General features: G+C 67.4%; 100 protein-coding genes and 4 tRNA genes (2 of these 104 running past the window's edge). 27 read left to right on the top strand and 77 right to left on the bottom strand.

Annotated elements, in window-relative coordinates; genetic code table 11:
• The 21 genes from rpsH to rpsL form a co-directional block, all read right to left on the bottom strand.
• Nucleotides 1–209 carry the 5' portion of a 30S ribosomal protein S8 gene (gene rpsH / locus ACQZ13_RS03330; RefSeq protein WP_058933609.1) on the bottom strand. 187 nt of this gene lie to the left of the window's left edge, so 209 of the gene's 396 nt are visible here — the first part of the coding sequence; its start codon is at nucleotides 207–209; the stop codon falls past the left edge of the window.
• Nucleotides 210–232: 23 nt separating this feature from the next.
• Entirely contained in the window at nucleotides 233–538 is a 306-nt protein-coding gene (gene rpsN, locus ACQZ13_RS03325) for a 30S ribosomal protein S14 (RefSeq protein ID WP_067065192.1), read from the bottom strand.
• Nucleotides 539–546: 8 nt separating this feature from the next.
• Nucleotides 547–1,086, bottom strand: coding sequence for a 50S ribosomal protein L5 (gene rplE / locus ACQZ13_RS03320; RefSeq protein WP_067278833.1), 540 nt, complete (start codon nucleotides 1,084–1,086; stop codon nucleotides 547–549).
• 10 nt (nucleotides 1,087–1,096) lie between these two features.
• Nucleotides 1,097–1,414, bottom strand: a complete 318-nt coding sequence (gene rplX / locus ACQZ13_RS03315) for a 50S ribosomal protein L24 (RefSeq protein WP_067278835.1) — start codon at nucleotides 1,412–1,414, stop codon at nucleotides 1,097–1,099.
• Nucleotides 1,415–1,439: 25 nt separating this feature from the next.
• Nucleotides 1,440–1,808 (bottom strand): 50S ribosomal protein L14, encoded by a 369-nt coding sequence (gene rplN, locus ACQZ13_RS03310; RefSeq protein WP_058933605.1) that lies wholly within the window; start codon nucleotides 1,806–1,808, stop codon nucleotides 1,440–1,442.
• A gap of 258 nt (nucleotides 1,809–2,066) precedes the next feature.
• On the bottom strand, nucleotides 2,067–2,576 hold the full coding sequence (locus ACQZ13_RS03305; RefSeq protein WP_431053112.1) for a peroxiredoxin: 510 nt from the start codon (nucleotides 2,574–2,576) through the stop codon (nucleotides 2,067–2,069).
• Between the two features lie 160 nt (nucleotides 2,577–2,736).
• Nucleotides 2,737–3,006, bottom strand: a complete 270-nt coding sequence (gene rpsQ / locus ACQZ13_RS03300) for a 30S ribosomal protein S17 (RefSeq protein WP_067278841.1) — start codon at nucleotides 3,004–3,006, stop codon at nucleotides 2,737–2,739.
• Entirely contained in the window at nucleotides 3,003–3,200 is a 198-nt protein-coding gene (gene rpmC / locus ACQZ13_RS03295) for a 50S ribosomal protein L29 (protein ID WP_088404614.1), read from the bottom strand. The genes rpsQ and rpmC overlap by 4 nt, the downstream gene beginning before the upstream one ends.
• Before the next feature lie 14 nt (nucleotides 3,201–3,214).
• Nucleotides 3,215–3,631, bottom strand: coding sequence for a 50S ribosomal protein L16 (rplP, locus tag ACQZ13_RS03290; RefSeq protein WP_067278848.1), 417 nt, complete (start codon nucleotides 3,629–3,631; stop codon nucleotides 3,215–3,217).
• Between the two features lie 12 nt (nucleotides 3,632–3,643).
• Entirely contained in the window at nucleotides 3,644–4,453 is an 810-nt protein-coding gene (gene rpsC, locus ACQZ13_RS03285) for a 30S ribosomal protein S3 (RefSeq protein WP_088404613.1), read from the bottom strand.
• A gap of 15 nt (nucleotides 4,454–4,468) precedes the next feature.
• Nucleotides 4,469–4,798 carry a 50S ribosomal protein L22 gene (rplV, locus tag ACQZ13_RS03280; RefSeq protein WP_067283213.1) on the bottom strand — a complete coding sequence of 110 codons (330 nt, stop codon included), beginning with the start codon at nucleotides 4,796–4,798 and terminating at the stop codon, nucleotides 4,469–4,471.
• An 11-nt stretch (nucleotides 4,799–4,809) separates the two neighbouring features.
• The gene (gene rpsS / locus ACQZ13_RS03275) at nucleotides 4,810–5,088 is read right to left on the bottom strand and encodes a 30S ribosomal protein S19 (protein ID WP_058933599.1); all 279 of its coding nucleotides are present in this window, start codon (nucleotides 5,086–5,088) and stop codon (nucleotides 4,810–4,812) included.
• A gap of 13 nt (nucleotides 5,089–5,101) precedes the next feature.
• Nucleotides 5,102–5,926 (bottom strand): 50S ribosomal protein L2, encoded by an 825-nt coding sequence (gene rplB, locus ACQZ13_RS03270; RefSeq protein WP_088404612.1) that lies wholly within the window; start codon nucleotides 5,924–5,926, stop codon nucleotides 5,102–5,104.
• Entirely contained in the window at nucleotides 5,926–6,240 is a 315-nt protein-coding gene (gene rplW / locus ACQZ13_RS03265) for a 50S ribosomal protein L23 (protein ID WP_067278857.1), read from the bottom strand. Before rplW ends, rplB begins: the two co-directional genes overlap by 1 nt.
• Entirely contained in the window at nucleotides 6,237–6,857 is a 621-nt protein-coding gene (gene rplD / locus ACQZ13_RS03260) for a 50S ribosomal protein L4 (RefSeq protein WP_088404611.1), read from the bottom strand. The genes rplW and rplD overlap by 4 nt, the downstream gene beginning before the upstream one ends.
• Nucleotides 6,857–7,528, bottom strand: a complete 672-nt coding sequence (rplC, locus tag ACQZ13_RS03255) for a 50S ribosomal protein L3 (protein ID WP_088404610.1) — start codon at nucleotides 7,526–7,528, stop codon at nucleotides 6,857–6,859. The genes rplD and rplC overlap by 1 nt, the downstream gene beginning before the upstream one ends.
• Nucleotides 7,529–7,836: 308 nt before the next feature.
• Nucleotides 7,837–8,151 carry a 30S ribosomal protein S10 gene (rpsJ, locus tag ACQZ13_RS03250; RefSeq protein ID WP_067278868.1) on the bottom strand — a complete coding sequence of 105 codons (315 nt, stop codon included), beginning with the start codon at nucleotides 8,149–8,151 and terminating at the stop codon, nucleotides 7,837–7,839.
• A 134-nt stretch (nucleotides 8,152–8,285) separates the two neighbouring features.
• Nucleotides 8,286–9,476 (bottom strand): elongation factor Tu, encoded by a 1,191-nt coding sequence (tuf, locus tag ACQZ13_RS03245; protein WP_377158110.1) that lies wholly within the window; start codon nucleotides 9,474–9,476, stop codon nucleotides 8,286–8,288.
• Between the two features lie 157 nt (nucleotides 9,477–9,633).
• Nucleotides 9,634–11,736, bottom strand: coding sequence for an elongation factor G (gene fusA, locus ACQZ13_RS03240; RefSeq protein ID WP_088409124.1), 2,103 nt, complete (start codon nucleotides 11,734–11,736; stop codon nucleotides 9,634–9,636).
• Between the two features lie 69 nt (nucleotides 11,737–11,805).
• Entirely contained in the window at nucleotides 11,806–12,276 is a 471-nt protein-coding gene (gene rpsG / locus ACQZ13_RS03235; RefSeq protein ID WP_088409123.1) for a 30S ribosomal protein S7, read from the bottom strand.
• 159 nt (nucleotides 12,277–12,435) lie between these two features.
• Nucleotides 12,436–12,810, bottom strand: coding sequence for a 30S ribosomal protein S12 (rpsL, locus tag ACQZ13_RS03230; protein ID WP_067278874.1), 375 nt, complete (start codon nucleotides 12,808–12,810; stop codon nucleotides 12,436–12,438).
• Nucleotides 12,811–13,044: 234 nt separating this feature from the next.
• On the opposite strand from rpsL, the gene ACQZ13_RS03225 reads away from it, so the two are divergent.
• On the top strand, nucleotides 13,045–13,548 hold the full coding sequence (locus ACQZ13_RS03225) for a PIN domain-containing protein (RefSeq protein ID WP_431049844.1): 504 nt from the start codon (nucleotides 13,045–13,047) through the stop codon (nucleotides 13,546–13,548).
• Between the two features lie 85 nt (nucleotides 13,549–13,633).
• On the opposite strand, the gene rpoC is transcribed toward ACQZ13_RS03225, so the two are convergent.
• From rpoC to ACQZ13_RS03160, 13 genes are all read right to left on the bottom strand, one after another.
• The gene (gene rpoC, locus ACQZ13_RS03220; RefSeq protein ID WP_431049843.1) at nucleotides 13,634–17,851 is read right to left on the bottom strand and encodes a DNA-directed RNA polymerase subunit beta'; all 4,218 of its coding nucleotides are present in this window, start codon (nucleotides 17,849–17,851) and stop codon (nucleotides 13,634–13,636) included.
• Nucleotides 17,852–17,869: 18 nt separating this feature from the next.
• Complete coding sequence (gene rpoB, locus ACQZ13_RS03215; protein WP_088409120.1) at nucleotides 17,870–21,991, bottom strand: DNA-directed RNA polymerase subunit beta; 4,122 nt, start codon at nucleotides 21,989–21,991, stop codon at nucleotides 17,870–17,872.
• A gap of 380 nt (nucleotides 21,992–22,371) precedes the next feature.
• On the bottom strand, nucleotides 22,372–22,752 hold the full coding sequence (gene rplL / locus ACQZ13_RS03210) for a 50S ribosomal protein L7/L12 (RefSeq protein ID WP_067278882.1): 381 nt from the start codon (nucleotides 22,750–22,752) through the stop codon (nucleotides 22,372–22,374).
• A gap of 49 nt (nucleotides 22,753–22,801) precedes the next feature.
• Complete coding sequence (gene rplJ / locus ACQZ13_RS03205; protein WP_088409119.1) at nucleotides 22,802–23,329, bottom strand: 50S ribosomal protein L10; 528 nt, start codon at nucleotides 23,327–23,329, stop codon at nucleotides 22,802–22,804.
• A 290-nt stretch (nucleotides 23,330–23,619) separates the two neighbouring features.
• Nucleotides 23,620–24,327: a 50S ribosomal protein L1 gene (gene rplA, locus ACQZ13_RS03200; protein ID WP_088409118.1), complete on the bottom strand. Its 708-nt coding sequence runs from the start codon at nucleotides 24,325–24,327 to the stop codon at nucleotides 23,620–23,622.
• A gap of 1 nt (nucleotide 24,328) precedes the next feature.
• A complete protein-coding gene (rplK, locus tag ACQZ13_RS03195) occupies nucleotides 24,329–24,760 on the bottom strand; it encodes a 50S ribosomal protein L11 (RefSeq protein WP_088409117.1) in 432 nt (143 codons plus the stop codon).
• A 212-nt stretch (nucleotides 24,761–24,972) separates the two neighbouring features.
• Entirely contained in the window at nucleotides 24,973–25,557 is a 585-nt protein-coding gene (gene nusG / locus ACQZ13_RS03190; RefSeq protein WP_377158123.1) for a transcription termination/antitermination protein NusG, read from the bottom strand.
• 22 nt (nucleotides 25,558–25,579) lie between these two features.
• Entirely contained in the window at nucleotides 25,580–25,963 is a 384-nt protein-coding gene (secE, locus tag ACQZ13_RS03185) for a preprotein translocase subunit SecE (RefSeq protein WP_088409115.1), read from the bottom strand.
• Nucleotides 25,964–26,109: 146 nt separating this feature from the next.
• Nucleotides 26,110–26,185: transfer RNA gene (locus ACQZ13_RS03180), tRNA-Trp, on the bottom strand.
• Nucleotides 26,186–26,202: 17 nt separating this feature from the next.
• The gene (gene tuf / locus ACQZ13_RS03175) at nucleotides 26,203–27,393 is read right to left on the bottom strand and encodes an elongation factor Tu (RefSeq protein ID WP_377158110.1); all 1,191 of its coding nucleotides are present in this window, start codon (nucleotides 27,391–27,393) and stop codon (nucleotides 26,203–26,205) included.
• Nucleotides 27,394–27,442: 49 nt separating this feature from the next.
• Nucleotides 27,443–27,517: transfer RNA gene (locus ACQZ13_RS03170), tRNA-Thr, on the bottom strand.
• A gap of 71 nt (nucleotides 27,518–27,588) precedes the next feature.
• Nucleotides 27,589–27,662 (bottom strand) — tRNA-Gly (locus ACQZ13_RS03165).
• Between the two features lie 82 nt (nucleotides 27,663–27,744).
• Nucleotides 27,745–27,830 (bottom strand) — tRNA-Tyr (locus ACQZ13_RS03160).
• Between the two features lie 485 nt (nucleotides 27,831–28,315).
• On the opposite strand from ACQZ13_RS03160, the gene ACQZ13_RS03155 reads away from it, so the two are divergent.
• A complete protein-coding gene (locus ACQZ13_RS03155) occupies nucleotides 28,316–30,961 on the top strand; it encodes a TonB-dependent receptor (protein ID WP_431049842.1) in 2,646 nt (881 codons plus the stop codon).
• A 201-nt stretch (nucleotides 30,962–31,162) separates the two neighbouring features.
• Here the strand turns inward: ACQZ13_RS03155 and ACQZ13_RS03150 are convergent, their stop codons facing one another.
• The 15 genes from ACQZ13_RS03150 to trpE all read right to left on the bottom strand — a co-directional run bounded on the left by ACQZ13_RS03150 (nucleotide 31,163) and on the right by trpE (nucleotide 46,639).
• Nucleotides 31,163–31,864: a DUF6445 family protein gene (locus ACQZ13_RS03150; protein ID WP_431049841.1), complete on the bottom strand. Its 702-nt coding sequence runs from the start codon at nucleotides 31,862–31,864 to the stop codon at nucleotides 31,163–31,165.
• Nucleotides 31,865–31,905: 41 nt separating this feature from the next.
• Nucleotides 31,906–32,979, bottom strand: coding sequence for an acyltransferase family protein (locus tag ACQZ13_RS03145; protein ID WP_431049840.1), 1,074 nt, complete (start codon nucleotides 32,977–32,979; stop codon nucleotides 31,906–31,908).
• 19 nt (nucleotides 32,980–32,998) lie between these two features.
• On the bottom strand, nucleotides 32,999–33,901 hold the full coding sequence (locus tag ACQZ13_RS03140) for a glycoside hydrolase family 16 protein (protein ID WP_431049839.1): 903 nt from the start codon (nucleotides 33,899–33,901) through the stop codon (nucleotides 32,999–33,001).
• Entirely contained in the window at nucleotides 33,898–35,241 is a 1,344-nt protein-coding gene (locus ACQZ13_RS03135) for an MFS transporter (RefSeq protein ID WP_431049837.1), read from the bottom strand. The genes ACQZ13_RS03140 and ACQZ13_RS03135 overlap by 4 nt, the downstream gene beginning before the upstream one ends.
• Nucleotides 35,242–35,293: 52 nt before the next feature.
• Complete coding sequence (gene nagZ, locus ACQZ13_RS03130) at nucleotides 35,294–36,775, bottom strand: beta-N-acetylhexosaminidase (RefSeq protein WP_431049836.1); 1,482 nt, start codon at nucleotides 36,773–36,775, stop codon at nucleotides 35,294–35,296.
• 67 nt (nucleotides 36,776–36,842) lie between these two features.
• Nucleotides 36,843–37,853: an SIS domain-containing protein gene (locus ACQZ13_RS03125; RefSeq protein WP_431053109.1), complete on the bottom strand. Its 1,011-nt coding sequence runs from the start codon at nucleotides 37,851–37,853 to the stop codon at nucleotides 36,843–36,845.
• Nucleotides 37,843–38,982, bottom strand: coding sequence for an N-acetylglucosamine-6-phosphate deacetylase (nagA, locus tag ACQZ13_RS03120; protein ID WP_431049835.1), 1,140 nt, complete (start codon nucleotides 38,980–38,982; stop codon nucleotides 37,843–37,845). The genes ACQZ13_RS03125 and nagA overlap by 11 nt, the downstream gene beginning before the upstream one ends.
• Nucleotides 38,979–39,722, bottom strand: coding sequence for a GntR family transcriptional regulator (locus ACQZ13_RS03115; protein ID WP_088405999.1), 744 nt, complete (start codon nucleotides 39,720–39,722; stop codon nucleotides 38,979–38,981). The genes nagA and ACQZ13_RS03115 overlap by 4 nt, the downstream gene beginning before the upstream one ends.
• Nucleotides 39,723–39,736: 14 nt before the next feature.
• Complete coding sequence (locus ACQZ13_RS03110) at nucleotides 39,737–40,681, bottom strand: BadF/BadG/BcrA/BcrD ATPase family protein (protein ID WP_431049834.1); 945 nt, start codon at nucleotides 40,679–40,681, stop codon at nucleotides 39,737–39,739.
• Between the two features lie 215 nt (nucleotides 40,682–40,896).
• Nucleotides 40,897–41,598 carry a uracil-DNA glycosylase gene (locus ACQZ13_RS03105; protein ID WP_431049833.1) on the bottom strand — a complete coding sequence of 234 codons (702 nt, stop codon included), beginning with the start codon at nucleotides 41,596–41,598 and terminating at the stop codon, nucleotides 40,897–40,899.
• A complete protein-coding gene (gene trpC, locus ACQZ13_RS03100; RefSeq protein ID WP_431049832.1) occupies nucleotides 41,598–42,389 on the bottom strand; it encodes an indole-3-glycerol phosphate synthase TrpC in 792 nt (263 codons plus the stop codon). Before trpC ends, ACQZ13_RS03105 begins: the two co-directional genes overlap by 1 nt.
• Before the next feature lie 35 nt (nucleotides 42,390–42,424).
• A complete protein-coding gene (trpD, locus tag ACQZ13_RS03095; RefSeq protein ID WP_431049831.1) occupies nucleotides 42,425–43,465 on the bottom strand; it encodes an anthranilate phosphoribosyltransferase in 1,041 nt (346 codons plus the stop codon).
• A gap of 13 nt (nucleotides 43,466–43,478) precedes the next feature.
• Complete coding sequence (gene ltaE, locus ACQZ13_RS03090; RefSeq protein ID WP_431049830.1) at nucleotides 43,479–44,546, bottom strand: low-specificity L-threonine aldolase; 1,068 nt, start codon at nucleotides 44,544–44,546, stop codon at nucleotides 43,479–43,481.
• On the bottom strand, nucleotides 44,543–45,127 hold the full coding sequence (locus ACQZ13_RS03085) for an anthranilate synthase component II (protein ID WP_431049829.1): 585 nt from the start codon (nucleotides 45,125–45,127) through the stop codon (nucleotides 44,543–44,545). The genes ltaE and ACQZ13_RS03085 overlap by 4 nt, the downstream gene beginning before the upstream one ends.
• A 27-nt stretch (nucleotides 45,128–45,154) precedes the next feature.
• Nucleotides 45,155–46,639: an anthranilate synthase component I gene (gene trpE / locus ACQZ13_RS03080; RefSeq protein ID WP_431049828.1), complete on the bottom strand. Its 1,485-nt coding sequence runs from the start codon at nucleotides 46,637–46,639 to the stop codon at nucleotides 45,155–45,157.
• Nucleotides 46,640–47,031: 392 nt separating this feature from the next.
• On the opposite strand from trpE, the gene ACQZ13_RS03075 reads away from it, so the two are divergent.
• Nucleotides 47,032–47,718, top strand: a complete 687-nt coding sequence (locus ACQZ13_RS03075; protein WP_431049827.1) for a chalcone isomerase family protein — start codon at nucleotides 47,032–47,034, stop codon at nucleotides 47,716–47,718.
• Between the two features lie 20 nt (nucleotides 47,719–47,738).
• Here ACQZ13_RS03075 and gph read toward each other — a convergent pair whose 3' ends face one another.
• Both gph and ACQZ13_RS03065 read right to left on the bottom strand, forming a co-directional pair.
• Nucleotides 47,739–48,398: a phosphoglycolate phosphatase gene (gph, locus tag ACQZ13_RS03070; RefSeq protein WP_431049826.1), complete on the bottom strand. Its 660-nt coding sequence runs from the start codon at nucleotides 48,396–48,398 to the stop codon at nucleotides 47,739–47,741.
• Between the two features lie 20 nt (nucleotides 48,399–48,418).
• A complete protein-coding gene (locus tag ACQZ13_RS03065) occupies nucleotides 48,419–49,351 on the bottom strand; it encodes a LysR substrate-binding domain-containing protein (protein ID WP_431049825.1) in 933 nt (310 codons plus the stop codon).
• A gap of 103 nt (nucleotides 49,352–49,454) precedes the next feature.
• On the opposite strand from ACQZ13_RS03065, the gene ACQZ13_RS03060 reads away from it, so the two are divergent.
• The gene (locus ACQZ13_RS03060; RefSeq protein ID WP_431049824.1) at nucleotides 49,455–50,561 is read left to right on the top strand and encodes an alkene reductase; all 1,107 of its coding nucleotides are present in this window, start codon (nucleotides 49,455–49,457) and stop codon (nucleotides 50,559–50,561) included.
• A gap of 166 nt (nucleotides 50,562–50,727) precedes the next feature.
• On the opposite strand, the gene ACQZ13_RS03055 is transcribed toward ACQZ13_RS03060, so the two are convergent.
• The 4 genes from ACQZ13_RS03055 to ACQZ13_RS03040 form a co-directional block, all read right to left on the bottom strand.
• Entirely contained in the window at nucleotides 50,728–52,245 is a 1,518-nt protein-coding gene (locus ACQZ13_RS03055) for a methyl-accepting chemotaxis protein (RefSeq protein WP_431049823.1), read from the bottom strand.
• Nucleotides 52,246–52,292: 47 nt separating this feature from the next.
• Entirely contained in the window at nucleotides 52,293–53,702 is a 1,410-nt protein-coding gene (locus ACQZ13_RS03050) for a heavy metal sensor histidine kinase (protein WP_431049822.1), read from the bottom strand.
• A complete protein-coding gene (locus tag ACQZ13_RS03045; RefSeq protein ID WP_431049821.1) occupies nucleotides 53,699–54,406 on the bottom strand; it encodes a heavy metal response regulator transcription factor in 708 nt (235 codons plus the stop codon). The genes ACQZ13_RS03050 and ACQZ13_RS03045 overlap by 4 nt, the downstream gene beginning before the upstream one ends.
• A gap of 79 nt (nucleotides 54,407–54,485) precedes the next feature.
• Entirely contained in the window at nucleotides 54,486–55,316 is an 831-nt protein-coding gene (locus ACQZ13_RS03040) for an alpha/beta fold hydrolase (protein WP_431049820.1), read from the bottom strand.
• Nucleotides 55,317–55,562: 246 nt separating this feature from the next.
• Between ACQZ13_RS03040 and ACQZ13_RS03035 the strand changes: the two genes are divergently transcribed.
• On the top strand, nucleotides 55,563–56,690 hold the full coding sequence (locus tag ACQZ13_RS03035; RefSeq protein WP_431049819.1) for a patatin-like phospholipase family protein: 1,128 nt from the start codon (nucleotides 55,563–55,565) through the stop codon (nucleotides 56,688–56,690).
• 36 nt (nucleotides 56,691–56,726) lie between these two features.
• Nucleotides 56,727–57,956, top strand: coding sequence for a hypothetical protein (locus ACQZ13_RS03030; protein ID WP_431049818.1), 1,230 nt, complete (start codon nucleotides 56,727–56,729; stop codon nucleotides 57,954–57,956).
• Here ACQZ13_RS03030 and ACQZ13_RS03025 read toward each other — a convergent pair.
• Both ACQZ13_RS03025 and ACQZ13_RS03020 read right to left on the bottom strand, forming a co-directional pair.
• Entirely contained in the window at nucleotides 57,934–59,511 is a 1,578-nt protein-coding gene (locus ACQZ13_RS03025) for a CHAT domain-containing protein (protein WP_431049817.1), read from the bottom strand. The two genes, ACQZ13_RS03030 and ACQZ13_RS03025, sit on opposite strands and share 23 nt — an antisense overlap.
• Entirely contained in the window at nucleotides 59,504–62,035 is a 2,532-nt protein-coding gene (locus tag ACQZ13_RS03020; protein ID WP_431049816.1) for a PAS domain-containing protein, read from the bottom strand. The genes ACQZ13_RS03025 and ACQZ13_RS03020 overlap by 8 nt, the downstream gene beginning before the upstream one ends.
• A gap of 303 nt (nucleotides 62,036–62,338) precedes the next feature.
• On the opposite strand from ACQZ13_RS03020, the gene ACQZ13_RS03015 reads away from it, so the two are divergent.
• Entirely contained in the window at nucleotides 62,339–63,250 is a 912-nt protein-coding gene (locus ACQZ13_RS03015) for a bestrophin family protein (RefSeq protein ID WP_431049814.1), read from the top strand.
• 47 nt (nucleotides 63,251–63,297) lie between these two features.
• Here ACQZ13_RS03015 and ACQZ13_RS03010 read toward each other — a convergent pair whose 3' ends face one another.
• Nucleotides 63,298–64,725: a PLP-dependent aminotransferase family protein gene (locus tag ACQZ13_RS03010; RefSeq protein WP_431049813.1), complete on the bottom strand. Its 1,428-nt coding sequence runs from the start codon at nucleotides 64,723–64,725 to the stop codon at nucleotides 63,298–63,300.
• A gap of 225 nt (nucleotides 64,726–64,950) precedes the next feature.
• On the opposite strand from ACQZ13_RS03010, the gene ACQZ13_RS03005 reads away from it, so the two are divergent.
• A complete protein-coding gene (locus ACQZ13_RS03005; RefSeq protein ID WP_431049812.1) occupies nucleotides 64,951–65,895 on the top strand; it encodes an endonuclease/exonuclease/phosphatase family protein in 945 nt (314 codons plus the stop codon).
• Complete coding sequence (locus tag ACQZ13_RS03000; protein WP_431049811.1) at nucleotides 65,892–66,299, top strand: hypothetical protein; 408 nt, start codon at nucleotides 65,892–65,894, stop codon at nucleotides 66,297–66,299. The genes ACQZ13_RS03005 and ACQZ13_RS03000 overlap by 4 nt, the downstream gene beginning before the upstream one ends.
• 264 nt (nucleotides 66,300–66,563) lie before the next feature.
• On the opposite strand, the gene ACQZ13_RS02995 is transcribed toward ACQZ13_RS03000, so the two are convergent.
• On the bottom strand, nucleotides 66,564–68,597 hold the full coding sequence (locus ACQZ13_RS02995) for a sigma-54-dependent Fis family transcriptional regulator (protein ID WP_431049810.1): 2,034 nt from the start codon (nucleotides 68,595–68,597) through the stop codon (nucleotides 66,564–66,566).
• A gap of 210 nt (nucleotides 68,598–68,807) precedes the next feature.
• Here ACQZ13_RS02995 and adh point away from each other — a divergent pair, with 210 nt between their 5' ends.
• On the top strand, nucleotides 68,808–70,328 hold the full coding sequence (gene adh / locus ACQZ13_RS02990) for an aldehyde dehydrogenase (protein ID WP_431049809.1): 1,521 nt from the start codon (nucleotides 68,808–68,810) through the stop codon (nucleotides 70,326–70,328).
• Here adh and ACQZ13_RS02985 read toward each other — a convergent pair.
• Nucleotides 70,325–71,875, bottom strand: coding sequence for a methyl-accepting chemotaxis protein (locus ACQZ13_RS02985; RefSeq protein WP_431049808.1), 1,551 nt, complete (start codon nucleotides 71,873–71,875; stop codon nucleotides 70,325–70,327). The two genes, adh and ACQZ13_RS02985, sit on opposite strands and share 4 nt — an antisense overlap.
• A gap of 187 nt (nucleotides 71,876–72,062) precedes the next feature.
• On the opposite strand from ACQZ13_RS02985, the gene ACQZ13_RS02980 reads away from it, so the two are divergent.
• The 4 genes from ACQZ13_RS02980 to ACQZ13_RS02965 all read left to right on the top strand — a co-directional run bounded on the left by ACQZ13_RS02980 (nucleotide 72,063) and on the right by ACQZ13_RS02965 (nucleotide 78,958).
• Entirely contained in the window at nucleotides 72,063–73,163 is a 1,101-nt protein-coding gene (locus ACQZ13_RS02980; RefSeq protein ID WP_431049807.1) for a carbohydrate kinase, read from the top strand.
• A 29-nt stretch (nucleotides 73,164–73,192) separates the two neighbouring features.
• Entirely contained in the window at nucleotides 73,193–74,122 is a 930-nt protein-coding gene (locus ACQZ13_RS02975; protein WP_431049806.1) for a pseudouridine-5'-phosphate glycosidase, read from the top strand.
• A 327-nt stretch (nucleotides 74,123–74,449) separates the two neighbouring features.
• Complete coding sequence (locus ACQZ13_RS02970; protein ID WP_431049805.1) at nucleotides 74,450–75,751, top strand: efflux RND transporter periplasmic adaptor subunit; 1,302 nt, start codon at nucleotides 74,450–74,452, stop codon at nucleotides 75,749–75,751.
• A gap of 84 nt (nucleotides 75,752–75,835) precedes the next feature.
• Entirely contained in the window at nucleotides 75,836–78,958 is a 3,123-nt protein-coding gene (locus ACQZ13_RS02965) for an efflux RND transporter permease subunit (protein WP_431049804.1), read from the top strand.
• Between the two features lie 90 nt (nucleotides 78,959–79,048).
• On the opposite strand, the gene ACQZ13_RS02960 is transcribed toward ACQZ13_RS02965, so the two are convergent.
• The 4 genes from ACQZ13_RS02960 to ACQZ13_RS02945 all read right to left on the bottom strand — a co-directional run bounded on the left by ACQZ13_RS02960 (nucleotide 79,049) and on the right by ACQZ13_RS02945 (nucleotide 81,810).
• A complete protein-coding gene (locus ACQZ13_RS02960; protein WP_431049803.1) occupies nucleotides 79,049–79,657 on the bottom strand; it encodes a DNA-3-methyladenine glycosylase I in 609 nt (202 codons plus the stop codon).
• A gap of 22 nt (nucleotides 79,658–79,679) precedes the next feature.
• Nucleotides 79,680–80,153 carry a low molecular weight protein-tyrosine-phosphatase gene (locus ACQZ13_RS02955; protein WP_431049802.1) on the bottom strand — a complete coding sequence of 158 codons (474 nt, stop codon included), beginning with the start codon at nucleotides 80,151–80,153 and terminating at the stop codon, nucleotides 79,680–79,682.
• Between the two features lie 19 nt (nucleotides 80,154–80,172).
• Nucleotides 80,173–80,859 carry a ribulose-phosphate 3-epimerase gene (gene rpe / locus ACQZ13_RS02950; protein ID WP_431049801.1) on the bottom strand — a complete coding sequence of 229 codons (687 nt, stop codon included), beginning with the start codon at nucleotides 80,857–80,859 and terminating at the stop codon, nucleotides 80,173–80,175.
• A gap of 84 nt (nucleotides 80,860–80,943) precedes the next feature.
• Nucleotides 80,944–81,810, bottom strand: a complete 867-nt coding sequence (locus ACQZ13_RS02945) for a substrate-binding periplasmic protein (protein ID WP_431049800.1) — start codon at nucleotides 81,808–81,810, stop codon at nucleotides 80,944–80,946.
• A gap of 147 nt (nucleotides 81,811–81,957) precedes the next feature.
• Here ACQZ13_RS02945 and apaG point away from each other — a divergent pair, with 147 nt between their 5' ends.
• From apaG to ACQZ13_RS02925, 4 genes are all read left to right on the top strand, one after another.
• Complete coding sequence (gene apaG / locus ACQZ13_RS02940; RefSeq protein WP_088405969.1) at nucleotides 81,958–82,332, top strand: Co2+/Mg2+ efflux protein ApaG; 375 nt, start codon at nucleotides 81,958–81,960, stop codon at nucleotides 82,330–82,332.
• On the top strand, nucleotides 82,332–84,320 hold the full coding sequence (locus tag ACQZ13_RS02935) for a site-specific recombinase (RefSeq protein WP_431049799.1): 1,989 nt from the start codon (nucleotides 82,332–82,334) through the stop codon (nucleotides 84,318–84,320). The genes apaG and ACQZ13_RS02935 overlap by 1 nt, the downstream gene beginning before the upstream one ends.
• Before the next feature lie 166 nt (nucleotides 84,321–84,486).
• Complete coding sequence (gene mltA, locus ACQZ13_RS02930; protein WP_431049798.1) at nucleotides 84,487–85,665, top strand: murein transglycosylase A; 1,179 nt, start codon at nucleotides 84,487–84,489, stop codon at nucleotides 85,663–85,665.
• Nucleotides 85,666–85,802: 137 nt separating this feature from the next.
• A complete protein-coding gene (locus tag ACQZ13_RS02925; RefSeq protein ID WP_431049797.1) occupies nucleotides 85,803–86,783 on the top strand; it encodes a HEAT repeat domain-containing protein in 981 nt (326 codons plus the stop codon).
• Between the two features lie 90 nt (nucleotides 86,784–86,873).
• Here ACQZ13_RS02925 and ACQZ13_RS02920 read toward each other — a convergent pair whose 3' ends face one another.
• Complete coding sequence (locus tag ACQZ13_RS02920) at nucleotides 86,874–87,155, bottom strand: DUF427 domain-containing protein (protein WP_067279015.1); 282 nt, start codon at nucleotides 87,153–87,155, stop codon at nucleotides 86,874–86,876.
• Nucleotides 87,156–87,166: 11 nt separating this feature from the next.
• Here ACQZ13_RS02920 and ACQZ13_RS02915 point away from each other — a divergent pair, with 11 nt between their 5' ends.
• Entirely contained in the window at nucleotides 87,167–87,433 is a 267-nt protein-coding gene (locus ACQZ13_RS02915; RefSeq protein ID WP_431049796.1) for a hypothetical protein, read from the top strand.
• Between the two features lie 115 nt (nucleotides 87,434–87,548).
• The gene (locus ACQZ13_RS02910) at nucleotides 87,549–87,758 is read left to right on the top strand and encodes a hypothetical protein (RefSeq protein WP_431049795.1); all 210 of its coding nucleotides are present in this window, start codon (nucleotides 87,549–87,551) and stop codon (nucleotides 87,756–87,758) included.
• A gap of 4 nt (nucleotides 87,759–87,762) precedes the next feature.
• Here ACQZ13_RS02910 and ACQZ13_RS02905 read toward each other — a convergent pair whose 3' ends face one another.
• Both ACQZ13_RS02905 and ACQZ13_RS02900 read right to left on the bottom strand, forming a co-directional pair.
• Nucleotides 87,763–89,409, bottom strand: coding sequence for a GDYXXLXY domain-containing protein (locus ACQZ13_RS02905; protein ID WP_431049794.1), 1,647 nt, complete (start codon nucleotides 89,407–89,409; stop codon nucleotides 87,763–87,765).
• Nucleotides 89,406–90,356 carry a DUF2157 domain-containing protein gene (locus ACQZ13_RS02900; RefSeq protein WP_431049793.1) on the bottom strand — a complete coding sequence of 317 codons (951 nt, stop codon included), beginning with the start codon at nucleotides 90,354–90,356 and terminating at the stop codon, nucleotides 89,406–89,408. Before ACQZ13_RS02900 ends, ACQZ13_RS02905 begins: the two co-directional genes overlap by 4 nt.
• Before the next feature lie 104 nt (nucleotides 90,357–90,460).
• Here ACQZ13_RS02900 and ACQZ13_RS02895 point away from each other — a divergent pair, with 104 nt between their 5' ends.
• Together ACQZ13_RS02895 and ACQZ13_RS02890 are read left to right on the top strand one after the other, a co-directional pair.
• Nucleotides 90,461–91,132, top strand: a complete 672-nt coding sequence (locus ACQZ13_RS02895; protein ID WP_431049792.1) for a dienelactone hydrolase family protein — start codon at nucleotides 90,461–90,463, stop codon at nucleotides 91,130–91,132.
• A gap of 20 nt (nucleotides 91,133–91,152) precedes the next feature.
• On the top strand, nucleotides 91,153–92,646 hold the full coding sequence (locus ACQZ13_RS02890; protein ID WP_431049790.1) for a M28 family peptidase: 1,494 nt from the start codon (nucleotides 91,153–91,155) through the stop codon (nucleotides 92,644–92,646).
• Between the two features lie 69 nt (nucleotides 92,647–92,715).
• Here ACQZ13_RS02890 and ACQZ13_RS02885 read toward each other — a convergent pair whose 3' ends face one another.
• From ACQZ13_RS02885 to ACQZ13_RS02855, 7 genes are all read right to left on the bottom strand, one after another.
• A complete protein-coding gene (locus ACQZ13_RS02885) occupies nucleotides 92,716–93,402 on the bottom strand; it encodes a YciI family protein (protein ID WP_431049789.1) in 687 nt (228 codons plus the stop codon).
• Between the two features lie 59 nt (nucleotides 93,403–93,461).
• Nucleotides 93,462–93,923, bottom strand: a complete 462-nt coding sequence (locus ACQZ13_RS02880; RefSeq protein ID WP_431049787.1) for a methylglyoxal synthase — start codon at nucleotides 93,921–93,923, stop codon at nucleotides 93,462–93,464.
• Between the two features lie 36 nt (nucleotides 93,924–93,959).
• Nucleotides 93,960–95,318: a glycoside hydrolase family 18 protein gene (locus tag ACQZ13_RS02875; RefSeq protein WP_431049786.1), complete on the bottom strand. Its 1,359-nt coding sequence runs from the start codon at nucleotides 95,316–95,318 to the stop codon at nucleotides 93,960–93,962.
• A gap of 151 nt (nucleotides 95,319–95,469) precedes the next feature.
• Nucleotides 95,470–96,174, bottom strand: a complete 705-nt coding sequence (locus ACQZ13_RS02870) for a hypothetical protein (RefSeq protein WP_431049785.1) — start codon at nucleotides 96,172–96,174, stop codon at nucleotides 95,470–95,472.
• An 84-nt stretch (nucleotides 96,175–96,258) separates the two neighbouring features.
• Entirely contained in the window at nucleotides 96,259–96,993 is a 735-nt protein-coding gene (locus ACQZ13_RS02865) for a hypothetical protein (protein ID WP_431049784.1), read from the bottom strand.
• 2 nt (nucleotides 96,994–96,995) lie between these two features.
• Entirely contained in the window at nucleotides 96,996–97,886 is an 891-nt protein-coding gene (locus tag ACQZ13_RS02860) for an EamA family transporter (protein ID WP_431049783.1), read from the bottom strand.
• Between the two features lie 278 nt (nucleotides 97,887–98,164).
• Complete coding sequence (locus ACQZ13_RS02855; protein ID WP_431053107.1) at nucleotides 98,165–98,752, bottom strand: Lrp/AsnC family transcriptional regulator; 588 nt, start codon at nucleotides 98,750–98,752, stop codon at nucleotides 98,165–98,167.
• A 239-nt stretch (nucleotides 98,753–98,991) separates the two neighbouring features.
• Between ACQZ13_RS02855 and ACQZ13_RS02850 the strand changes: the two genes are divergently transcribed.
• From ACQZ13_RS02850 to ACQZ13_RS02840, 3 genes are all read left to right on the top strand, one after another.
• The gene (locus ACQZ13_RS02850) at nucleotides 98,992–102,552 is read left to right on the top strand and encodes an indolepyruvate ferredoxin oxidoreductase family protein (RefSeq protein WP_431049782.1); all 3,561 of its coding nucleotides are present in this window, start codon (nucleotides 98,992–98,994) and stop codon (nucleotides 102,550–102,552) included.
• 317 nt (nucleotides 102,553–102,869) lie between these two features.
• A complete protein-coding gene (locus tag ACQZ13_RS02845) occupies nucleotides 102,870–103,787 on the top strand; it encodes a DUF2167 domain-containing protein (RefSeq protein WP_431049781.1) in 918 nt (305 codons plus the stop codon).
• Nucleotides 103,788–103,791: 4 nt separating this feature from the next.
• Nucleotides 103,792–104,526, top strand: coding sequence for a site-2 protease family protein (locus ACQZ13_RS02840; protein WP_431049780.1), 735 nt, complete (start codon nucleotides 103,792–103,794; stop codon nucleotides 104,524–104,526).
• Between the two features lie 22 nt (nucleotides 104,527–104,548).
• On the opposite strand, the gene ACQZ13_RS02835 is transcribed toward ACQZ13_RS02840, so the two are convergent.
• Both ACQZ13_RS02835 and ACQZ13_RS02830 read right to left on the bottom strand, forming a co-directional pair.
• A complete protein-coding gene (locus ACQZ13_RS02835; RefSeq protein ID WP_431049779.1) occupies nucleotides 104,549–105,067 on the bottom strand; it encodes a hypothetical protein in 519 nt (172 codons plus the stop codon).
• Between the two features lie 121 nt (nucleotides 105,068–105,188).
• Complete coding sequence (locus tag ACQZ13_RS02830; protein WP_431049778.1) at nucleotides 105,189–106,814, bottom strand: CYTH domain-containing protein; 1,626 nt, start codon at nucleotides 106,812–106,814, stop codon at nucleotides 105,189–105,191.
• Between the two features lie 184 nt (nucleotides 106,815–106,998).
• On the opposite strand from ACQZ13_RS02830, the gene ACQZ13_RS02825 reads away from it, so the two are divergent.
• Together ACQZ13_RS02825 and ACQZ13_RS02820 are read left to right on the top strand one after the other, a co-directional pair.
• Nucleotides 106,999–108,783, top strand: coding sequence for a tannase/feruloyl esterase family alpha/beta hydrolase (locus tag ACQZ13_RS02825; RefSeq protein WP_431049777.1), 1,785 nt, complete (start codon nucleotides 106,999–107,001; stop codon nucleotides 108,781–108,783).
• Nucleotides 108,784–109,073: 290 nt separating this feature from the next.
• Nucleotides 109,074–109,718, top strand: a complete 645-nt coding sequence (locus ACQZ13_RS02820) for a hypothetical protein (protein WP_431049776.1) — start codon at nucleotides 109,074–109,076, stop codon at nucleotides 109,716–109,718.
• Nucleotides 109,719–109,895: 177 nt separating this feature from the next.
• Here the strand turns inward: ACQZ13_RS02820 and ACQZ13_RS02815 are convergent, their stop codons facing one another.
• Nucleotides 109,896–111,166: the 3' portion of an alkaline phosphatase D family protein gene (locus tag ACQZ13_RS02815; protein WP_431049775.1), read on the bottom strand. 490 nt of this gene lie beyond the right edge of the window; only the last 1,271 of its 1,761 coding nucleotides appear in the window; its start codon lies beyond the right edge, outside the window; the stop codon is at nucleotides 109,896–109,898.

The raw sequence follows: 111,166 nt of genomic DNA, 5'->3' as shown, positions 1-111,166 counted from the left end.
CGGCCGGCGTAATACTTCAGCGCGATCTCGAGCTCGGGGCGGGCGGCATCGCCACGCACCGCGAAATCATCGATATAGCCTTCATCCTTCAGGACCTTGGCGATCGCGACCTTCAGCTTCGACGAAGGCATCACGACGCTGGCCTTCTCAACGCTCTGGGCGTTGCGAATGCGGGTCAGCATATCGGCGATAGGATCACTCATGCTCATACGAAATCTCCTAAACCTGCCGATTACCAGCTGGCCTTGACGACACCGGGGATGTCGCCCTTGAAGGCCAGCTCACGAATCTTGTTACGTGCCAGGCCGAACTTGCGGAACGTGCCACGGGGGCGGCCGGTCAGCTCGCAGCGGTTGCGCTGGCGGGTCGGGTTGGCGTTGCGGGGCAGCTTCTGCAGCTCCAGGCGGGCCAGATAGCGCTCTTCGTCCGACTTCTTGCTGTCGTCGATGATGGCCTTCAGTTCCGCGTACTTCTTCGCGTACTTGGCGACCAGTTGGGCGCGCTTCAGCTCACGTTGCTTGATCGAGAGTTTTGCCACGGGTCACCTCAGTTCTTGAACGGGAACTTGAACGCAGCCAGCAGTGCCTTGGCTTCGTCGTCCGTCTTGGCAGTCGTCGTGATGCTGATGTTCAGACCACGCAGAGCATCCACCTTGTCGTATTCGATTTCGGGGAAGATGATCTGTTCCTTGACGCCGATGTTGTAGTTGCCGCGACCGTCGAACGAACGACCCGAGATACCGCGGAAGTCACGGACGCGCGGCAGGGCCACGGTCACGAAACGGTCCAGGAATTCGTACATCGTGGCGCCACGCAGGGTCACCATGCAGCCGATAGGCACGCCGTCACGAATCTTGAAGCCGGCGATTGCCTTCTTCGACTTCGTCACCACGGGCTTCTGGCCAGCGATCTTGGTCAGGTCGCCGACGGCGTGATCCATGACCTTCTTGTCAGCGACCGCTTCGCTCACGCCCATGTTCAGCGTGATCTTGGTGATGCGCGGCACTTCCATCACGGACTTGTAGCCGAACTTCTCGGTCAGACCGGGGACGACCTTCTCGCGATAGAACTCTTGCAAACGAGCCATGTCTTACCCCTTAGGCCTTGATCTCTTCGCCGGTCGACTTGAACACGCGCACCCGCTTGCCGTCGGCGCCGAGCTTGATGCCCACGCGATCGGCCTTGCCGGAAGCGGCGTTGAAGATCGCCACGTTGGATTGATGGATGGGCATGGACTTGTCGACGATGCCGCCGGTCGTACCCTTCAGCGGGTTCGGCTTGACGTGCTTCTTGACGACGTTGATGCCGTCGATGACGACATGGTCAGCGTCCACGCGCAGCGTCACGGTGCCGCGCTTACCCTTGTCGCGGCCGGTCAGGACGATGATCTCGTCGCCTGTGCGAATCTTGTTCATGGCAATACCTTTGTCTGAGCGGGGCTTAGAGCACCTCAGGCGCCAGCGACACGATCTTCATGAAGCGCTCGGTACGCAGTTCACGCGTGACCGGGCCGAAGATGCGGGTGCCGATGGGCTCCAGCTTGGCGTTCAGCAGCACGGCGGCATTGCCGTCGAACTTGACCAGGGAGCCGTCTTGGCGGCGCACACCCTTGGCAGTGCGCACGACCACCGCGTTGTAAACCTCGCCCTTTTTGACGCGGCCACGCGGCGCAGCTTCCTTGATGCTGACCTTGATGATGTCGCCAATATGCGCATAACGACGCTTGGAACCACCAAGCACCTTGATGCACATGACGGACTTGGCGCCAGTGTTGTCCGCGACATCGAGTCGCGATTGCATTTGGATCATGTCTGTCCCCAACTTTTCCCGCTCAGGCAACTGCGACCATCGCAGCCATCCAGAGAGCGGTCAGTCTTGGGCCCGTAAGCCAATCACCTGTCACCTTGCGGCGACCCGCGTCTGGCCTAAATGGGCAAGAAACCTAGAACCGAAGGCTGCTGCCCTGTGCGCTGGTCACAGGACCCGTCGAGCGACGGAGCCACCATTCGGCGAAGCTGCGGATTATGCGGCAAGCACAATCCGCCTGTCAACTGATGTTGTTGCGCGTCAGAGCGACTGCGCCTGCTTGAGCAGCGTTCCGGCGTCGCTGACCTCGAACTTGCCCGGCGCCTCGATGTTGAGGCTCTTGACGACACCGTCCGTCACCAGCATCGAATAACGCTGCGAGCGCAAGCCCATGCCGCGTGGGACGAGGTCCAACGTCAGTCCCGTCGCCTGGGTGAAGGTGGCACTGCCGTCGGCCATCATCCGGACCTTGCCAGCCGTCTTCTGCTCACGACCCCAAGCACCCATCACGAACGCATCGTTGACGGACACACACCAGATTTCATCCACGCCCGCAGCCTTGAGCGCATCTGCCTGCGCAACATAGCCCGGCACGTGCTGGGCGGAGCAAGTCGGCGTGAACGCACCAGGCAGCGCGAAGATGGCCACGGTCTTCCCCGCGGTCAGCTTCTCGATGTCGAAGCTATTCGGCCCCAGCGAGCAGCCTTCGCCCTCGACTTCGATGAACTCCTGCAGATTGCCGGCCGGCAGTCGATCGCCCACTTTCAGCATGTCGCGCTCCTGATTCTGTTGTCGGTGAATGAAAGCGGCAGAGTGTGCCGCGAAAAACGAAAAATGGCTGGACACCGGGAATTCCGATGTTCCAGCCATTGACAGCCATGAGTGGTCACCCACCCCTGACCACGTCGCGCTCAACGCGCGACATCGGCGATCAGACCAGCTGAGCCTTCTGGACCAGACGGGTCACGACCCAGCTCTTGGTCTTCGAGAGCGGACGGCCTTCGGCGATCTCGACCACGTCGCCCATCTTGTACTCGCCATTTTCGTCATGGGCGTGGTACTTGCGGGAACGGGCCACGATCTTGCCGTAGAGCTCGTGCTTGGCACGGCGCTCAACCAGCACGGTGATCGTCTTGGCGCGCTTGTCGCTGACGACGCGACCGATCAGGGTGCGGGTGTTCTTCTCTTGAGCTTGCGTCATTTCGCGGCTCCCTTCTTCTCGGCCAGGATGGTCTTGGCGCGGGCAATGTCACGACGCGTATTGCCCAGCACCGAAGTGTTGGTCAGTTGTTGCGTCGCCTTTTGCATGCGCAGACCAAAGTGGGCCTTCAGCAGATCGGTGACTTCCTTCTTCAGGGCAGCCACGTCTTTCGCGCGCAGTTCAGATGCTTTCATGGGGTGTTCTCCAATCAGGCGCCGAGCTGGCGCGCCACGAAGGTGCAGCGCAGCGGCAGCTTGGCAGCGGCCAGCGTGAACGCCTCGCGCGCCAGTGCCTCAGGCACGCCGTTGACTTCGTAGAGCACCTTGCCGGGCTGGATCTCAGCCACGTAGTACTCCGGGTTGCCCTTGCCGTTGCCCATACGGACTTCGGCAGGCTTTTGCGAGATCGGCTTATCCGGGAAGATCCGGATGAAGATCCGGCCACCGCGCTTGATGTGACGCGAGATGGCGCGGCGAGCCGCTTCGATCTGACGAGCCGTGATACGGCCGCGCTCGGTGGCCTTCAGGCCGAAGTCACCGAAAGCGACGGTCGCGCCGCGGGTCGCAACACCAGTGTTGCGGCCCTTTTGCTCCTTGCGGTATTTGCGACGAGCGGGTTGCAGCATGTTGAGTTCTCCTTACGCCTGGCCGCCGTCAGCGGCGGGCTTGCGCACCACACGCTTCGCAGCAGGCTTGTCGCCGCCTTCGGCAGGCTTGTCGCCACGACCACGGCCACCCGGCGCGCCCGGACGGGCATTGCGACGGGGACGGCGATCATCTTCGGCACCCGGGGGGGTGTTGATCACGGGAGCCTCGCCATTGGCCAGGCGGTCACCGCGATACACCCACACCTTGACGCCGATCACGCCGTAGGTGGTCTTGGCCTCGGAGAAGCCGTAATCGATGTCAGCCTTCAGGGTGTGCAGCGGCACACGACCTTCGCGATACCACTCGGTACGAGCGATTTCGATGCCGTTCAGACGGCCGGCGGACATGATCTTGATGCCTTGGGCGCCCAGACGCATTGCGTTCTGCATCGCGCGCTTCATCGCACGGCGGAACATGATGCGCTTTTCGAGCTGCTGGGTGATCGAGTCGGCGATGAGCTGAGCATCGATTTCGGGCTTGCGCACTTCCTCGATGTTCACAGCGACGGGCACGCCCAGACGCTTGGCCAGCTCGGCCTTCAGGTTCTCGATGTCCTCGCCCTTCTTGCCGATCACCACGCCCGGACGGGCCGAGAAGATCGTGATGCGGGCGTTCTTGGCAGGACGCTCGATCAGGATGCGCGAAACGGCGGCGTTCTTCAGCTTGGCCTTCAGGAACTCGCGAACTTGCAGATCCTCAGCCAGCATGCTGGCGAAGTTCTGGTTGTTCGCGTACCAGCGCGACGCCCAGTTACGGGTGACGGGCAGGCGGAAGCCAGTCGGATGAATTTTCTGTCCCATAGTCTTCCTTCAGGCTCAGTGGCCGACGGTCACGTAGATATGGCAGGTCGGCTTGCTGATGCGATTGCCGCGGCCCTTGGCGCGCGCGGAGAACCGCTTCAGCGTGGTGCCCTGCTCCACGTAGATCGAAGTGACCTTCAGCTCGTCAATGTCGGCACCGTCGTTGTGCTCGGCATTGGCGATGGCCGATTCCAGCGCCTTCTTGATGATCAGCGCGGCCTTCTTCTGGGTGAACTCCAGGATGTTCAGCGCTTGATCCACCTTCTTGCCGCGGATCAGGTCCGCCACCAGGCGGCCCTTATCAAACGACAGGCGGACGCCACGAACGATTGCTTTGGTTTCCATCGTCGTCATCCTTACTTCTTCCCGGCCTTCTTGTCGGCCGGGTGGCCCTTGAAGGTGCGGGTCAGAGCGAATTCACCCAGCTTGTGACCGACCATCTGGTCCGACACATAGACCGGCACGTGCTGCTTGCCGTTGTGCACAGCGATCGTCAGACCGATGAACTCGGGCAGGATCGTCGAGCGACGCGACCAGGTCTTGATGGGCTTCTTGTCCTTGATGGCAACGGCCTTGTCGACCTTGGCCATCAGGTGGTGGTCCACAAAGGGACCCTTCTTGAGGGAACGAGCCATGTGGGTCTACCCCTTACTTCTTGCGACGCGAGACGATGAAAGTCTGCGTGCGCTTGTTGTTGCGAGTGCGGTAGCCCTTCGTCAGGGTGTTCCACGGCGACACAGGGGCCTGACCTTCACCCGTACGACCCTCACCACCACCGTGCGGGTGGTCGACCGGGTTCATGGCGGTACCACGCACGGTCGGGCGGATGCCCTTCCAGCGGATGGCGCCGGCCTTGCCGTACTGGCGCAGGCTGTGCTCTTCGTTGCTCACTTCGCCGATGGTCGCGCGGCAGTCGATGTGCACGCGGCGGACTTCGCCGGAGCGCAGACGGATCTGGGCGTAGGAACCATCACGCGCCATCAGCACCACGGAAGTACCGGCGGAGCGGGCGATCTGGGCACCCTTGCTCGGCAGCAGTTCCACGCAGTGGATCGTCGAACCCACGGGGATGTTGCGGATGGGCAGCGTGTTGCCGACCTTGATCGGGGCTTCCGCGCCGCTCAGGATCGTCGAACCGACTTCCAGGTTGCGCGGAGCGATGATGTAGCGACGCTCGCCGTCGGCATAGCACACCAGCGCGATGTGAGCCGTACGGTTCGGGTCGTACTCGATGCGCTCGACCTTCGCCGGGATGCCGTCCTTGTTGCGACGGAAGTCCACCACGCGGTAGTGGTGCTTATGACCACCGCCCTTGTGGCGCATCGTGATGTGACCGTTGTTGTTACGGCCAGCGTTCTGCTTCTGGGGCTCCAGCAGCGAAGCCTCGGGAGCGCCCTTATGCAGGTGCTTGTGCACCACCTTCACCACGCCACGACGGCCAGGCGAAGTCGGCTTGACTTTAACGACGGCCATTACGCAGCCTCCCCGGAGAAGTTGAGCTCCTGGCCAGCCTTCAGCGACACGTACGCCTTCTTGACGTGGTCGCGACGGCCTTGACGGCCACCGAAGCGCTTGGTCTTGCCCTTGACATTGACGACGTTGACCGCGTCGACCTCGACCTTGAACATCAGTTCAACAGCGGCCTTGATCTCGGGCTTCGTCGCGTCGCGCAAGACCTTGAACAGGACTTGGTTGTGCTTTTCGCCAGCCATCGTGGCCTTTTCGGACACGATCGGAGCGAGCAGCACCTTGGCCAGACGGCCATCAGCAAACTTGGGCGCGCTCATGCCAGCATCTCCTTCAGTTGCTCGATCGCAGCCTTCGTCACCAGGACCTTCTTGTAGAAGACCAGCGACAGCGGATCGACATAACGCGGCTCGACGACCAGCACGTTCGGCAGATTGCGCGAAGCGAGCAGCAGGTTGTCGTCCACCAGGTCGGAGATCACCATGACGTGATTCAGACCCATGCCCTTGAGCTTGGCAGCCAGCAGCTTGGTCTTCGGGGCTTCGATCGAGATCGAGTCCACGACGGCCAGACGACCTTCACGGGCCAGCTGCGACAGGATCGCGGCCATGCCAGCGCGGTACATCTTCTTGTTCAGCTTGTGCGAGAAGTTCTCGTCAGGCTTGTTCGGGAAGATGCGACCGCCCCCACGCCACAGCGGGGAGGACGTCATACCAGCACGCGCGTTGCCGGTACCCTTCTGACGGAACGGCTTCTTCGTCGAGTGACGGACTTCAGCGCGGGTCAGCTGGGCGCGGGTGCCTTGACGGGCGTTGGCTTGATAAGCCACGACCACCTGGTGCACCAGGGCCTCGTTGTAATCACGAGCGAAAAGGGTGTCGGGAGCGTCGACCTTCGACGTCGCCTGACCCTGCTCATTCAGGAGCTCGAGTTGCATCAGTTGGCTCCCTTCTTGACCTTGACCTTGACGGCCGGACGGATCACGACGAATCCTTCCTTCGCGCCAGGAACGGCACCACGGACCAGCACCAGCTGGCGGGCTTCGTCGATGCGGACGACATCCAGGTTCTGGACGGTCACGGTGACGTCGCCGAGGTGGCCCGACATCTTCTTGCCCGGGAACACGCGACCCGGATCCTGGGCCATCGAGATGGAGCCAGGAACGTTGTGCGAACGGCTGTTACCGTGCGAAGCGCGCTGCGAGCTGAAGTTGTGGCGCTTGATGGTGCCTGCGAAGCCCTTGCCGATCGAGGTGCCTTGCACGTCGACCAGTTGGCCGGCGGCGAGCAGCGTCACGGGGACTTGAGCGCCGGCCTTGTATTCGGCGGCGACCGCGGCATCAACGCGGAATTCTTTGATGATTTCACCGGCTTCAACACCAGCCTTGGCGAGGTGACCCGCTTGCGGCTTGGTGACGCGGGAGGCCTTGCGGGCACCGTACGTCACTTGGATGGCGCTGTAGCCGTCGGTTTCTTCGGTCTTGACCTGGGTCACGCGATTGTTGGACACGTCCAGCACGGTCACGGGGACGGTATCACCGTCGACCGTGAACACACGCATCATGCCCACCTTGCGGCCCAGCAATCCGAGACGATTGCTAAGACTCATGGTTTTCTCCTGACCCCGAACGCCTCGACGGAGACACCGCCGCGCGCCTGAAGTCATTTCACACACCCGACATCGATTGGCCGGGCCGACAAGCATCGCTCCTTCGATGAGGACAGGGGTAAAGGCCCCAAACCCCTTCGACGGCGATGCGACGAAGCCGCACCAGGGAATCCCGGCGCGGAAAAGCTGCGGAGTATAGCGTCAACCCTGACCACACCGCAAGCCGAGCGCCATCGGCACCCAAAGAAAAAGGCGACCCGAGGGTCGCCTTTCAGAGAGCGGCCGGATCGCGCCGGCGCCCGACTGCATTACTGCAGCTTGATCTCGACGTCCACGCCAGCCGGCAGGTCCAGCTTCATCAGCGCGTCAACCGTCTTGTCGGTCGGGTCGACGATGTCCATCAGACGCTGATGGGTGCGGATTTCAAACTGGTCACGCGACGTCTTGTTGACGTGCGGCGAACGCAGGATGTCGAAACGTTCCTTGCGGGTCGGCAGGGGCACGGGACCCTTGACGATCGCGCCGGTGCGCTTGGCGGTTTCCACGATTTCTAGGGCCGATTGGTCGATCAGCTTGTAATCGAAGGCCTTCAGCCGGATGCGGATCTTTTGCTTGGTAGACATGACTTTTCCTTCAAAGAGCGACGCAATGCGCAAGGCATCGCGGAGGCAGCGATGGCGCCGCCGAGTGGGGGACGCACCACCCGCCGAAGCGGGCAGCGCGCCTCACCGGTACCCGACGGGTACCAGCAAAAGATTTACTCGATGATGGTGGCCACGACGCCCGAGCCGACGGTACGACCGCCTTCACGGATGGCGAAGCGCAGACCCTGCTCCATGGCGATCGGAGCGATCAGCTTCACGGTGATGCTGACGTTGTCGCCAGGCATGACCATTTCCTTGTCCTTCGGCAGCTCCACGGCACCGGTCACGTCCGTCGTGCGGAAGTAGAACTGGGGACGGTAGTTGTTGAAGAACGGGGTGTGACGGCCGCCCTCTTCCTTGCTCAGAACATAGATCTCAGCGGTGAAGTGGGTGTGCGGCTTGATCGAGCCGGGCTTGGCCAGCACCTGGCCGCGCTCGACGTCTTCACGCTTGGTGCCGCGCAGCAGGATACCGACGTTGTCGCCGGCTTGACCCTGGTCCAGCAGCTTGCGGAACATTTCCACGCCGGTCACGGTCGTCTTCTGGACTTCGCGGATACCGACGATCTCGATTTCCTCGCCGACCTTGATGATGCCGCGCTCGACACGACCCGTCACCACGGTGCCGCGGCCCGAGATCGAGAACACGTCTTCCACCGGCAGCAGGAACGCGCCGTCAACGGCACGGTCCGGCTGGGGGATGTAGGTGTCCAGCGCGTCAGCCAGGCGCATGATGGCCTGCTCGCCCAGGTCGCCCGTGTCGCCTTCCAGCGCCAGCTTGGCCGAACCCTTGATGATCGGCGTGTCGTCGCCCGGGAAGTCGTACTTGCTCAGCAGCTCGCGGACTTCCATTTCCACCAGCTCCAGCAGCTCGGCGTCGTCCACCATGTCGCACTTGTTCAGGAAGACGATGATGAACTTCACACCGACCTGACGCGCCAGCAGGATGTGCTCGCGGGTCTGGGGCATCGGGCCGTCAGCGGCCGAGCACACCAGGATCGCGCCGTCCATCTGTGCCGCGCCCGTGATCATGTTCTTCACATAGTCAGCGTGGCCCGGGCAGTCAACGTGCGCGTAGTGGCGGTTGGCCGTCTCGTACTCGACGTGCGCGGTGTTGATCGTGATGCCACGCGCCTTTTCTTCCGGCGCCGCGTCGATCTGGTCGTACGCCTTGGCTTCGCCGCCGAACTTCTTCGACAGCACGGTCGCGATCGCGGCCGTCAGCGTGGTCTTGCCATGGTCAACGTGGCCAATCGTGCCCACGTTCACGTGCGGCTTGGTACGTTCAAACTTGCCTTTTGCCATTTCAATTCTCCAAAAAGAGCATCTGTCCGGTCTGTTGGTTTAGCGTTTCCGCAGTGTCCTGGAACCCCGGCGACCGGCAACCGGGAGGAGTCACTGCGAAGACGATTCGATATCGAGAACGAAGCGAGCCGGCACTCGAAAGCACCGGCTCAATTCATCACTTCGCGCGAGCGGTGACGATCGCGTCGGCGACGTTCTTCGGAGCTTCGCTGTAGTGCTTGAACTCCATCGTGTACGTCGCACGGCCTTGCGTGGCCGAACGCAGCGAGGTCGAGTAGCCGAACATCTCGGACAGCGGAACTTCCGCCTTGATGATCTTGCCGCCGCCGACCATGTCGTCCATGCCCTGCACCATGCCGCGACGGCTGGACAGGTCGCCCATCACCGTACCAGCATAGTCTTCCGGCGTTTCGACTTCCACGGCCATCATCGGCTCGAGGATGACCGGGCTGGCGCGACGGCAGGCTTCCTTGAAGCCCATCGAGGCGGCCATCTTGAACGCGTTTTCGTTCGAGTCCACATCGTGGTACGAACCGAAGGTCAGCGTGACCTTCACGTCCACGACCGGGTAGCCGGCCAGCACGCCGTTCGGCAGGCTGTCGATGACACCCTTCTCGACCGCGGGGATGAACTCGCGCGGCACCACGCCGCCCTTGATGGCGTCGACGAACTCGAAGCCCTTGCCGGCTTCTTGCGGTTCCAGCGAGAACACGACGTGACCGTACTGGCCCTTGCCGCCCGACTGACGCACGAACTTGCCTTCGACGTCGGTCACCGGCTTGCGGACGGTTTCGCGGTAAGCCACCTGCGGCTTGCCCACGTTGGCTTCAACGCCGAACTCGCGCTTCATGCGGTCGACAATGATTTCCAGGTGGAGCTCGCCCATGCCGGAAATGATGGTCTGGCCCGATTCTTCGTCGGTACGCAGGCGGAAGGACGGATCTTCGGCAGCCAGGCGACCCAGCGCGATGCCCATCTTCTCCTGGTCGGCCTTGGTCTTCGGCTCGACAGCCTGCGAGATCACCGGCTCCGGGAACACCATTCGTTCCAGCGTGATGATGCTGTCCGGATCGCACAGGGTTTCACCCGTCGTGACGTCCTTCAGGCCCACGCAAGCCGCGATGTCGCCCGCCAGAATTTCCTTGATTTCCTCACGCTGGTTGGCGTGCATCTGCAGGATCCGGCCGATACGTTCCTTCTTGCCACGGACCGGGTTGTAGACGGTCGCGCCCGACTGCAGCACGCCCGAGTAGACGCGCACGAAAGTCAGTTGGCCGACGTACGGGTCGGTCATCAGCTTGAAGGCCAGCGCCGAGAACTTCTCTTCGTCGGTGCGTTGACGCGTGATCGGCTGATCATCTTCGTCCGTGCCAGCCACCGGCGGGATGTCCAGCGGCGACGGCAGGAAGTCGATGACGGCGTCCAGCATGCGCTGCACGCCCTTGTTCTTGAACGCGGTGCCGCACAGCATCGGCTGGATCTCGGTCGCGATGGTGCGCTTGCGGATCGCGAGCTTGATCTCTTCCTCGGTCAGGTCGCCCGTCTCGAGGTACTTGTTCATCAGCTCTTCGGTGGCTTCGGCAGCGGCCTCGACCATCTTCTCGCGCCATTCCTGGGCGACTTCGACCAGGTCAGCGGGGATGTCTTCGAAGGTGAACTTCATGCCCTGGGACGCTTCGTCCCAGATGATGGCCTTCATCTTGAAGAGGTCCACCACGCCCTTGAAGTTTTCTTCCGCACCGATCGGGATGACCACGGGGACGGGATTGGCCTTCAGGCGAGTCTTCATCTGGTCGACGACCTTGAAGAAGTTCGCGCCGGTGCGGTCCATCTTGTTGACGAACGCCAGGCGGGGCACCTTGTACTTGTTGGCTTGGCGCCAGACGGTTTCCGACTGGGGCTGCACGCCACCGACGGCGCAGTACACCATGCAGGCGCCGTCCAGGACGCGCATCGAACGCTCGACTTCAATCGTGAAGTCGACGTGTCCGGGGGTGTCGATGATGTTGAAGCGATGCTCAGGGTAGGACATGTCCATGCCCTTCCAGAAGCAGGTCGTCGCGGCCGACGTGATCGTGATGCCGCGCTCTTGTTCCTGCTCCATCCAGTCCATCGTGGCAGCGCCGTCGTGCACTTCACCGATCTTGTGGTTCACACCGGTGTAATACAGGATGCGTTCCGTCGTGGTGGTCTTGCCGGCATCGATGTGCGCCGAGATACCGATGTTGCGGTAGCGCTCGATGGGGGTCTTGCGGGACATGGTGTCACTCCAAATGCATGGAGCCGCCATCGGGTCAGTAGTAACCCGAGGCGGCCAGAGAGGTCTTGATTAGAAGCGGAAGTGCGAGAACGCCTTGTTGGCGTCTGCCATGCGGTGGACTTCATCGCGCTTCTTCATCGCGCCACCACGGCCTTCGGAGGCCTCCAGCAGTTCGTTGGCCAGACGTTGGGCCATCGACTTCTCACCGCGCTTGCGCGCGGATTCCTTCAACCAGCGCATGGCGAGGGCCAGACGGCGGACGGGGCGAACTTCCACGGGAACTTGGTAGTTCGCACCGCCAACGCGGCGGGACTTCACTTCGACCATGGGCTTCACGTTGTTGATCGCGATCATGAAGATCTCGAGCGGGTCCTTGCCGGACTTGTTCTCGACCTGTTCCAGGGCACCGTAGATGATGCGCTCTGCGACCGCCTTCTTGCCCGACTCCATGATGACGTTCATGAACTTGGACAGATCAACGCTACCGAACTTCGGGTCCGGGAGGATCTCGCGCTTGGGTACTTCGCGACGACGTGGCATGGATTCTTCCTTCAATGCTTCAGTTGGTCAGGGCTCTCGCCCCGCCGGGGATCTCCACCGACATCTGGGGGGATCCACTTACTCGGCTGCCGGTGCACAGGCACTCGGGCCGCAAAAATTCGATGACCTCTCGGCCACCAAGACCTTGGCTGTTGAGCCTTACTTCTTCGGACGCTTCGCGCCGTACTTGGAACGCGACTGCTTGCGATCCTTGACGCCTTGCAGGTCGAGCGAACCGCGCACGATGTGGTAACGCACACCCGGCAAGTCCTTGACCCGGCCGCCGCGCACGAGTACGACGCTGTGCTCTTGCAGGTTGTGGCCTTCACCGCCGATGTACGAGATGACCTCGAAACCGTTGGTCAGGCGCACCTTGGCGACCTTACGAAGTGCCGAGTTCGGCTTCTTCGGGGTGGTGGTGTACACGCGGGTGCAGACGCCACGACGTTGCGGGCACGACTGCATGGCCGGCGACTTGGATTTCGTCACCTCGGTCTCACGACCGTGGCGAACGAGCTGATTGATGGTTGGCATAAGTAACTTGTTCCCGTTTGAAGTCACAACCCCAGCGCACCCTGGCCTTCCGGAAACCCGCGATATCGAGGGCCTTCCACAAGCGACAAAAGCGCAGCGCCTTGCGGCACCACGCTCGAATCAACCCCGGTCCGGTTCGAAACCTGGACTCGGGACGCATCAAGACATGCTGGAGAGCCGGCGATTGTAGGCGAGTTCATCCCGAACACACAAGGCGCTATGCTCCCGGACCCTATGAACGACGCCGCTTCCACTGCTTTTCCGCTGCTTCCGGACAACGCCGACACCCCTGCGCCACTGGTCATCCTGGACACGCAGATCGTGATGGACTGGCTGGTTTTCGACGAAACCACCCTGGCGCCCTTGATCGCGGCCGTAGTAAGCCGGCGCTTACATTGGACCGCCACGCTGGCCATGAAGGCGGAGCTTCTCCATGTGATCGGCCGCGGCGTGGCCGCGCGCTATGCACCCGATCCCGCTCGCATCGATGAAGCCTTCCAACAGCATTGCCGCTTCGTGGACGAGCCGGAACTCGGCATCGCGCGCCCGCGCTGCAGTGACACCGACGACCAGAAGTTCATCGATCTCGGCCTGGCCTTGGCCGCCTCGCGCCCGACGAGCCTCATCTCCCGCGATCGGGCCGTCCTCAAGGTAGCCAAACGCGCGGCGAAGCTTGGACTTCCCATTTTGTCTCCCGCTGCCTGGCTGAAGCTGAACGCCGCGACGTCTTCCAGCTGATTCCGGTGCGCCAATGAAAAAGGCTGCCGCCCTTTCGGGACGGCAGCCTTCGGATCAAGCCGCGAGCGGCTCGATGTCCTTGCGCTTACTCGCTGGCGCCGGCGTCGCTGGCCGCGTCAAGCGCGGACAGCTGCACGGCCGCCATTTCCTCGGCTTCCTGGATGGCGATGGAACGGCGCTCGGCATCGTCCATCTCTTCCTTGGCGCGACGCGCCTGGTGGAAGGCCATGCCGGTACCGGCCGGGATCAGGCGACCCACGATGACGTTCTCCTTCAGACCACGGAGTTCGTCGCGCTTGCCCATGATCGCGGCTTCGGTCAGCACGCGGGTCGTTTCCTGGAACGACGCCGCGGAGATGAACGAGTCCGTCGACAGCGAAGCCTTCGTGATACCCAGCAGCACGTCGGCATGCGTGACCGTCAGCTTGCCCTCGCTGCGCAGGCGGTCGTTGGTGTCCAACAGTTCCGAACGCTCGACCTGCTCGCCGGCGATGTAGGCCGAGTCGCCCGGGTTGACGATCTGCACGCGACGCAGCATCTGGCGAACGATCACCTCGATGTGCTTGTCGTTGATCTTCACGCCCTGCAGACGGTACACGTCCTGCACTTCGTCGACGATGTAGCGCGCCAGTTCTTCGATACCCAGCAGACGCAGGATGTCCTGCGGATCGGCCGGGCCGTCGACCACCAGTTCGCCGCGGTTCACCACCTGGCCTTCGTGCACCAGGATGTTCTTTTCCTTGGGCACCAGCAGCTCGTGCTTGCGACCTTCCGGATCGGTGATCTCGAGGCGGACCTTGCCCTTGGTCTCCTTGCCGAACGAGACCGTGCCGGTCTGTTCTGCCAGGAAGCCGGCATCCTTCGGCGAGCGGGCTTCGAAGAGTTCGGCCACACGCGGCAGACCGCCGGTAATGTCGCGGGTCTTCTGACCTTCCACCGGGATACGCGCCAGCACTTCACCAGGAGCCAGCTCCTGACCGTCGCGGATCTGGACCAGCGAGCCGACCTGGAAGCCGATCGTCACCGAGTGATCGGTGCCGGGGATCTTCACTTCCTGGCCATTGGCATCGAGCAGCTTGACCTGCGGGCGGATGACCTTGGCAGCGCCGCGGCGCTTCGGGTCGATCACGACCAGCGTGGACAGGCCCGTCACCTCGTCGACCTGCTTGGCCACGGTGACGCCTTCCTCGACGTTCTCGAACTTCGCCTGACCGGCGAATTCCGTGATGATCGGGCGGGTCAGCGGGTCCCAGGTCGCCAGGATCGTGCCGGCCTTGATGGTCTGGTCCGCCTTGATGTTCAGCAGGGCGCCGTAAGGCACCTTGTGACGCTCGCGCTCACGGCCGTGCGGATCCGAGATGACGATTTCGCCGGAACGCGAAATCACCACCAGTTCGCCCTTGCCGTTCGTGACGTAGCGCATCGTGGCGTTGAAACCGATGATGCCGTCCGACTTCGCTTCGACGCTCGAGGCCACCGCCGCACGCGACGCCGCACCACCGATGTGGAAGGTCCGCATCGTCAGCTGCGTGCCGGGTTCGCCGATCGACTGGGCGGCGATCACGCCCACCGCTTCGCCGGTGTTCACCATGCCGCCGCGACCCAGGTCACGGCCATAGCACTTCGCGCACAGGCCGAAACGGGTGCCGCAGGTCAGCGGGGTGCGGACCTTGACCTCGTCCACGCCGGCGGCTTCCAGCATGTCCAGGATGTCTTCGTCCAGCATGTTGCCGGCGGTCAGCAGGACGCCTTGCGTTTCCGGATGCACGACGTCGATGGCGGCCACGCGACCCAGGATGCGGTCACGCAGGGACTCGATCACCTCACCGCCTTCCACCAGGGCGCGCATGTTGATGCCGTTGTCCGTGCCGCAATCGGTCTCGGTCACGACCAGATCCTGCGTCACGTCGACCAGACGACGGGTCAGGTAACCCGAGTTCGCGGTCTTCAGCGCCGTGTCCGCCAGGCCCTTACGAGCACCGTGGGTGGAGATGAAGTACTGCAGAACGTTCAGGCCTTCGCGGAAGTTCGCCGTGATCGGCGTCTCGATGATGGAGCCGTCCGGCTTCGCCATCAGGCCGCGCATGCCGGCCAGCTGGCGGATCTGCGCTGCGGAACCCCGCGCGCCCGAGTCGGCCATCATGTAGATCGAGTTGAAGGACTCCTGCTCGACTTCCTTGCCGTTGCGGTCCAGGATCTTCTCCTTGGACAGCTGCGACATCATGACCTTGCCGACCTCGTCACCGGTCTTGCCCCAGATGTCGACGACCTTGTTGTAGCGCTCGCCGGCGGTCACGAGACCCGAGACGTACTGCTGCTCGATCTCCTTGACTTCCTTCTCGGCGCGGTCGATCAGCTCGGCCTTCTGCTTGGGCACGAGCATGTCGTCGATGGCGATCGAGATGCCCGCGCGCGTGGCCAGCTTGAAACCGGACTGCAGCAGCTTGTCTGCCAGCACCACGGTTTCCTTCAGGCCGCACTTGCGGAAGGAGGTGTTGATCAGCCGCGAGATTTCCTTCTTCTTCAACGCCTTGTTGATGTTGGAGAAGGGAAGGCCCTTGGGCAGGATCTCGGACAGCAGCGCACGGCCGACGGTCGTGTCGGTCAGCTTGGTCTGGGCGACCCATTCCTCGCCGTCCTTGACGTACTCGGTCAGGCGCACGCTGATCTTGGCGGTGATCTCCACCGCGCCGTTTTCCAGCGCGCGGATCATCTCGGGGATGTCCGAGAAGACCATGCCCTCGCCCTTGCCGTTGGTGCGCTCGCGGGTCGCGTAGTACAGACCCAGCACCACGTCCTGCGACGGCACGATCGACGGCTCGCCCGACGCCGGGAACAGCACGTTGTTCGACGCCAGCATCAGCACGCGGGCTTCCATCTGCGCTTCGATGGACAGCGGCACGTGGACGGCCATCTGGTCACCGTCGAAGTCGGCGTTGAACGCCGCGCAGACCAGCGGGTGCAGCTGGATCGCCTTGCCTTCGATCAGCACCGGCTCGAACGCCTGGATGCCCAGGCGGTGCAGCGTCGGCGCACGGTTCAGCAGGACCGGATGCTCCTTGATGACCTCTTCCAGGATGTCCCAGACGACGGGGGTGCCGCTCTCGACTTCCTTCTTCGCGGCCTTGATCGTGGTCGCGATGCCCATCGCTTCCAGGCGCGAGAAGATGAAGGGCTTGAACAGCTCCAGCGCCATCAGCTTCGGCAGGCCGCACTGGTGCAGCTTGAGCGTCGGGCCCACGGTGATGACCGAACGACCCGAGTAGTCGACGCGCTTGCCCAGCAGGTTCTGACGGAAACGACCGCTCTTGCCCTTGATCATGTCGGCCAGCGACTTGAGGGCACGCTTGTTCGCGCCGGTCATCGCCTTGCCGCGGCGACCGTTGTCCAGCAGCGAGTCGACGGCTTCCTGCAGCATGCGCTTTTCGTTGCGCACGATGATCTCAGGCGCCTTCAGCTCGAGCAGGCGGGCCAGACGGTTGTTGCGGTTGATGACGCGGCGGTACAGGTCGTTCAGGTCCGACGTCGCGAAGCGGCCGCCGTCCAGCGGCACCAGCGGACGCAGGTCCGGCGGCAGCACCGGCAGCACTTCCAGCACCATCCAGTTCGGCTTGATGCCCGAGCGCTTGAAGGCCTCCATCACCTTGAGGCGCTTGGAGTTCTTCTTGATCTTCAGCTCGGAGCCGGTCATGTCGTTGCGCAGGCGGTCGATCTCGACGTCGAGATCCATTTCCGCCAGCAGCTTCTGGATGCCTTCGGCGCCCATCAGCGCGATGAACTCGTCACCGAACTCGATGCGCTTCGCGTCGTAGTCGTCCTCGGACATGATGCTGAACTTCTTCAGCGGGGTCATGCCCGGATCCACCACGACGTACGCTTCGAAGTACAGCACGCGTTCGATGTCGCGCAGCGTCATGTCGAGCACCAGGCCCAGACGCGACGGCAGCGACTTCAGGAACCAGATGTGCGCGCAAGGCGCGGCCAGCTCGATGTGACCCATGCGCTCACGGCGCACCTTGGTCTGGGTGACTTCGACGCCGCACTTCTCGCAGATCACGCCACGGTGCTTCAGGCGCTTGTACTTGCCGCACAGGCACTCGTAGTCCTTGATCGGGCCGAAGATCTTGGCGCAGAACAGGCCATCACGTTCCGGCTTGAACGTCCGGTAGTTGATGGTCTCGGGCTTCTTCACTTCACCGAACGACCACGAGCGGATCTTCTCGGGCGAGGCCAGCCCGATCTTGATCGCGTCGAAATGTTCGTCCGGCGTGAATTGCTTGAACAGGTCCAACAAACCCTTCATACGATTCTCCTGTTCTCTTTAGTTGCGCTCGAGCTCGATGTCGATGCCCAGCGAACGGATTTCCTTCACCAGCACATTGAACGACTCGGGCATGCCGGCTTCGATCGAATGCTCGCCCTTGACGATGGACTCGTACACCTTCGTACGGCCGTTCACGTCGTCGGACTTCACCGTCAGCATTTCCTGCAGGATGTACGAAGCGCCGTAGGCTTCCAGCGCCCACACTTCCATCTCGCCGAAACGCTGTCCGCCGAACTGCGCCTTGCCGCCCAGCGGCTGCTGCGTGACCAGCGAGTACGGGCCGGTGGAGCGGGCATGCATCTTGTCGTCGACCAGGTGATGCAGCTTCAGCACGTGCATGTAGCCGATCGTCGTGGGACGCTCGAACTGCTCGCCGGTGCGGCCGTCATACAGGAAGGCCTGCGTGCGGGTGGGCGTGAGGCCCTTCTTCGCCGCGATGTCGTCCGGATAGGCCAGCTTCAGCATCGCGCGGATCTCGCTCTCCTTCGCGCCGTCGAAGACGGGGGTCGCGAAGGTGGCGCCGTGCTGCAGGTTCTGCGCCATGCCGAGGATCTCGTCATCACTCAGTTGCGCCAGCTCCTCGGACTTGCCGCCGTTCTGGTTGAACAGCTGGTCCATGAAGTCGCGCAGCTCGGCCACGCGGGCCTCGCGTTGCAGCATGTCGCCGATGCGTTGACCGATGCCCTTGCCGGCCCAGCCCAGATGGACTTCCAGCACCTGGCCCACGTTCATCCGCGACGGGACGCCCAGCGGGTTCAGCACGATGTCGGCAGGCGTGCCGTCGGCCATGTAGGGCATGTCTTCGATCGGGGTGATCTTGGACACGACGCCCTTGTTGCCGTGACGGCCGGCCATCTTGTCGCCAGGCTGCAGGCGACGCTTGACGGCCAGGTACACCTTGACCATCTTCAGCACGCCGGCCGGCAGCTCGTCGCCTTGCGTCAGCTTCTTGCGCTTCTCGTCGTAGGCAAGGTCGAAGCTGTGACGGGTCTGCTCCAGCGAGTTCTTGATCGACTCCAGCTGATTGGCGATGTCGTCCTCGGCGGGACGGACGTCGAACCAGTGGAACTTCTCGACCTCGGCCAGGTAGTCCTTCGAGATGACGGTGCCCTTGGTGATCTTCTTCGGACCGCCGTTGGCGATCTTGTTCACCAGGAGCTTCTCGACGCGGTCGAACGCGTCGGCTTCCACGATGCGCAGCTGGTCGTTCAGGTCCAGGCGGAAGCGCTTCAGCTCGTCGTCGATGATCTGCTGGGCGCGCTTGTCGCGCTGGATGCCTTCGCGGGTGAACACCTGCACGTCGATGACCGTGCCGTTGGTGCCCTGGTCCACGCGCAGCGACGTGTCCTTCACGTCCGAAGCCTTCTCGCCGAAGATCGCGCGCAGCAGCTTCTCTTCCGGCGTCAGCGTGGTCTCGCCCTTGGGCGTGACCTTGCCGACCAGCACGTCGCCCGGGTTCACCTCGGCACCGATGTACACGATGCCGGACTCGTCCAGACGAGCCAGTTGCTGTTCGCTCAGGTTCGGGATGTCGCGGGTGATTTCCTCGCTGCCCAGCTTCGTGTCACGGGCCATGACCACCAGTTCCTCGATGTGGATCGAGGTGTAGCGGTCTTCGGCCACCACGCGTTCGGAGATCAGGATCGAGTCTTCGAAGTTGTAGCCGTTCCACGGCATGAACGCGACCAGCATGTTCTGGCCCAGGGCCAGTTCACCCAGGTCGGTCGATGCGCCGTCGGCAATGATGTCTTCCGCGCCGACCTTGTCGCCACGCTTGACGATAGGACGCTGGTGGATGTTGGTGTTCTGGTTGCTACGCTGATACTTGATCAGGTTGTAGATGTCGACACCGACTTCACCGGCCACGGTCTCGTCGTCGTTCACGCGGATCACGATGCGGTTCGTGTCGACGTAATCGACCACGCCGCCGCGGCGCGCCGCGACCACCGTGCCCGAGTCCTTCGCGGCCACGCGCTCGACGCCCGTGCCCACGAACGCCTTTTCAGGACGCAGGGTCGGAACGGCCTGACGCTGCATGTTGGCGCCCATCAGCGCGCGGTTCGCGTCGTCGTGCTCCAGGAACGGCACCAGCGAGGCCGCGACCGACACGATCTGCGTCGGCGCCACGTCCATGTACTGGATGCGTTCCGGCGAGGTCAGCACCGATTCGCCGTTCTCACGCGCGGAGACCAGCTCGTCGACCAGTTGACCGCCTTCGTTCAGCGACGCGTTCGCCTGGGCGATCACGTACTTGCCTTCTTCGATGGCCGACAGGTAGTCGATCTGGTTGGTGACCTTCGAGTCCACCACGCGGCGGTACGGGGTCTCCAGGAAGCCGTACTCGTTCAGGCGCGCATACAGCGCCAGCGAGTTGATCAGACCGATGTTCGGGCCTTCCGGCGTTTCGATCGGGCAGACGCGGCCATAGTGGGTCGGGTGCACGTCGCGGACTTCGAAGCCGGCGCGCTCGCGGGTCAGACCGCCCGGGCCCAGGGCCGAGACACGACGCTTGTGCGTGATCTCGGACAGCGGGTTGGTCTGGTCCATGAACTGCGACAGCTGCGACGCACCGAAGAACTCCTTCAGCGCCGCGGAAATCGGCTTGGAGTTGATCAGGTCGTGCGGCATCAGGGCTTCGGTCTCGGCCTGGCCCAGACGTTCCTTGACGGCCTTCTCGATACGGGCCAGACCCGAGCGGTACTGGTTCTCGGCCAGTTCGCCGACGCAACGGACGCGACGGTTGCCCAGGTGGTCGATGTCATCGACCTCGCCGCGGCCATTGCGCAGCTCGACCAGGATCTTGACGACGTCGAGGATGTCCTCGTTCGACAGCGTCATCGCACCGGTCGGGATGTCGCGGCCCACGCGGGCGTTGAACTTCATCCGGCCGACGCGCGACAGGTCGTACGTGTCTTCGCTGTAGAACAGGCGGTTGAACAGCGCCTCGACCGCGTCTTCGGTCGGCGGCTCGCCGGGGCGCATCATGCGATAGATCGCGACGCGGGCGGCCAGCTGATCGGCGGTCTCGTCCGAGGCCAGCGTCTGGCTGATGTACGCGCCTTCGTCCAGCTCGTTCGTGAACAGCGCCTGGATGTCCTTGATGCCGGCGCCGCGCAGCTTCTTCAGCAGCGAGTCGGTCAGCTCATCGTTGGCCTTGGCGATGATCTCGCCCGTGTCCGGGTCGACCATGTTCTTGGCCAGGACGCGTCCGAGCAGGAAGTCTTCCGGCACGGTCACATGCTGCGTGCCGGACTGCTCCAGCTGGCGCACGTGACGGGCGGTGATGCGCTTGTCCTTCTCGACCAGCACGTTGCCGCTCTTGTCGGTGATGTCGAAGCGCGCGACTTCACCCTTCAGGCGTTCGGCCACGAACTCCATCTGGGCGCCCGAGTCCATCAGGCGGAAATTGTCGAAGACGAAGAAGTGCGCCAGGATCTGCTCGGGATTCAGGCCGATGGCCTTGAGCAGGATCGTGACCGGCATCTTGCGGCGGCGGTCGACGCGGAAGTACAGGATGTCCTTCGGGTCGAACTCGAAGTCCAGCCACGAGCCGCGATACGGAATGATGCGGGCCGAGAACAGCAGCTTGCCGGACGAGTGGGTCTTGCCCTTGTCGTGTTCGAAGAACACGCCGGGCGAGCGGTGCAGCTGCGAGACGATGACGCGCTCGGTGCCGTTGATGATGAACGAGCCGTAGTCGGTCATGAGCGGCACTTCGCCCATGTAGACCTCTTGCTCCTTGATCTCCTTGACCGTCTTCGGCTGCGGGCTTTCCCGGTCGTAGATGATCATCTGCAGCTTCGCGCGGACGGCCGCGGCGAAGGTCAGACCGCGCTGCTGGCATTCGCGAACGTCGAACGGCGGCTTGGCGATGTTGAATTCGAGGAACTTCATTTCCACGAACCCGTTGTGCGACGTGATCGGGAAGGTGGAGAGGAACGCCGCTTGCAGGCCTTCCGGTTTGCGCTTCAGGGGCGCGACATCCTTTTGCAGGAAGTCGACGTACGACTCCTTCTGCATCGTCAGCAGGTACGGAACGTTGAGCACGCTCACGCGCTTGCCGAAGCTCTTGCGGATGCGCTTGCGCTCGGTGTAGCTGTAGGGGGTTGCTTGCGCCATAAAGACTCCGTGTCGAGCGCGCCCCTGGCCTGGAGGCGCGCTGCGTCGGCGACTGGCTGTTCGGGCGTTGCACCACGAAGCTTGGTGGTTGGCCACTACCAACCGCTGGCGGACAACCCCGATCACCGGGCGGCACGGAGGGCGTTGCACCCCACGCGTGACGCACGGCTTGACCGCGGTCCGACCAAACCGTTCTCTGCAGTCGGATCAGAGAACACTCGAAAGAACCGTGCATGATACAGCACGATGCTTTCGATTGCACTTTGTCAACCGAAACCGTCCCAGGACAAACCCTGAAACGAGGAAAGGGGAGGCCCCATGGGACCACCCCTCTCGCGGTGCGGAACCCGGTGAACAGGTCACCGGATCCCCACAAGGTCTTACTTGAGTTCGACCTTGGCGCCGGCTTCTTCCAGCTTCTTCTTGGCGGCTTCGGCGTCGGCCTTGGCGATGCCTTCCTTGACGGGCTTCGGAGCGCCGTCGACCAGGTCCTTGGCTTCCTTCAGGCCCAGGCCGGTGATTTCGCGAACGGCCTTGATGACCGAGACCTTCTGGGCGCCGGCGTCGGTCAGGACAACGGTGAACTCGGTCTTTTCTTCAGCGGCGGCAGCGCCACCGGCGGCGGCGCCACCAGCAGCCGGAGCGGCCATCGAAGCGGCGGACACGCCGAACTTCTCTTCAATCGCCTTGACCAGGTCGTTCAGTTCCAGAACGGTCATGCTGTCCAGGGCAGCCAGGAAAGCGTCTTTGTCGAATGCCATGATAGGTTCCTAAATACAGAGAGATTTGAATGCGCGAATGCAGCGTCGATCAGGCCGCGGCGGGAGCTTCTTCGGCGACGGCTTCGGCGCCGCCACCCTTCTGCTGAGCCAGGGCAGCCAGCACGGCCGCGGTGCGTTGCACCGGCGACTTGAGCAGGCCGGCGATCTGCGACAGCAGGACTTCCTTGCTCGGGACAGCCGCCAGCGCCTTCACGCCATTGACGTCCAGAGCCTTGCCGCCGTAGGCACCACCCTTGATGACGAGCTTGTCGTTGGTCTTGGCAAAGTCAGCGATGACTTTGGCAGCCGCGACAGCGTCTTCGGAAAAGCCGTAGATCAGCGGGCCGACCATGGCGTCCGTTGCGGCCTCGAACGAGGTGCCGGCGACAGCACGACGTGCCAGGGTGTTCTTCAGGACATGAAGGTACACGCCTTGGGCACGCGCGGTGACGCGCAGCTTGTTCAGGGCTTCAACGGTGAGGCCACGATACTCAGCCAACGCCAGCGTCTGGGACTTGGCGGCTTGCGCTGCCACGTCGGACACGACGGCTGCTTTCTCGTTGCGATTGAGACTCAAGGTCTACTCCTCACATTTCGCCCTCGACGCGGTGTTTGACCACCGCATCTCGGGCACCGGAATCAGCGACCTCCTGTCAGGAACCCATCGCGACGAATCGCGATTCGAATCCTTTCAGCGGGACCGCCATCTGCGCTGGCCGGAGGCGGAAGCCTCCGATTAAGCGATCTCCCCAGAACTGCGGGATCTCTCGCCAGCGGTCTTGGATGACCTGGCCGGAGAAACTCCGGCCAGCCCACCAATTCATCAGCATCACGCCAGACTCGCGCGACGCCTCAATTGAATGCAGCTTAGGCGGCGGCCGATGCGTTGATCGAGCCGACGTCCACGCGGGCACCAACGCCCATCGTCGACGAGACCGCGACCTTGCGCAGGTAGATGCCCTTGCTCGAAGCCGGCTTGGCCTTGTTCAGGGCCTCGACCAGCGCGCGCAGGTTGCCTTCCAGCTTGTCGGTGTCGAACGAGCGACGGCCGATCGTGCCGTGGATGATGCCGGCCTTGTCGACGCGGAACTGGACTTGACCAGCCTTGGCGTTCTTGACGGCGGTGGCGACGTCCGGGGTCACGGTGCCGACCTTCGGGTTCGGCATCAGGCCGCGCGGGCCCAGGATCTGACCCAGGGTACCGACGATACGCATCGTGTCGGGCGAGGCGATCACGACGTCGAAGGGCATGTCGCCCGCCTTGACGCGCTCGGCCAGGTCTTCCATGCCGACGACGTCGGCGCCGGCGGCCTTGGCTTCTTCAGCCTTGGCGCCTTGGGCGAACACGGCGACGCGCTTGGTCTTGCCGATGCCGTTGGGCATCACGACGGCGCCACGGACCACCTGGTCCGACTTCTTCGCATCGACACCCAGCTGGATCGACACGTCGATGGCTTCATCGAACTTGGCGGTGGCGCATTCCTTGACCAGGTTGATCGCGTCGGACAACGCGTACAGCTTGGTCGATTCCACCTTGCCCTGCAGGGCTTGTTGACGCTTGGTCAGCTTGGCCATGTCAGACACCTTCCACGATGATGCCCATCGAGCGGGCGGAGCCGGCGATGGTACGGACAGCGGCATCCATGTCGGCGGCCGTCAGGTCCTTCTGCTTGGTCTTGGCGATCTCTTCCAGCTGGGCGCGGGTCAGCTTGCCGACCTTGTCCAGATGGGGGCGCTGCGAGCCCTTGTCGATCTTGGCTGCCTTCTTGATCAGCACGGTCGCCGGGGGCGACTTGATGATGAAGGTGAAGCTCTTGTCCGCGAAAGCGGTGATCACGACGGGCAGCTTGAGGCCCGGCTCATAGCTCTGCGTCTGGGCGTTGAACGCCTTGCAGAATTCCATGATGTTCAGACCACGCTGACCCAGCGCGGGACCGACCGGAGGCGACGGGTTCGCCTTGCCAGCCGGGATTTGCAGCTTGATGTAGCCGACAATCTTCTTGGCCATGTTTTCTCCTGATGGCAACGCGACGGCCTCGCCGCATCGCCTGAGTGCTAACGCAAGGGGCTGGTCAGAGACTTACCCTTGCTCCTCTTGTCCGCCTCTCGTTGCGGACTGGTCACGGAAGGATGTGCCGGCTTGCGCCGGCGAGCCCCTTCAAGCTCTTATTCCTGAAACGACCGATGGCGGCCGAGGCCGCCATGACGCTTCTTGCGCGATCAGACCTTCTCGACCTGGGCGAAGTCCAGTTCGACGGGCGTCGCACGACCGAAGATCGTGACCGAGACGCGCAGCTTCGACTTGTCGTAGTTGACTTCCTCGATGCTGCCGTTGAAGTCGGTGAACGGACCTTCCTTGACGCGGACGATCTCGCCGACGATCCACTCGACCTTCGGGCGCGGCTTGTCCACGCCTTCCTGCATCTGGTTGACGATCTTCATGACCTCGGCTTCCGAGATCGGCGCCGGGCGGTTCTTCGCGCCACCGACGAAGCCGGTGACCTTGGACGTGTGCTTGACCAGATGCCAGCTGTCGTCGTCCATGAACATCTCGACCAGCACGTAGCCGGGGAAGAAGCGGCGCTCGGTCACGGCCTTCTTGCCGTTCTTCAGCTCGACGACTTCTTCGGTCGGCACCAGGATGCGGCCGAACTTGTCCTGCATGCCGGCGCGGTCGATGCGTTCACGCAGGTTGCGCTCCACGGCCTTCTCCATGCCGGAATAGGCGTGGACGACGTACCAGCGCTTGGCCGGGCCAGCGGGCGCGGTCGACTCGGTCGCAACGACGTTTTGATCTTCGCTCATCTTGGTCCCTATCCGTTCTCGCTCAGCGCTTCCAACCCAGGATCAGGTCGTAGAACACCCACTCCAGCGTCTTGTCGGTGAGCCACAGGAACAGCGCCATCACCACGACGAACACGAAGACGTACAGCGTCATCTGGCCGGCTTCCTTGCGGGTCGGCCAGACCACCTTGCCCACTTCCTTGATCGAATCCTGACCGTAGGCGATCAGCGACTTGCCGGACTCCGACGTGAAGAACGCGGCCACGGCCGCAGCCAGCAGCGCCAGCAGGGCGCCCCACTGCACCCACGGACCTTGCTTGCTCAGCACATAGAACGCCACGATCGCCGCGACCAGCAGCACCACGGCGCCGGCCAGCTTGACCTTGTCGGCGCCCGTCGTGACGGTTTCGACTTGAGGATTGGACATTGAACTCACTTCCGTGCCACGACGCTGTGTCGCAGCCTTCATCCACCCAAACATTTGAGCGGATCCACCAGCACCAAAGCCCGCCGAGATGACTCCCGCGGGCTTGGCTTGACCACTAGGACCAACGTTCGCTTATCGCTGATCGTTGGCAGGGGCAGAGGGTCTCGAACCCCCAACCTTCGGTTTTGGAGACCGACGCTCTGCCAATTGAGCTATGCCCCTGTGGTCTCTGACTTGAATTACTCGATGATCGTTGCCACGACGCCCGAGCCGACGGTACGACCGCCTTCACGGATGGCGAAGCGCAGACCCTGCTCCATGGCGATCGGAGCGATCAGCTTCACGGTGATGCTGACGTTGTCGCCAGGCATGACCATTTCCTTATCCTTCGGCAGCTCCACGGCACCGGTCACGTCCGTCGTGCGGAAGTAGAACTGGGGACGGTAGTTGTTGAAGAACGGGGTGTGACGGCCGCCCTCTTCCTTGCTCAGAACATAGATCTCAGCGGTGAAGTGGGTGTGCGGCTTGATCGAGCCGGGCTTGGCCAGCACCTGGCCGCGCTCGACGTCTTCACGCTTGGTGCCGCGCAGCAGGATACCGACGTTGTCGCCGGCTTGACCCTGGTCCAGCAGCTTGCGGAACATTTCCACGCCGGTCACGGTCGTCTTCTGGACTTCGCGGATACCGACGATCTCGATTTCCTCGCCGACCTTGATGATGCCGCGCTCGACACGACCCGTCACCACGGTGCCGCGGCCCGAGATCGAGAACACGTCTTCCACCGGCAGCAGGAACGCGCCGTCAACGGCACGGTCCGGTTGGGGGATGTAGGTGTCCAGCGCGTCAGCCAGGCGCATGATGGCCTGCTCGCCCAGGTCGCCCGTGTCGCCTTCCAGCGCCAGCTTGGCCGAACCCTTGATGATCGGCGTGTCGTCGCCCGGGAAGTCGTACTTGCTCAGCAGCTCGCGGACTTCCATTTCCACCAGCTCCAGCAGCTCGGCGTCGTCCACCATGTCGCACTTGTTCAGGAAGACGATGATGAACTTCACACCGACCTGACGTGCCAGCAGGATGTGCTCGCGGGTCTGGGGCATCGGGCCGTCAGCGGCCGAGCACACCAGGATCGCGCCGTCCATCTGTGCCGCGCCCGTGATCATGTTCTTCACATAGTCAGCGTGGCCCGGGCAGTCAACGTGCGCGTAGTGGCGGTTGGCCGTCTCGTACTCGACGTGCGCGGTGTTGATCGTGATGCCACGCGCCTTTTCTTCCGGCGCCGCGTCGATCTGGTCGTACGCCTTGGCTTCGCCGCCGAACTTCTTCGACAGCACGGTCGCGATCGCGGCCGTCAGCGTGGTCTTGCCATGGTCAACGTGGCCAATCGTGCCCACGTTCACGTGCGGCTTGGTACGTTCAAACTTGCCTTTTGCCATCATGCGCTCCTGGCGATCAGATCAATCAAGAAACGGGATAGAAGAGAGGTGGTGCCCATGGCGCGGATCGAACGCGCGACCTCTCCCTTACCAAGGGAGTGCTCTACCACTGAGCCACATGGGCATCGACACAGGATTGATGACGTTATCAGCAAACCTGTGTCGATCTCTCGACACGACACCTTCAACTTCCGATGGAGCGGGAAACGGGAATCGAACCCGTGTCATTAGCTTGGAAGGCTAAGGTTCTACCATTGAACTACTCCCGCCCGGGAGTTTTCCAATCCCAACCGCTCGAACCGCGAAACGGGTGACGATCACCCGTTTCGTTGCTCTTGCATTGGTCTGCCTTGGTGGAGGAGGCTGGATTCGAACCAGCGTACGCGTTAGCGGGCAGATTTACAGTCTGCTGCCTTTAACCACTCGGCCACCCCTCCAAGGCAAGCCCACGACTATAGCACCGTTATTTTTTGGCGCAAACAAAAATTCCGCCTGGAACTGCACGCGTGCGATTGGCGCTCTCTGGCGAGCGAGACTGCACCCGCCCCACCCTGCCCGCCCATGCGTCCTGAATGTGCCCCAGCGCACGCTCCGGCACGCGGCGACGCGGACCACTCTTAATACCAATTTGCGACCAAGTGGTCTCATGAACCGGCCCCGGCGCGGGCCGGCCGGCACCCTGACCTTGGACACCCGGACACCGCTGTCCATGCGGGTCGCGGCGATGCCACAGCAGGGAAAACACCGGCCTGAAACTGGTAGCAAAGTGGCTTTACCGCTCGTTATAGTGGCATGGCATTGGTTGCATTGAGGTGTATCGGGGGCGCCAGCTGCATGCCACTCCGCCGAAGGGTGTCGTGATTTCAGGTGCCAAGTCTTCATCACGGCCACAACTCCCTGGCCACTCGAGGAGCAGTTCATCATGAAGGTCAACAAGACCCCAATCGCGGCGGCGGTGACGCTGACGCTGCTGAGCGCGGCGTTCGCCGTGCAGGCGCAGGAACAGAAGAAAGAAGAAAACACGCAGCTGGACCAGGTGGTGATCACCGGCATCCGCGCATCGCTGCAGACGGCGGCCAACATCAAGAAGAACGCCAACGCGGTGGTCGATGCCGTCTCGGCCGAAGACGTGGGCAAGCTGCCCGACTCCGACGTCGGCCAGGCGCTGGGTCGCATTCCCGGCATCTCGGTGGGACGCGATTTCGGCGTCGGCGCCTCGGTGTCGATCCGCGGCACCGACCCGCAGATGACCCTGACCACCCTGAACGGCCACAGCGTCGCCTCGACCGGCTGGTATGACCAGAAGGCGATCGACCGCTCGTTCAACTACTCGCTGCTGCCGCCCGAGCTGATCGGCGGCATGGAGGTCTACAAGTCCTCCCAGGCCGACCTGACCGAAGGCGGCATCGGCGGCACGGTGATCGTCAAGACCCGCAAGCCGCTGGACCTGGACCCGAACGCGGTCTTCGTCAGCGTCAAGGGCGGCAAGGGCACGGTCAGCAAGGACTGGACCAAGGAAGTGTCCGGCCTGTACAGCTGGCGTGACAGCGGCAAGATGTTCGGCGTGCTGGTCTCCGGCGCCCTGGAACGCGGCGACTACATGCGCCGCGGCATCGAGGCCGACGGCCGCTGGTCCGGCGACGTGACGCCGGGCACCTTCCTGCAGGAACGCGAGCGCAAGGCGTTCAACGTCAGCCTGCAGGCGCGCCCGACCAAGAGCATCGACCTCGGACTGAACTACACCCGCCTGGAGTACGACGCCGACGCGTCCAACACCACCCACTACCTGTACACGCTGCAGGACCCGGGCAAGGGTTACGCCGACACCAACGCCTGCGTCCAGCCGAGCCCGGATCCGGCGCTGCTGTGCCAGAAGACCAACATCACGCAGGCCAACGCGACCAGCACCTTCCTGCAGACCTGGGCGCGCGCCGCCAAGATGACCTCGGACACCGTGGTCGCGGAAGGCGCGTTCAAGGGCGACGGCTTCAAGATCGAAGGCTCGGCCGGCACGACCAAGGCCGACGGCGGCACCTCGCTGACGACCAACTACAGCTACCTGGGCTGGGGCAACGCGCCGGGCCTGCCGAAGTGGTGGGGCACGACCGACGCGACCGGCAAGAAGATCTCGATCTCCCCGGGCCAGGACATGACCGTCCCGCTGAGCGCGCTGGGTGCGAACTCCACGCCTGAATCCTGGGCGACCGCGCGCGGTCCCAACAAGGACAAGGAAGACTTCGCCCAGGCCGATGTGACCATCGATCTGGACTACAGCATCCTGACCGCGTTCAAGGCCGGCGTCCGCGCCACCAAGCACACCTTCACGAAGGACGAATACCGTCCGACGATGGTGACCACGCCGGTGAGCGCCAGCACCGACTCCCTGTTCAGCGGCACCATCCCGATGGGCACGCCGGGCTGGAGCGTGCCCAAGCCCAACCTGGGCGCGATGTTCGCGCTGGCCAACGCCAACGTGGCGAGCTGGACCCAGTCGCGCGGCGGCTACGGCGAGATCGAGGAGAAGAACACCGCCCTGTACGGCATGTTCAACTTCGAGAAGGACGCGCTGCACGGCAACTTCGGCCTGCGCTACATCCGCACGAAGGCGAGCAACGACGCCTACGTGTTCGACGGCACGCCGCTGGCGGCCGGCGACGTCGCGCAGAACATCGGCTGGAGCACGAACAAGCAGCAGCAGAGCTCGACGTACCACGACTGGCTGCCCAGCCTGAACGTCGTGTACGACATCAACCGCAACACGCTGCTGCGCTTCGCCGCGTCCAAGGCGATCACGCGTCCGAACTACGACAACATGTTCGCCGGCGCGACGCTGGGCTGGAACGACCAGGTCCAGAACAACGAGACGGTCAACTACGGTACCCCGGCGCTCAAGCCGCAGTCGTCCAAGCAGGTCGACCTCGGCATCGAGTACTACTACGGCCGTGGCAACCTGGTGTCGGCGGCGGTCTTCCACAAGAAGATCGACAACTTCATCACCACGACGACGCAGGTCAATCAGAAGATCGGTCTGGTGAGCCCGGACACCGGCCTCGACAACTGGACGATCAACCGCTACATCAACGCGGGCGGCGGCAAGATCAACGGCATCGAGACGCAGCTGAACCACTCGTTCGACAACGGCTTCGGCGTGGTGGCGAACTACACGTTCACGGATGCGAAGGCGCCCAAGACGAGCTACCAGGACGAGCTGAACATGTTCACGCTGTCCTCGCGTCACAACGTGAACCTGCTCGGCTTCTACGAAACCGACGTGTACAGCGCGCGTCTGGCCTACAACTGGCGCTCCAAGTACATGGTTCGCGAGACGGGCTACTACGGCAACCGCATGCATGACGACTACGGCACGCTGGACCTGAGCCTGGGCTGGAACGTCACGAAGAACCTGCGTCTGAGCTTCGAGGCGATCAACCTGACGAAGGAAGACGACGTGCAGTACGGCGCCGCGGGTTCGAACACGACGCTGCGCCAGTCGCTCAAGGGTGGCTACCCGGCCTGGTCCTTCATGGGCGAGACCACGTACCGCATCGGCCTGAACGCCAAGTTCTGATTCCAGAACATCTCCGAGGGTCTCCTGGCCCTCTTCAAGCCCGGCTCGTGCCGGGCTTTTTTGTTTCCGAACGCCCCCTCCCCACTCCCCCCACACGGCAGTCAGCGGATCTCTGTGGGGCCGGAATGGGGTGAGGGGGTCCAGGAGGGAGCCCCCTCACCCCGTGGAGAGCCCGCGCTTGGCTGCGCGGACGAAGCGACCTCAGAAGTCGACGAAGGTATTGACCGTGAGCCGGCCGTGGCGCGGGTCGTCGCTGATGCTGAGCGCGGGATTCACGCAGGCGGTGTGGATGAGTCCGCCCGAGTAGACGACCAGCCGGTTGAACTTCGCTGGCAGCCTGCCGAGGAACTCGAAGTGTTCATCGCCGGCGTCGAAGTAGCGTTGCGGGGGCGGACGGCGCTCGATCTGGTCGCGGATCGACGCGCCATAGCGCTCCGTGTCGTCGGCACCGATCTGCTGGAGCCCGGTGGCCTTGTGCCGATAGAACCCCGTGCCGCCATGACGGCCGTCGCAGAGGTACAGCAGCGCCGCCATGTAATGCGGCGCGCTGGAGTCGAAGTGCGGCACGCGTTGCAGCGGGCCGAGCCGGTCCGGCGCCAAGGTGGTGAGCGAGAACATGCACGGCGTCTTGCGCAGCGGCAGGTCCTCGTCGATGCCGAAGTTGATCTTGATGAGCGGATCCAGCAGCGACACCAGTTCCTGGGAATAGGCCTCGGGCGCGTTGGCGCGCATGCCGGGATAGCCTTTCCCTTCGGTCGCTCCAGGGCAGAGCTCGAACGTGCTGGCGCAGGCGGCCTGGACGAGCGCCTGCGGATCTTCGAGGAAGTGGTCGATCAGCAGGACCTGATGGCCACCAATGGTGAGCGACTGCACGTCGGGCGGCATGCGGATGGGAAAGCTCATCGCCCGATTGTCCGTCCGCGCGCCGGACGGCGCGTCGGGGTTCACACCTTGATGTAGATGCGGCGTGCGTCGAGCACGCGCACGATCGCCCACCAGACGGCGACGAACACCAGCGCGAAGGCGAGCGAGCGCCCATACGGCCCGACGATCGGCTCCAGCCAGCCGAAGCCGTACGCGTAGAGCGGGTCCATCCAACCGAAGCCCGCCAGGAACACCGTGCACATCCACGCGCCGGCGTAGGCGGCGATCGCGTTGACGCCGAAGCTGCGGAACAGCGGCGGCCAGCCCAGTCGATCGATCAAGGCATGCGCGCCCAGCAGCGCCAGCGCGGCCAGCCCGCCGGTGAAGAGGACGAACGACGGCGTCCACAGGTTCTTGTTGATGGGCATCAGGCCGATGGCGTCCAGTGCGAAGCCTGCGGCAGCCGCCGTGATCCCGATGGTCGCGAGCTGCTTCAGCGCGCCGCTGCGCAGCGCCTCGCCGCATCGCCAACCGAGCAGCGTCGTCGCGATCGCGCCGAGCGTGGCGACGATGCCTTCCGGATCGTGGCCGAGTCCGGTGACCGGGTCCCACTCATACCCGTGAGGTCCCAGCAGCCACGCGTCAACGCGGCTGGCGATGTTGCCGGCCTTGTCGAGCGGACCGCCCCAGAGCAGCAACGCGCCATAGCCGAGCAGCAGCGCAGCGAGCCAGAGACGCTGGCCGGTCGCCCGCCACTGGATCGCGATCAATCCGGTCAACGCGAAGCACAGTCCGATGCGCTGCAGCACGCCGGGAATGCGCAAGGCCGGTTTGCCCATCAGCCACCAGGCGAGCGCATGCAGCACCAGCCCGAGTACCAGGATGCGCAGCCCGCGCTTGATCACCGTGCCGCGCAGCGCATCGCCGCCGCCGGCCTCGATCCGCGCGCCCATCGCGAGGGACAGCGACACGCCCACGATGAACAGGAAGAACGGAAACACGAGGTCCGTCGGCGTCCAGCCGTTCCAGGCCGCGTGCTCCAGCGGCGCATAGACGTAGCCCCAGTCGCCAGGGTTGTTGACCAGCAGCATCGCGGCCACGGCCAGACCGCGCAGCGCGTCGACGGACGCGATGCGTTTCGAGGGAGCATTCATGGGAAGGAAGTCGGAAGGATCAGAAGTCGCAGCGGCTCTCCAGCGCCGGCTCGGCGGCCGGCACCTGGTCGAGGCGCTTGACGCCGGCGGCACGCCAGCGCTTCACCTGCGCCTCCACGGCGGCCGGACTCAGCACCGCGTCCTTCGCGTGGAACACCCAGTCGACGTCTTCCTCGTACACGCGCGGCGGGCCCCCGGCGGGTCCCTGCGGCAGCGGGCCTTCCGGCGAGAACCACAGGTTGAAGTTGATCGACATCGGCACCACCGGATAGTTCCGGCCGCCGTGCTGGTCGACCTTGCGGCCGTCGATGAACCAGTGCGTGCGGCCATCGGCGACCTGCATCACCAGCGTGTGCCAGTCCTTGCCCGGCGCGCCCAGCGGGCCGAACTCCTCGTGCTGCTGGTTGAAGGCCAGCCAGGGATCCAGACGCACCGTCTGCCAGGTGATGCCGTAGATCCGCGTCTTCTCGCTGCCCCAGCCGCCGTTGGGCAGGTATTCCCAGTCGAGCTCGCTGAACTCGGGATCGAAATCGTGCTTCAGCGGGCTCACCACGTAGAAGGTCTGGATCACCGGATCGCCGTCGGCGCCGCTCACCGGCTGGTCGCTGAAGCGCACCCGCGCCGCGTAGGTGCCGGCCAGATACTTGCGCTGGTGGCAGACCTGCACCTGCGTCGTGCCCGCGCCGGTGCCGTCGGTCGTGCCGCGCAGACGCAGCTTGCCGTCGACCAGGCTCAAGGCCTCCGGCGCCCAGCGCGCGCCCGGCAGCCCCGGATGGCCAGCCGCGTCACGCGCCGTCCAGCCCTGCTTGAACATCGCCGCAGTGTCTGCGTAGCTGAAGTCGTCGAAGAAATACGCCGGCTCCTTGCCCGCCTGCGCGGACATTGAAGCCACAGCCAAGGTCGCTGCGATCCAGGCTTTCATACGACGCGCTCCAAGGGTTCCGCCGAGCCGGCGGACGGGGACGCCGAAGCGCCCTGCGTCTTTCCGGGCATGCGGATGAACATCAGCAGGATCAGCGCCGGCGCGCCGCAGCCGATCGTCCACAGGAAGAAGTGCTCGTAGCCCATGGCGATCTGGATGTCGCCGCTGATGGTCTTGGACAGGATGAAGCCCAGCTGCATCACCCCCGAGCCCAGCGCGTAGTGCGCCGTCTGGTACTTGCCCGGCGCCACCGCCTGCATGATGTACAGGATCATCCCGACGAAGCCGAAGCCGTAACCCAGCATCTCGACCGCGACAGCGAAGCCCACGTGCCACAGATCCGCCGGCATCGTGACGGCCAGGTAGTAGAAGGTCGCGTTGGGCACCGCCATCGCCACGATCAGGAACGGCATCGCGCGACGCAGACTCAGCCAGCTCGTGAAGTACCCGCCCACGATGCTGCCGACCAGGAAGGCCGCCGTGCCCACGGTGCCGTAGATCCCGCCGACCTGTTCCGTCGTCAGACCCAGACCGCCCTTCTCGCGCGGCTCGATCAGGAACAGCGGTCCGATCGTCTGCACCTGCCCTTCGGCGAAGCGGAACATCACGATGAACAGGATCATCAGCCAGATGCCCGGCTTGCCGAGGAAATCGCGGATCACCTCGTCCAGGGTCTGCCAGACGCCCCGGACCGTGAGATCGCGGTGCTCGGTGTTGAGCGTGCCGGGCAAGGCATACGCGTTGTAGCTGGCCAGCACGAACAGCAGCACCGCCAGCATCGCGAAGATCACCGACCAGGCGTTCATCACGCCGATGCCGCGCTCCAGATGACCGGCCAGCACCAGCAGTCCGCCGAGGGTCAGGAACTTCGACGCATTGAAGAACGCGCCCTGCCAGCCGGCGTAGGCCGCCTGCTGCTTGTCGTCGAGCGAGGCCATGTAGAGACCGTCGCAGGCGATGTCATGCGTCGCCGACGCATAGGCGAGCAGGAACAGCACCGCGATGCTGGCCGCGAACCACATCGGCAGCTGCAGCGCCACCGCCATCAGGCCCAGGCCCACCGCGCCGGTGTACTGCCCCGCGACGACGATCAGCTTCTTGCTGCGCGCCAGCTCCAGGAAGGGGCTCCACAGCGGCTTGAACGCCCAGGCCAGGCCGAGCAGACCGGTCCAGCGCGCGATCTGGTCGTTGGCGACGCCCATGTTCTTGAACATCAGGCCGGCGATCAGCATGACGACGAAGAACTGCATGCCCTGCACGAAGTACAGGCTGGAGACCCAGCGGATGGGGCTGCGGTCGCTGCGCGCGTCGGCGGCGGGGGGACTCTTCGAAGAGCTCATGGGGGAGGACCTCGGTGCGATGCGGTGCTGAGCGGGGCGGCGGAAGCCGGCTTCAATCCAGCGTGACCGGCGACTGGCCGCCGGCCTCGCCGCGGCCTTGCAGCCAGGCGCCGAGCGCGCCCAGCGCGCCGTCGGCGTAACCCCAGCTGATCACCGTCGGCGCGGAGACGTCCAGCGCCTGGAACGGATTCCACAGCACCAGATGCAGGTCCGGCCGCCACGCGGCAGCGTTGGCGCCGTAGCGCGCGCGGTGCGTCGAAGCCACGATCGTGAAGCGGCCGTCGCTCGGCACGGTCGCCCAGTCGAGCGCCGCGATGTCGCCGAGCGAGACGAACTCGACGTCGCCGTAGCCCTCGAACAGCGCGCGCACCTGCGCGCCGGTCGGTCCGGCTTCGGAGACGCCGTCGGTCGGCACTTCATCCTGCACCAGCACGCGGATCGGACGATCGACCGCCGGCGGCTTCGCGCCGCGCAGCGCGCTCAGGCCCGCGGCCCAGGCGCGACGCATCAGCACGTCGTCGGCCTCGCGCTGCGCGCCCTGGTAGTCGTCGAAGCGGACGGGGAAATCGCGCGCCAGCTTGTCCAGTCGCGCTTCGGCCTGGCGACCGCGCTCGACGCTCAAGCCGCCGCGCGACAGCGCGTCCTGCAGCGCATGGATCGCCTGCGCCTGCTCGTCCAGCGAGCCCTGCGCCAGGATCATGTCGGCGCCGGCGTTGATGGCCAGCACCGCCGCCTTCGCATAGCCGTAGCGCTCGGCGATGGCCTTCATCATCAGCGCGTCGGTGATGACGACGCCGTCGTAGCCGTACTCGTCGCGCAGGATGCCGCCCAGGATGGTCTTCGAGAGCGTCGCCGGGTACTGCGGGTCGATCTTCGGATAGACGATGTGCGCCGTCATGATCGACGGCGCGACGTCGCGCAGCGCCTGGAAGGGCTTGAGTTCGAGCGCGTCCAGCTCGGCGCGGGACTTCTCGACCGTCGGCAGGTCCAGGTGGGAGTCGACGTGCGTATCGCCGTGTCCCGGGAAGTGCTTGATGCAGCAGGCCACGCCCGCCGCCATCGAGCCCTTCATCCACGCGCCGGCCAGGCGCGTGACGGTGTCGGCGGTCTCGCCGAAGCTGCGCTCGGCGATGACCGGGTTGGCCGGGTTGTTGTTGATGTCGGTGACCGGCGCGAAGTTCCAGTTGATGCCGATGCCGCGCAGCCCGCGCGCCACCGCGGCGCCGACCTGCTCGGCCAGCCCCTCGTCGCCCGCCGCGCCCAGCGCCATCGCCGACGGCGGCTGCGGCAGGAAGGTCGCCCGCACGACGGAACCGCCCTCCTGGTCGAGCCCGATGAGCGCATCCGCGCCCATCGCCTCGCGCAGATCGCGCGTGAGCTGCCGGACCTCGGCCTCGGTGCCCAGGTTCTTGCGGAACAGGCAGACGGCACGGATCCTGTTGTCGCGCAGGAAGGCCGCGGTCGTCGCGTCCAGCGTCTTGCCCTGGATGTCCACCATCACCAGCCGGCCCGGATGGAATGCTGTCTCGCTCATGTCGTTCTCTTCTGCCTGGCCCGCGGGTCGACGGCTGGGGATGGGGAATGGATGCGCGCTTGCGCGATCAGTGCGTCTTGGTGACCTTGGCCAGGTGCCGCGGCTGGTCGGGGTTCAGACCCCGCGCCTGCGCCAGCGCCTCGACCATCGGATAGAAGCTCTGCACCGCCGTGATCGGATCGAGGTCCTCGTTGCCGGTGCAGGTCAGCGGCAGCTCGGCGCCGGGCGTGCCTTCCGGCGCCGCCAGCAGCACGCGCGCGCCGCGGCCGCGCATCTCCTCGGCCAGCGCCAGCAGCCCCGCCTGCGCGGGACCGCGCGGCGCGAAGACCAGCAGCGGATAGCCCTCGTCCACCAGTGCCATCGGACCGTGCTTCACTTCCGCGCCGGAGAAGGCCTCGGCCTGGATGCCGCAGGTCTCCTTGAACTTGAGCGCCGCTTCCAGCGCGATCGGCAGCGAGGTGCCGCGCCCGATGACGAACAGCTTGTCCGCGCCCTTGAGCACGTCGACCGCCACGTCCCAGCGCTGCTTCGCGGCCTGCTCCATCGCCTGCGGCAGGGTCTGCAGCGCGGCCGAGAGGTCCTCGTCGCCCTGCCAGGCGGCGACGACGCGCGCGCCCGCCACCAGCTGCGCGATGTAGCTCTTGGTCGCGGCGACGCTCTGCTCCACGCCGGCATGCAGTCGGAAGACGTGCTCGGCGGCGGCTTCCAGCGGCGAGCCGTCGGCGTTGACGAAGGCGACCGTGCGGGCGCCGTTGGCGCGGAAGTACTGCGTCGGCGAGACCAGGTCCGGGCTCTGGCCCGATTGCGAGAAGGCGAAGGACACCAGGCCCTGGCTCTCGATCTTGCTCTGGTAGAGCGTGATCAGCGACATCGGCAGCGAGGTCACCAGTCGGCCCAGACGCGCCATCACCAGGTAGGCGAGGTAGTGGGACGCATGGTCCGAACTGCCGCGCGCGATCGTCAGCAGCGAGGTCGGCGGCTGCTCGCGCAGCGCGTCGCCCAGGGCCGCGTAGGCGTTCTGATCGGCGGCCAGTTGACGGGCCACCACCTGCGGCGCGCTCAGCGCCTCATCCAGCATTCGCGAGGTCAATTGCTTCTCCTTCAACGACCACGCACTGCAACTGCAAGCCACGGTCCATCACCACGAAATCCGCCCAGGCGCCCGGCGCCAGACGGCCCCGATCGTCCAGACCCAAATAGTCCGCCGCGTTCGTCGACACGCGCTTGGACGCGTCCTCGATCGGGAGGCCCAGTTTCAGCACCAGGTTGCGCAGCGCCTGGTCCATCGTCAGCGTCGATCCGGCCAGCGTGCCGTCGGGCAGGCGCACGCCGCCCAGGCACTTGGTGACGCGGTGGCGGCCCAGGCTGTACTCGCCGTCGGGCATGCCGGCCGCGGCCGTCGAATCGGTGACACAGAACAGATGCGGGATGCTGCGCAGCGCGACGCGGATCGCGCCGGGATGCACGTGCAGCAGGTCCGGAATGATCTCGGCGTACTGCGCGTGCGCCAGCGCGGCGCCGACCATGCCGGGCTCGCGGTGGTGCAGGCCCGTCATCGCGTTGAACAGATGCGTGAAGCCGCCGGCGCCGCGGCCGAGCGCGGCCACGCCGTCCTCGTAGGTGCCCAGCGAGTGGCCGATCTGCACCTGGAAGCCGGCGACGCGCAGCTGCGTGACCAGGTCGAGATGTCCGGGCAGTTCCGGCGCCAGCGTGATCAGGCGGATCGGCGCGATCGCATGCAGCTCGCGGATTTCGGCGATCGACGCGGCCTTGGCGAAGTCCGGCTGCGCACCGAGCTTGCCGGGATTGATGTACGGCCCTTCGAGGTGCACGCCCAGCACGCGGGCGCCGCCCTCGGGGCGCACGACGCAGAGTTCGGCCAGTCCCCGCATCGCCTGCCGGATCTCGTCCAGCGGCGCGGTCATCGTCGTGGCGAGCAGCGAGGTCGTGCCGTGTTTCGCATGCAGCATCGCAAGCTGCGCGGCGGCGTCGCCGCCTTCCATCGTGTCGCGGCCGGCGCCGCCGTGGACGTGGGTGTCGATGAAGCCCGGGAGGACGATGGGCAGGTCCTGCGCGCCGTGGCGCACGTCGTATTCCGGCGCAGGCGTCCCGTCGATGCGGACGACGCGTCCCTTGTCATGTTCCAGCACACCGCGGATGAACCCGCTGGGTGTCAATATGAATCCGTCGATGTGCTGGGTCGTCATCCGTCTCGCCTCATCTCCGCGACGAAGTCGTAGTAGTCGCTGCGGCAGTAGGAATGGGTGAGCTCCACGGCCTGACCCTGGTCGAGGTAGCCCACGCGGGTGATGAAGAGCACCGCCTGGCCCACCGGCACCTGCAGCAGGCCCGCGAGACGCGAGTCGGCATTGATGGCGCGGATGTGCTGCAGCGCGCGCACCGGGGCGCCGCCGTGCTGGGCGAGGTGCTCGTACAGCGAGGACTCGACCTTCTGCGGATCGGGCAGCACGGCCTCGGGCAGGATCGAGAGCTCATAGGCCATGACCACGGCATCCGCCAGGCGCAGGCGTTCCAGGCGCGCGACGCGCTGACCGGTCGTCAGGCCGAGCGAGAGCTGCTCGTCCGGGGCCGCCATGGCGAAGCCGCGCGTCAGCCAGCGGCTGCTGGGCTTGAAGCCGCGCTGATGGAGTTCTTCCGAAAAGCTGGTCAGGCGCGACAGCGGCTGTTCGAGCTTCGGGGCGATGTAGTTGCCGGAGCCGCGCTTGCGCACGATCAGGCCCTGTTCCACGAGGCGATCGATCGCCTTGCGGGCGGTGACGCGCGAGAGGTCCAGCGACTCGGAGAGCACGCGTTCCGACGGCAGGGCCTCGTCGGCCTGGTACTGGCCTTCTCGGATCGCCTGCGCCAGCTTGTGGGCCAGCTGCATGTACAGCGGCGACGCGGCGGCGGGATCGGGCTTGAACTGGAAGGGCAGCTTGGTGCTCATCGGGCTTCTCGTCTTCAACGGGGGTCGGAGAGAGCGCCGCGGACCAGCCGCAGCGCGCCGTCGGCCGAGTCGCCCTGGGGCGACACGCAACGGGCCCGAATGTTGCCTGAGAAAAGCGCGGCGAGCCGCTGCGCCACGCTGCCCGCGAGCGACAGCGGCAGCTGCCGCGTCGGATCGAGCGCGAGCGCGAGCTGCTCCAGTTCCGCGACCGCCTGCGCGACGAGCGCCGCGGCGGCCGGATCGGATTCCGATTGTTCGAAGACGAGCGGCGCGAGCTGCGCGTACGCATGCTGGCCGGCCTGGGCGACCCAGGCGTTGATGGCGTCGCGGTCCTGGCCGTCCTTGCAGCCGGCGACGGCCCACACGGCGCGCGCCAGCGGTCCGGCGTCGACGCGTCCGTCCATGGCCTTCTGCGCCACGCGCATCGCCTGGATGCCGAGCCACGCGCCGCTGCCTTCGTCGCCGCCTATCCAGCCCCAGCCGCTGACGCAGACCATCGAGCCGTCGGCGCGCAGCGCCTCGCCCACCGTGCCGGTGCCGGCCGCGATCACGCCGCCGGGCCGGCCCGCATGGGCGCCGATGACGGACGTGGTGCCGTCGTTCACGAGTTCGATGTGGAGGTAGCCCGGCTGCTGCGCGACGAAGGCCTGCGCCTGCGAAGCGACGCCCGCGCCGGAGAGGCCCAGACCGATGGCGGTCTCGCCGAGCGGCAGACGTTCGATGCCGGCCTTGGCCGCCGCTTCCTGGACGGCCATCTGGATGTGGCGCCAGGCTTGAGCAATGCCCTGCCCCAGCGCCGACGGCCCCGCCCAGCCTTGTCCGAGCAGCTGCCCGTGGACGTCGCTGAGCCGGACCCGCGTGCCGGTGCCACCGCCATCCACTCCCACCAGGAAGCGGACGCCCGCGAATCGCGGCTGCAGAGGAGCGGACCAGGCGTCCGCCAGGGGGTGGCTTGTCATGATTAATACCAGTTTAGTACCAAAAAACGCAGAGCGTCAATTGGTAGCGCACTGGACTTAACCCTGATGCCGGGGCCCCTTTCAGAGGGGTTGCGTGGTTATGACCACCAACGTACCAGTTATGGCTCTGAGAGAAAAGAGCGGAGGCCTGTTTTACTCCCTCTCCCGCTTGCGGGAGAGGGCAGGGGTGAGGGCCAGCGACCGCGGCAGTACGGTCAATCCAAGGACCAGCCGAGCTCGACGCCCTGCCCCTTCAGCCAGGTACTTGCAGCCGAGAAATGCCCGCAGCCGATGAAGGGCGCGGGACCACGCGTGGCGGACAACGGCGATGGGTGATTCGCCTGCAGCACCAGATGCTGATGCCCCGCCGCCTCGATCAGCGGCGCCTTCGCCTGCGCATGAGCCCCCCAGAGGAGGTAGACCTTGGGGGCCGGGTCTTGCGCGGTTGCAACGATGAGCGCATCCGTCAGCGACTCCCAGCCCTTCTTCGCATGCGAGGCGGCGGCGCCGTCCTCGACGGTCAGGCTGGTGTTGAGCAGCAGCACCCCGCGGCGCGCCCACTCGCCGAGATGGCCCGACATCGCCGGCTGCTGCCCCAGGTCGCGCTGCAGTTCCTTGAAGATGTTGCGCAGCGAGGGCGGCAGCTTCTCCCCCACCGGCACGGAGAACGACAGTCCCTCCGCCTGCCCCGGCCCGTGATACGGGTCCTGGCCGACGATGACGACCTTCACGTTCGTCAACGGCGTGAGTCGCAGCGCGCGCAGCGGATCGGGCGGATAGATCACCGCGCCTTCCGCAAGGCGCGTCTTCAGCAGCGCCTCGATGCGCTGGCCATCGGCACTCGCGCGCCAGGCGTCGATCAGCGGCTGCCAGCCGTCCCCGGCCGACCAGTCGAGGGTCTTGAGCGTCGCGGCCATCAGCGGAACAGCGCCGACAACGCCGCGCCCGGATCCGGCGCGCGCATGAACGCCTCGCCGACGAGGAAGGCGTTGACCTGCGCCTCGCGCATGCGCTGCACATCGTCGGGTCCGAGGATGCCGGACTCGGTCACCAGCAGGCGATCCGCCGGCACGTGCTTCAGCAGCCCGAGCGTCGTGTCCAGCGTGACCTCGAAAGTCTTGAGGTTTCGGTTGTTGATGCCGACCATGGGCGTCTTCAAGCGCAGCGCGCGCTCCAGCTCCGCGCCGTCGTGCACCTCGACCAGCACGTCCAGGCCGAGGCCCAGCGCGCAGTCTTCAAGCTCCGCCATCAGCCCGTCGTCCAGGCTCGCTGCGATCAGCAGGATGCAGTCCGCGCCCATCGCGCGGGCTTCGTAGACCTGGTACGGATCGATCATGAAGTCCTTGCGCAGCACCGGCAGCGCGCAGGCCGCGCGGGCCTGCTTCAGGAACTCGACCGAGCCCTGGAAATGCGGCGCATCGGTCAGCACGCTCAGGCAGGCCGCGCCGTGCTGCTCGTAGCTGCGGGCGATGTCGGCGGGACGGAAGTCCTCGCGCAACACGCCCTTGCTCGGGCTGGCCTTCTTCACTTCGGCGATGACGCCGCTGCGACCGTCGGCGATCTTCGCGCGCAGCGCCTTCACGAAACCGCGCGTCGGCTCCGCGCGCGATTCGGCTTCGGCACGCAGCGCGGCCAGCGGCACGCGGGCCGACGCCGCGGCGACTTCCTCGCGCTTGACGGCGTTGATGCGATCCAGGATGTCAGACATACGACTCTCTCGATTCCAGACGGATTCAGGCGGCTTCAGGCGTTCGCGGCGGCCTGCCGCTGCGTCTCGGCGACGAACTGGTCCAGCTTCGCGCGCGCGGCGCCGGACTCGATCGCGACACGCGCCTTCGCGATGCCGTCGGCGATCGACTCGACGACGTTGGCCGCATACAGCGTCGCGCCGGCGTTCAGCAGCACGATGTCGCGCGCCGCGCCGGGCTCGTTGCCGAGCACGCCCAGCAGCACCTGCCGGCTCTCCTCCGGGCCGCTGACGCGCAGGTTGCGGCTCGCGACCATCGGCATGCCGAAGTCCTCGGGATGGATCTCGTACTCGCGGATCTCGCCGTTCCTGAGCTCGCCGACCAGCGTCGCCGCGCCCAGCGAGATCTCGTCCATGTTGTCCTTGCCGTAGACGACCACGGCGTGCTGCGCGCCCAGGCGCTGCATCACGCGGACCTGGATGCCGACGAGGTCCGGATGGAACACGCCCATCAGGATGTTGGGCGCGTCGGCCGGGTTGGTCAGCGGCCCCAGGATGTTGAAGATCGTGCGCACGCCCAGCTCCTTGCGGACGGGCGCGATGTTCTTCATCGCCGGATGGTGGTTGGGCGCGAACATGAAACCGATGCCGGTCTGGCGCACGCACTCCGCGACCGCCTGCGGCGGCAGCGACAGCGTCACGCCGAGCGCCTCCAGCACGTCCGCGCTGCCGGTCTTGGACGAGACGCTGCGGTTGCCGTGCTTGGCGACCTGCGCGCCCGCCGCCGCGGCGACGAACATCGAGCAGGTCGAGATGTTGAAGGTGTGCGCGCCGTCGCCGCCGGTGCCGACGACGTCGACCAGATGCGGGCCCGGCTCGATCGGCACCTTGACGGAGAACTCGCGCATCACCTGCGCGGCGGCGGTGATCTCGCCGATGGTCTCCTTCTTGACGCGCAGGCCGATCAGGATCGCCGCCGCGGTGACCGGCGAGATGTCGCCGCTCATGATGCGGCGCATCAGCGCCAGCATCTCGTCGTGGAAGATCTCGCGGTGCTCGATGACGCGGGTCAGCGCCTCGTTGTCGGTGATGGGCATGACGATCTCCCGCTCAGGCGTTGAAGAACCGGCGCGTGGCCGCGACCGCGCGGTCCACACCGGCGGCGTCCACGTCGAGATGGGTCACGAAGCGCAGCTTGTACAGCCCGGTCGTGAGCACGCCTTCGGACTTCAAATGCTCGACCAGCTTGGCCGCGATGCCCTTGTCGACGTCGCAGAAGACGATGTTGGTCTGTGGCGCCTCGACCGTCAGGCCCGGCAGGCCCTGCAGTCCTTCGGCGAGGCGCTTGGCCAGCGCATGGTCCTCGCCCAGGCGCTTCACCTGGTGGTCGAGCGCGTAGTGCGCCGCCGATGCGAGCAGCCCGGCCTGGCGCATGCCGCCGCCCAGCATCTTGCGCCAGCGATGCGCACTCTTGATGAGCTCGCGCGAGCCGCACAGCACCGAGCCGACCGGCGCGCCCAGTCCCTTGGAGAAGCAGACCGAGACGCTGTCGAAGTGCGAGCAGATGCGCTTCGCCGCGTCGTAAGGATCGCCGCCTTCGCGCGCGGCGACGACGACCGCCGCGTTGAACAGCCGTGCGCCGTCGAGATGGCGCGACAGGCCGTGGCGTTTCGCCAGCTCGGATGCAGCGGCGAGATAGTCCATCGGCAGCACCTTGCCGCCTATCGTGTTCTCCAACGCCAGCAACCGCGTGCGCGCGAAGTGCGCGTCGTCGGGCTTGATGTTGGCTTCGATGTCGGCCAGCGGCAGCGAGCCGTCCGGCGCGTGGTTCAGCGGCTGCGGCTGGATGGAGCCCAGCACCGCGGCGCCGCCGCCTTCCCAGCGATAGGTGTGGGCGAACTGCCCGACGATGTATTCGTCGCCGCGCTGGCAGTGCGCCATCAAGGCGCACAGGTTGCTCTGCGTGCCGGTGGGCATGAACAGCGCGGCCTCGAAGCCGAGCCGCTCCGCCAGCGCCGCCTGCAGCGCGTTGACGCTCGGGTCGTCGCCGAAGACGTCGTCGCCCAGCGGCGCGGACGCCATGGCGGCGCGCATGCCCGCGGTCGGCTGGGTGACGGTATCGCTGCGCAGATCGACGATCGCGCCGGGATGACCTGCTGCCTTGCTGCCTTCGTTCATCGTGCCAACTCCAGGAAGTTCTTGAGCATCGCGTGACCGTGCTCCGAGAGGATGGATTCGGGATGGAACTGGACGCCCTCCAGCGGCGTCGCGGTGCCGGCGAGCGCGCGATGACGCACGCCCATGATTTCGCCGTCCTCGCTGCGGGCGCTGATCTCCAGCTCCTTCGGGATCGTCGATTCCTCGATCGCCAGCGAGTGGTAGCGGATCACGTCGAAGCGCTCGGGCAGTCCGCTGAAAACGCCCTGCGTGTCGGTCGTGATCGTCGAGGACTTGCCGTGCATCTGCACCTTGGCGCGGACGATGTGGCCGCCCAGCGCGGCGCCTATGCTCTGGTGGCCCAGGCACACGCCCAGGATCGGCATCTTGCCGATGAAGCGCTGGATCGCCGGCACGCAGACGCCGGCTTCCTTGGGCGTGCACGGCCCCGGCGAGAGCACCAGATGGGTCGGGTTGAGCGCGGCGATCTCGTCCAGCGTGATCTGGTCGTTGCGGACCGTCTTCACCTCGGCGCCGAGCTCGGCGAAGTACTGCACCAGGTTGAAGGTGAAGCTGTCGTAGTTGTCGATCATCAGCAGCATGTCGTTGCTCCTTCGTTCACTTCAGCTTCAGAAGCCTTCTTCGACCAGTTCCGCGGCGCGCAGCAGCGCGCGCGCCTTGGCCTCGGTCTCCTTCCATTCGAGCTCGGGGACCGAGTCCGCCACGATGCCCGCCGCCGCCTGCACGTAGAGCACCTGGTCCATCACGATGCCGGTGCGGATCGCGATGGCCAGGTCCATGTCGCCGCCGAAGCTCAGGTAGCCGCAGGCGCCGCCGTAGATGCCGCGCTTGACGGGTTCGAGCTCGTCGATGATCTCCATCGCGCGGATCTTGGGCGCGCCCGACAGCGTGCCGGCCGGGAAGCTGGCGCGGAACACGTCCATGTTGCCCACGCCAGGTTTCAGGAGGCCCTCGACGTTGCTGACGATGTGCATCACGTGCGAGTAGCGTTCGACCGCGAAGGCGTCCGTCACCTTCACGCTGCCGGTCTGCGCGATGCGGCCGGTGTCGTTGCGGGCCAGGTCGATCAGCATCAGATGCTCGGCGCGCTCCTTCGGATCGGCCTTGAGTTCGACCTCCAGCGCCTGGTCCTGTTCCGGCGTGCCGCCGCGCGGACGCGTGCCGGCCAGCGGACGGATCGTGACCTTGCGGCCGTCGGGCGTCTGCTCCTGGCGCACCAGGATCTCCGGCGAGGCGCCGACGATCTGGAAGTCCCCCATGTCGTAGAAGTACATGTAGGGGCTGGGGTTCAGCGAACGCAGCGCGCGGTAGAGGCTCAGCGGGGACTCGGTGTAGCGCTTCTTCAGCCGCTGGCCGAAGACGATCTGCATGCAGTCGCCGGCGGCGATGTAGGCCTTGGCCTTCTCGACGGAGGCGAGGAAGTCGGCTTTCGCGAACTCGCGCTCGACCGGGTGCGCCTGCGCGCGCACCACGCGCGGCGCGGCGACCGAGTAGCCCAGCTTGTCCTTCAGTTCGGTGAGACGCTTCTTCGCCTTGAAGTAGGCCTCGGGCTGGCCGGGGTCGGCGTAGACGATCAGGTAGAGCTTGCCCGACAGGTTGTCGATGACGGCCAGCTCCTCACACTGCAGCAGCATCACGTCGGGCGTCGGCAGGCCGCCCTGCGGCGTGGACGCGGCCAGGCGCGGCTCGATGTAGCGCACGGCGTCGTAGCCGAAGTAGCCGGCCAGTCCGCCGCAGAAGCGCGGCATGCCGGGTCTGAGCGCGACCTTGAAGCGCTGCTGGTAGGCCTCGATGAAGGCGAGCGGGTCGCCTTCATGCGTCTCGATCACGGCGCCGTCGCGGATCACGCGGGTGACGGGGCCCTCGCTCTTCAGCACGGTGCGCGCGGGCAGGCCGATGAAGGAGTAGCGGCCGAAGCGCTCGCCGCCGACCACCGATTCCAGCAGGAAGCTGTGGCGGCCCGGGCCGTTGCCGGCGCAGAGCTTCAGGTAGAGCGAGAGGGGGGTCTCCAGGTCCGCGAAGGCCTCGCTGATCAGCGGGATGCGGTTGTAGCCGTCGGCGGCCAGGCTTTGGAATTCCAGTTCGGTGATCACGTCGTCAAACCTCTTGTCGGATGCGGCGTGTCATCAGTGACGCAGGGCATCACGACGCGCGCGCAAGCGGTAACTCAGGTCGCCTGTTGGACCTGCCCCGTCCGGTAGGGTGCAGAGGAAGTGTGACGGTCCCGCGTCCGGGGGATAGGGGTGGACGGCGGGCGGCAAGCAGCAGGCGGCTTCAGGAGAAGTCGAACCAGGATCGCCAGGGCCAGGCTCCCCGGTCGTTCGACCCCTTGATGTGCTTGCGCGTGATAAACATGGTGCGGACCAGTGTATCAGCAGGATCCAGCAGGAGGATTCCCGGAGGCCCGGCTTCGCATCGCTGTCGGATACTTCGCATCAGAGTCGACCGTGGAGTCGACCGATCCTTCCGGAGGGAATGGAGACACATGTCCAAGCGCAAAGTCCTGATGACCGCGGGTCTGCTCGCGGCCGCGTTGTCGACGCCGATCGCGGCGTCGGCCCAGTCCACGCCTGGGGCGGCTTCCGCGGCCGCGGTCGCCACGGCGCCGATCGAGCTGGCCGGCGTCAAGTACGACGGCAACGTCGAGGTGGCCGGCCAGAAGCTGCAGCTCAACGGCGCGGGGATCCGCTACAAGGCGATCTTCAAGGTCTACACGGCCGGCCTGTACATGAACGCGAAGGCGACGACGCCCGAGGCGGTGCTGGCCAACACGGGCCCCAAGCGCATGCACATCCAGATGCTGCGGGACATCGACGGCGAGGAGCTGGGCAAGCTCTTCACCAAGGGCATGGAGCAGAACGCGACGCGCGAGGAATTCGGGCGTTCCATCGTCGGCGTGCTGCGCATGTCGGAGATCTTCGTGCAGAAGAAGAAGCTCAAGACGGGCGAGAGCTTCGGCGTGGACTACATCCCCGGGACGGGCACGGTGGTCTTCGTCAACGGCCAGCTGATCCCCGGCGAGCCCATCAAGGGCGAGGACTTCTTCAACGTGCTGCTGAAGATTTGGCTGGGCAAGTCGCCGGCGGACAGCGACCTGAAGGTCGCGCTGCTGGGCGGCGGCAAGGCGGCGGCAGCGACCAGCAACCGCAACGCGGCGGGCAGCAGCCGCTGAGCGTGCTGGCCGACGGACGCTCAGCCGAGCAGTTCGTCGAGCCGGTCGATGTAGCGTTCCGCAGGCACCTCGCGGATCGGCTGACCGTGGTTGTAGCCGTAGCTGACAAGCGCGATCGGGCAGCCGGCGGCATGCGCGGCACGCGCGTCGTTGCTGGAGTCGCCGATCATCCAGGTCGTCGCCGGCGCTGAGCCGAGCGCCTCGCAGGTCTTGAGCAGCGGCATCGGATCGGGCTTCTTGCGTTCGAAGTCGTCGCCGCCGAAGACGCGGTCGAAGTAGCGATCCAAGCCTTTGCGCTTGAGCAGCTCCCGCGCGAACGCGGCGGGCTTGTTGGTCAGGCAGGCCATCGGCAGGCCGAGCGCCTTCAGCGCGTCCAGGCCTTCGATCACGCCGGGGAACACGTCGGCGTGCTCGCCGTTGAGCACCTCGTAGTGGCGCTGGTAGAGCGCCCAGGCCTGCTCGTAATGTTCCTGAGGGGCGCCGACCTCGGCGAGCACGCTGCGGATCAGGTGCTCGCTGCCCTGCCCGATCGTGTGCTCGACGAAGTCGCGCTGGACGGCAGGCAAGGCCATGTCGGCCATCACGCGGTTCAGCACCGCGACGAAATCGCCCAAGGTGTCGACGAGCGTGCCGTCGAGGTCGAGCATGAAGGCGGTGGGAGTCGGAGCGAGTGCAGGCATGCCGGCATCCTAGCCGCGGCTCACGCCTTCTTCGGCGAAGGGATCTCGCCCTGCGCCGCGACCTCCGCGGCGACTTCCGACACCAGCGCCCTGAGCCACCGATGCGCCGGGTCGTCCCGGTATCTGACGTGCCACGCGATCTCCACCGGGAAGGTGCCCAGATCCACCGGCGACGGCAGCACCTTCAGGCGCTTGTCCGATGCCAGCTTCCGGCAGATCTGCGCCGGCAGCGTCGCGCAGTAATCGGTGACCGCGACCACCTCCGGCACCGCGAGGAAGTGCGTCACCGACACCGCGACGTCGCGCTTCAATCCTTGTTTTTCCAGCGCCTGGAACAGCCCCACCCGCAGCCGGCCCGGCGGCAGCATGTTCACGTGCTTGAGCTGCTCGTACTGCTTGCGCGTCATCTTCCGGTCCACCGTCGGATGCCCGCGCCGCACGATGCACGCGAGGCCGTCGTCCATCACGTGCTGCACGACGAGGTTGTCCGGCGGATCGACCACCCGCCCGAGCACCATCGCCGTCGAGCCCGAGATCACGCCCGTCTCCGCCAGGTCGGTGCCGAACGGCGTCAGCCGCACCGCCATGTTCGGCGCCTGCTCCCGCAGCCGCGCGACGATCGCCGGCACCAGCACCAGCTCGACGTAGCTGTTCGGCGCCAGCGTCACCAGCTGCGTCGATTTCGCCGGATCGAAATCCTGCTGGCCGAGGATCGCCGTGTCCAGGCTCGCCAGCGCGGCGGCAATGATGGGCGCGAGCTCCTCCGCCTTCTGCGTCGGCTGCATGCCGTAGCGCTCGCGGATGAACAGCGGATCCATCAGCATCGCCCGCAGCCGCGTCAGCGCGTTGGACAACGCCGGCTGCGTGATGCCCAGCCGCTGCGCCGCGCGGGTCACGCTGCGCTCCTCCATCACCGCCAGGAAGACCGGCAGCAGGTTCAGGTCGTATCGCATCCAGCCATGTTGCCCGACGCATATCTGTTGTTCAACGGATAAATTGGATGAATGTGGTGGCTATGTCCAGACTTCGTCCTGTCACTCTCTGGAAAGAACCGCCATGCCTGCTCACACCGCCAACGATCCGATCCTCTTCACCCCCGGCCGCATCGGCGCGATCGAGGTCCGCAACCGCGTCGCGATGGCGCCGTTGACCCGGTCGCGCGCGAGTTCGGACGGCGTGCCGTCGCCGCTGGCCGTCGAGTACTACCGGCAGCGCGCCTCCGCCGGGCTGATCGTGGCCGAGGCGACCAACATCTCCCGCCAGGGTCGTGGCTACGCCTGGACGCCGGGCATCTACACGCCCGAGCAGGTCGACGCCTGGAAGCGAGTCACCGACGCAGTCCACGCCGAAGGCGGCAAGATCGTCCTGCAGCTGTGGCACGTGGGCCGCATGTCGCATGTGAGCCTGCAGAAGGATGGCGCCGCGCCGGTTGCGCCGTCAGCCCTGCAGGCGGGCACGGTCGTCTTCACCGAGGCCGGCTTCGAGCCGCCGTCGGCGCCGCGTGCGCTGGAACTGTCGGAGCTGCCCGGTCTAGTCGAGGACTACCGCCGCGCCGCGGTCAACGCGAAGGTCGCGGGCTTCGACGGCGTCGAGATCCACGCCGCCAACGGCTATCTGCTGGAGCAGTTCCTGCGTGACAGCACCAACCGCCGGACGGACCAGTACGGCGGCTCGATCGAGAACCGCGCCCGCTTCGTGCTGGAGGTGGTCGACGCCGTGACCGAGGTGTGGGGCGCGGACCGCGTCGGCCTGCGACTGTCGCCGCTGTCGACCGCGATCGGCGACACGCCGATCGACAGCACGCCGGCGCAGACGCACGGCTACCTGGCCCGCAAGCTCGGCGAGCGCGGCCTGGCGTATCTGCATGTGGTGGAAGGCCAGCTGCACGCCGGCAACGGGGCTGACGCCTTCGATGTCGAAGCGCTGCGCTACGCCTTCGGCGGCGCGTACATCGCGAACAACGGCTACGACCGCCAGCGCGCGTTGACTGCGACGTCGTCGGGCCACGCGGACATGGTCGCCTTCGGGAAACCCTTCATCGGGAACCCGGATCTGGTCGACCGGTTGAAGGGTAATCTGCCCCTATTCGAAGCGCCGCAGTCGGCGTACTTCGGCGGCGGCGCGGAAGGCTACACGCAGTTCAGCGAGCGAGCTGCGGCGTGAGTTCCGGTCAGTTCATGCGGGAGGCTGCTGGCCCTCACCCCTGCCCTCTCCCGCAAGCGGGAGAGGGAGTCCGACCTGTTCGACTCGCAGCGCTGGCTCCTCTTGCTCCCTCTCCCGCTTGCGGGAGAGGGTGGGGGTGAGGGCCAGCGGCCTCGGCAGTCAGCAATCAGGAGAACACGCCGACGGCGGTGACCAGCACCTGCGACTGCTGCTCCAGCGATTCCGCCGCGGCGGACGCCTGTTCCACCAGCGCCGCGTTCTGCTGCGTCGCCTGGTCCATCTGCGCGATGGCCTGGTTGATCTGCTCGATGCCCGCGGTCTGTTCCTGGCTGGCGCTGGAGATCTCGCCGACGATGTCGGTGACCCGCTTCACGCTGCCAACGATCTGCGACATCGTCGCGCCCGCCTGGGTCACCAGCGCGCCGCCGGCCTCGACCTTCTGCACCGAGTCGCCGATCAGCGCCTTGATCTCCTTGGCCGCCGTCGCGCTGCGCTGCGCCAGCGTGCGCACTTCCGACGCCACCACCGCGAAGCCCCGGCCCTGCTCGCCCGCGCGCGCCGCCTCGACGGCCGCATTCAGCGCCAGGATGTTGGTCTGGAACGCGATCCCGTCGATCGTGCCGATGATGTCGACGATCTTGTTGGACGAGCTGCTGATCGACGCCATCGTCGCCACCACCTCGTCGACGACCTTGCCGCCCTGCACCGCGATCTCCGACGCGGACATCGCCAGCTGGTTGGCCTGGCGCGCGTTGTCGGCGCTCTGCTTGACCGTGGCGGTCAGCTCTTCCATCGAGGCCGCCGTCTCTTCCAGCGCACTCGCCTGCGATTCGGTGCGCGACGACAGGTCGCGGTTGCCGGCGGCGATCTCGCCGGCGGCCGTCGCGATCGTGTCGGTGGAGCCGCGGATCTGGCCCACCGTCGTCGACAGGCTGCGCTGCATGCGGTCCATCGCGGACAGCAGGCTGTCCGCATGCGCGTCGCGCAGGTCGACCGCCACGTTCAGGTCCCCCGCGCCGATGCGGTGGACGATGTCCGAGGCATACGCCGGCTCGCCGCCCAGCTGGCGATAGATGCTGCCGGCCAGACGCCAGCCCAGCACGCCCACCACCGCCATCAGCGCCAGGCCGATGCCCAGCAACACGACGGCGCTGCGCCAGAAGGCCTTGTCGATGTCGTCGATGTAATCGCCGAAACCGATGATCCAGTCCCAGGGCTCGAAGCGGACCACCGCGTAGAGCTTCTCGACCTCGTCCTTCGTGTTGGGCCGGGTGCCCAGCGCGATCACGGTGCCGATCTTCTTGCCTTCGAGTGCGGTGCGGTAGCGCACGCCGGCTTCCTTGCCGCCCTTGGCGTCGACGATGCCGACGCGCTTCGGGTTCGGATGCACGAGGTTGACGTCGTCGCTGTAGCCGCGCACGAAGAAGTAGAGCTCGTCCTTGCGGAAGCTGCCGATGATCAGCTTGCCCTGCTTCTGCGCTTCCTCGCGGGTGATCTTGCCCGCCGCCTCCTGCTCGTGCAGCTTCTCCAGCGCGGACTGCGCCAGCACGACCAGCGTCGACAGCTGCGCGGTGCGCTCCTTCATCATCGTCTGGCGCAGCGTCGTCAGCGACACCGCGGCCAGGACCACCATGCCGATCAGCGCGGCAAGACACAGGAAGAGGATTCGGGTTCGGAGTTTCATGGCGTCATTTATCGACCCTTTCGACCTCGGATGAACCCTGGTGGCCACTAACGCACAGCGTTATCCGTCACAACGGCACGGTTGGCCGCGCGGAGCGTGAAACCGATTTCGGTCCTGCCGTCCGCAGAGTCGACGAAAGTCTCGCCGCCATGCATGCGGGCCACCGCGCGCACGATGGCCAAACCGAGGCCGAAACGGTCCCCCGCCTTCGAGCGCGAAGACTCGCCGCGCCAAAAGCGGTCGAACATGCGGCGACGGATGTCTTCGGGGATCGGCTCGCCCGGATTGATCACGACGATCCGTGCCCCGTCGGCATCGGGCAACCGCTCGATGCGCACCGTGAGCGTCGCTCCTTCCGGCGCATGCCGCGACGCGTTGGTCAGCAGGTTCACCAGCGCGCGGCGCAGCAGCGCGCGGTTGGCGGGCAGCCGGTGCTCGCCGTCCACGAAGAGGCGCTGATGCTTCTCCTCAAGCAGGATCTCGACGAATTCGCCCACGCCGTGCGCCTCGTCGCGCAAGGACAGGTCGACGAGGTCCGCGGCCGCGTCGCCCTGGTCGGCGCGCGCGAGGAACAGCATGTCGTTGATCATCGACGCCATGCCGCGCAGCTCCTCCAGGTGGGACTCCAGCACGTCGCGCATCTCGGCCTCCGGCCGGTCCCGCGACAACACCACCTCCGCGCCGTTGATCATGATCGCCAGCGGCGTGCGCAGCTCATGCGCCACATTGGCGTTGAAGCCTTCGAGCTGGTTCCAGGCCTCCTCCATGCGCGACAGCACCTCGTTGAAGCGCTGCGCCAGCGGCATCAGCTCGGCGCTGTCCTCGGGCAGCGTGAGCCGGCGCGACAGCGCGCCGGGCTGGATCACCTCGGCCTCGCGCGACAGCGCCGACAACGCGCGGAGTCCGCGACGCGTCGCGAGCCAGGCCAGCGCGATCGTGCACAGCACCCCGGCGATGCCGACCATCAGCCCCGCGTCGTCGTAGGTCGCGAGCATCTGCTGGCGCGGCCGAGGGTCCATGCCGATCAGCACCTGCGCGTCAGGGAAGACCGCGTGGTCGGGCAACAGGAAATGCGCACCGCGCAGCTCGACGCCGTCCTTGCGTCGCAGCCAGACCTTGTCGCCGTCGCGCTGCACCGACGGCGGCATCGGCTCCGCGCCGTACAGCAGCTCACCGTCACGCCCGACCAGCCACACGTTCCAGCGGAAGCGCCCGCCGACGCTGGTCGCCGCCAGATGGCGGCGCAGCATCGGGAGGTCGTCCATCGATTGCGCCTCGCCGATGAAGTGCTTCACCACCTCCGTCTTGCCGATCAGGTCGGCGCGCTCGTCGGCGATCAGCACCTGCTCCAGCGCCTTGTGCAGCAGGAAGCCGGCGGCGGAGAACACCACCACCGCCACCAGCGCCAGCATCAGCACCAGCCGCGCGGAGATGGAGCCTAGCCGGCCTGCGCTCATGACGCGGGCGCCTCCAGCACGTAGCCCATGCCGCGCACGGTGCGCAGGAGCTTGGTCTCGAACGGATCGTCGACCTTCGCGCGCAACCGCCGCACCGCCACGTCGACGACGTTGGTGTCGCTGTCGAAGTTCATGTCCCAGACCTGCTCGGCGAGCACCGTGCGCGACAGCACTTCGCCGCGACGCCGCATCAGCAACGCGAGCAGCAGGAACTCCTTGTTCGTGAGATCGATCGACTGTCCGCCCCGGAACGCTTTGCGACGCGCGAGATCGAGCTGCAGATCGCCGAGCGTCAGCATCGTTTCCGAAGCGCCGCCGGTGCCGCTGCCCGCGCCCGATCCCGACCGCACGCCGCGTCGCCGCAGCGCGGTCAGCCGCGCGAGCAGTTCCGAGAACGCGAAGGGCTTGACGAGGTAGTCGTCCGCGCCCTCCTGCAGTCCGTGGACGCGGTCCTCGACGCCGTCGCGCGCGGTCAGCATCAGCACGGCGACGTCCTTCTCCGCCTTGATCGCCTTCAGCACGCTGAAGCCGTCGATGCCCGGCAGCATCACGTCGAGCACGATCAGGTCGTACTCGCCGTTGAGCGCCAGGTGGCGGCCGTCGATGCCGTCGGCGGCCACGTCGACGACGTAGCCGTTCTCCGTCAGCCCCTTGCGGAGGTAGCCGGCCAGCTTCGGTTCATCTTCGACGACGAGGACACGCATCCCTGCTCCTTGGGCGCCGCCCGCAGACTCGGGGTCCCGAGGCGGCGCCGGCATCACGGGGCGGATTATCGGCAGCAACTCAGCGCTGGCCCTGCGCGGCCTTGACGATCAGGTCGGCGACCGCCTGCGGCTGCGACAGCAGCGAGACGTGGCTGGCGTTCAGCTCGATCGTCGCGGCGCCCATGCGCTGCGCCAGGAAGCGCTGCAGGTCGGGGTTGATGGTCCGGTCCTGCGTCGACACGGCGTACCAGCTCGGCTTCACGCGCCAGGCGGCGGTCGTCGTCTTGCCGCTGGCCACGGCGCGGGCGAAGGGCTGCTGCACGGCGAAGTAGCTCAGCGCCTCGGCGGACGGCAGGTCGCCGGCGAAGTCCTTCAGGAAGGCGTCCTGCGACAGGCTGCCCCAGTCGCCGTTCCACTTCAGGCCGGCCGCGGCGGGCGCGGTCGGGAACTTGCGGGTCAGCGCGGGGTAGTCCTCGCCGGCGTCCGGCGCGCGGGCCGCGATGTAGACCAGGCCGCTGACCTTGGGGTCGGCACCGGCCTCGGAGATCACCATGCCGGCGTAGGAATGGCCGACCAGCAGCGTGGGGCCGTCCTGCTGCGCCAGCGCGCGCTTCACCGCGTCGGCGTCGTCCTGCAGGCTGGTCAGCGGGTTCTGCACCGAGGTCACGTGCAGGCCCTTGGCCTGCAGCAGCGGGATCACCTTGCCCCAGCTGGAGCCGTCGGCGTACAGGCCGTGCACCAGCACGACGTTGCGGACGGCGACCGGCGCGGACTTGGCCGTGACGGCCGACGCCTGCGGGGCGGACGGCGCGGCATCGGTCTCGGCATGCGCGACGCCGAGGGCGGCGGCGGAGAAGGAAGCGACGAAGGCGGTGGCCATCAGCTGGCCGAGGAAGGTCTTGCGGTTCATGAGGCTCTTTCGCGTGGAGGGGCGCCGGCGGCGTCCTGGTCATGGGGTGGATCGGCAGCGGCCTGGTGCCGACTGCTTGGAAAGCACTGTAGAAATCGGGCTCCCACGCGAAACGCACAGCCACATTACAAGTTTGAAATCTTCGCCGCGCGTCCCCTTCATTTCCTCCGTCATCCCCAACTTGACAGATTGCGACCGGCCCGCGCCGCGCCTAGGCTGAACGATCCACACAGCGGGAGACCCGCCATGCCCTTCGACCAGGACGCGCGCACCAGCGGCATCGCGCTGGCACTCTCGGGCGGCGGCTTCCGCGCCGTGCTGTTCCATGTCGGCGTGCTGTGGCGGCTCAACGAGCTCGGCGCGCTGGGCAGGCTGGCGCGGATCTCCAGCGTGTCCGGCGGCTCGATCACCTCGGGGCTGCTGGCCGTGCGCTGGCCGCGGCTCGCGTTCGGCGAGGACGGCCGCTCCGCGCTGTTCGAGGCCGAAGTCGCCGCCCCGCTGCGCGAGTTCTGCGCGCGCAACATCGATGTCGCTTCGGTGCTGTCGGGCGCGTTCAATCCCTTCCGCTCCGCAGGCGAAGCCGTCGCCGACGAATACCGCAAGCGCCTGGGCCTCGACGCGTCGCTGCAGTCGCTGCCGGACGATCCGCGCTTCGTCTTCAATGCGACCAACTACGCGACCGGCGTCAGCTTCCGCTTTTCCAAGCCCTACGCCGGCGACTACCGCATCGGCCTGATCCCGAAGCCGCGCTTCGACGTGGCGACGGCGGTCGCCTGCTCCAGCGCCTTCCCGCCGGTGCTCGCGCCTATCGAGCTGGACGTCCGGCCCGAGGACTTCACGAAGGTCGACGGCGCCGACCTCTACGACCAGATCGACTACCGCCGCCGGCTGATGCTGGCCGACGGCGGCGTGTACGACAACCTGGGGCTGGAGACGGTCTGGGGGCGCTACGAGACGGTGCTCGTGAGCGACGCCGGCAAGCCCTTCGACATCGACGCCGGCATCGGCACGATGGCGCCGCGCCAGCTGATGCGCACGATGGACATCGGCCTGAACCAGGCGCTGGCGCTGCGCAAGCGCATGCTGATCGCAGCCTACGCGCGCGGCGACGCGAAGGGCGCGTTCTGGGCCATCGACACCGACATGGCCGACTACCCGGCGACCGAAGAGGCCAAGTTGTCCGTCGCCCCCGCGCGCGTCGCGGACCTGGCGGCGATCCGAACCCGGCTGGACCGCTTCAAGGACCAGGAGCAGTGCGAGCTCATCAACTGGGGCTACGCGGTCAGCGACGCCGCGGTGCGCTCACGCGCGCCGCACGTGGCAACGCGACACCAGTCGCCGGCCTGGCCGTATCCGAAGCACGCGCTGAACTGAGACCGCTCCACGGACGTTGCGCCCGAACACCCCGCGATGCCCGACATCTTCCGCATCGAACTGCTGCCGGCGCGCCACGGCGACTGTCTGCTGCTGGAGTACGGCGACGCCGCACGCCCGCATCGCGTCCTCATCGATGGAGGGCCGATAGGCGCTTACGGCGCGCTGTCGCAGCGGCTGGCCGCGCTGCCCGCCGACCAGCGCGAGTTGGAGCTGCTCGTCATCACGCATGTCGACGGCGATCACATCGAGGGCTGCCTCAAGCTGCTGAACCACCGAGAGCTGGCGACCTTCCGCGACATCTGGTTCAACGGCTGGCCGCACATCGCGCAGCCGTTGAAGGAGCCGCCTCCGCCCCGCGCCGGCGCGACCCACACCAACAACGCGACGGGCGTGTCGGGCGCGCCGAATGCGCCGAATGGGCCGAATGGGCCGAACGCGCCCGGTACCGACGTGAACGCCCAACGCAGCGCGTTGCAGGGCTCGATGATCAGCGTCCGCATCGAGGACCGGCAGTGGAACGCCGCCTTCCAGGGCGCACCCATCTTCGTGCCGGCGATCGGCCCGCTGCCGGTGCGCGAGCTGCCCGGCGGCCTGCGCCTGACCCTGCTGTCGCCGACGCTGGAGAAACTCGAGAAGCTGCGCGCCGCGTGGGACCGCGCGCTGGAACGCGCCGAGCTTGACGCCACCGATGAAGTCGCCCTCAGCGCCCGCCTCGAAGGCCGCGCCGCGTTCCGTTCCGGCGGACTGCGCCGGCGGCCGAAGCCCGAGGAGATGCTGTCCTCGACCGCGCTGGCGCTCGGCCCGATCGACAACGCCGTGGCCAACGGCTCCAGCATCGCGGTGATCGCCGAGTACCAGGGCCGCCGCATCGCGCTGCTCGGCGACGCCCACGCGCCGACGCTGACCGCCGCGCTGCGACGCCTGGCCGGCGCCGCGGGCGAGCCGCGCCTGCGCCTGGACGCGGTGAAGATGGCCCACCACGGTTCCGCCGCCAACCTGAGCGAGGACTTCCTGAGCCGGATCGACTGCGCGACCTGGCTGATCTCGACCGACGGCAGCATCTTCAACCACCCCGACGACGAGGCGCTCCACACCGTCGTGCGGAACGTGCCGGGGGCGCGGCTGCTCTTCAACTACCGGTCGGCGCGCACGGCGCCGTGGAACGATCCGGCCCTGCGCGCCGCGCACGGCCATGAGGCGTTCTACCCCGCCGACGCCGCGGCGGGACTCTCGCTCGACCTCATGACGGGACGCCCGACGTGACCAGCATCGCCGAGGCCCAGGCGTTGTCCTGGCCTTCGTAGCGCCGGTAGAGCCGGCGCCGCGCGTGACCGAAGGCGGCATCGAGCGAGCGGCTGCGCTGCAGCATCCGGTAGAACAGCAGCGCCTGCACCGCCGCGGTCCGGTCGTTCACCCGGCAGCGATAGCCGAGCACCGCATGGATGCCGGCCTCCGCGGCCAGCGTCGCGAAGCCGGAGTTGCCGCTCTCGCAGCTGCTCAGGTAGACGAAGCGCGTGTCACGCAGGTAGCTGAGGATGTCGCCGAAGTCGACGCATTGCGGCTCCTCCTTCGGCCCGACGAAGAGGAACCCCGTGCCGCCCAGCTGCCGCGCGCCCGCCGGCTGGAAGCAGGTGTGGCCGGCGAAGTGGATCAGGTCCCAGCCGCCGTCGCCCAGCGCCGCCACGAGGCTCTCCCGGCTGAGCGGTCCGTCCAGACCGATGACGGTGACGTTGCGCTCATGGAAGAGCGGCTGCCCGCTGCGCGCATCGGGCCGCGTCAGCAGCTTCTTCACCCGCGAGCACTCGCGCCGCACCGCCGTGAGCGGCGCCAGCTGCAGCGCGCCGCCCTTGAGCTGGTCGTCGTAGGCGGTGCCATGCGTGTCGGCGCAGATCAGCAGCGCGCGACGGGCCGCCACCGGGCCGGCGAACAGGCTGCTCTGGCTCTCCTTGGACGCGGCGAGCCGTCGCGACATCGACGCCGCCTTCGCCAGCCACGGCACTTCCTGCGAGGGTTCGAACATCGCCTCGAGCAGCAACGGATAGCAATCCTCCGACACCTCGAAGGTGATGCGGTCCGTCACGTCCTTGCCGGCGTCGCCGAGCTGCTGGAAGGCCTTGAGCCGCGCGTTCTCGCGCTGCAGGCGAAAGCTCTCCTGGTCCTCGCAGAGCGCGATGCGGATGCTCTTGCCGATGCGCGAGAACTCCTTGTACCAATCGGGCTCGTGCATGTACTGCGCCTGCCAGTCGAGCCGCGCCGACTTGCTCACCGTCAGGGGCCCCGCGCCCTGGAACTGGAAGTCGATGCCGTGCATCTCGAAGCGCCAGTTGTCGGCGATCGCGGTGACGCGGATGTCGAGACACGGATTCAGCGGCGCGACGCGGGCCCGGCCGCCACGCACGGCGAGTGCGCCATTGCCGACGCCGTCCGCGTCGGGCGATTCCAAGCCGAGCAGTTCCAGCGCGAAGCTGCCCGCCGACGCCGGATCCGCATGCAGCGTCACCCGCAGCCGGATGCAGGCCATGTTCAGCTCGGTGGTCATCGCCGGCGCGAGCAGCATCATCGGCGTGTTGCCGAGCACCCGCACCTCGCGGCAGAACGCGAGTCCGCCGTCCTCGGCGACGACCGCCCCGGCGTCGTCGGCCAGCTGGCTGCCGACGATGATGTAGTCGAAGGGCTGGCCCGTGAGCAGTTCCAGGCCGGTCTCGCGGTTGGTCTCTTCCTGGATCGTGTGGCGGCCGAGCTGCCGCAGCTGCTTCTTGATCTGCGGGCCGAGGCTGCCCTGCTGCTGCGGGCTGAGCACGAGGAGGATGTCAGCCATGGCCCCTCCGGCGCGGGAAGCTCAGCACGAACTCGGTGTCGCCGTCCGGCAGCACGCCCGCCTTGAGCGCGCCGCCCTGGTTCTTCATCAGCTTGCCGAGCAGCGGATTGGCCAGTCGCAGGTCCGCCTGGGCGGCCTCCGGCGCGGAGAAGCGCTCGCCGTGCCGGCGCGCCGGCGGCAGCCGCCCGCGCAGGCGCAGGAACACGAGCTCGTCGTCCGGCACCAGCGTGAGCCGCACCATCGCCGTCTCCGGCGCCGCGCGCAGCAACACCGACAGCAGGCTCTCCACGACGATGTGCAGCTGCATGTGGTCGGCCTCGACCTCGACCTTGCGGGCGGCGGTCTCGAACACCACCTTGCGGCGCTCCGACGCCGCCAGGCTGGCGAGCAGCGCGTCGATCTCGCAGTCGAGCCGGATCGTGCTCGCGACGCGCGAGGAGACGCGGGCCTCGCGGTTGTACATGGCCAGCCGCGTGAACGCGTGCTTCACGCGGCCGAGCTGTCGGAGCACGGTCTGCAGCTCGCGGCCGCGCGCCTGCTCGCGGGCCGCGTCCGAGCCGAACGCCGCTTCCAACTGATCCTCGAGGCAGGACATCGCCATGCCCAGCGGCGCCTGCGTCTCGACCGCCAGCTCGTAGGCGGTCTCCTCCAGGAACTCCAGCTGCACCGAGCGCCGGATCGGCCGCAGGTCGCGCGCGATGAACACGTGTCCGCCGAGCTTGCCCGGGAAGTCGCGCCGCGTGATGAAGACCGGCAGTCCGCTGGCATCGGTTCCCGCGTCAGCGCCTGCGCCCGCTCCCGACGCCGAGGGATCGGAGGCGGCGGCAGGTCCCGCATCGGGCGCCTCGTCCATCGCGGCGGCCCGGCGGCACACCCGCAGCTCGCCGATGCGGTCGCCGGCCTCGGTGCCGTCGAGCAGCGCCGCGAGCGGCTCGGGGTTCTGGAACAGTTCCAGCAGGCTGCGTCCTTCCAGCGCCTTGCGTGCGACGCCGAACAGCGCCTCCGCCGCCGGATTGACACGGCGGATCCGCAGCTTCGCATCGGTCGCGATGATCGGGTCGGAGACGTTGTTGACGCACTCCGTCATCAGCGTCAGGTCGCTGATGCGCTCCATGGCGCCGGCCACTTCCTGCGCGATGTCGGCGAGCTGCCGCACGTGCTCGCGCGAGAACGCGCTCACGCGCGGATCGTCGACGTTGACGATGAAGCGCACCCGCTCGCCTTCCGAGAACACGATCGGCACCGCCAGCTCCGAACGGATCGGCTCGCCGTCGGGCGTCTTGAGGTACTCGGGATCGCGCGTGACGTCGGGGATCTTCTGCGGCTGCATCGTCCGCACGACGCGGCCGAGGATGCCCTGGCAGAGGCCCTGCGCGTAGTCGCCCCAGGACACGCCCGTGTCCACGGCAAAGCCGTCCTCGCCGCGCCGGGCCGAGGCCACGCGCACGATCGCGTCCCGCGCGCTGTCGATCCGGAACAGCGACACATGCTGCCAGCCGAAGATCTCGACCAGCGCGTCGGACAGGCAGCGGCAGGCGCCCTGGATGTCGACGCATCGGTTGAGCTCGCGGAACATGCGCAGCTGGCGGCGGTCGCGCTCGCGCTCGGCGTGGTCCAGGCTGCACAGCACCGCCTCGATCAGCGGCAGCTGGTTGAACAGCGCCAGGTGCTGCTCGCCGTAGGCGCCGCGCTCGCGGCTGAGCAGCGTCATGATCGCGACGGTGCGCTCGTCGTCGCCCTCGCCGCGCGTGATGCGACGCCACATGCTGGACTTGAGGTCCATGGCGTGCATCTGCCGGCTCATCGGCTCCTCGGCCATGTCGGACCACGGCGGCTCGCTCATCACCGTCTCGAAGTCGTGGACGCCGCCGCACTGGCTCTCCATGAACGCGCGCTGCGCGGCGTTCAGCTCGTACCACGCGGTCGGCACGTCCTGCCGGAACGGCGGGTGGTTGAAGACGATCTCCGATTCCCAGGCGCTGTCGTCCTCGACGACGCGCGACACCAGCATCAGGTCGAAGGGCAGCTCGCGGCGTAGCGCCTCGGCCACCAGCGGCAGCAGGTCCGCGCGGCCGGCGCGGCTCAGCGTGAGCGCGCGCACCTGGTCGGTCAGCACCTGGTGCTGCAGGTTGCGGAAGAAGCCCAGCGCTCCCACGACCGTGCCGTGATCGTCCATCAGCGGCAGGCCGGTGACCTCGACGGCGACCTGCCGCTCCGGATCGTTCTGGCAGGTCAGCGTGACGCGGTAGGCGCCGAGCTCGCGGTTGCGGCGTCCGCGCGTCTCCTCGTCGAGCACGCGCCCCGCCTCGCCGGCGAAGAGGCGGTCCAGGCGCAGCTGGTCGACGTGGTCGACGCCGCTCATCGTCAGCGCGGCGGCGTTGGCGTAGAGCACGTTGTTCTGGAGGTCGCGCTGGATCACGGCGATGCGCGAGCCGTCGAAGACCGCGCGCTTCATCTGTCCCAGCATCGCGGCGGCCGCCGCCGACGTGGGCCGCTGCGCGGCGTCGTGTCCGGAGTCATCCATGAGGCCGCCTCCTGGCCATCGCTGGCCGTCCATCGCTGGTCGATATCCCATTCCGACGGCCCGAAGGCTACGCCGAACGGCCCATCGGCGCGCCTGACAACATAGGGGGCCGACGCCAGGAAGGCCCCATGCCATCGGTGGTCGCCCCGTTTTCAACCGACATCCGGCCGGCATCCCGTGGTCGCCACGCCACGCGAGGGTGGCCAACTGTGCTCCTTGGCGCCGGTCGGAACTGCATGCCCCGCAGGGAGGCCCCGTTCTTCACCATGGAGCCCGGAGTACGCAACCGCCTGGACATTCCAAATGATCATCCGACCGAAGCAAAGCTGGTTCCGCCTGCTGTTCGTGTGGCACGGCTCGGTGCTGCCGGCCATCCTGCCGCAGCTGGGCTTCATGGCGGCGGTCAGCATGCTGGCCGTGGCGACGCACGGGCAGGTCTTCGGCGAGAAGATCCCGCTGAACGCGACGCTGATGACGCCGTTCGGGCTGACGCTGGCGATCTTCCTGGGCTTCCGCAACAACGCCAGCTACGAGCGTTTCAACGAGGCGCGCCACCTGTGGGGCAACCTGCTGATCGCCTCGCGCGCGCTGGTGTCGGAGCTGCTCTGCTACCTGCCCGACAAGACGATGGCGCGGCCGGTGACGGACCAGCTGCTCGCCGCCGTCTACGCGCTCAAGCACGAGCTGCGCGGCACCGATCCCGAAGAGGACCTGGTGCGTCTGGTCGGCCGCCGCGATGCCTTCCAGCTGCGGCGCGACCCGCAGTCCTCCAGCGCCGCGCTGCACGCGGTGCGGCAGAAGCTCTGCGCGCTGCAGGACGACGGGCATCTCAGCGACGCGCGCTTCTGGGCGCTGGACACGCAGCTGACGGAGATCGGCAAGGCCATCGGCGGCAGCGAGCGAATCGCCTCGACGCCCATCCCCTTCGCCTACGGCGTGCTGCTGCACCGCACGGTCTACACCTACTGCTTCCTGCTGCCTTTCGGCCTCGTGGACGCGACGGAGTTCTTCACGCCGCTGCTGTGCGTGTTCCTCTCCTACACGCTGATCGCTCTGGAGGCCGTCGCCAACGAGGTCGCCGAGCCCTTCGGCCTGGCGCCCAACGCGCTGGCGCTGGACGCGATGGCGCGCGGGATCGAGCGCTCGGTGCTGGCGTTGAGCGGACGCGCATTGCCGGAACGGGTCGCGCCGACGGAGACCTTTCAGCTGACCTGACCAAACCCAACCCGATCGCCCGGCCCAGTCCGGGCGCAGCAGTCAGATCAGCAGTCCTGCCGCGCGCAGGTCGCGGCCAGCTTGCCGACGGTGATGACGGCCTGCTCGATGGCCGGGGACCACGGCGTGCTGTAGTTCAGCCGGATGAAGTGCCGATAGCTGTTGCTCACCGAGAACATGTAGCCGGGACCGATCGTGATGCCGCGCTCCAGCGCGAGTTCGTAGAGCCGCAGGCCGTCGATGGCCGGCGGGAGTTCGACCCAGAGCACATACCCGCCGACCGGCGTCGAGACGCGCGTGCCTTCGGGGAAGAAGCGCAGCACGATCGCGCGCATCAGGTTGGCCTGCTGGGCGAAGGCCTTGCGCAAGCGTCGCAGGTGGGCCTCGTAGCCATCGCGTTCGAGGAAGCGCGCGATGGCGACCTGTGGCAGCGGCGGCGTCGTCAGCGTGTTGAGGAACTTCAGCTTCTCGACCTCGTCGCGGTAGCGGCCCGGCAGCGCCCAGCCGATCCGGAAGGTCGAGGTCAGCGTCTTCGAGAACGTGCCGCAGTGCAGGACCAGTCCGTGCGTGTCGTAGGCCTTGAGCGTGCTGGGGGGCACCGCGCCGTAGTAGAGCTCGTTGTAGACGCCGTTCTCGATCAGCGGCATGTCCAGCCGCGTTGCCAGCTCGACCAGCGCGCGCTTGCGCTCGTCGGGCATCTGGAAGCCGAGCGGGTTCTGGAAGTTCGGCATCACCATGCAGGCAGCGATCGGCTGCGTCGCGGCGATGGCGGCCAGCGCGTCGACATCCAGACCGAGATCCGGGTCGGTCGGGATCTCCAGCGCGCGCATGCCCAGGCGCTCGATGGCGTGGAGCATCGCGTAGAAGGTGGGCGTCTCCACGGCGATCACGTCGCCGGGTCTGGCGACGGCCTGCAGGCAGAGGTTGAGCGCCTCGGTCGCACCCATCGTGATGAGGATTTCGGCCGGGTCGACCGCCTGGCCCTTGTCGAGGTAGCGCCGCGCGATCTGGCGGATCAGCAGCGGGTGGCCGGGCGGCAGCGCGTCCCTGAGCGACCGCAATGCGGGGTCCTGCCCGGCGGCGAACGCATAGCGGTTGAGCTTCTCGAAGGGGAAGCTGCCGGTGTCCGGATACGGCGATCCGAGCGGCACCGCATCATGCGCGGCGATCGAGCGCAGCGTGGACAGCACCAGCCGGCTGACGTCGACGGAGGACGAGACCGCGATCGGTCGGGGCGCGGCCGGTGCGTCTATCGCCGCGTCGCCCGGCCTGAGCTGCACGTAGTAGCCCGACTGCGGCTTGCTGACGATGAGGCCGCGGCTCTCCAGCAGCACGTAGGCGCGGATGACGGTGGTGACGCTGAGCTGGCGCTGCTTGCTGGTCTCGCGCACGGACTGGAGGCGGTCGCCGTGGCGGAAGACGCCGCCGCGGATCTGGCGTTCGATGTCGTCGGCGAGCGTCTCGTAGAGCTTCATGGAACGCGGTTCAGATCATCCACCACAGGTTTCGGTGGGTGGTCTAGTTTATGAGCGGTATTGCGGCTTGAAAGTCCACCAATTCGAGAGCGCTCCGACGCTGGCCTTGCGAATCCCGCCCCCGTAGAGTGACTGCCCTCCCCGCGAAATTCCGCAGTGGAGCAGGCGCCGGCAGCCAGGGCTCGGCGATGTCGAACGCAGCGTTGCCGAGGATGTATTCCGGCCATGAAGACAGACGAACCGACTGAACAACACCATCCCGATCGGGACCTTCGCATTGCGTGGTGGAACACGGGGCTATCGCCGCCGCGAGCCCCCGACAGGGCGAGCTCCGATGATTTCAAGCTGGCCAGCAAGATGTTGTGCCATCTGCTGGAGGAAAACCGGGCGGATGTCATCGTGCTGGGCGAGATGGCGGAGTCCAGCGTCAAGGGCCTGCGGGAGGCTTGCCCGATCGCTCGTTCCGAATTCACATGGCTTCCCGCCTTCCATAAGGCCGGCCTGGGCCGCTTCTCGTTCTGCGTGCTCAGCAGGACGAATCGCGTCACCGTGGATTTCAGCTCGCCCATCGTCAGGAACGATGGGGAGCGCACCTGCAAGGTGGGCCTGCACTTTCTGATCCGACCGCACGAAGGCGGCGCCCCCTTCAGCCTGATCGCGTCGCACTGGCCCAGCAGGCTCCACCTGGATCGCAGCGATAGCGCGCGGACCCACATCGCGGCCCACCTGAGGCGTTGGATAGACGATCAGCTCTGCTCGCTCAGGTGGGAGAACCTCATCCTGATCGGAGACTTCAATGATGAGCCCTTCGATGAGGGCCTGGAGCGGTACCTCTATGCGAGCCGGGACAGGAACAAGGTCCTCAGGAATCCGAACTTTCTCTACAACCCGTTCTGGCGTCATCTCAGTTCACTTCCGCTGCGCTCGACCAAAGACCAGGACTGCGATGCCGGCACCTATCACCACCCCGCGGGGCAGTACTCCGACTGGCACACCTTCGATCAACTGATCGTGTCCTCGGCGCTACTTCTTGGCCGATCCGGCTGGCGTCTGAATGAGGAGAACACCCGCGTGTCGACCCTCCCGGCGTTGGACAACGACGAGACTTTTCCCCAGGGCATCTTCGACCACCTTCCCATCATCGGACACCTAGAAAGGACTTCCTCATGACTGATTTCCTACGACACATCCAGGAGGGAGTCGCGACCGCAAACACTGCTGAGGCCGAACGCGCGGAGATTCGGGGCATCCTCGATCAACTGGATCTTGCGATCCGCAGCGCAACCTTCGGCAATGCCGAGCTCTACGTCGGCGAGTTTCGGAACAAGGAGGACGAGAAGACCATGAACATCTCCGATCTCCCTCAACGGCTCGTGATCCGAAGCACCAAGAACGAGAAGGAGGGTCGGATCATTGCGGGCTGGGACGTCGACATCGACGGCGGTTACTCGGTCAGCCTCGTCTACAACTTCATGCGCATTCCCTGCGGCACCGCTTTTCAACTGACGGAGGAATTGAGCGTGCTCATGGAAAGCGCGCGCGTAGGTCGAGCGATTCAACAGTTCTCCGTCTGAGCCAAGCCAACGCACCACGTCCACAGCCCGCAAAAGACGAAGGCGGACATCCTTTCGAATGTCCGCCTTACCCATTGACGTCCGGCTTGCGCCTCTGCGGATCCACCACCAAGAAACCCTGGACCGCATGAACGAAAGAATACGCAGCAGCCGATGGGCTCGAAAGGCGGGTTCTCCCCAGCGCGGCTTCGGCGGATCGCTGATGTGCCTGTGAGGCGATGACCTACGCGGCCACTCCGCGCATCCACGCGCGGTCGTTTCCCTCTACGCGCCGGGCGACTTCAGCAGTCGGTACAGCGTGTTGCGTCCGATGCCCAGACGCCGCGCCGCCGCGGAGTGGTTGCCGTCGCAGTCGTCGAGGACCTTCCGCGCATGCGCCCGCGACTGGTCCCGCAGCATCGCGGGCGGCGCCTCCGCCGGAGCGGCCCGCTGCGACGACGCGCCGGATCGGGACGTCGATGCGCTCGATGTCCGCGTCGGCGGCGGCACGAGCACCGGGATGGCCATCGACCGGTGCTGATCCAGCTCCTCCACGAGATCGTCCGGCAGGTGCCCGCGACGGATCACCGACTCGCCGGGCTCCATGAGCACGCAAGCGATGCGCAGCGCCTGCTCCAGCTGGCGCACGTTGCCGGGCCAGCGGTAGGCGCTCAACTCCCTCGCCAGCGTCGGGTCGAGCACCACGCGCCGGGTCGGCTCCAGCGCCGCCAGCAGGCGCGCCACCAGCACGGGCAAGTCCTGGCGCTCCCGCAGCGGCGGGAGGCACAGCGTCAGGCCGTTCAGCCGGTAATACAGGTCCTCGCGGAACAGGCCCTGCGCGACCAGGGGCCGCAGCGGGCGGTGGCTCGCGCCGATCAGCTGGAAGTCCACCTGCACCGACGGCCCGCCGCCCAGCGGCTGCACCTGCCGGTCCTGCAGCACCCGCAGCAGCCGCGCCTGCAACGGCAGCGGCATGTCGCCGATCTCGTCGAGGAACAAGGTCCCGCCGTGCGCCTCGCGCAGCCGCCCTGCCGCGCCTTCGCGCGACGCCCCGGTGAACGCGCCCGGCCGGTAGCCGAAAAGCTCCGCTTCAATCAGCGTCTCCGGCAGCGCGGCGCAGTTCACCGCCACGTAGGGACGATCGCGGCGCGGGCCGCTGTCGTGCACCGCGCGGGCGAACAGGTCCTTGCCGACGCCGGACTCGCCCTGGAGCAGCAGTGGGATCGGCTTGTCGAGCACGCGACGCGCGCGCAACACCGCCTGATGCATCGCGGCGTCGCCGAGGTCCAACGCCTGCAGAGCGTCGTCCGCCGTCGATGCATGCGGCGGATTCTCAGAAGCCCGGAGGTTCGCAACAGGTGCAGCGGGCGCGGCGGGCCGCCGCCACCCGCGCGGCGCATCGAGTCGCAACCACAGCGCAGGCGCGCCGTCGCGGTGGAGCATCCGGGCGCCCTCGCCGTCCTGCCGCGCCCAGTCCATCAACTCGGCCCATCGCACGGGCAGCACCGACTCCAGCGGACTCGGCCGTGCCGCGTCGGTCCCCAGCCAGGCCAGCGCCGCCGCGTTGCAGCCGAGGATCCAGCCGTCCTCGCTCAGCGCGAGCAGGCCCTCGGTCGGCGTCCCCAGCCCTTCCGGCTGAACGTGCATCTGCAGACGGAGCCCGTCAGCGTGTCGCGTCTGGAAGAGCCGGTGCTCGACCATGCGCGCCGCCGAGCGCACCAGCGCCAACGTGTGCCGCTGGAAGCCGCGCTGCTCGCCGGAGATGTCGAGCACGCCCAGCACGCGCCCCTGCGGATCGCGGATAGGCGCCGCGGTGCAGCTGAGGAAGGCGTTGCGCTCCAGGAAGTGCTCGCCGCCGAGCACCGCCACCGGCCGCTGCTCCGCCAGCGCCGTGCCGATCGCGTTCGTGCCCCGCCAGCGCTCGTCCCAGATCGCGCCGGGTCGCAGCGCCACGCGCTGCGCACGGTCGACGAAGCGCCCGTCGCCCAGGGCCCCCAGCAGCAGCCCCTGCGCGTCGGCCAGGATCACGAGGCCCTCGCCGTCGCCGGTCTGTGCGAAGAGGTCCTCCATCACCGGTCGCGCGTGGGCGACCAGTTCATGCTGGCGCTCCAGCGCCCGCCGCAGCTGCGCGCCCGACGCGTGCGGCGCGCCCGGCGGACGGCCGACGGGGCTCAGGCCGAAGTCGCGGCTGCGCAGCCAGCTGCGGCTCAGCCCTTCGTCCAGCGTCTCGACGCTGAGCCGGCCCGTGTCCAGCAGTTCGCGCCGCGCCGCGCGCAGCAGTCGCGGGGCCAAAGCGGCCCCGCCCGGTGTCTTCACCATGCCGTTGTCTCCTTGGGTGTTCCATTCCGGAACACCTGTCCCGCCGTCGAGGCGTGTGGTCCAGGCTGGACCGATCCTGACCAATTCGGACCGCGATGGGAAGAGGCTTTCCGCCCGGCAAGCAGGGTCTTGCGCGCGAAGCCCGCGCTGGCACGCCCCATGCAACGACCGTCCCGGCGTCCTCGCCTTCAACCACCAGGAGACAACCCCATGATCTACGCCAAGCCCAACGCGGCCGGCGCGCCGGTGCAGTTCAAGAAGCGCTACGACAACTTCATCGGCGGCCAGTGGGTCGCGCCGCGCGACGGCCAGTACTTCGACGTGATCACGCCCATCACCGGGCAGGTCTTCGCGCAGGCGGCGCGCTCGACCGCCGCCGACATCGACCTGGCGCTGGACGCCGCGCACGCCGCCGCCGAGAAGTGGGGCGGCACGCCCGCGGCCGAGCGCGCCAACGTGCTGCTGCGCATCGCCGACCGCATCGAGCAGAACCTGGAACTGCTCGCCTACGCCGAGACCGTCGACAACGGCAAGCCGATGCGCGAAACGCTGAACGCCGACCTGCCGCTGGCGGTCGACCACTTCCGCTACTTCGCCGGCTGTCTGCGGGCGCAGGAGGGCGGCCTCAGCGAGATCGACGCCAACACCATCGCGTACCACTTCCACGAGCCGCTGGGCGTCGTCGGCCAGATCATCCCGTGGAACTTCCCGATCCTGATGGCGGCCTGGAAGCTGGCGCCGGCGATCGGCGCGGGCAACGCGGTCGTGCTCAAGCCGGCCGAGTCGACGCCGGTCAGCATCCTGGTCCTGGCGGAGCTGATCGCCGATCTGCTGCCGCCGGGCGTGCTCAACATCGTCAACGGTTACGGCAAGGAAGCGGGCATGCCGCTGGCGCAGAGCAAGCGCATCGGGAAGATCGCCTTCACCGGCTCGACGGCGACGGGCCGTGTCATCGCGCAGGCCGCGGCGACCAACCTGATCCCGGCCACGCTGGAACTCGGCGGCAAGAGCCCGAACGTGTTCTTCCCCGACATCGCCGCGCAGGACGACGACCTGTTCGACAAGGCGATCGAGGGCCTGGTGCTGTTCGCGTTCAATCAGGGCGAGGTCTGCACCTGCCCGTCGCGCGCGCTGATCCACGAGTCGATCTACGACAAGTTCATCGCGCGCGCCATCGACCGCGTGAAGGCGATCAAGCAGGGCAACCCGCTGGATACCGAGACCATGATGGGCGCGCAGGCCTCGTCGATGCAGCTCGACAAGATCCTGTCGTATCTGGAGATCGGCAAGCAGGAGGGCGCGCAGTGCCTGATCGGCGGCGGACGCGCGCAGCTGGGCGGCGACCTGGCGGGGGGCTATTACATCGAGCCGACGCTCTTCAAGGGCACCAACGACATGCGGATCTTCCGCGAGGAGATCTTCGGCCCCGTGCTGGCGGTGACGACCTTCAAGACGGAGGAGGAGGCGCTGCGCATCGCCAACGACACGCCGTACGGGCTGGGTGCGGGCGTGTGGTCGCGCGACATCAACACGGCCTTCCGCATGGGCAAGGGCATCAAGGCCGGCCGCGTGTGGACCAATTGCTATCACGCCTATCCGGCGCACGCGACCTTCGGCGGCTACAAGGAATCCGGCATCGGTCGCGAGACCCACAAGATGATGCTGGACCACTACCAGCAGACGAAGAACCTGCTGGTCAGCTACTCGCAGAAGAAGTTGGGGTTCTTCTAACTCATCCGGAACACGGCCACCGCCTGCACCAGCTGCGTGGCCTGTTTCTCGAGTGAATCGCTCGCCCCCGCGGACCGCTGCACCAGTGCGGCGTTCTGCTGGGTCGTCCGATCGAGTTCACTGACGGCCTGACTGACCTGGGCGATGCCCGTCGCCTGCTCGCGCGTCGCATTGCCGATGGTCGAGATCAGCGCCGAGACGCTCCTCACCTGCTGGACGATCTCGTGCATCGCCTTGCTGGCCTCGTCGACCTGACGTCCGCCGGCTTCCACGCGTTCGACGCTTTCCCCGATCAGCTGCTTGATCTCCTTGGCCGCCGCCGCGCTGCGTTGCGCCAGCGATCGCACCTCGCTCGCGACGACCGCGAACCCGCGTCCCTGCTCGCCGGCCCGCGCGGCCTCGACCGCCGCGTTCAACGCTAGGATGTTGGTCTGGAACGCGATCCCGTCGATGACGCCGATGATGTCGCCGATCCGCTTGCTGGAGGTCGTGATCCCGACCATGGTCTCGTTGACGTTGCGGACCACCTCGCCGCCCTGCGCCGCCGCCACGCTCGCGCCCTGCGCGAGATCCTCGGCCTGCCGCGCCGCGTCGGCGTTGCTGCGCACGGTGGCGCTCATCTCCTCCATCGACGCGGCCGTCTGCTGCAGGCTCGCCGAGGCCTGCTCGGTCCGCGCGCTGATCTCGTTGTTGCCGTTGAGGATGTCCCCGCTCGACGACCGCACCGTCACCACCTGGGCCGCGACGTCGTCGATCACCCAGCGGAACATCAGTCCCAGCTGGTTGAGCGATCGCAGCGCCATGCCGATCTCGTCGACGCGGTCCATCTGCAGCGGTTCGCGCGTGTCGCCGCTGGCGACGCGCTTGGCATGGCGGGCGAGCTGCTCCATGGGCGCCACGACCTGAGCCTCCAGGAACCACATCGCCAGCAGCGAGACCACCACGAAGGCGCCTATCCACATCGCCGCGGCGGCCAGCGTCGCGGCGCTCATCCACGCGGACACGATCGCCGCGATCGTCAGCGCGAGCAGCGGCAGCCGCACCCGCCACCTGACCGGCATGGTCTTGAGCATCGAGGTCCACGCCATCGCGCCCGTGCGCACCAGCACGCCCTTGTGGATGCGCAGGTGCCTGGCGCGCCCTTCGCGCATGTCGGCGTAGAGGCGCTCCGCGCCGGCGATCTCCTCGGCCGACGGCCGCGTGCGCACCGACATGTAGGCCACCGGCTGGCCATTGCGCATCACCGGCGTCGCGTTCGCGCGGACCCAGTAATGGTCCCCGTTCTTGCGCCGGTTCTTCACCAGCCCGGTCCAGGACTCGCCGCCCTGCAGTGTCTGCCACATGTCCCCGAAGGCCTCGGGCGGCATGTCGGGATGCCGGACGATGTTGTGGGGCTGGCCGAGCAGCTCCTCCGTCGTGAAGCCACTGGCCTCGACGAAGGCCTCGTTAGCGTAGGTGACCCGGCTCTTCGTGTCCGTCGTGGACATCAGCGTCGCGTCGGCGGGGAAGTCGTACTGGCGCTGGGTGACGGGCAAGTTCTTCCGCATGGCGTCCTCCTTGACTGTTTGATGCGGCGCACTCCCCGCCGTGACCGGTCTGTGGGAGCGCGTCAAGCGTATGCAAAGTTCGCTAATCGCGCGAGTCCCTTGCGTCCTCACCCATCAGCATAGACAAATGTCTTATTGAAGGACATATGTTTGCATCAAGGTTTGAAGCTCTCTAGAATCCGCCGCCATGACGCCCCCCAAGGAACTCTCCTCCAAGGAACAACTGCTGGCGCTGGTCGAGGCCAACCCCTTCATCGGCCAGCAGGAACTGGCGGACCAGTTGGGGCTGTCGCGCTCCGCCGTGGCGGGTCATCTCGGACAGCTGACGCGCGAGGGGCGCATCCTCGGCCGCGCCTACGTGCTGCCGCAACGCCAGCCCATCGTCTGCATAGGCGGCACGAACCTGGACCGCAAGCTGCGCTCGGTCGGGCCGCTGCGCATGGGCAGCTCGAATCCGGCGCGCCAGCATGAATCGGCGGGCGGCGTCGCCCGCAACATCGCGGAGAACCTCGCCCGGCTCGGTCTCCCGGTGCATCTGCTGACCGCCGTCGGCCGCGACGCCGCCGGGCAGACGCTGCTGACGCAGCTGCAGGGACTGGGCGTCGATTGCGCGGGCTGCCTGCAGGCGGCGGACGCGGCGACGGGCAGCTACACCGCGGTGCTCGATCCCGACGGCGAGCTGGTGCTTGCGCTCGCCCACATGGAATTGACCGATCGGCTCGATCCCGCCTTCCTGCGCCAGACCGCGCCGCAACGCGCGCCGGCGCGCTGGCTGGTGGCCGACCTGAACCTGCCGCGCGAGACGCTCGACGAGCTCCGCGCCGAGGCGCGGCTGCGCGACCAGCGCCTGCTGCTGGTGGCCGTCTCGGAGCCGAAGATGGCGCGGCTCGGTGCCGACCTGCGCGGCGTCGAGCTGCTGGTGCTGAACCGCGGCGAGCTGCAGGCGCTCTGCGGCCGCGCCCTGCCCGATGACGACGCCCTGCGCGCCGCCTGGCGATCCCTGCACGAAGCGGGACTGCAGCGGCTCGTGATGAGCGACGGCCCGCAGGGCGTGCGCTTCTCCGACGGCGACGACCTGGTCCTGCTGCCGCCTCCGTCGCTGGATCCGGCCTCGATCCGGGAGGTCACCGGCGCCGGCGACGCGATGACCGCCGGCATCGCCGCCGCGCTGCACCGCGATCCCGACGACCTGCGCGGCGCCTGCGCGCTCGGCCTGCGGCTGGCCGCGCTGACGCTGCAGAGCGACGCCACCGTCAGCGAGGCGCTGAGCCCGGCGCTGCTCGTCTGAACGACTCCTTCGAACCCGAAAGCACCCGCATGAACACGCAAGACCTGATCGACCAGAACCTCCTCGACTTCTCGCCCGAAGTGGCTGCCGCGCGCGCCGAAGGCCGTCCGCTGGTGGCGCTGGAGTCCACGATCATTTCGCACGGCATGCCGTATCCGCAGAACGTGCAGACCGCGCGCGAGGTCGAGACGATCGTGCGTGAACACGGCGCCGTGCCCGCGACGATCGCCGTGCTGGACGGGAAGATCCGCGTCGGGCTGAACGACGCGCAGCTGGAGCTGCTCGGTCAGTCGCCCGATGCGATGAAGCTCAGCCGACGCGACCTTCCCTTCGCGCTGGCGACCGGGCGCGTCGGCGCCACCACGGTGGCCGCGACGATGATCTGCGCGCGCCTGGCCGGCATCGAGGTCTTCGTCACCGGCGGCATCGGCGGCGTGCATCGCGGCGCGGAGACGTCCTTCGACATCTCCGCTGACCTGCAGGAACTGGCCCGCACGCCGGTGGCCGTGGTCTGCGCGGGCGCCAAGAGCATCCTCGATCTGGCGCTGACGCTGGAATACCTGGAGACGCACGGCGTGCCGGTGCTGTCGGTGGGGCAGGAGAACTTCGCCGCGTTCTACACGCGCGACAGCGGATTGAAGGCGGACTTCCGCATCGACGCGCCGGCGGACCAGGCGCGGTTCCTGCGGACGAAATGGGCGCTCGGATTGAGCGGCGGCGCGGTGATCAGCAATCCGGTGCCGGCCGTGCATGAAATGCCCCAGGCCGTCATCGACGGCTTCGTCGAGCAGGCGCTCCAGGAAGCCGCCGCGCAAGGCATCAGCGGCAAGGCGGTCACGCCCTATCTGCTCGCCCGCATCAAGGACCTCAGCGGCGGCGCCAGCCTGGTCACCAACATCGCTCTCGTCAAGCACAACGCCGTCGTCGGCGCGGCGCTCGCGAAGGCACTCGTACTCTGACGGCCGCTGGCCCTCACCCCCACCCTCTCCCGCAAGCGGGAGAGGGGGCCACCCCAGTGATCCTGCTCCGAATGGCTCGGTGCATTCTCACTCCCTCTCCCGCTTGCGGGAGAGGGCGGGGGTGAGGGCCAGCGGCGCAGGCAGTCCGCAAGCCTTCTGACGCCTGCCGGAAACGCTCGTTCACGCTCCAATCGCACAGGTTTTCCTCCCGCACGCGCAGGATTAACCTGAACGAAACAATCATCGAAAGGACCGGACTTAACCTTCCGCGCCCTCAGGGAGCTTTGCAACGTGCTCCCTGGATGACTGTCGTTGGAGAACGTGTTCATGCGCCGCAAGCCCCTTGTCCTGTCCTTGATCGTCGTGCTGCTCGTCGCGGGCGGGGGCTGGTGGTGGAAGTCGCGCGCCGCCTCCCGTGACGGTGGCGAGGCCGGCCCTGCCGCCGCGGCCCGAGGAGCCTCCGGTCCCGCCGGCACCCAGACCGTCGGCGTCGTCACCGCGCAGCGCCGCGACGTCCCGGTCACGGTCGAAGCCTCCGGCACCGTCACGCCGATCAACCAGGTCGACCTGCGCGCCCAGACCACCTCGACCATCCGCGACGTGCTCGTCCACGACGGCCAGACCGTCACCAAGGGTCAGGTGCTCTTCCGCTTCGACGAACGTGCGGACCGCGCCAACCTCGACAAGGCCCGCGCCCAGCTCGCCCGCGACAAGGCTGCGCTCGGCGACCTGCAGCGCCAGTACGAGCGCGCGAAGGACCTGCTCGCACAGAACTTCGTCGCGCAGAGCGCCGTCGACACCGCGCTGGCCAGCCTGCAGGGCGGCCGCAGCCTCGTCGACGCGGACGCCGCCGCCGTCGAGTCCGCCTCCGTCGCGCTCAGCTACAACGAGATCCGCGCGCCCTTCGCCGGCCGCGCCGGCGCCGTCAACGTCTGGCCCGGCAGCCTGGTCCAGGCCAGCGCCACCGGCACGCCGCTGGTCAACATCGTCCAGATCGATCCGATCGCCATCAGCTTCAACCTGCCCGAGACCGAGCTCGCGCCCGTGCTCGACGCGATGCGCCCCGGCGCCACCGGCGCGCAGGTCACGCCGCCCGAGGTCCAGGTCGTGCTGCCCTCGATCGAAGGCGGCCCGTCCCGCAAGGACAGCAAGGGCGGCAAGCCGGTCGAATCGGTGGCCCGCGGCAAGCTGACCTTCGTCGACAACCTCGTCGACGCCACCACCGGCACCATCAAGCTGAAGGCCGAGTTCACCAACGACGCGCAGAAGCTCTGGCCCGGCCAGTACCTGCGCGTGCGCATGACGCTGCGCAGCATGAAGGACGCGATCGTGATCCCGCAGGCCGCGATCATCCTGCGCGGCAACGATCGCCAGGTCTACGTCGTCGGCCCCGACAAGACCGCCCTGCTCAAGCCGGTGAAGCTGCGCTACACCTTCGGCGAGATGGCCGTCGTCGACGGCGTCGACGCGGGCGCGACCGTGGTGCTGGACGGCAAGCAGAACCTGCGCCCCGGCACGCCGCTGCGCACGCAGCCCGCCGCCGTCGATCCGGCCGCCGCCGCGCGCCTGGCCGCCGCCTCGGCCGCCGCGGGCGGCGGCGCCGCCGCCACCGACGTCGCCGCGCCCTGATCCGGCTGTCCGACCTCCAGACCTTCCGGTCCACGCCGTCGACGACTTGACGTCCCGAAGCCTTCAGCCCCCGCGGAAGCTGCCATGAATCTCACCGAACTCTTCATCCGCCGGCCGGTCATGACCGTGCTGCTGAACGTGGCGCTGGTCGTCGCCGGCATCGCCGCCTGGAGCCGCATCCCGGTCGCCGCGCTGCCCAGCTTCAACACGCCGGTCATCAACGTGCAGGCCGTGCTCCCCGGCGCCAGCCCCGAGACCATGGCCTCGTCCGTCGCGCTGCCGCTGGAGAAGCAGTTCTCCACCATCGCCGGCATCACGACGATCTCCTCGACCAACACGCTGGGCAACAGCTCGCTGACGCTGGAGTTCGACTCCGCGCGCGACATCGACGCCGCCGCGGTCGACGTGCAGGCCGCGCTGTTCCGCTCGCTGCGTGCGCTGCCGGTCGAGATGACGACGCCGCCGTCCTACCGCAAGGTCAACCCGGCCGACGCGCCGGTGCTGCTGGTGGCGCTGACCTCGCCGTCGATCAACCTGTCCGAGCTCAACGACTACGCCGAGAACCTGATCACCCCCAGCCTGTCGACCATCGACGGCGTGGCGCAGGTGTCCATCTACGGCCAGAAGCGTTTCGCGGTGCGCATCAAGGCGCGCAACGAGCTGCTCCAGCAGCGCAACATCACGCTCGACGAGCTGCAGGCCGCCGTCAAGGGCGCCAACGCCAACACCCCCGTCGGCACGCTGGACGGCGCGCGCCAGACGCTGACCATCCAGGCCAACAAGCAGCTGCGCGACGCCAACGCCTTCGGCGGCATCGTCGTGGCCACGCGCAACGGCGCGCCGGTGTTCCTGCGCGAGGTCGCCGACGTCGAGGACAGCTACGAGACCGTCAAGTCCTTCTCCAACTTCAACGGCGAGCGCTCCATCGTGCTGGCCGTGCAGCGCCAGCCCGACGCCAACACGGTGAAGGTCGTCGACGCGGTGAAGGCGATGCTGCCGCGCTTCGCCGCGCAGCTGCCGGCCTCGGTGCAGATGAGCACGCTCAACGACCGCTCGGTGTCCATCCGCGAGGGTCTGCACGACGTCTACTTCACGCTCGCGCTGACGGTGGCGCTGGTCGTGATGGTGATCTTCCTGTTCCTGCGCCGCATGGTCGCGACGCTGATCCCGACGCTGTCGCTGCCGATCTCGCTGATCGGCGCGGTGACGCTGCTGTTCGCGCTGGGCTACAGCCTGGACAACATCTCGCTGCTCGGGATCACGTTGGCCGTGGGCCTGGTGGTGGACGACGCGATCGTGATGCTGGAGAACATCTACCGCCACGTCGAGGACGGCATGGCGCCCTTCGACGCCGCCATCCGCGGCGCGCGCGAGATGGCCTTCACCATCATGTCGATCTCGATCTCGCTGATCGCCGTGCTGATCCCGATCTTCTTCATGCCGGGAGTGATCGGGCTGCTGTTCCACGAGTTCGCCGTCGTCGTGTCGCTGGCGATCGGCGTGTCGGCCGGCGTGTCGCTGACCCTGGTGCCCATGCTCTGCAGCCGCTTCCTGAGCAGCCATCACGAGGTCGAAGAAAACGCGCTCGGACGCACCTTCGAAGCCGGCTTCGGCTGGGTGCTGAACAAGTACACGACGTCGCTGGACTGGGCGCTGGCGCGCCGCTGGGTCGTGGGCGTGGTGGCGCTGGCCACCTTCATCGCCAGCGCGTGGCTCTGGATCGTCATCCCCAAGGGCTTCTTCCCGGAAGAGGACATCGGCCAGATCCAGGCCAGCACCGAAGCGTCCGAGGACATCTCCTTCGCCGCGATGACGGTGCTGCAGGAACGCGTCGCGCAGATCGTGCAGGACGATCCGTCGGTGTCGTCGGTGTCCGCCGCGGTGGGCGGCGGCGGGGGCGGCGGCAACGTCAACACGGGGCGGCTCTTCATCAACCTGAAGCCGCGCGCCGAGCGTCCGGCGATGCCGCAGGTGCTGGAGCAGCTGCGCAAGAAGCTGCGCGGCGTGCCCGGCATCGCGGTCTACCTGCGGCCGGTGCAGAACCTGCAGCTGGGCGGCCGCCAGTCCAAGAGCCGCTACCAGTTCACGCTGCAGTCGGTCAGCACCGGCGAGCTCAACACCTGGGCCGTGAAGCTGCAGGACAAGCTGCGCAACGACCCGGTGTTCCGCGACGTCACCAGCGACTCGCAGCTGCGCGGGCTGCAGGCCAACCTCGTCATCGACCGCGAGCGCGCGACGCTGCTCGGCGTGCAGATGCAGGACCTGCGCAACGCGCTGTACTCGGCCTTCGGCGAACGCCAGGTCTCCAGCATCTACGCCGAGAGCAACACCTACCAGGTGATCATGGAGGCGACCGACAGCGACCGCCTCAGCGAGGACGCGTTCGACAAGATCTACCTGCGCGGCAAGAACAGCACGATGGTGCCGCTGACGGCCTTCGCGAGCGTGAAGCGCGAGCTCGGCCCGACGGCGGTCAACCACCAGGGCCAGCTGCAGGCGATCACGCTGAGCTTCAACCTGGCGCCGGACGTGCCGCTGGGCAATGCGACGGCCAAGATCGACCAGTTCACGAAGGAGATCGGCCTGCCGCCGTCCATCATCACCAGCTACGGCGGCGACGCCGCGGTGTTCAAGGATTCGCAGGGCGGGCAGCTGCTGCTGATCGTGCTGGCGATCGCGGTGATCTACGTGCTGCTGGGCGTGCTCTACGAGAGCTACATCCATCCGCTGACCATCCTGGCGGGGCTGCCCTCGGCGGCGGTGGGCGCGCTGCTGACGCTGCAGCTCGCGGGCATGGAGCTGACCATCATCGCGACCATCGGCATCCTGATGCTGGTGGGCATCGTGAAGAAGAACGCGATCATGATGATCGACTTCGCGCTGGACGCGCAGCGCAACGGCGGCATGACGCCGCAGCAGGCGATCCGCGAGGCCTGCATCCTGCGTTTCCGCCCGATCATGATGACGACGCTGGCCGCGCTGATGGGCGCGCTGCCGATCGCCCTGGGCCTGGGCGCTGGCGCGGAGCTGCGCCAGCCGCTGGGCCTGGCGGTGGTCGGCGGGCTGATCCTGTCGCAGGCGGTGACGCTCTACATCACGCCCGTGATCTACCTGGCGCTGGACCGCTTCAGCGGGAAGGGGCCGGACACGCGGGAGGTCGCCGAGACGCGCCTGACCGAGCATCCCGCGCCAGGAGTCGCGGACTGACGGGGTCCGCCCACCTGCCATCGCCGAGCGCGGCCTCCACGGGGCATGGGGGATCCCTCCAGGCCCCCCAAGCCCCATGCCGGCCCGGGATCACCGCGGCGGCGTGAAGCCAACGCGGGCAACCGCCGCCGTCTGGCGGCCGATGCAGCCCGGGGCATGGTCGTTGATAAGCCCCATCGCCTGCATGAACGCATAAACGGTCGTCGGGCCGACGAACTTCCAGCCGCGTTTCTTCAGCTCCTTGGAGAGCTTCACCGAGGTCTCCGACGTGGGCCGCACGTCGCCGCCCTCCTCCGGGTCCTCGAAGCGCCAGAAGAACGCGGCCAGCGAGCCGGCTTCCTTCTGAAGCTCCAGCGCGCGGGATGCGTTGTGGATGGCCGCTTCGATCTTGCCGCGATGGCGCACGATGCCCTCGTCCGCGAGCAGCCGCGCGACGTCGGCCTCGCCGAACTTCGCGACCTTGGCGATCTCGAACTGCTTGAAGGCTTTCCGGAAGTTTTCGCGCTTCGCGAGGATGGTCCGCCACGACAGACCCGACTGGAATCCCTCCAGGCAGAGCTTCTCGAACAGCCGCCGGTCCTCGTGGACGGGGTAGCCCCACTCGTGGTCGTGATAGTCGCGGTACATGTCGAAGCCGGGGGCCTCGCACCATTTGCATCGCCATTGGCCGTCCGGCCCTTGCGCCAACCGATCGCTCATCACCGCCTCTCCAGGTCTAGACTCAACCCGTCTTGTGGAACACCGCCTCGTCCCTCGGCCACGTGTGCACGCGCGCCTCGATCAGGTCGAGCACGTGGACGAAGGCATTGCCCGCGCCGTAGTACGGGTCGGGCACCTCGTCCAGGCCCAGCCCGGTCATGCCGGCGAGGAACAGCCCCAGCTTCGCCGGCGAGACCGCCGGCCTCGCCGCCTTCAGGCCGCGCAGCACGCTGCGGTCCATCGCCAGGATCAGGTCGTAGCGGTCGAAGTCGTCGGTCTTCACCTTGCGCGAGCGCCAGCGCCGGTCCATGCCGTAGCCGCGCTGTTCCAGCACGGCCAGCGCGCGCTTGTCGACCGGATGCGCGCGCGAGGACGCGAACACGCCGGCCGAGTGCACCTCGGTCAGGCCGAGCTCGCCGGCGCGCAGGCGCAGCACCGCCTCGGCCATCGGGGAGCGGCACAGGTTGGCCGCGCAGACCAGCAGCAGTCGGGTCACCGGGGCGACGCTTCCGGGCTCAGAGCGCCAGCTCGGCGCGCATCGCGTCGATGACGCTCTTGTAGTCCGGCTTGCCGAAGATCGCCGAGCCCGCCACGAAGGTGTCCGCGCCCGCGGCCGCGATCTCGCGGATGTTGTCGACCTTGACGCCGCCGTCGATCTCCAGGCGGATGTCGCGGCCGCTGGCCAGGATCATCGCCTTGGCCTGCTGCAGCTTCTTCAGCGCGCCGGGGATGAAGCTCTGGCCGCCGAAGCCGGGGTTGACGCTCATGATCAGCACCAGGTCGACCTTGTCGATGACCCACTCCAGCACGTCCAGCGGGGTGGCCGGGTTGAACACCAGGCCGGCCTGCGCGCCTTCGGATTTGATCAGCTGGATCGTGCGGTCCACGTGCTGGCTGGCTTCGGGATGGAAGCTGACGAGGTTCGCGCCGGCGCGGCAGAAGGCCTGCGCCAGGCTGTCCACCGGCTGCACCATCAGGTGCACGTCGATGGGCGCCGGCGTACCGTCGGGCTTGACCGCGTGCTTCTTCAGCGCCTCGCAGACCATGGGCCCGAAGGTCAGGTTGGGCACGTAATGGTTGTCCATCACGTCGAAGTGGATCCAGTCCGCGCCGGCGGCCAGCACGTTGCGGACTTCCTCGCCCAGCCTGGCGAAATCGGCGGACAGGATGCTGGGGGCGATGCGGTAGGTGGGCGGGTTCATGGCGGGGCGGGCGCGGAGCCGCTGGCGGGAAAAGCGACGATTGTAGAAAGGCTGCGGCGCCTGGCGGACGCCGCAGGTCGCCCGCTAGCGGTAACGTTCCGCCAGCCGTGCGATCTCGCCGGAGGCGCTGAGCTGGCGCAGACGGTCGGTGAGCCGCTCCACCGCCGCCTCGGGCAGATGGCGGGAGACCACGACGTACTGGGTCTCCTCCTCGAAGACCTGGGGCCCGATGCGCACGCGCGCCTCCAGGCCCGCGCCGCGCGCGGCCTGGCGCAGGTTGAAGTCCTGGCCGTAGACGCCGCCCGTGCGTCCGCGCACCAGCATCTGCAGCGCTTCCCTGTCGCTGCGCGCGGATTCGATGAAGGCCACGTCCGCCTCCTGCAGCGTCGCGGCCAGCTTGGTGCCCTGCGCCAGCAGCAGCGGCTGGCGGCGCGAGAAGGCGCGCAACTCGTCCCAGGTGCGCGGCGCGCGCTCGTCGCCGGCACGCATGGCCAGCACGTGCGAGATCCGGTACAGCGGCACCGGCAGGTAGCGCATCAGCGCATGGCGGTGCTCGGACTTGAGCAGGCAGAAGAACACGTCGAGGTCGCCGTTGCTCAGCATCAGTTCGAGCCGCCGCAGCGGCACCTGCTGGTTCAGGCCCTCGATGTGCAGGTCGGGATCGGTCCGCATCACGGCGGCGACGATCTCGCCGCACAGGCCGGGGCGCAAGGGATCGCCGGACGCGTACTTGGCCGGCGCGCCCGCCTGGGCGGCGCTGCGCAGCGTCAACGGCCCGGTCGCCCCGGCGCCCGGCACGGCGGGCGTCGGGGGGCCGGACGGCGCGGCCCTCGCCGAGTTCGCCGCGTTCGCCGCCACGAGCCCCAGGTCCACGGCGACCGTCGCGGCCACGCCGACCAGCGCGCAGCCGCGCGCCATGGCCTGGCGTCGATTGGGACGGGGAACTGCCAACGGGTGTCCTGCCCTTGTCTCCATGACGGATGGCGTCCGGTGCGTGCCGGTCGCGTGTGGTGGTCCGTTCGAGCGGGTTCTGTTTCTGCTGTGTGCGGTAGCCAGCATAGCCCACGTGGGGCCTCGCGGATTCCCTAGAATCCGGCGATGGCCCATCCGCACTTCCACTGCAGCGTCGCCGTCGAGCCGCTCGCCGACCAGACCTTCCCCGACCGCAACGAGTTTGCGTACGGCTACACCGTGACGATCGAGAACCGGGGCGACGTCACCGCCCAGCTGATCGGCCGCCACTGGACCATCGTGGACGGCAACGGCAAGGAACAGGAAGTGCACGGGCTGGCCGTCGTCGGGCACCAGCCGCTGCTGCAGCCGGGCGAGCGCTTCCAGTACAGCTCCTGGGCGCAGATCGCGACCCGCCACGGCACGATGAGCGGCCGCTTCCTGTGCGTCACGGACAAGGCCGAAGTCTTCCACGCGGACGTGCCCGAGTTCCTGCTGGCCGACACGGGCTCCCTGCATTGATGTTCCGTCGCCAGGGCTGGGACCTCACCGCGCTGCTGAACGCGGCGCATCCGCAGGCGCCGCTCGCCGAGCGCAACCTCTGGCTGGTGCGATTGATCGAGTGGCTGCGCCACGCGCCGCTCAAGGACGACCGGGCGCCGTCCGCGCCGTCCGCGCCACTGCCGATCCTGCGCCTCAAATACCTGCTCCGCATGCTGGAGCGTCATCCGGACCACGCCAAGGCCTTCGCCGAGGTCATCGCCAGCGTGTGGGCCGACGTCGACGCGATCAGCCTGTTCGCGGAAGTCGGCTTCGCGCCGCGCATGGCGCTGTGGAACGAGTTCCTCGGCCGCCTGCGCCGCCGCCTGCTGCCGCTGAGCGCGGACACCAAGGACCTGTCCGAACTGTTCGAGCTGCTGTTCCCGCACGAGGCCGACGAACAGTGGATCGCCGCCGTCGACGACGAGCTGCTGGAGCGGCTGGGCCTGCTCTTCGCCGGCGCGCCCGAGGGCGACTGGCGCGAGGAGATGCGCGCCGCGATCACGGTGCTGGTGAGCTCGGTGCGCTCGGCCGGCCTGTCCGGCGCGCTGCGCGTGCGGATGGATCCGCAGCTGCTGGCGCGGCGCCCGTTCCGCAACCTCGCCACCGCGTGGGAGCAGGTCGAGCACGCCCTCGTCGAACACGACCGGGCCGCCCTGCCCGGCCGGCTGCAGTACCTGCGCGGCCTGCTCGACGAATGCCGGGCGGCGGTGCGCTCCGTGCCGGACCACCTGGAGGAGCACGGCGTCTCGGTGGACCTGATGTTCGGCGTCGAGCAGATGCAGGCGCGGCTGCGCCGCGTCGAGGACCTGCTCGCCGTGCTGCTGGCGGATCACCCGCAGCGCGAGCTGCTGCGCCTGGTGGCGGCGCTGGTCGCGGTCGTGCACGACCGCCGCAGCATCCGGACGCTGTTCGCGCGGCACTACTCGCTGCTGGCGCGCAAGGTCGCGGAGCGCAGCGCCGAGACCGGCGAGCACTACATCACCCGCAACCGCGAGGAGTACGGCGACATGCTGCGCCGCGCCGGTGGCGGCGGGCTGGTGATCGCGGGCACCACCTTCATGAAGTTCGCGATCATGGCGCTGGGACTGTCCGCGTTCTGGGGCGGCTTCTGGGCGGGCGTGAACTACGCGGGCAGCTTCGTGCTCATCCTGCTGCTGCACTGGACCGTCGCGACCAAGCAGCCGGCGATGACCGCGCCGGCGCTGGCCGACAAGCTCCGCCACATCGACAGCGACACCGGCCTGCAGGCCTTCGTCGACGAGGTCGCGCACCTGTTCCGCTCGCAGACGGCGGGGATCCTCGGCAACCTCGCGCTGGCCGCACCGGTGGTGCTGATCGTCCAGCTGGCAGCCTGGCTGAGCTTCGGCAAGCCGCTGGTCGGCGTGAAGGAGGCCGAGCACGTGCTGCATGCACTGACCGTGCTGGGGCCCTCGCTGTTCTTCGCCGCGTTCACCGGGGTGCTGCTGTTCGCGTCCAGCCTGATCGCGGGCTGGGTCGAGAACTGGTTCGTCTTCCACCGCCTGGACAGCGCGATCGCGTGGAACCCGCGCATCGTCGCGCGGCTGGGCGCGGGCCGGGCGGCGCGCTGGTCGCGCTGGTGGCGCGACAACATCTCCGGACTGACCGCCAACATCAGCCTGGGCCTGATGCTCGGCCTGGTGCCGGCGCTGCTGGGCTTCTTCGGTCTGCCGATCGAGGTCAGGCACGTGACGCTGTCCACCGGTCAACTGGCCGCGGCGGCCGGCGCGCTGGGACTCGACGTCCTCAAGCACTGGCCGTTCTGGCTCTGCGTCATCAGCATCCTGGGCACCGGCGTGCTGAACGTGGGCGTCAGCTTCTTCCTGGCGTTCAAGGTGGCGCTGCGCTCGCGCGGCATCCGGCTCGCCGATCAGAAGCGCGTGCGCGCGGCGATCTGGGCACGGATGCGCCGTCAGCCGATGAGCTTCCTCGTCCCGCCGAAGGGCTGAACCTCAGGAAGGCAGGACAGGCGCGCGAACGATCGACCGCGGCGCCGCTCAGGCGGCGTCGCTGTCGTCGGGTCGCTCGCCGCCCTTGCGACCGGAGAACATCGTCCACCAGACGATGAAGACGAGCAGCGCGAGGGCGCCGAGCGCCTCCAGCAAAATCACGCCCATGATTCGTGGTCCGATCCGTTGCAGAACTCGCCGCTGGAGCGCGGCGCTGGCGATTCTAGGCGCGCTGGGCGGCGCGACCGCCGGCCTGTCCGCGGTCCTCGTCGGCGCCGACGCCGTCGCGGCGGAATCGACGATCGATCCCGAGAAGCTGCTCAACGGCCAGGACGACAGCGCCGGCCGTCGCGTGCTGCAGCGCGAGCGCTCGCGCTGGGTCGCGGCCCTGTGGAACGAGCTGCCCGGCTGGGGCCAGGACCGTGCGCTGGAATGGTGGCCCGCGCTGCTGCGCGGCTGCGAGAAGCCGATGCCCGGCTGGACCTCGATCTGCGCGCAGGCCCGCGCCTACAAGCCTGGCGGCGACTGGGACGCGATGGTCTGGCTGATGAAGCGGCTCCAGCCCTACCGCGTCGAATCGCTGGAAGGCCAGCGCGAGGGCGTCGCCACCGGCTATTACGAGCCGGAACTCGCGGCGCGCCGCCAGTCGCAGGGCGAGTTCCGCGTCCCGCTGCTGGCGCCGCCGCTGGACCTGCCGCAGCGCAAGCCCTACGACACGCGCCAGCAGATCGAGAGCAACGCGGCGCTGTCCCGGCTCAGCCTGGCCTGGGTGCAGGATCCGCTGGACGCGCTGGTGATGCAGATCCAGGGCAGCGGCCGGCTGCGGGTGACCGAGCGCGACGGCTCCAGCCGCTGGGTGCGGCTGTCCTTCGCGGCGCACAACGAGCAGCCCTACCGCTCGATGGGCCAGTGGCTGATCGCCCAAGGCGAACTGCGCGCCACGGAGGCGTCGTGGCCGGGCATCAAGGACTGGGGTCGGCGCAACCCGCAGCGGCTCAAGGAAGCGATGTGGGCCAACCCGCGCTACGTCTTCTTCCGCGAGGAGCCCCTGCCCGACCTGGCGGTCGGTCCGCGCGGGGGTCAGGGCGTGCCGTTGACGCCGGGTCGCTCGATCGCGGTGGACAAGGCCAGCATCCCCTACGGCACGCCGGTCTGGCTGGACACGACCGAGCCGCTGTCGACGACGCCGATGCGGCGGCTGGTGATGGCGCAGGACACGGGCGCGGCGATCGTCGGCGCGGTGCGGGCGGACTACTTCTGGGGCTGGGGCGAGCAGGCCGAAGCCCAGGCCGGCCGGATGAAGCAGCCGCTGCGCCTGTGGGTGCTGTGGCCGCGCAACAGCTGACCCTGCCTTACCCAACGAGGGGGATGGCACGGCCGTACGGGCGACGCTAGGATCGCGCGCCGCGATGCGAACGTTCGGGTTTTCCTGTGCGATCGGACCGCGCGACAACAACCAAACGATCTCTCGAGGGAAACTCAATGATCCGTACTTCTACGGCCTGGCGCGCGCTGGCCGCCGTCGGCGTGGCCGCCCTGCTGAGCGCCTGCGCGCCGGCCAGCTATCTCGTGAAGACGCCGGCGCCGTCCGGCCTGAAGGGCACCGGCCAGGCGCCGGCCGACACCACCATCACCGTGGTGGACCTGCGCAAGGGCGCCGAGCGCGACTTCAGCACCGGCATCCTGCCCGCCGGCCTGCGCACCGATCAAGGCCCGATCCAGGCCCCGGTGTTCCTGGCCGAGACGCTGCAGGCGGAACTGGCCTCGCGCGGCATCAACGCCAAGGTCAAGACGGGCGAGACCGGCCAGCCGGCGCTGTCGCTGCAGACCTTCCGCATGCTGAACCACCGCTCCAACGGCTTCTCGCCGTTCGTGACCTTCACCTACCTGTCGGCCGACATCGACACGCCGTCGGGCAAGAAGCGCGTGACCAGCTTCGTCAAGCGCGGCAAGGTGCCGGTGTGGAGCTTCGAGGAGGTCATCGAACCGACGATGAACCAGCCGCTGAGCCTGGCCGTCAAGGAACTGGCGAGCAAGATCGCCGCGCAGGCGTACGGCTGGAAGGCCAGCGATGCGGAAGTGCAGCGCCTGCTGGACAAGCTGACCGGCGACAAGCTGGCCGGCGACGCCTACCTGGACGTCTACGCGCTGGGCTTCAGCAACAGCCCGAAGGCGGTGGACCGCATCGTCGAGCTGACTCGCCACGGCGACGAGTACGTGCGACTGGCTGCGATCTCGTCGGTCGGCACGCTGGGCGCGACCGGCCAGATGGGCATGCTGAAGGCGCTGTACGAGCGTCGCGACGGCGTCTGGGCGGACCGCGCGATGGCGCTGAAGTCCATCGGCGACCTGGGCACGCCGGATTCGCGCGCCTACCTGGAAGCGGAACTGAAGCGCTGGGAGACCGGCGACAGCAGCAAGGAAGCGATCTGGACGGCGCAGATCATCCGCCTGTACCTGTGATCGGCTGATCCGTTGATGTTCTGATCCTGCGATCGCCTGATCGCAGGACTGTCGCGCCGCCGGCTGGGAAGCTGGGCGGCGCGATCGTTTTTACTCGGTGACCTGGACGCCTTTCCAGAAGGCGACGCGGTCCTTGATCTCGGCGGCGGCTTCCGAGGGTTCCGGGTAATACCAGACGGCGTCCGGGTTCATGTCGCCGTGGACCATCAGGCTAAAGTAGTGCGCCTGGCCCTTCCAGGGGCAGGACGTGCGGTGATTGCTGAACGTGGTGAACTCGCGCTTCAGCGAGGCGACGGGGAAGTAATGATTTCCCTCGACCACCACGGTGTCGTCGCTTTCGGCGATGACTTCGCCGTTCCAGATTGCCTTCATTCCAACTCCTCGTGCTCAAACGTTATTTCGCCCATCGGGGCAAGGACATCTTCGTCACCGCCGGCTCTGCGAGAGACCTGGCACCCGGCTGTTTCGGGATCTGCGCGATCGGGGGCGGCGCGGAAGGCTGGTCCGTCGTCCACGTCGGCCCGGACGGCGACGCCGCCGACCTCGGCGGGGAGTACTACTTTGCCACCTCCGAGGAAGCCCTCGCGTTCCTGAAGGAACTCATCGACCTGATGGTGGACGGCGGGGAGCCGGAAGGCTTGGACGAGTGACCCCTGGATGAGGCGATTTCCCGTTCAGATCGACTCAGAATTCGAGGCGATTCTCAGCCCCATCGTCTCGCGTACACAACATGGAAGCCACGACATCGGGCCGCGCCAACGCGCCATGCTGAACACGCTGATCGACGCGGGGCCCGCGGGAATCGAAGGCGGCATGAGCACGCGCAAGTACGAGCAGATCGGCGAGACCTCGCGCGCCACCGCCTCCCGGGAATTGCTGGAGCTGGAAGCGCTCGGCTGTCTGCGGCGCTTTGGCGCCGGCAGGTCGACCCACTATCAGGTCGCCATCGACGGCTGGGGCCCGGCACCTGCTTGATCGCTCACAACGGCTTCAGATCCTCCCCCACCACGCGCACCAGCAGGCCCTTGCCTTCTGGCGTCACGCGGAACTCGCCGTACTTGGCCGGTTGCCAGCGATCGGCCTCGCCCTCCTTGAAGAACCACGCGTCGGAGACGAAGGTCCACTGGCCCCCCTTGGGCGCCAACTCCAGCACCTGCGCGCCAGCGGGCACCGCCTCACCCGGCGCGAGCAGCTTCGGCGAGTGCGCGATGCCGCGCTCATCGAGCAGCACGGCGATGCGCGGACGCGCGCCCCAGAGCAGTGAAGCGTCCAGGTCGGAGCGGGAACGCCAACCCACGCTCGGCAGGTCGTAGTTCAGGCGCATGTAGTCGCCCTGCATCAGCGAGCGCGGATCGACCGGCGCCAGCTTCACGAAGACCGGGCGGCCGTCGGCGATGAGCTGCTCCCGACTGGCGATCAGGACGTTCACCAGGACGAGCGCCACCGCGCCCGCGCCGAGCAGCACCGCTGCGCCACCGCGCAGCGTGAGCGCAGGCCGCGCTCCTTCGTCCGACGAAGGCGCCGTCGGATGCCACGCCAGCCAACGGACCCACCCGGCGAGCGCTACGCCCATCACGACGAGGGCCAGCGACTTGTGCGCGAGCGGCAGTTGCCACTCGTAGTACAGCGCGCCGATCGCCCACACCGCCGCCACTCCGGCGAGCGCGGCCAGGCGCCAGCGCCGGGTCGACGCCATCAGCGCCAGCACCAGCAGGATCCCGCCGAGCGCGGGCATCAGCGCGGAGAGCGCCGCCAGCACCAGCACTGGCGGCAGGAGCCTCAACGCGCCGGAGGGGCGCCAGCGCCGCAGCACCCACAGCGCAGCCGCGAGCGCGAACAGCACAGACAGCGCCCGGCTCGTGCCCAGCAGGACCACATGGGCCGTGGTCAAGCCGACCGTCGTGCCGCGCATGAGCGCGCCGCCCGAGAACGCGCCGGCCGCAGCGAACGACCAGCCAGCCGCCACCGCATGCATCACCAGCACGGCGACCCACCACCCCGTCAGCGCGGCTTCGAGCGCTGCGGCAGAAGACGCGCTCCGCGCCTCCCGACCCAGCCGATCCCGAACGATCCACAGCAAGAGTCCTTCCGCGAGGAGTAGCGCGGCCGCGGCCTGCGACAGGCCTCCGTCATGCTCGTACCAGCCTCTCGGCACGGTCCCCTCCAACCACAGGTGGCCCAGGTACCCGGCCAGCGCCGCCATGCCGACGCCGAGCAATCCCCGCAACCATCCCTGCTTCAGCAGCACGATCAGCGCAGCGCCGATGGCCAGGCCGATCAATGCGGCACCGGCGTGCGAGAGGTCGCGCTGCAGTCCATAGCCGAGGCACACCAGACCGGTCGGCAGCAACGGCACCGCCGCCTGCTCCAGGAACAGCGGAATTGCTCGCGCCCGCAGCAGCACGACGGACAGCGCGATCAAGGCGATGCCTTCGATGTACGGCATCGGGCCGCGATCCCAGTCGCCCCCGAACAGCATCGCGAACAGGAAGAGGAACGGCGGCACCGCCAGCCAGGCGCCAAGCGCCGTCAGCAGCACCACCGGCCAGGGCCGCTCCGGCGCGTCGGCCTCCGCGGGCACCAGACCCTCGGCGAGCGCTTGCGCCTTCCAGTCCTGGCCGCTCATGCCCGAACCTCCATCGCGCGCACGCGCCGCATGATCAGACTCACGCTGACTGCAAGCAGTGCGCAAGCCACCAGGCCGATGAGGAAGACCCCGCCGACATCGCCCTTGGCGTCGATGACCACGCGTGCCAGCCCGACGACCAGCAGCGTATCGACCGCCAACGCCAGCGCGCTCAGCGCATAGACCTCGCCGCGTCGCCACGCCAGCACGAGGCCCACGCCCATCACACCCAGTCCCAGGAAGAACTGCGGCGCCACGTCCCTCGCGAACAAGCCGCCCAACGCCGTTCCCGAGACCGCGATCACCGACGCCAGCACCGCCAGACGCCACGCCCACGGCTGCGTCGCCGCGGCGGGCCGCAGCGCGAGTCCCGCGCACAGCAGACCGTAGGCGACGAAGCCGATCGCATGCACCGGCACCGTGGACGCGTCGAAGCGCCACGAATGCCCGCCGAAGGTTTCCATCCACAGACCGATCCCCGTCGCCACCACGAGCGCCCACGGCGTCCACGCCAAGTCCGAGCGCGACGCCCACGCGATCGGCAGTCCGAGCGCGGCCCACAGTGCGAACAGCTGCCAGGGATCGGCGCCCGTCTGGTAAGTCTGTCCGAAGAAGGCCAGCAGGCCGCCCAGCGTCAGGAAGGCCACCAACGCCAGCGGTGCGCGCCACGCACGCAGCATTGCCGCCGCGATCAGGCTGACCGCGAGCACGGCCTGCAGCAGCCCGAAGCGCATGAACCGCCCGAAGTCGTCCCAGTTCGCCGCCACCCACAGGATCAGCCCGAACCCGATCAACCCTGCCGCCAGCGCGCCCGCGCCGCGGCGCAGCGGCGTCCACGGATCGCCCGGCGGATCATCGACGCCGCTGAGCGCCCGCAAGCGGCGTGCGCTGGTCGCATCCAGGCCCTGACTGGCCGTCCATTGGTACAACTGCTCGTGCAGACTCACGGGTTCCTCCCTCAGGATGCGACCGCCCGCAGGGGTCGTCGGCGATGTTCTTCGAGGGAGCCGATTCTTCCTCTCATCCTCCGTTCTCGCACTGGGAGTTCCACATGGGCCAGATGATCGACTTCGCCCGCCCCGACGGCGGCACCATCAGCGGCTATCTCGCCAGCGCCGGCGACGGCGCGCCGGGCATGATCCTCATCCAGGAATGGTGGGGCCTCAAACCCCACATCAAGGAGATCGCCGAGCGCCTGGCCTCCGCCGGCATCACGACGCTCGCGCCCGACCTCTACCGCGGTCGCATCGCCGCCAACGCGGACGAGGCCAGCCACATGATGGACGGCCTGGACTTCGTGGACGCCACCACGCAGGACCTGCAGGGCGCGCTGACCCACCTGCGCGAGCACCTCGGCTGCGGCCAGGTCGGCGTGATGGGCTACTGCATGGGCGGCGCGCTGACCATCCTCGCCGGCGTCAACCTCAAGGACCTGCAGGCGGCGGTCTGCTACTACGGCATCCCGCCGGCCGAGTTCGCCGATCCGGCCAAGATCGACGCGCCCTTCCTCGGCCACTTCGCCACGCGCGACGACTGGTGCACGCCGGAGAAGGTCGACGCCCTGGAGGCCCGCATGAAGGCGGGCGGCAAGGCTCCGGTCATCCACCGCTACGTCGCGGACCACGCCTTCTCCAACAAGACCCGCCCCGAGGTCTACGACGAGGCCGCCGCCGAACTGGCCTGGTCGCGCACCCTGGACTTCCTCAAGCAACACCTCGCCTGATCGACTGAACGACTGAACCCATGACCCTCCATCGCCGCCGCCTCCTCCCCACCGCCGCCGCTGTCTGGGCGCTGATCGCTTCATCCGCCTTCGCACAGACCACGCCGGCCTCGGGGCCGGCGTCGGCGACGGCGCGCGCCGCCTCGGAGACCGCGGCCCCGCCGCTGGATCCGCGCGTGGCGCCCCTGCTCGCGGACATCTCCGCCGAACGCATTGAGTCGACCATCCGCAAGCTGGCCGCCTTCGGCACGCGTCATACGGCGTCGGACACGAAAAGCGACACGCGCGGCATCGGCGCCGCGCGGCGCTGGATCGAGCGGCAGTTGAAGGACTGCAGCGCGAAGACCGGCGGCCGGTTGCAGGTCACCATGGACGCGTTCATCGAGCCGGCGGGCAACCGTCTCTCGGCGCCGACGGAGCTGGTGAACGTCGTGGCCACGCTGCCCGGCGCGTCCGCCGGCACGCCGCGTGAACGCGTGCTGGTGGTCAGCGGGCATTACGACTCGCGCAACAGCGACGTGATGGATGCGCAAGGCGAAGCGCCCGGCGCGAACGACGACGCCTCCGGCACCGCCGCCGTCATGGAGATGGCCTGCGCCGCAGCCAAGCAGCGTTTCGACGCGACCCTCGTGTTCATGGCCGTTCCGGGCGAGGAGCAGGGCCTGCTCGGCGCCCGCCACTGGGCCCGGCGCGCCCGCGCGCAAGGGTTGAACGTCGAAGGCATGATCACCAACGACATCGTCGGCAGCTCGCGCGGCGACAAGGGCGAGCACGATCCGAAGCGGCTGCGCCTCTTCGCCGACGGCTTCGATCCGCTGCTGCGCCTGCTGGTGAACGCCAACGCCAACAGCCCGGCCAACGAGGACGAGGTGAAGACCAACGCGGCGATCCGCGCGCAGCTGCAGCCGCTGGCGGTGGCCGGCGGCGGCGAGGAACTGCCGACGCAGCAGTTCGGCCGTCACCTGAAGGCCGAGGGCGAGCGCTACCTGCCGGACTTCCACATCGACCTGATCCAGCGTCGGGACCGCTACCTGCGCGGCGGCGATCACCTCCCCTTCCTGGAGCGCGGCTACGCGGCGGTGCGATTCACCGAGCCCTTCGAGGACTTCCGTCACCAGCACCAGAACCTGCGCACCGAGGGTGGCGTCGTCTACGGCGACCTGCCGGAGTTCGTGGACTTCGGCTACGTGGCCGACGTGGCGCGCGTGAACCTCGCGGGTCTGGCGACCTTGGCCTGGGCGCCGTCGCCGGTGAAGGGTGCGCGCATCGATGCGCGCGAGCTGACCAACGACACGACGCTGCTGTGGACCGCGAACGTCGATCCTGAACTGGCGGGTTATCGCATCGTCTGGCGCCGTAGCGAATCGCAGGCCTGGGAGGGCGCAAAGGATGTCGGCAACGTCACCAAGGTCACGCTGCCGCTGTCCAAGGACAACCTGATCTTCGGCGTGCAGGCCGTGTCGAAGTCAGGCCATGCGAGTCTGGCGAGTTATCCGTTGCCGCTGGCGCGGTGAGTTGGTCAGCAAACTGACCAACGCCCCGGCGTTTGGTCAATTTGTTAACCAAATGAGCAGCGATTGGGGCTACCGCAACACGCCCTTCCCCAGCCACTGCCCCCAGATCTTCATGGTCACGCGCTGATCCACGAGCCCCGGGTACTCGGCCATCGTCTTGCGCAGCGCCGTCTCATCGGTGCCACGCGAGAACACCACCTCGCCGATCGGCCCGTCCTCCAGCGAATACCAGGCCCCGATGACGCCTTCGTCGAGCGCCCGCTGCAGGAAGATTGGCACCGCGTCTTTGTCCTTCGCCTCCGCGCGGCTGAACAGCACGATGCGGTTCTCCTCGATGCCGTTGGGATCGATGCCGGTGTGGTGCAGCGCCTGGTGCACCGTCGCCGGCTGCGCGTTGACCACCATGTAGCCCTCGCGGATGTACTGGTCGGGTTCGAAGTAGCTCAGCAGGATCTGCCGGTTGGGCGCCTTGACCACGACGATGCCGCGCTTCTGCTTCAAGGGATCGCGCAACGGTCCCGCCGCGAAGAGCTTTTCGTCCGCGAAGAGCCGTTTGAAGTTTTCCAGATGACCGGTCTGCATCGCCGCCACGGCAGCCTTGTCGTCGGGAACCGGCTTGCCGGTCTCGAGGAAGATGAACCAGTACTGTTCGGCTGCGATCATGGGCGGACGGGTCTGTGCACGGGCCGGCAGGGCCGCCAGCGCGGATAGCGCAGGGAGGGCCGCCGCCGAGGCGATCAGGGAACGTCGTTGCATCGGAGTCTCCTTGTGTCGTCCACCGGGCGATCGACGGAGCCCGGCGTCGACGGACGACTCTACTCCCGCCCGCCGCCCGTGCCGAGCACCTGCAACGAGCGCAGCATCAGCCGCCCGCTGGTGACGTTGGTGGCGCAGGCGACGTTGTGGACGTCGCAGGCGCGGACCAGCGCGTTGATGTCGGGTTCATGCGGCTGCGGCGTCATCGGATCGCGCAGGAAGACGACCGCGTCGACCAGACCGACCGCCAGGCGAGCGCCGATCTGCAGGTCGCCGCCGTGCGGCCCGGACAGCATGCGCTCGACCGTCAGGCCGACCTCCGCCGTCAGGCGCGAACCGGTCGTGCCGGTCGCCACCAGCTCGCAGCCACCGAGGAAACCGGCGAACTCGGTCGCGAGCATCACCATCTCGTCCTTCTTGCCGTCGTGGGCGATCAGGGCGATGCGCAGGCGCGAAGGCGCGGCGGCGGCCGTCGCGGCATCGGGAGAAGGTGCGGAAGCAGGAGCGGTGATGGCAGTCATGGCTGCGATCGTAGGCCCGGAGGAACGACGTGCGAGTTACCGGCGCGGTTCTTTCTGCGTCGCCAGCGGCACGTTGCCGACGCCCCGGTTCATCGCGTTGAGCAGGTCGCCGTTGTCCTGGCTCAGCTCCCAGGCGAAGACGCCCGCCAGGCCCTGATCGCGCACGAAGCGGCCCTTGGCCAGCACCGCCCGCGGATCGTCGTAGCCCATCCAGAGCTTCTGCGTCGGGTTGAACAGCGACCACGACTGCGTCACCGGATCCCAGATGGACTGGTAACCCGCGCGGCCGTTGCCCTTCGCGTCGAGGATGCGGCCGGCCATCTCGCGGTAGCCCTGCGCGCCTTCGGCGCCCGGGTAGGCGCCGGTCTTCGCGGCGCCCGCCGTCGTCTTGCTGACGCCGGTGAAGCCGCGCCCGTACATCGCCACGCCCGCCACCAGCTTCGAGCGCGGCACGCCGGCCTTCTCCAGGTTGGCCACGGCGCGCTCCAGGCTGTCGTCCGCCTGCGGCGACGACGCGCGCAGCGTCGTGTGATGTCCCGCCACCGGCGACCACATGCCGTAGAAGTCGTAGGTCATCATGAAGACGAGATCCAGCGGCTTGGACGCGTCCTTGAAGTTGATCTTGCCGACGATCGAATCCATCGGATTCACGGCCGTGGTCAGCAGGTAGGGACGGCCCGTCTCCGCGGTCAGCGCGTCCAGCGCCTTGCGCAGGTCGGTCATCAGTTCCGCGTAGGACTGGCCGTCCTGAGGACTGCCAAGCTGCACGCCGTTGGCCGCACCGTTGTTGCCGGGATGCTCCCAGTCGATGTCGATGCCGTCGAAGGCCGGATGGTCGCGCAGGAACTGCTGCGCCGAGGCCGCGAACACCGCGCGCTTCGCCGGGTCGCCGACCAGGTGGAAGATCGGATCGGATCCGCCCCACCCGCCCACCGAGGCGACGATCTTCAGATGCGGCGCGCGCTGCTTGTAGCGCTGGAACGCGGTGTTGAAACGCGCGTCGATCGGGCCGGTGCCGATCTCGAAATCCTTCTTGCCGACGCACTTCGCGGCGTCCTTCTCCAGCTGTCCCGGGCCGCACAGGCGCAGGAAGGCGTAGAGCACATGGGTCAGGTTTTGCGGGGGCACGCGCTCGATCAGCTCGACCGGCTCCCAATTGGGCACGTAGATGCCGACGATCTTGCCGCCGGTGCGCTCGAACTCGACCGGCTTGGCGCCGAAGAGGGGGTAGCCCGGCGCTTCCGCCTTCTGACCGGCCTTCTGACCGGCCTTCTGATCGACCTTCGCATCGGCAGCTGGCGTCGCGGCGATGGCGGCGGAGACGGCCATCGCGCCGAGCGCGGCGATCGCGGCAGTCAACGGGGTCGGGATGCGGGACAGAACGCGAACGGACATGCGGGGCCTCCAATGGACGCCGCAGCTTAGCGGATCACTCCGGAAATTAACACCAGTCAAATACCAATTCGACCAATGCAACGACTTCGGAGAAACCTTTATGGATCCACTTCGCTGCTCGGCGGCCCTGGTCTATGGCGGCGGCCTTCGCCTATGGCGCCACGTCGACCCGAAGCTGCAACTCGCGGAGCTTCTGCACTTCCGCGTCCCGCGTGCTGTACGTGTTGCGGTTGGCGCTGGCCGTCACGCTACCCGTGCGCGCGATCGTGACCCAGATGCCGAGCGGCGCCTGCACGGTGCTGAGGACGTCGGTGCTCGGGCGCTGCTGGCCGTCGGGCAGCGAAGTGCCATAGGCGCCGCCCTGCGGCATCTGCGCCTGGTCCGAGGCGCGGACCTCGACATCCACCGGACTGCGACCGCCCGGCCATTTCGGCCGGACGACGATGCCGCGCACGCGCTCGGCCATGCCCTGCCGCGGCACGACGACCACGCGGTCGCGCTCGCCTTGCTGACGATCCATCGCCACGTCGACCCATTGGATGGGTGTCGACTCGGTCATCGTGAACGAGGCCTGCGAGCCGTTGAGCACCAGCAGGCGCGGGAACAGCTGCTGACGTTGCTCGCGGTTCTCGGTGGAGAGCGCGACGCCGCCGCGCGCCGACACGCTGCCACCCGTGCTCACGACGGTGCTGCCGTCGCGGATGCCGGCGACCGTGGAACCGCTGAGCTCGGACTCGACCCAGCGCATCTCGACCTGCAGGTTCTGCTTGGGGCCTTGCGCGCGGGCCGGCGTCATCACGGAAGCGCCGACGCCGAGCAAGGCGGCGGCAAGAACGAGGCGGCGATTCGAGTTCATCGTCTCAGCATACGCCGCGCCGACGACGCTTGTTCAATGCCTGCGAGCCCAGCGTCCGTCTGTGCGACGACGGCCCGACCGCCTCTACTTGTTCACGGCTCTGCAGCGATCGATGTCGCACGCGGTCGGCAGCATGGAGCGGTACTCGACGACGCTGCCCCAGCTCTTCGGATCGCGCAGCGCGCAGCGCTCGCCCTTGCCGTTGTCGTAATAGGACATCGTGTCGACGCAGCGCTTCGAATGCGCCATCAGGCCGAGGAAGTGGCCCATCTCGTGCGAGAGCACCATCTGCAGCGTCTGGTCGGCGGGGTGCTTGGGATTGCGCTCGCGCAGCAGCGCGAAGAGACCGGGACCGATCGACAGGCTGCGCGCCGTCACGTTGGCCAGCGCGAACTGGCCGCGGCTGCCGACGTCGCTCCACAGGATCTGGATGGCGTCCTCGGGCGGCACCTGGCCGCTGGGCACGGCAACCACGGCGAACTTCAGCCCGCAGGCGGACCACGCCTCGGCGGAACGCTTCACCAGCGCCATCACTTGCGGCTCGCTGAACCAGGGCGGCGCGTTGTCGTGGCGATAAGCGAAGCGCAAGGAGCGTGTCGCGATCGCACGATCGCGGCCGTCGCCCCAGGTCTGCACTTCGCCGGGCAGGCATTGGGCGATCTCCTGATCACGCACGGAGGGAATCGCCGCTGCCTTGCCCTTCTCGGGCGGAACGAGTTGAGCCATCGCGCTCAGCGGCAGGAGCGCGCCGAACAACGTCAGCGCCATCGCCGCCAAGGCCCGGGTGACCGTGCGGTGCACGATCAAGACTAGATTCACGCTCATGCCTTCGCGGCCCGCAGCACGCCGCGCACATGCGGCCACAGCAGGTTGATCGCGAGTCCGCTGATCACGAGCGCCGCGGCCATCAGCTTCCACGGCGGCAGACCTTCGCCGAGCAGCAGTGCCGAGCAGCTCATGCCGAACACGGGAACGAGGAGCGCCATCGGGACGATGGTCGCGGCGGGATGGCGCGACAGGAGGAAGCTCCACGCGCCGTAGCCGAAGAGCGTGTTGCCGACCGACTGCCAGAGCACCGCGGCCCAGGCGCCGATGCCGGCGTGCTGGAGTGCTTCGCCCATCTGCGTCGGGCCCTCGACGACGAAGGACAGCGCGAACAGTGGGGGCGCGGCGAACGCGCTGCTCCAGACGACGTAGCCCAGCATGTTCACGGCGCCGGCGCGTTTGCCGACGATGTTGCCGCTGGACCAGCAGAGCGCGGCCAGCAGCACCATGCCGAGGCCCAGCACGGTGGTCGTGCCGTCGGTGTGCGAGGCGATGACGCCGATACCGGCCGCGGCGGTGACGAGGGCGAGCCACTGGAAGCCCTGGACGCGTTCGCCGCTCATGCGCATGGCGAGCAGCAAGGTGAAGAAGACCTGCGTCTGGATGACGAGCGAGGCCAGCCCCGGCGAGATCTGCGAGCGCATCGCGAGGTAGAGCAACGCGAATTGGCCGACGCCGACGAAGGCGCCGTAGGCGGCGAGGTTGCGCCAGCCGACTTTCGGACGCGGCAGCAGGAGCATCGCGGGCAGCGCGGCGAAAGTGAAGCGCAGGGCCGCGAAGAGCAGCGGCGGGAACGCGTTCAGGCCCCAGCGGATCACGACGAAGTTGCTTCCCCAGATGGCGACCACGGACAGCGCAAGCAGGAAATGTCGGAGCGGTAGCGTCATGGCGGCCGGGGAGCGAGGGGGGATCGTCGACTATGCCAGCGGGGCTCTCCGCCGACCCGGTACAGGGGGTCGGCAGTGCGACCGGTACAGGACCCGCGTACTGCGTCGGCCGCTGGCCCTCACCCCCGCCCTCTCCCGCAAGCGGGAGAGGGAGTGAGAATGCACCGAGGCTTTCGCCGCAGGACCACCGGGGTGGCACCCTCTCCCGCACCGCGGGAGAGGGCGGGGGTGAGGGCCAGCGGCGGTGGAAGTGCTGAAGCCTTCTTTCGGTGATGGCCTCAGCCCTTCGGCTTCAGATGCCCCAACGGCAACGCTCCGCCCGCCTTCACTTCCCCGAGCGAGAAGCTGGTGTGGATGTCCTTCACGTTCGGCAGATTCAGCAGCGTGTCGATCGAGAACCGGCTGAACGCATCCAGATCCGTGGCCATCACCTCCAGCTCGAAGGTCCCGGCGCCGCTGATGTAGTGGCAGGAAATCACCTCCGGCAGTTGCCGGATCGCTTCCTCCAACTGCTTGGTCGCGGCGCCGTTGTTGCGGTCCGCGTCCACGCGCACGAAGGCCAGCACGCCCAGGCCGAGGCGGCGCCGGTCAATTTCGGCCCGGTAGCCCGTGATGAAGCCCTGCTCCTCCAGCCACCGCACCCGGCGCCAGGTCGGCGCCGGGGACAGCCCGATCCGCGTCGCCAGCTCCGCATTCGACAGGCGCGCCTCGCGCTGCAGCTCGGCCAGGATCGCCACGTGATACCGGTCGAGTTCGCCGCTTGCCGGAGCACCGGATCCGCCCGCGTCGTCTCCCCGATCGGCACCCCGATCAGCACCCCGATCGATCCCTTCGTCGCCGCCGGCAGAACCCGCCGTCGCCCTCATGGTTTTCCCTGATGCTCCGTTTTTCGATGCCATTCGAACCCCTTTCTTCATTCCGGGAAAGATTCTTGCTCAAACGACCGTCCCCGGCGCAGAACTAGCAAACACTCGCCGGGCGTTGTTTCCTACACTGTTCTCTGCGTTTTCCGCGCGCCGCCATACTTGGCGCGACGGCAGCCAAGGCACACGGCCTCGCCACAAGCGGGGACCGGAAGTCAGCCACCCATCAGGAGACTCCCCGCATGAACGCCCCCTTGCCCGAACACATCCTGCGCGCCCTCGAGAAGGTCACGCTGGATGACAAGTACGCACTCGACGAGGGCCGCGCCTTCATGAGCGGCGTCCAGGCGCTGGTCCGCCTGCCGATGCTGCAACGCACCCGCGACGCCATCGCCGGCCTCAACACCGCCGGCTTCATCTCCGGCTACCGCGGCTCCCCGCTGGGCGGCTACGACCAGGCCCTGATGGCCGCGAAGAAGCACCTCGCCAAGCAGCACATCGTCTTCCAGCCCGGCGTCAACGAGGAACTCGGCGCTACCGCCGTCTGGGGCACCCAGCAGCTCGCACTCTTCCCCGAGAAGGCGAAGTTCGACGGCGTCTTCGGCATGTGGTACGGCAAGGGCCCGGGCGTGGACCGCTCCATCGACGTGTTCAAGCACGCCAACATGGCCGGCACGTCCAAGCACGGCGGCGTGATCGCCATCGCCGCGGACGACCACATCGCCAAGAGCTCCACCGCCGCCCACCAGAGCGACCACGTCTTCAAGGCGGTCGGCTTTCCGGTGTTCTTCCCGAGCAGCGTCCAGGAGATCCTGGACATGGGCCTGCACGCCTTCGCGATGAGCCGCTTCTCCGGCCTGTGGTCGGGCATGAAGACCATCCAGGAGATCGTCGAATCGTCCAGCAGCGTCAGCGTCGATCCCGACCGCGTCGAGATCCTGATGCCCGAAGATTTCCAGATGCCCCCGGGCGGCCTGCACATCCGCTGGCCCGATCCGCCGCTGGACCAGGAAGCGCGGATGATGGACCACAAGTGGTACGCCGCCCTCGCCTACGTCCGCGCCAACAAGCTCAACCACAACGTCATCGCCACGCCGCATGACCGCATCGGCCTGATCGCCTCGGGCAAGGCCTGGAACGACACCCGCCAGGCGCTGCACGACCTGGGCCTGGACGACGACAGCTGCCGCCGCCTGGGCATCCGGCTGCACAAGGTCAACGTGGTGTGGCCGCTGGAAGCGACCATCACCCGCGACTTCGCCACCGGGCTGCAGGAGATCCTCGTCATCGAGGAGAAGCGCCAGATGATCGAGTACCAGCTCAAGGAGGAGCTGTACAACTGGCGTCCCGACGTGCGCCCGAACGTGCTCGGCAAGTTCGACGAGACCGACGGCGACCGCAGCGGCGGCGAGTGGAGCCACCCGAACCCGAGCAGCAACTGGCTGCTGCGCCCGCAGGCCGACCTGACGCCGGCCATCATCGCGCGCGCCATCGCCAAGCGGCTGAAGAAGCTGGGCGTGGACGCCGACACCGCCGCGCGCCTCGACGCGCGCGTCGCGCTGATCGACGCCAAGGAACAGTCGCTCAAGTCGGAAGAGAAGACCGCCGGCGGCGCCGACCGCACGCCGTGGTTCTGCTCCGGCTGCCCGCACAACACCAGCACGCGCGTGCCGGACGGCTCGCGCGCCGTGGGCGGCATCGGCTGCCACTACATGGTCACCTGGATGCCGGGCCGCAACACCGCGACCTTCACCCAGATGGGCGGCGAAGGCGTGCCCTGGGTCGGCCAGGCGCCGTTCACCGACGAGAAGCACATCTTCAGCAACCTCGGCGACGGCACCTACTTCCACAGCGGCATCCTCGCGATCCGCCAGTCCATCGCCGCGGGCGTGAACATCACCTACAAGGTGCTCTACAACGACGCGGTCGCGATGACCGGCGGCCAGCAGGTCGGCGAGCGCCCCGAGGGCCACAGCGTCACGCAGATCATGAACAGCCTGGTCAGCGAAGGCGTGGCCAAGCTGATCATCGTCACCGACGAGCCGGAGAAGTACGACGGCAAGCCGCTGGCGCCCGGCGTCACCGTGCATCACCGCGACGAGCTGGACGCGCTGCAGCGCCAGTTCCGCGAGATCCCGGGCACCTCGGTCATCATCTACGACCAGACCTGCGCGACCGAGAAGCGCCGCCGCCGCAAGCGCGGCAAGCTGGTCGACCCGGCCAAGCGCACCGTCATCAACGAGCTGGTCTGCGAAGGCTGCGGCGACTGCTCGGTGCAGTCGAACTGCCTGTCGGTCGAGCCGCTGGAGACCGAGTTCGGTCGCAAGCGCCAGATCAACCAGAACACCTGCAACAAGGACTTCTCGTGCGTGAAGGGCTTCTGCCCGAGCTTCGTCACCATCGAAGGCGGTGAGCTGAAGAAGCCGAAGAAGGACAAGCGCGTCAGCCCGTTCGACGCGTCGCTGCCGGTGATCCCGCAGCCGTCGATCCCGAACGCGGTCGAGGCCTGGGGCATCGTCGTGGCCGGCGTCGGCGGCACCGGCGTGATCACCATCGGCCAGTTGCTCGGCATGGCCGCGCATCTGGAAGGCAAGGGCGTGATCACGCAGGACGCGGCCGGCCTGGCGCAGAAGGGCGGCGCGACCTGGAGCCACATCCAGATCGCCAACACGCCGGACGCGATCCACTGCACCAAGGTCGGCACCGCAGAGGCCGATCTGGTGATCGCCTGCGATTCCATCGTCGCCGCCAACAAGACGACGCTGGCCGTGATGCGCGAAGGCCGCAGCTTCGTGGCGCTGAACACGCACGGATCGCCGACCGCCACGCTGGTCAACGACGCCAACTGGTCCTTCCCCGGCGCCGCCTGCGAGGCCGCCGTGCAGAAGGCCGTGGGCGCCTCGCACCTGGGCATGTTCGACGCGGAGGAAGTCGCGGTGAAGCTGCTGGGCGACTCGCTGTACACCAACCCGCTGATGCTGGGCTTCTCGTGGCAGAAGGGCCGCGTCCCGCTGAGCCACGCGGCGCTGATGCGCGCGATCGAGCTCAACGGCGTGCAGGTCGACAACAACAAGGCCGCGTTCGAATGGGGCCGCCGCTGCGCGCACGACCTGGCCGCGGTGCAGTCGCTGTTCGCGGCGCAGCAGGTCATCAACTTCGTCAAGCGCCAGGGCGTGGACGAGCTGATCACCAAGCGCGTCGAGTTCCTGACCGATTACCAGAACGCCGCCTACGCCGAGCAGTACCGCGCCTTCGTCGAGAAGGTCCGCCAGGCGGAAGCGCCGGTGGGCGGGACGCGTCTGACGGAAGCCGTCGCGCGCTATCTGTTCAAGCTGATGGCCTACAAGGACGAGTACGAAGTCGCCCGCCTGCACACGGACACCAAGTTCCTGGACAAGATCAAGGGCCAGTTCGAAGGCGACTTCAAGGTGGTGCACCACCTGGCACCGCCCATGCTCGCCAAGAAGGACGACCACGGCCATCTGCAGAAACGCCCCTTCGGCAGCTGGGTCCGCCCGGCCATGGGCATGCTGGCCAAGATGAAGGGCCTGCGCGGCACCGCCTTCGATCCGTTCGGTCATACGGAAGAGCGCAAGATGGAACGCCAGTTGATCGTCGACTACCGCGCGACGATCGAATCGATCCTGGCGAAGGGCCTCACCACCGAGCGCCTGTCCACCGCCGTCGAGCTGGCCCGCATCCCGGAAGAGATCCGCGGCTACGGCCACGTGAAGGAGCGCCACCTGAAGGCGGCGCGCCTGAAGTGGGACCAGCTGTCCAAGCAGTGGAGTGAGGTGGCCTGACCTTCTTCTTCGGCCGCTGCTGACGGAAGGCCCAGCGCGGGCTCTCCGCAGGGCATGGGGCCTCGCGTCCGCGAACCCCAAGCCCTACTCCGGCCCCACCCCCGCTCGCTGCCCTCGGGCCTTGGCGATCGGGCCTTGGCAATCATCGATACAGCCCGTCCCGGTCTCCGGGCGGGCTGTATGTCTTTGGTCACTGCACTGGCTTTTTCATGCCCCCGGATGGGGGAAGTGCGGATTTCCCGACGACTCACATCGATAGACTCGCACCCTTCGGCCCGTCAGAGGCCAGGTTCGACCTACCGTTTCGAGGGAATCCCATGACCACCACCCCCTTCGCTCGCACCCTGCGAGCCCTCACCTTCGCGTTGTTCGGCGCAATGTTCGTCGCGACCGGCCCGGCCTCGGCGCAGTCCGGCGAGAACGAGTTCGCCAAGGTGCTCGTCGCCGCGCAGAACGACATCGTGAAGGGGCCGCAGGACGTGAAGCTGTCCAGCCAGGCCGTGCTGCATCTGCCCGAAGGCAAGGTGTACGTGCCGCAGCCGCATGCAGCCAAGCTGATGCGCGCGATGGGCAATCCCGGCGACTACAGCGATCTGGAAGGCGTGGTGTTCCCGCGCGGCGACGCCGACTGGTTCGCGACGCTGCGCTTCGAGAAGTCCGGCTACATCAAGGACGACGACGCGAAGCACTGGGACTCGGCGGACATGCTGAAGAGCTTCAAGGAAGGCACCGAGGCCAGCAACGACGAGCGCAAGAAGATGGGCGGCCGCGCGCTGGAGATCACCGGCTGGGCGCAGGAACCGACCTACGCGGCGGACTCGCACCGCCTGGTGTGGGCGATGAAGTCGCGCGAGGTCGGCGCACCGGCCAACGAGCCGCAAGGCGTCAACTACAACACCTACGCCCTGGGCCGCGAAGGCTACATGAGCCTGAACCTGGTCACCGGCCTGGACGAACTGCCCAAGTACAAGGGCGACGCGCAGCAGCTGCTGGGCGCGCTGGAGTTCAACGACGGCAAGCGCTACGCCGACTTCAACAGCAGCACCGACAAGGTCGCCGAGTACGGCCTGGCCGCGCTGGTGCTGGGCGTGGGCGCGAAGAAGCTGGGCCTGCTGGCAGTGATCGGCGCGTTCTTCCTGAAGTTCGCGAAGATCATCCTGCTGGCCGTCGTCGGTTTCGGCGGCGCCATCATGAAGTTCTTCGGCCGCAAGAAGAGCGAGTCCGCGGAGTCCTGAGCCGATGACCAAGCTGCTGTTCCTGCTGTTCTCGGGCGTCAAGCTGAGCAAGCTGCTGCTCAGCGGGGGCACGATGCTGCTGTCGGTGCTGCTGTACGCGTGGGTCTACGGCTGGCGCTATGCGGTGGGCTTCATCGTGCTGCTGTTCGTGCACGAGATGGGCCACTACGTCGCCGCGCGCCAGAAGGGCCTGAACGTCGGCCTGCCGACCTTCATCCCCTTCGTCGGGGCGTGGATCGAGCTCAAGGAGATGCCCCACGACGCGCAGACGGAGGCCTACATCGGGCTGGGCGGTCCGCTGCTGGGCACGGTGGGCGCGACCGTCTGCTACCTCCTGGCGCGCAGCTGGAACCTGGACTGGCTGCTGGCGGTGTCGTACGCGGGCTTCTTCCTGAACCTGTTCAACCTGATCCCGATGTCGCCGTTCGACGGCGGCCGGATCACGGCGGTGCTGTCGCCGCGTATCTGGTTCGCGGGCGTGCCGGTGCTGGTCGGGTTGTTCCTTTACCGACCCAGCCCGATGCTGCTGCTGATCGCCTTCCTGGCCGCGCCGCAGCTGATGAAGGCGTGGAAGTACCGCGCCGACAGCGAAGAGGCGCAGACCTATTACGCCGTGCCGACCCGCGTGAAGTGGGAGTACGCGGCGTACTACATCGGCCTGGCCGCCTTCCTGGCGGTGATGACGCACGACGTCCACGAGATGCTGGGCGCGGCGCGTCATCTCGGCGGCGACGCCTGACGCCGCCGTTCTTCCAGCCCTCTCAGTCCGAGACCGACGCCGGCGCGCGATAGAACATCGCCGCCGGCGTTTTGCCGTCCTGGCCGTTCGTCCATCGGAAGTGCGGGTAGGCGGCCTGGTTGTCGACGACGATCATCTCGTCCTGGTTGACGCAGCGGACGACCAGGAAGACATGGTCCTCGCCGTGATGCGTCTGCTCGCGGCAGGTGCTGCCGATATCGCCGGCGCGCTGGTCGCCGGGAGACACCTCGACCCAGCCGCGCGCGAGCAGCATCGCCGGGACGTCGATCGCCCAGCACCGCTCCTGGAGCTCGAAGCCCGCCTCCCGCATCAGCAAGGTCAGCAGGAGGGCGCAACCGTCGGCGGGATAGACCTCGCCGTCGGGGTCCAGGAATCTTCTGGCGGCAAGCGCCTGCGTCTCGCGAAGCCGGTCCGGATCGACCGCGAGGGCGAGCAGCCCGGGGATCCGGGCGCGGTCCGGGACATCGTCGCCGGGACGCGGAGGAAGTTCGGTGAACGGCAGGGAATGGATCAGCGGCATGCGGGCCTCGCAGTGACTTGAATGAGCGGGTGCGCCCTGCCACCTCGGCAGGAGGCGGTGAGCGCGCTCCTCAGTGAAGTCAGTCGGCCGAAGCGCTTCAGTCCGGCTCGCGAGTGACGCTTCAGTCGGGCTTGCGGCCCTTGGCGGACTTGGCGGGCTTGGCGCGCTTCGAGGCATTCCCCGCCGCCAGGCCCTTCACGGCCTTCACGGCCTTCACGGCCTTGGCCGCCTTCGCCAGCGCCTGCTTCTGGCGCGGCCTCAGCCATCCCAGCGAGAAGCCGGCCTGCGCCGCCGCCGGGACATCGCCGCGGGCCATGGCCAGGGCGAGTTGCTCGCGCGCCTGCGCAAGTCCGACTTCCAGATCGTTCAGTGCGCCCAGCCGTTGCGCCGCCTCGTGGACGCGCGCGAGTTGACGGGCCCGCGCCTCGATCTCCTTCCTGGAGAGCTTGTCCCCATCGGCGCCGCCGGGCACCGCGAAGGTCAGTTCCATGGCGAGCCGCAGGCGTCTGAGGCGCCGGCGCAGGTGATGGCGTCCTTCGACATCGAGACGCTCGAAACGTTTGACCTGCTTGTCCGTCGCGGCGCGCCACTGCGCGACGTGCCGGTGGACCAGGGTCAGGCCTTGCTCTTCCTCGGGCGCGTGGTCCGGTGCGGGGCGCGCGAGCCAGCCGATGATCGCGAGCATCCAGCCCTGGACTTCCGGCGTGAGGAGCAGTGCGGCGACATCGATGGGCGTCGCGGGCGGCAGATCGGACGCAGCGGATGCAGCGGACGGGCGCTCGACGCGCCAGGCCGCGAGCATCGCCAGGCGCCAGCCGGCCTCGGCCTGGGCATCGGCGTCGCGCGCGGCGGTGAGCCGGCGCGACAGTTGTCCGGCGCCGTCGGCGAGCGCGTGCAGCGCGACGTCGTCGTCCGCCGCCAGCAGCCGCAGACCGGCGCGCAGGCGGCGCAGGCCGACGCGCATCTGGTGCAGATGCTCGGGACGATGCCGTCCGCTCGCGATCTGCGAGGCGTTGCCGACGACCGGCTCCAGGCAGTCGCGCAGCAGCACGTGGAGCGCGTCGTCGCGCGTCATGTCGCCGGTCCAGTGGATCGCATGGGACCCGGCGACCGGCGCGCAGTCGAGCTGGCGTGCGAGCAGGTCGCCGCGCAGCGCCTTGGTGCGCAGTTCCAGCGACAGCCCGAAGCGTTCGATGGCCCAGGACCGCGCGGTTTCAAGCACGGCGCGGGCTTCGCCGCTCTTCAGTTCGATCTCGAGTTCGGCGACCGGCGTGCTGCGCAGCGTGTCGCCCTCGCCGGCGAGCAGCGCGCCGCGGTCGAGGGCGAGTTCGACCGTGCCGTGCGGCGTCCGCAGCGGGCGCGTGAGCCGGGTGATGTCGGTGCGGAACAGCGCCTGCAGGGCCCCCTCCGGCAGCTCGGCGAGCAGGGCCTGGAGCGCCTGCCCGGCGGGATGGTCGGCGTGGCGCGCGACGTCGAGCTGGGGGATGTCCGCGCCCAGCGGAACGTTGTGTTCGAGGCGCGTCATGCCGTCCGGCGCGGCACCCTTGAGCGTCTGCACCCAGACCTCGCCCTCGCGGCGCAGCCTCAGCGCGAAGCCGGCGCGCGCCAGGTCGCGTTCGGGCGTGTCGAAGTACGAGGCCTGCAGGCGCTCCTCGGTCGCGACGGACTTGCCGGTCCCCGCCACCCAGCGGCGCACGGCGGGCCATTGCGATTCGGGGATCTGGAAACGCAGCTCGATTTCGTTCATCCGGCAGTGTCGCATGTGAAGAACGGCGCCCCTTCCGCGGCGGCAGTCACCCAATCGGGCGAACAGCGATGTCCATATGAATTACGTATGCAGATTCCTATTTCGAGATATTTGACGTCTCCGCCGTCGCTGCCCACGATGGGCTCACCCGTGTCCTCCACGGGAACAAGAACCGGAGACCTCCATGCCAGTTTCGAGAGCGCCGGACCGTCAGGTCAGGCCCCTTCCCGCCCTTTCCGCCCTTTTTGCCGCGACGCCGGTGACTTTGGCGCTGCTGTTGTCCGCCTGCGGCAGCGGCGATGACAACGTCGATGTCACGCCGCCGTTCAAGCCCGCGGTGATCACCGCACAGTCGTGCAGCGCGGCCGCCACTTTCACGGCGACCGCCGCGCAGATCAGCCTGCCGTCCACCGGGGCGGAGATCGCCTCCGCGACGATGGTCGCCGCGGACGCGGCGGGCAACCTCAACGGCAGCTTCTGCAAGGTGCTCGGCCGCATCAAGCCGGTCGACCCGACGGCGCCCGTCATCAACTTCGAGGTCAACCTGCCCGCGACCTGGAACGGCAAGATGCTCCAGTACGGCGGCGGCGGCTTCGACGGCGTGCTGATCACCGGCCTGGACCCGACCAACTTCGCCGGCAACGACACCCCGACGCCGCTCACGCGCGGCTACGTGACCCTGGGCGATGACTCCGGCCATGTCGGCGGCATCACCAACGGCTCCTTCGCCACCAGCGACGAGGCGCTGCGCAACTACGGCCGCCAGAGCCTGAAGAAGACGCAGGACGTGGCCCGGCTGCTGGTGCGCAGCCTGTACCAGGTCGACGGTCCGCTGAAGAGCTACTTCATCGGCAGCTCGACGGGCGGCCGCGATGCCCTGTCGGCGGCGCAGAACTGGCCCGACAGCTACGACGCGATCTTCATCAACCGCCCGGCGCTGAACTACACCGGCCTGCGGCTGTCCAACATCCAGCTGGGTCGCTCGATCTTCCAGAACGGCGGCGCGGGCTGGCTGAATCCCGCCAAGACCTCGCTGCTGCTGAACGCGGTGATGGCGTCCTGCGACACGCTGGACGGCGTGCAGGACGGGCTCATCGCCAACCTCCCGGCCTGCAAGGCGCGCGCCGATGCCACGCTGTCCAGCCTGCGCTGCCCCAACGGCACCGACGCCGGCGACACCTGCCTCTCCGACCCGCAGATCGCGACGGTGCGCGCGATGTCGAGTCCGCTGCAGCTGAGCTATCCGCTGGCCAACAACGTGACGCGCTACGGCGGCTACAACCTGATGGCGGGGATGGTGTTCGGACCGCCCTATTCGAGCTCGCGGAACTTCGGACCCAACGGCACCGGTCCGCAGGCGCCGAACTATCTGGCGGTGACCTCCGGCACGAAGGCGAACTCGCCCAACGCCTACCTGACCGGCGACCAGTGGATGAAGTTCTTCATCACCCGCGACGCCGCGTTCAACACCACCAGCGTGGACCCGGCGAACCCGGGCAGCTGGCAGTCGCGCATCATCGAGGTGTCGACGCAGACCGACGCGGCGAGCACCGACCTCGACCGGTTCTTCGCGCGCGGCGGTCGCATCGTCTGGACCCACGGGACAGCGGACGAGGTGGTGAGCACCGACTCGTCGGTCGAGTACTACCAGGCGCTGGTGGCCAAGTACGGTCAGGCGAAGATCGATGCGTCGGTCCGCTTCTACCTGATCCCGGGCAACGGCCACGGCGACACCGGACCGTTCATCCCGGTGTTCGACAGCCTGGGCATCCTGTCGGACTGGTATGAGAAGGGCATCGACCCGGCGGACAAGATCGTCGCCGGCAACAGCCAGACCAAGGCCGCCTCGGACCTCTCGCCCGCCGGCACGGCCAACCGGCCGCTCTGCCGCTATCCGACCTGGCCGAAGTACAACGGCGCACCGGCCGATCCCAATCAGGCCGCCAGCTTCACCTGCGTGAGCAGTTGAGCATCGGGCGCGTCGGCGGACGTCGACGCGCCAGGCCAATGGACCCGAGAAAGACAGACGGCCACCCGAAGGTGGCCGTCGCATGCGGGGTTCGCCCGGTACTGCCACATTGGGCAGCGACTGGCATGAACCAGTCATCAGGCGCGCCATCCCTACTCATCGACGGTCGCCGCCTGGCGACAGACATCGCAAGTTCTGCTTGACCAACGGAATCGTTGACGCGGCGCAAGGCGCGAGCGGAATCGAGTCGGAAACATGACTGCCCTCTCAATGTCGAGGGCACTCCTGTCATGCATATCCCGCTCCCGCAGAACGATCGAGGCACCGCTTCTGCAAACGCCGTCATTACCCAGATCCCCATCGCCGAGCATCTGGAAGCAGTCGCTCCAGCCCATCGACGTCGCGTAGTCGCCCGATGCGGACAACCGTGGGACATGCGTCATCTGGATCCGTTTGCATTTCTCATTGACCCAGGTCTGGGCTACGACATCGTCGTGGTGGTCCACTTCTCAAGCCACTGCTTCACGCGATCGCTCAAATGGGACGGCAGGCCCCTGAAGACGATTCCCAGGGGAGAACTCTTTAATGACGGGCAGGACATCCGTGTGCTCTGCGAGCAGCGCCATGCACTGTCGTTGAAGTACCTGCCTCGATTGATCCATGAATTGCCACAGCGCTTGATCCGATTCGCCCGCGACCTGCCACAAAACTTCATCACGACGGAGTCGGTCGACGACGACCCTTCATCGCCTCGCCAACACTACGTGATGTTCTTTGACGTCAGTCGTGACCCGAAGCGCAAACGTCGATTGCTACTGAAGGTGCAATCGGCTTACAGCAAGGAGTCGCTGGAACCGCGGCTGATCAAAGGGCGGAGGATCAGCTTCGCAACGCTGCTCAGGGCGACTTGCACCCGCCAACAGTTGAAGGCCTGAAGCTGCGGCGGGTACAAAAACTGACGGCCACCCGAAGGTGGCCGTCGCACGCAAAGCTCTCTATCGCGTTACCGCGAACTCCCATTCCAGCTGGGACCCGATTGCTCGGGCGGCACTACCTCTTTCACTCTGCAGAAGGGTAGATCTTGAAGGTTTGAAGTCTAGGTGCGCGCTGCCTCACGCGTCAAGATTTCCGGATGACAACACCCCATCCGGCACCTCCGATTTTTGACCCGATCGGTCAAACCAGAGCTCGATGTCCGAGCCTCGCACGCGCAAGACCGCAAAGCCGTCGCCCGGGTGGTCCGACCACGCGCTGACCACGCATCTCAGGCGGCGGCCATCGGGGCCGTCGAACTCGAAGACGTCGGGCGCGGCGAGTTCCTCGACCACCGTGATCGCGAACGGCCACGGCGCATAGAGCGCCGAGCTGTGAACCGAGTGGATACGCACCGGCGTGCGATCTTCGCTGTCGTCGCCATCGACGGCGGAGATCTCCGCGCTCACCCAGCCCGAGCGATGTTCGTCGCCTGAGAGAAACACCAGACCCGAGGCCTGGTGGTGCCACACCGCGCCCAGCAGCTCATGCAGGCTGTGCGGGTAGCCGTCCCACGCGTCGGAGCGCAGGCAGCTCGCCGCATGCTCCACCGTGGTCCGACGCCGCGGCAGCGGCAATGAGCCGCTCAGCACGAACTTCGGTCGGTCCGCGCTGCGCGACAGCCAGTCGCCGAAGGCATCGCGTTGCGAGGTCGACCACAGCCGCGCGCTCGACCAGTTCGCGACGCGTCGCGACTCGCGTTCGCAGCGCGCGTCGGCGATGAAGAACGCGGCACCACGCCAGTCGAAGTCGTGCCACAGCAGTCCAGGCCCGCCGACCCGCGCACCCGCTTCCCATCGGTGATGCCAAGCCGCCTGCCGCGCAACGTCGAACCACGGGCCATTGCCGTCGTGACTCGCGCCCGGGCTGGGCTCCCAGTTGTCGACGATCTCGTGGTCGTCGATTCCATGAACGACCCGCGCCACCGTCGGCGGCAGCAGTCGCGCCGGGCCTGCCTTGAACTCGCCGTAGCCGCGGGCGTATCGCTCGATGCCGCTGCGCGAGTCGGCCAATCCGCCGCTGGCATCCGCATAGATCTGGTCGCCGGCGAACAGCACCAGCGAGCACGCCCGCCCCCGCGCCGTCGATCGCGTGAATCGATGCAGGCGCGCGAGCGACGCCAGTCCCGGCCCCGCTTGCGAAGCGTCGAGCTCCCAGCCCGGGCTCACATCGAGCAACCCCGGCGGGTACTGGCACGCCGCGAGCGCGAAGCACACGCCCTCGCCAGGGCGCTCGTCATGCCGATCGGTCCCGGACTCGTCCGGCGACGGCACGAAGCCATGCGCCCAGCGATGCGGCGGCAGCTCGAAGAGCTGTTCGAGCGCACCGTCGACCTGCGCCTGCAGTTCCT

The organism is Roseateles sp. L2-2 (assembly GCF_050613215.1).
GTDB classification, from domain to species: domain Bacteria; phylum Pseudomonadota; class Gammaproteobacteria; order Burkholderiales; family Burkholderiaceae_C; genus Roseateles; species Roseateles noduli.
The sequence above is the reverse complement of the archived record's forward strand: the minus strand, read 5'-3'. Positions and strand labels throughout refer to the sequence as shown.

Excerpts from the sequence above, each read along its gene's own strand:
- rplE (WP_067278833.1), bottom strand. The coding sequence starts at position 1,086 with ATGGCTCGTTTGCAAGAGTTCTATCGCGAGAAGGTCGTCCCCGGTCTG.
- rpsC (WP_088404613.1), bottom strand. The coding sequence starts at position 4,453 with ATGGGACAGAAAATTCATCCGACTGGCTTCCGCCTGCCCGTCACCCGT.
- ACQZ13_RS02820 (WP_431049776.1), top strand. The coding sequence starts at position 109,074 with ATGCATATCCCGCTCCCGCAGAACGATCGAGGCACCGCTTCTGCAAAC.
- ACQZ13_RS03030 (WP_431049818.1), top strand. The coding sequence starts at position 56,727 with ATGCCCGACATCTTCCGCATCGAACTGCTGCCGGCGCGCCACGGCGAC.
- ACQZ13_RS02965 (WP_431049804.1), top strand. The coding sequence starts at position 75,836 with ATGAATCTCACCGAACTCTTCATCCGCCGGCCGGTCATGACCGTGCTG.
- rplW (WP_067278857.1), bottom strand. The coding sequence starts at position 6,240 with ATGAGCGCGCCCAAGTTTGCTGATGGCCGTCTGGCCAAGGTGCTGCTC.
- ACQZ13_RS02960 (WP_431049803.1), bottom strand. The coding sequence starts at position 79,657 with ATGAGCGATCGGTTGGCGCAAGGGCCGGACGGCCAATGGCGATGCAAA.
- ACQZ13_RS02925 (WP_431049797.1), top strand. The coding sequence starts at position 85,803 with ATGATCCGTACTTCTACGGCCTGGCGCGCGCTGGCCGCCGTCGGCGTG.
- tuf (WP_377158110.1), bottom strand. The coding sequence starts at position 9,476 with ATGGCAAAAGGCAAGTTTGAACGTACCAAGCCGCACGTGAACGTGGGC.
- rpsL (WP_067278874.1), bottom strand. The coding sequence starts at position 12,810 with ATGCCAACCATCAATCAGCTCGTTCGCCACGGTCGTGAGACCGAGGTG.
- ACQZ13_RS02830 (WP_431049778.1), bottom strand. The coding sequence starts at position 106,814 with ATGAACGAAATCGAGCTGCGTTTCCAGATCCCCGAATCGCAATGGCCC.
- rpoB (WP_088409120.1), bottom strand. The coding sequence starts at position 21,991 with ATGGCGCAAGCAACCCCCTACAGCTACACCGAGCGCAAGCGCATCCGC.
- ACQZ13_RS02875 (WP_431049786.1), bottom strand. The coding sequence starts at position 95,318 with ATGTCCGTTCGCGTTCTGTCCCGCATCCCGACCCCGTTGACTGCCGCG.
- ACQZ13_RS02895 (WP_431049792.1), top strand. The coding sequence starts at position 90,461 with ATGGGCCAGATGATCGACTTCGCCCGCCCCGACGGCGGCACCATCAGC.
- ACQZ13_RS02905 (WP_431049794.1), bottom strand. The coding sequence starts at position 89,409 with ATGAGCGGCCAGGACTGGAAGGCGCAAGCGCTCGCCGAGGGTCTGGTG.
- ACQZ13_RS03105 (WP_431049833.1), bottom strand. The coding sequence starts at position 41,598 with ATGGCCGCGACGCTCAAGACCCTCGACTGGTCGGCCGGGGACGGCTGG.
- rplN (WP_058933605.1), bottom strand. The coding sequence starts at position 1,808 with ATGATCCAAATGCAATCGCGACTCGATGTCGCGGACAACACTGGCGCC.
- rplA (WP_088409118.1), bottom strand. The coding sequence starts at position 24,327 with ATGGCCAAGCTGACCAAGCGTCAACAAGCCCTGCAGGGCAAGGTGGAA.
- secE (WP_088409115.1), bottom strand. The coding sequence starts at position 25,963 with ATGTCCAATCCTCAAGTCGAAACCGTCACGACGGGCGCCGACAAGGTC.
- ACQZ13_RS02835 (WP_431049779.1), bottom strand. The coding sequence starts at position 105,067 with ATGCCGCTGATCCATTCCCTGCCGTTCACCGAACTTCCTCCGCGTCCC.
- ACQZ13_RS02860 (WP_431049783.1), bottom strand. The coding sequence starts at position 97,886 with ATGACGCTACCGCTCCGACATTTCCTGCTTGCGCTGTCCGTGGTCGCC.
- ACQZ13_RS02880 (WP_431049787.1), bottom strand. The coding sequence starts at position 93,923 with ATGACTGCCATCACCGCTCCTGCTTCCGCACCTTCTCCCGATGCCGCG.
- ACQZ13_RS03075 (WP_431049827.1), top strand. The coding sequence starts at position 47,032 with ATGTCCAAGCGCAAAGTCCTGATGACCGCGGGTCTGCTCGCGGCCGCG.
- gph (WP_431049826.1), bottom strand. The coding sequence starts at position 48,398 with ATGCCTGCACTCGCTCCGACTCCCACCGCCTTCATGCTCGACCTCGAC.
- rplL (WP_067278882.1), bottom strand. The coding sequence starts at position 22,752 with ATGGCATTCGACAAAGACGCTTTCCTGGCTGCCCTGGACAGCATGACC.
- ACQZ13_RS03040 (WP_431049820.1), bottom strand. The coding sequence starts at position 55,316 with ATGAACCGCAAGACCTTCCTCGGCCAGCTGATGGCCACCGCCTTCGTC.
- ACQZ13_RS03145 (WP_431049840.1), bottom strand. The coding sequence starts at position 32,979 with ATGAATGCTCCCTCGAAACGCATCGCGTCCGTCGACGCGCTGCGCGGT.
- ACQZ13_RS03025 (WP_431049817.1), bottom strand. The coding sequence starts at position 59,511 with ATGGCTGACATCCTCCTCGTGCTCAGCCCGCAGCAGCAGGGCAGCCTC.
- ACQZ13_RS03050 (WP_431049822.1), bottom strand. The coding sequence starts at position 53,702 with ATGAGCGCAGGCCGGCTAGGCTCCATCTCCGCGCGGCTGGTGCTGATG.
- ACQZ13_RS03045 (WP_431049821.1), bottom strand. The coding sequence starts at position 54,406 with ATGCGTGTCCTCGTCGTCGAAGATGAACCGAAGCTGGCCGGCTACCTC.
- tuf (WP_377158110.1), bottom strand. The coding sequence starts at position 27,393 with ATGGCAAAAGGCAAGTTTGAACGTACCAAGCCGCACGTGAACGTGGGC.
- ACQZ13_RS03035 (WP_431049819.1), top strand. The coding sequence starts at position 55,563 with ATGCCCTTCGACCAGGACGCGCGCACCAGCGGCATCGCGCTGGCACTC.
- ACQZ13_RS02840 (WP_431049780.1), top strand. The coding sequence starts at position 103,792 with ATGACCAAGCTGCTGTTCCTGCTGTTCTCGGGCGTCAAGCTGAGCAAG.
- trpD (WP_431049831.1), bottom strand. The coding sequence starts at position 43,465 with ATGCCCATCACCGACAACGAGGCGCTGACCCGCGTCATCGAGCACCGC.
- ACQZ13_RS03015 (WP_431049814.1), top strand. The coding sequence starts at position 62,339 with ATGATCATCCGACCGAAGCAAAGCTGGTTCCGCCTGCTGTTCGTGTGG.
- ACQZ13_RS03150 (WP_431049841.1), bottom strand. The coding sequence starts at position 31,864 with ATGAGCTTTCCCATCCGCATGCCGCCCGACGTGCAGTCGCTCACCATT.
- ACQZ13_RS03020 (WP_431049816.1), bottom strand. The coding sequence starts at position 62,035 with ATGGATGACTCCGGACACGACGCCGCGCAGCGGCCCACGTCGGCGGCG.
- ACQZ13_RS02985 (WP_431049808.1), bottom strand. The coding sequence starts at position 71,875 with ATGCGGAAGAACTTGCCCGTCACCCAGCGCCAGTACGACTTCCCCGCC.
- ACQZ13_RS02885 (WP_431049789.1), bottom strand. The coding sequence starts at position 93,402 with ATGCAACGACGTTCCCTGATCGCCTCGGCGGCGGCCCTCCCTGCGCTA.
- trpC (WP_431049832.1), bottom strand. The coding sequence starts at position 42,389 with ATGTCTGACATCCTGGATCGCATCAACGCCGTCAAGCGCGAGGAAGTC.
- ACQZ13_RS02825 (WP_431049777.1), top strand. The coding sequence starts at position 106,999 with ATGCCAGTTTCGAGAGCGCCGGACCGTCAGGTCAGGCCCCTTCCCGCC.
- nagA (WP_431049835.1), bottom strand. The coding sequence starts at position 38,982 with ATGACGACCCAGCACATCGACGGATTCATATTGACACCCAGCGGGTTC.
- mltA (WP_431049798.1), top strand. The coding sequence starts at position 84,487 with ATGATTCGTGGTCCGATCCGTTGCAGAACTCGCCGCTGGAGCGCGGCG.
- ACQZ13_RS03225 (WP_431049844.1), top strand. The coding sequence starts at position 13,045 with ATGAACGACGCCGCTTCCACTGCTTTTCCGCTGCTTCCGGACAACGCC.
- adh (WP_431049809.1), top strand. The coding sequence starts at position 68,808 with ATGATCTACGCCAAGCCCAACGCGGCCGGCGCGCCGGTGCAGTTCAAG.
- rpsS (WP_058933599.1), bottom strand. The coding sequence starts at position 5,088 with ATGGCTCGTTCCCTCAAGAAGGGTCCCTTTGTGGACCACCACCTGATG.
- rpmC (WP_088404614.1), bottom strand. The coding sequence starts at position 3,200 with ATGAAAGCATCTGAACTGCGCGCGAAAGACGTGGCTGCCCTGAAGAAG.
- ACQZ13_RS02855 (WP_431053107.1), bottom strand. The coding sequence starts at position 98,752 with ATGAGGGCGACGGCGGGTTCTGCCGGCGGCGACGAAGGGATCGATCGG.
- ACQZ13_RS03155 (WP_431049842.1), top strand. The coding sequence starts at position 28,316 with ATGAAGGTCAACAAGACCCCAATCGCGGCGGCGGTGACGCTGACGCTG.
- ACQZ13_RS02850 (WP_431049782.1), top strand. The coding sequence starts at position 98,992 with ATGAACGCCCCCTTGCCCGAACACATCCTGCGCGCCCTCGAGAAGGTC.
- rplD (WP_088404611.1), bottom strand. The coding sequence starts at position 6,857 with ATGCAACTCGAGCTCCTGAATGAGCAGGGTCAGGCGACGTCGAAGGTC.
- nusG (WP_377158123.1), bottom strand. The coding sequence starts at position 25,557 with ATGAGCGAAGATCAAAACGTCGTTGCGACCGAGTCGACCGCGCCCGCT.
- ACQZ13_RS03110 (WP_431049834.1), bottom strand. The coding sequence starts at position 40,681 with ATGACAAGCCACCCCCTGGCGGACGCCTGGTCCGCTCCTCTGCAGCCG.
- ACQZ13_RS03065 (WP_431049825.1), bottom strand. The coding sequence starts at position 49,351 with ATGCGATACGACCTGAACCTGCTGCCGGTCTTCCTGGCGGTGATGGAG.
- ACQZ13_RS02920 (WP_067279015.1), bottom strand. The coding sequence starts at position 87,155 with ATGAAGGCAATCTGGAACGGCGAAGTCATCGCCGAAAGCGACGACACC.
- ACQZ13_RS03000 (WP_431049811.1), top strand. The coding sequence starts at position 65,892 with ATGACTGATTTCCTACGACACATCCAGGAGGGAGTCGCGACCGCAAAC.
- ACQZ13_RS02910 (WP_431049795.1), top strand. The coding sequence starts at position 87,549 with ATGCTGAACACGCTGATCGACGCGGGGCCCGCGGGAATCGAAGGCGGC.
- ACQZ13_RS03135 (WP_431049837.1), bottom strand. The coding sequence starts at position 35,241 with ATGAGCTCTTCGAAGAGTCCCCCCGCCGCCGACGCGCGCAGCGACCGC.
- ACQZ13_RS02870 (WP_431049785.1), bottom strand. The coding sequence starts at position 96,174 with ATGAACTCGAATCGCCGCCTCGTTCTTGCCGCCGCCTTGCTCGGCGTC.
- ACQZ13_RS03010 (WP_431049813.1), bottom strand. The coding sequence starts at position 64,725 with ATGAAGCTCTACGAGACGCTCGCCGACGACATCGAACGCCAGATCCGC.
- ACQZ13_RS02935 (WP_431049799.1), top strand. The coding sequence starts at position 82,332 with ATGTTCCGTCGCCAGGGCTGGGACCTCACCGCGCTGCTGAACGCGGCG.
- rpsJ (WP_067278868.1), bottom strand. The coding sequence starts at position 8,151 with ATGTCTACCAAGCAAAAGATCCGCATCCGGCTGAAGGCCTTCGATTAC.
- ACQZ13_RS03055 (WP_431049823.1), bottom strand. The coding sequence starts at position 52,245 with ATGAAACTCCGAACCCGAATCCTCTTCCTGTGTCTTGCCGCGCTGATC.
- ACQZ13_RS03060 (WP_431049824.1), top strand. The coding sequence starts at position 49,455 with ATGCCTGCTCACACCGCCAACGATCCGATCCTCTTCACCCCCGGCCGC.
- ACQZ13_RS02980 (WP_431049807.1), top strand. The coding sequence starts at position 72,063 with ATGACGCCCCCCAAGGAACTCTCCTCCAAGGAACAACTGCTGGCGCTG.
- ACQZ13_RS02975 (WP_431049806.1), top strand. The coding sequence starts at position 73,193 with ATGAACACGCAAGACCTGATCGACCAGAACCTCCTCGACTTCTCGCCC.
- rpoC (WP_431049843.1), bottom strand. The coding sequence starts at position 17,851 with ATGAAGGGTTTGTTGGACCTGTTCAAGCAATTCACGCCGGACGAACAT.
- ACQZ13_RS03305 (WP_431053112.1), bottom strand. The coding sequence starts at position 2,576 with ATGCTGAAAGTGGGCGATCGACTGCCGGCCGGCAATCTGCAGGAGTTC.
- ACQZ13_RS03140 (WP_431049839.1), bottom strand. The coding sequence starts at position 33,901 with ATGAAAGCCTGGATCGCAGCGACCTTGGCTGTGGCTTCAATGTCCGCG.
- rpe (WP_431049801.1), bottom strand. The coding sequence starts at position 80,859 with ATGAACCCGCCCACCTACCGCATCGCCCCCAGCATCCTGTCCGCCGAT.
- nagZ (WP_431049836.1), bottom strand. The coding sequence starts at position 36,775 with ATGAGCGAGACAGCATTCCATCCGGGCCGGCTGGTGATGGTGGACATC.
- ACQZ13_RS03005 (WP_431049812.1), top strand. The coding sequence starts at position 64,951 with ATGAAGACAGACGAACCGACTGAACAACACCATCCCGATCGGGACCTT.
- ltaE (WP_431049830.1), bottom strand. The coding sequence starts at position 44,546 with ATGAACGAAGGCAGCAAGGCAGCAGGTCATCCCGGCGCGATCGTCGAT.
- ACQZ13_RS03115 (WP_088405999.1), bottom strand. The coding sequence starts at position 39,722 with ATGAGCACCAAGCTGCCCTTCCAGTTCAAGCCCGATCCCGCCGCCGCG.
- rpsG (WP_088409123.1), bottom strand. The coding sequence starts at position 12,276 with ATGCCACGTCGTCGCGAAGTACCCAAGCGCGAGATCCTCCCGGACCCG.
- ACQZ13_RS02970 (WP_431049805.1), top strand. The coding sequence starts at position 74,450 with ATGCGCCGCAAGCCCCTTGTCCTGTCCTTGATCGTCGTGCTGCTCGTC.
- rplX (WP_067278835.1), bottom strand. The coding sequence starts at position 1,414 with ATGAACAAGATTCGCACAGGCGACGAGATCATCGTCCTGACCGGCCGC.
- fusA (WP_088409124.1), bottom strand. The coding sequence starts at position 11,736 with ATGTCCCGCAAGACCCCCATCGAGCGCTACCGCAACATCGGTATCTCG.
- rplC (WP_088404610.1), bottom strand. The coding sequence starts at position 7,528 with ATGAGTCTTAGCAATCGTCTCGGATTGCTGGGCCGCAAGGTGGGCATG.
- rpsQ (WP_067278841.1), bottom strand. The coding sequence starts at position 3,006 with ATGACGCAAGCTCAAGAGAAGAACACCCGCACCCTGATCGGTCGCGTC.
- ACQZ13_RS02845 (WP_431049781.1), top strand. The coding sequence starts at position 102,870 with ATGACCACCACCCCCTTCGCTCGCACCCTGCGAGCCCTCACCTTCGCG.
- ACQZ13_RS03085 (WP_431049829.1), bottom strand. The coding sequence starts at position 45,127 with ATGCTGCTGATGATCGACAACTACGACAGCTTCACCTTCAACCTGGTG.
- ACQZ13_RS02890 (WP_431049790.1), top strand. The coding sequence starts at position 91,153 with ATGACCCTCCATCGCCGCCGCCTCCTCCCCACCGCCGCCGCTGTCTGG.
- ACQZ13_RS03125 (WP_431053109.1), bottom strand. The coding sequence starts at position 37,853 with ATGCTGGATGAGGCGCTGAGCGCGCCGCAGGTGGTGGCCCGTCAACTG.
- rplB (WP_088404612.1), bottom strand. The coding sequence starts at position 5,926 with ATGGCCGTCGTTAAAGTCAAGCCGACTTCGCCTGGCCGTCGTGGCGTG.
- rplV (WP_067283213.1), bottom strand. The coding sequence starts at position 4,798 with ATGGAAACCAAAGCAATCGTTCGTGGCGTCCGCCTGTCGTTTGATAAG.
- rplK (WP_088409117.1), bottom strand. The coding sequence starts at position 24,760 with ATGGCCAAGAAGATTGTCGGCTACATCAAGCTGCAAATCCCGGCTGGC.
- apaG (WP_088405969.1), top strand. The coding sequence starts at position 81,958 with ATGGCCCATCCGCACTTCCACTGCAGCGTCGCCGTCGAGCCGCTCGCC.
- rplP (WP_067278848.1), bottom strand. The coding sequence starts at position 3,631 with ATGCTGCAACCCGCTCGTCGCAAATACCGCAAGGAGCAAAAGGGCCGC.
- ACQZ13_RS02995 (WP_431049810.1), bottom strand. The coding sequence starts at position 68,597 with ATGGTGAAGACACCGGGCGGGGCCGCTTTGGCCCCGCGACTGCTGCGC.